Raw genomic sequence first — 115,343 nt, 5'->3', positions numbered from 1 at the left:
GCTGGAAGTCGACCAGAATGGCCTCATCACCTTTCTTAACCCGGCCTGGGAAGAACTTACCGGCTACGCGGCTGAAACCACACTGAACCAGCCCTTTGCCGCTTACCTCACCCAGCCCAGGCATCAGGGTTATTTTGAAGCCGAAAAGCTGGAGCATATTCCGCTCTCCGAATTGCAGCTCGAAGTGCGCGCCCAGGATGGCCGATCCGTATGGATGCAGATGAGCACCTCGCTGCAGTACGACGAATCGGGCACCGTCACCGGCCTGATCGGCACGCTGGAAGACATCACCGAAACCCTGCACCTGCAGGAACTGCAGCACCGGCACGAGCAGGATCTCTACCACCTCACCATCACCGATCCGCTTACTGGCGTCTACAACCGCCGCCACTTCGACAAACAGCTGGAAAACCTGCTGCTCGTCAACCTGCACAAGGGCCACCCGCTGGCGCTGATGATCGTGGATATCGACGGCTTCAAATTCATCAACGACACCTACGGCCATCCGGTCGGTGATGAAGTTTTGCGCACCGTGGCAAATTCGCTGCGTGCCAACAAACACCGGGAAGGCACGGTAGCCCGCATTGCCGGTGACGAATTTGCGCTGTTGCTGCAAAATGTGAACGAAGTGGATGCCGAAAAGATCGGCCACATGATCCATCAGGATATCAGCCACCTCGTCATTCCCCTGCCCATCGGCCAGCTCACTGTCCAGACCTCGATGGGTATTGCCGTCGCCCCCGTTCATGGCAAAGCGCCACAGGATCTGGTGCGTGCCGCCGACGTCGCGCTCTATCATGCCAAGAAAAGCGGCCGCAACCGCGTCGACACCCTGACCCGGGAGCGCGGCGAGGCCATCATGGACATCTTCTCGCAGGGCTTTGAAGTCAGAAATGCCATTTCCGCCGGCATGATCCTGCCCTTCATGCAACCCATCGTCGACCTCAAAACACGCAAGATCTTCGCCTATGAAGTGCTGACGCGCATGCGGCGCGGCGATTCCTTCGTGCCGGCTGACGACTTTATTCCCATTGCGGAAGATCTCGGCCTGATCCGCGAAATGGACCTGTTTGTGATCGGCCAGGCGCTGAATGCCGTTCCCAAGAACGTGCATCTCTTCGTCAATATCAGCCTGAGCTCCTTCTACGCACCGGAATTTGCCCAGCAACTGCGCAACCTGCTTAATTCGCCAGTAGCACAAAACCGTTCCATCACGCTCGAATTCACCGAGCGTGAAACAGTCGAGATGTCCCGGGAGTTCATCCTGTTTTTCGATGAAATCCGGGCCGGGAGCTGCAATGTCGCGCTGGACGACTTCGGCGTCGGCTATTCAACCTACAGCTATCTGCGGGCATTGCGCCCGGAGTTCGTCAAAATCGACGGCAGCTTCGTGCTGCAACTGAAGGAAAATCTGGAAGACGTAAAAATTGTTGAACAGATCCGCGAACTGGCTCACATCGTCGGCGCGCGTACCATCGCCGAACACATCGAGGACGAGGAAACCATCGCCATGCTGATCAAAATGGGCGTTGACTACGGCCAGGGCTACTATTTCAGCAAGCCGGTCAACGTGGCGGACAAGCACTGGCTCAATGCCGACCTGGTTTAACCCCCCTCAATCCCTCCTTATGCGAGCATCCGCTACGCGGATTGCCTGCTTGACCCATTTCAGGGGGGAGCCACCGCTTTACTCCTCCCCTGACAAGGGGAGGCCGGGAGGGGTTGGAATTCAAAGGGGGCGAGACATAGCCTCGCTTCGCGACTTTCACGCCAATCAACAAGCTGCCAGGGTGTATAATCCCTGCGCCCGCCTTACCGTAAGCCGATAAATTCCTTAAATCCATGATACGCAAACTCATTAGCAAAGTTTTCAGCAAAGCCCGCCCCACAGCCGCGCAGCACACCCAGCCAAAGATCATTCCAGAAAACAAGCACGGTGTTCGCCGCAACCAGATCAACTCGTGCGCCATCAAGGTCACGGCCGAGCTCCAGCACGCCGGTTACGCCGCTTTCGTGGTCGGCGGCGCGGTGCGCGACCTGCTGCTGGGCAAAACCCCCAAGGATTACGACGTCGCCACCGACGCCACGCCGGAGCAGGTACACCATCTGTTCCGCCGCTCGCGCATCATCGGGCGCCGCTTCCGTCTGGTGCACGTCATGTGCGGCTCCGAAACCATCGAGGTATCGACTTTCCGCGGCCCTGCCGCAGGTGCCGAGAGCGATGGCGAGACGGATGTCAGGAAAGCCCGCCACGCCACCAATGAAAGCGGCCGCATCCTGCGTGACAATGTTTTCGGCAGCCAGTTCGAGGACGCCCTGCGCCGCGACTTCACCGTCAACGCCCTGTTCTACGACCCCGCCAGCGGCGAAATCTGGGACTACATCAACGGCTACCAGGACATCAAGGACGGCGTGCTGCGCGTCATCGGCGACCCGCGCACCCGCTACCAGGAAGATCCGGTGCGCATGCTGCGCGCCGCGCGCTTCGCCGCCAAGCTGGAGTTCCACCTCGACCCCGCCTCGCGCGCGCCGATTGCACAGATGGGCCACTTGCTGGAAGACGTGCCGCCCTCGCGCCTGTTCGACGAAATCCTCAAACTGCTCTTCTCCGGCCACGCCCAGCGCAGCCTCAAGCAACTGCGCGCCGAAGGCCTGCACCACGGCGTTCTGCCGCTGCTGGACGTGATTCTGGAGCAACCCATGGGTGAGCGCTTCGTGACCATGGCCCTGCACCAGACCGACCTGCGCATCAAGGAAGACAAGCCGGTTTCGCCCGCCTTCCTGTTCGCCGCGCTGCTGTGGCACGAAGTGCTGGCGACCTCGCAGAAGCTCGAAGCCGCGGGCGAACGCCCCGCGCCGGCGCTCTATCAGGCCATGGAACAGGTGATCCAGACCCAGGTGGAAATGCTCGCCATCCCGCGCCGCTACACCACCAACATGAAGGAAATCTGGGGACTGCAGCCGCGCTTCGCGCTGCGCTCGGGCAAACGGCCGTTCGCCCTGCTCGCCCATCCGCGCTTCCGCGCCGGCTACGACTTCCTGCTACTGCGCTGCGAAAGCGGCGAGCTGGACATGGAACTGGGCCGCTGGTGGGAAACCTTCCAGCATGGCAGCGACGTGCAGCGCGCCGAATTGCTTCAACCCGACACCGGCCCCAAGAAGCGCCGCCGCCGGCGCAAGCCCAGGAATGCCACCGGCTCCGCTGACGAATCCGACCTCGCAGCAGAGGATTGAATCTTGAATAACGGCTTAACCACGGAGAACACGGGGCGCACGGGGAAGGCAAAGGCTTCAGGAGATGCCACCAACTGGCCGGCCAATCCCGGGCACCAGAAAATCCCCGTGATCCCCGTGCGCCCCGTGGTTTAAATAAGGTTTTAGATTGAACACCGTGTCCACTCTTCCCATCCGCGCCTTCGTCGCGCTCGGCAGCAATCTCGACGACCCCGCTGCCCAGGTCAGCCATGCCTTCGGCGAACTGGATGCGCTGCCCGGCACGCGCCTGATTGCCCATTCATCGCTGTATCGCAGCGCCCCCTGGGGCTATTCCGACCAGCCGGATTTCATCAATGCCGTGGCGGAAATCGAAACCCGCCTCGAAGCGCGCATCCTGCTCGAAATGCTGCTGGATATCGAACACCGGCGCGGACGCGTGCGCGAATTTCTGAATGCGCCGCGGGTGCTCGATCTCGATCTCCTGCTCTACGACGGACTGATCCACCACGAGCATGGCCTGACGCTGCCGCATCCGCGCATGCACGAGCGCGCCTTCGTCCTTCTGCCGCTGACCGAAATCGCACCCGGCTGCGTCATTCCGGGGCATGGCGCCGCGCTGGAATGCCTCGCCAATTGCGCTGGCCAGGAACTGGAGCGCCTGCCGCAGAGCCATGGCATCACGGCTTCTTCCGTCCTGCAGCTACAGGCCGCCGGATAGCCCATGCTGGCGGAGAAGTATCGCTTCATCGTGGTCGAAGGCCCCATCGGGACCGGGAAAACCACCCTGGCGCGCCTGCTCGCTGAACGCCTGCACGCCCGCCCGCTGCTCGACGATACCGACGCCAACCCCTTCCTCGCCAGGTTCTACCACGACCCGGAACGCCATGCCCTGCCCACCCAGCTGTTCTTCCTGTTCCAGCGCGCGGAACAGATGCGCGGGCTGGCGCAGAACGACCTCTTCCAGCAAGGCACGGTGACCGATTTCCTGCTCGACAAGGATCCGCTGTTCGCCAGGCTCAACCTTTCCGATGACGAATTCCGGCTCTACCGCGAAATCTACCGCCACCTCCAGCCGCAGGCCCTCAAGCCCGACCTGGTGATCTACCTCCAGGCCCCGGTGGAGGCCCTGATGGAGCGCATCGTGCAGCGCAAGGTAGGCCATGAGCAGACCATTACGCTAAACTACCTGACCCGGCTGGCGGAAGGCTACAGCCAGTTCTTTCACCATTACGAAGCCGCGCCGCTGCTGATCGTGAACAGCGAAAGTTTCAACTTTTCCGGGAAACCGCAGGATTTCGACCTGCTGCTGGAAAAAATGACCAGCATGCGCGGCGGGCGGGAATTTTTTAACCGGGCGGACTGAGAAGCGTGAGGAGTGAGGGGTTAGGGGTGAGGCGTAAAACCGGGTTCGGAGCGAGCCTTTTACTTTTCGCCTTTTATCCTCGGGTGTTTTAGCCGGGGGCACCCCTCACCTTCTCACCCCTCACGTTCTAAAAAAGGGTTTTACCAATTGAAAACAACGCTGCACACCCTGCAACAGATGGCCGACAAGGGCGACAAAATCGCCGTCCTGACCTGCTATGACGCCAGTTTCGCGGCCCTGCTCGAAACCGCGGGCGTGGATGTCCTGCTGGTGGGCGATTCTCTCGGGATGACGCTGCAGGGCGGCGAAACCACGCTTGCCGTGACGCTGGAGCAGATGGTTTACCACACCCGCTGCGTCGCCAGCGGCGCCCGGCAGGCCTTTATCGTCGCCGACCTGCCCTTCGGCAGCTACCAGGAAAGCCCGCAGCAGGCCCTGCGCAGCGCCACCCAACTGATGGCGGCCGGCGCTCACATGGTCAAGCTGGAGGGCGGGGAGTTCATGGCGGAAACCGTCGCCTTCCTCACCGCGCGCGGCATCCCGGTGTGCGGCCACGTCGGGCTCACCCCCCAGTCGGTGCACCAGCTTGGCGGCTACCGCGTGCAGGGCCGTGGCGGCGCAGCGGCAGAGCGCCTGCTGCAGGATGCAAGGGCGCTGCAGGATGCCGGTGCCGGCCTGCTGGTGCTGGAAGCCATGCCCTCGGCCGTCGGCAAGGAAATCAGCACCAGGCTGGCCATTCCCGCCATCGGCATCGGCGCCGGCCCGGATTGCGCCGGCCAGGTGCTGGTGCTGCACGACATCCTCGGCATCTACCCCGGCAAGACCCCCAAATTCGCCAAGAACTTCATGCCCGGCACAGACAGCATCCAGGCCGCGGTGCAGGCCTTCGTGCGCGAGGTCAAGAGCGGTACATTCCCTGCGCCTGAGCACTGTTTCTGATGGAAATCATTTCAACCATTGCCGTCCTGCGCGAAACCTTGCAGGACCGTCAGCCGGTGGCCTTCGTGCCGACTATGGGCAACCTGCACGAGGGCCATATCGCCCTGGTCGAACAGGCGCGCCGGCACGGCCGCTGCGTGGTGGCGAGCATCTTCGTCAACCCGCTGCAGTTCGGCCCCGGCGAGGATCTGGCCAAGTACCCGCGCACCCTGGAAGAAGACTGCCGCAAACTCCAGGCTGCCGGGGCCGACATCGTCTTCACCCCCAGCGCAGAGGAACTGTTCCCTGCCCCGCAGCAATTCCAGGTCGAGCCGCCGCCCATCGCCAGCGAACTGTGCGGCGCCTTCCGCCCCGGCCACTTCCGCGGCGTCGCCACCATCGTGCTCAAGCTGTTCAACATCGTGCAGCCCGCCTGCGCCATGTTCGGCAAGAAGGATTACCAGCAGATCCACATCATCCGCGGCTTGGTGCGCGAATTCGACCTGCCCATCCAGATCGTCGCCGGCGAAACCAGCCGCGCCGCAGACGGCCTCGCGCTGTCCTCGCGCAACGGCTACCTGACGCCAGAAGAGCGCGCCGAAGCCCCCCGCCTCTACCGCAATCTGCAAATGATCAAGGAAGCCGTGGCATCCGGCCAAAGCGATTTCGCCGCACTGGAAAATGCCGCTGCAAACGACCTCGCCAGCCACGGCTGGCAGGTGGACTACATCGCACTGCGCAACGCCGCCACCCTGCAACCCGCACAAACCGGAGACACCGCCCTGGTGGTTCTGGGCGCCGCCCGGCTGGGCACTACACGGCTGATCGACAACCTGGAATGCTGAGGAACAGGGGAAACCCCTATATACGCCAGGGCCCGGCTTTTCTTATCCTGCGTTAGGCATAAGCGGGGTTAAATCGAGCCTGCCCCCCCCCTTTTGCTAATGACTTTCCGTGGCGGCTTTTTTAATTACTGGTACGCCACGCTATCCGGCAAATACAATAATCGAACATACGACCACCCCATGAAACTGAAATTCCTCCTCCCGAACGCCCACCCTTCCGCCAAGCTCGGCGTTCTTTCCCTGCTGCTCGGCATTGTCGGCTCCGGGATCGGCTACCTCGGCCTGTACCTCAAGCAGGACATGATGGGACTAATCGCGGTCATCATCATCGGCTTCGCCGCCCTGGGCGCACTCGCCGCCCTCATCTGGAACTTCATCTGGACGATGCGGGGCGGAGAAAGAAGACCATGACCTTTTATGAGCGCGACACAATCAGCCACAACACGGCGAGATCTATGCGGGGAATGACCATAGACGTGATGATGGGTTGCGCAGTGCTCCACCCATCCTACGCTTGCCAAATCGAGCCTGACCCTGCTCTCCAGCGTTGGAGTCATTGACAACAACTAAAAATGTTGGCACGATCTCCAACATGAAAGCGGTTGAACTCATTTCCACACGTATCATCTACTCTGAATTGGCGTTTGCGGAATTGGTACTGTGGCGCCTTCCGAAGCCAGTCGAAGGGTCGTTACACAGGTTCAAATACAGACTGGCGTATGTCGTGCGTGGAGAATGCGTTTTGCGCTACGACAACGAAGTTGGGAAGGGTGACCACCGGCATTTCGGTGCAAAGGAAAATGCCTACGTGTTTACGACACCGGAGCAATTGGTCGCCGATTTCCAGAATGACATAGCGAGATGGAATCATGAAAACCGTAACCCTTGATGTGAGAACGCCTGCCGATTCGATGGCGGATTTTGCACGTGCCTGGAAGACAGACAAGCCACAGAAGTCCGCCCACATCAGCTTCGCCACCCCGGAATTGCTTTGGCGCGTGCTAACCCAAAAACGCTGGGAACTGCTTAAGGTGCTCTGCGGGGCGGGTCCGGTATCAATCCGCGAAGCTGCGCGCCGTGCAGGCCGCGACGTAAAGGCCGTTCACGGCGATGTCACTGCGCTCCTTAACGCCGGAGTCCTTGACCGTACAGAAGACGGCCGCATCGTTTTCCCATTTGAAGCGGTGAAAGTCGAGTTCCTGTTGCAGGCTGCATAGCGTGGCCATGCGTTCCAGTGGCCAAACCCGGCGACGGTCAAGCACGAATCAAAGGCAATTAAAGGGGCCGCCCCCTTTTTTCCAGCTTGACACCGCCCGGCTGGGCACGACACGGCTGATCGACAATCTGGAATGCTGAGAAACGGGGGAAACCCCTATATACGCATGGACCTGTTTTCCTTATCCTGCGTTAGGTTTTTTTCCGGGGATGCAGGGCTAAATTGAGCCTGAACTCATTTTGCTAATGACTTTCCTCTCGCGGTGATTTTGATGAAAACGACTCTTTCCATCTTGGCACCTTCGATACCGTTCGCGACAACTTCACCCCACCCTCGGGACGGGGTAGTCCCTTAACAGAAACAATGCTCCCGCTCTCCGGCTTTCAGAAGAAGTGTGTTGCGCTGATGAATGCAGCACCATGCACCCACGCAACGTATTGCTTTCGATCTGCGCTCTACCACCTAGAACGAGCAGAGTCACTACGCGAGGTAGACCCTGCGATGGCGATCTTTCGCGCCATCACTGCAGAAGAAGAAGCTGCTTCTGGCGTCATGCGATGTTTAGTCGAAATGAAGTACCCAGGCGCTGACGCGCTCAACCCACACGACCATGCGCACAAGCACGCAGTCTTCCCGTTCATGCAAGTCCTGCAGCTATTCTTTGGGCAAACCATCTCGAATCACTTCACGAAGTACAACCTCCACATCAAGGAAGAAGATGGGGCAACGCGGCTAACGATAGCGCTGAACGTGACGATCGATGGAGAGGCGCAGCTAGCGTACCCGACACCTCCGCTGAACTTTGGCGTCAAGAACCCGGATAGTGGCGAGGCGCCCGACTATTCCTTCCAGATCAACCAGCTGGTCGCTGCTAAGGGCAAATCTACGGTCAAGGCCTTTCTGAAGAATGAAGCGAACCTGCGAAATGAGATTCTCTACGCTGGCCCCGATGGATATCCAACAATTCCCAGTCTCGATATTGGTTTCTTGATCGAGCGGCGCAGTCGCGTTTTGGCGATGATCAATCTGTATCTTCTGGTGTTCCCGTACCAGGAGCATCAGCCATTTGTCGCGCAAGCTTTGGCCTCGTTCGTAAAGATGCTTCAACAACTCAAGCGGTCGCGCAGTGCGCGCCTAACCCAAATTACGGGGTCAAGCACAAATACGTGAACTACGGGGTCAAAGAACCACGAAGGACCACGGGGTCAAGTCCTGACATAACAGCCCGCGTTGATGGGTGAAGCATAGCGTAACCCATCAACGGATGACAGAACGGCACATCGAAACCGGCACAATCAGCCACACCACAGCGGGATCTATGCGGGGAATGACCATAGACGTGTGATGGGTGCGCTTTGCTCCACCCATCCACGCTTACTGCACCCTGTTAGAGGCTAAGCTCGGCGACAGCTTTCAGCCCCTGGCTAATGTTCTCCCGGGCAGCATTTTCAACAGCCATGCGCAACCGGGTAACGCCTGCAAAAGCATCGCTCATGGTTGCAGATCCACTGGATTTCACGGATTTTCGCATCACGACACTACGGTCTGCTGCTTTGGTTAGCGACCACGCTGTTTCCATTTCAACGGTAAATGTTGCTCCGAAGATGGGTTTTGAGAGGGTAGTGACCCTGACGCTCAGGATGTAATCACCGCCGGCACCCTGAATGACACTTTCAAACAATTTGCTCTGCATGACGGCATCTTCGATAGCCGCTTTCAGGTCGGCGTCGGAGATATTGCTGCTGTCCATCGCGCCGGTTTCCGAGCCGCCTCCTGTCTGAACGTTCAGGGTGTAGGGGTGATGCTTGCTGACGACGATCCCTTGTGGAGTCATCGCCCCCCGATTGGCAGGAGAGGCGCAACCGGTCAGCGCGAGAACCACCAAAGCCATGACGGCAAGCAGAGTGGAGCGGATTGGTAAAAAAATCATTTGTTGGCGCCCTTGTAAATGTTTTCGACGACTTCATTGACCATTTCTTTAGGGGGGAGGCGAGTCAAAGAAGTGTGGTACGAGTTGCCGGTAGCCAACGGGAAATCGGTTTTCGGATCGCGAATCGTAATGGTCAGTTCGAGCATGTACATGGTGATGTCCCACATCCACTTGTCGATATAGGTCACCACGGCATCCACATTACCCGATGGCGCTTCGGTTCCGGTCGAAACTGTGATGCCCTTGCTGCGCAGTTTGTCGGCAATCAGGGTATGGGTTTCGTCATCATCAGGGGTTTTTTTGACGTACATGGTTTTTATTGCCGATAGATTGGCAGACGGATCAACGCTGCTGGTTGCGCGGTTAATTGCACAACCGGTAGTCAGTGAGGCGACGAGGCCAACAACAGCGGCCAGTCTTAAAAATTTTGTCATTACACTCCCCTTTGGTTGAGTTTGATTAAAGGATGAAGAAACAGTCAAACCGGGCCTCTATTTATTCATCGTTAAAGCCAATGTCATTATACCGCCCATTTCTGCTGCGTAGCGCAGCCCGCGCAGAATGGGTGAGGCGCAACGCAACCCATCAACCGAAAATCGAGATTGCTTCACCAAGTTCGCAATAACAGGATTGCAGCGTGCCTCAGCCGTCAGATCCCATCATTTTCCTTCCCGGATCAGGCCGCCTTGTCCGCCCGGTACTCGGAAAAAATACCGAGTTCGAGGTGACGGTCGACGTTGGTGAAACCGACGTTCTCCAGGGTACGCATCACTTCCTGCGGCGCGGCGCAGGCTTCGATGGTATCCCAGTAGTAGCGCCACAACAGGGCCGTATCCTGGTCCCGTGCCGTCAGCCTGGCCAGGGCCGGCACCAGGTTGCGGAAGTAGGCTTTCATCAGCGCGGTGCGAATCCGGCCTTCCGGGCGGGTGATTTCAAGCACGCAGACTCTTCCGCCCGGCTTCAGGACGCGGTGAAATTCGGCAAACGCCACGGAAAGGTCGGAAATGTGGCGCAGGGCGTAGCCCATGCTGAGAAAATCGAAGCTGTTGTCCGGAAAGGGGATTTCCTCGGCCCGGCCCTCGACCAGTTCCACGCCGTCCAGCAGCCTGGCGCTTTGCAGCATGCCCGGGCTGGGATCAACGCCCGTCACCATGCGCGGGTCGCCCAGGATTTCCACTGCCTGGCGCGCCACCAGGCCGGTGCCGACGCCCACATCCAGCATCTTCATTCCGGGTTTCAGGCCTGCCCGCAGCAGCGCCTGGCGGCGATACCAGGAACCTGTGCCGAGCCCGAGGATGCTTTCCATGCGGTCGTAGTCAACCGCGGTCTTGTTGAATATGCGATGCACCCAGCCGCGCCGGTCTTCTTCGGCGTCGTAATACTCGGTGAGCGGAGGGTGAGGTGCGTGAACAATGCTTTCCTCGGCCAGCTTGGGATTGGTCATTGGTTTTTATTACTCGAATTATGGGTGAGGAAAATAGCTGCCCAATTGGGCCCGAACATCATTGAGCATCCTACTGGAGTAGCTGGCCGCTGACAAACCCGGAGACCATGATGGAGCACCCCGAGCCCCCGCCTTTATTCATCATGCAAGGCCTGTCTTGACCATCGACTCCTCTTAACCAATAATCCCGGCTGGGATGATTTTGTCATTTCCTGGGCCTTATGCATTTCAGCAAACGAAGACTTAATATTTTTAATGAAGAGGGGTTTATGAGTCATTTTTCCTTATTGCCGGCCTTGCTTTCAACACTCGTTTTCGCCGTATCGGTCGGCGGCTGCGTGACGACGGGCGGCGGCCAGTCCACCCAAGCCGACAATAACGCCACGACGGCCCCTGCTCCAGCTCAAGCAAGCAATGATGCCAAGGCGGCTCCAGCCCAATCGAAAATCCCGCCAGGCATGAACGAGCGCGGCGAGGTCGTGGATTCATCCAAGGTGGAGTCCGGACAGGGTAAAAAGGTCAAGGGCCTGGGGGGGACGGAAGGCGAGATCACCGGAAAGCCTGCGGCAAAAGGCAAGTTTGGCAAGCTGGAAATCGGCATGTCCATGAAGCAGGTGACTGATCTGATCGGGCAACCGACAGACAGCGGCGCTTACATGACCGGCAAGGCCTGGATACCGTTTTATTTCGGGGCGGATCGCCACCGTTATGAAATGACTTACAAAAAACAGGGGCGCCTGATTTTTGCCGGCGGCTCCATCGGCAACTTTACCGGCGGGAACCTGATCTGGATCATCCACAATGCAAACGAGAGCGGCTACCGCAACTGAGTAGAAAGCCGCAAGACAGCGCGGGGGCAGCAGGCTGCCCCCGCAGTAAACCGTCAATTCCCGAGTTTTGATGTCAGCAACAGCCTCCGCCGCCGTTTCCGTGCATGCAGCAGAAAACCTGCTGTTTTTCACCCTCATGCAACTGGTCCTGATCCTGCTGGCGGCACGCGCCGGCGGGTCGCTGGCCTTGCGGATGGGACAGGCCCGCGTGGTCGGCGAGATCGTCGTCGGCCTGCTGCTCGGGCCGAGCCTGTTCGGCGCCCTGGCGCCGGATGCTTTCCATTACGTGTTTCATTCCGTTTCCGCCGCGCCGGTGACGATCATGAGCCAGATCGGGCTGATCCTGCTGATGTTCCAGATCGGCCTGGATTTCGATTTTTCTCATTTGCAGGAAAAGGAAAACAGCCGGGCCGTTATGCTGGTGTCGGCATTCGGGCTGGTCGTGCCGTTTGCGCTGGGCCTGGCCGTCGGGCATCTTTCCCACAACATGCTGGCCCCAAGCGTGAATCCTCTCGGCTACAGCCTGTTCCTGGCCACCGCGCTATCCATTACCGCCGTTCCCATCCTGGGGCGCATCATGATGGAATTCGATCTGACGCGCACCCCCATGGGCGTCATCACCATCACCTCGGCGGCGATCAATGATGTCGTCGGCTGGATCACCCTGGCCGCCGTCACCGCCCTCACGCTTTCGGCGTTTTCGCTCTCCGGCATGCTGCTCGACCTGGGCCAGCTGGCGCTCTACGCCGCGTTCTGCTGGTGGGTGCTGCGCCCCGTGCTGCGCCGCTTGCTGGCGCGTTTCGCCTCGCATTCCGACAACCTGCCGCAAAGCCTGCTGGCGATCCTGCTGGCGCTGATTTTCCTGTCGGCGATGACCACCTACAAGATGGGTATTTTTGCCATCTTCGGCGGCTTCATGCTGGGCGTGCTGCTGCATGACGAGCATGCTTTCGTGGCGGCCTGGAAAGCCAGGATCTCCGATTTCGTGACGGTATTCTTCCTGCCGATCTTCTTCACCTACACCGGCCTGCGCACCAATATCGGCGCGCTTGACAGCCTGGCGCTGTGGCAATGGTGCCTGGCGATCCTGGCGGCCGCCACACTGGGCAAATTCGGCGGCTGCTATATTGGCGCGCGCCTGGCCGGGCGCGCGCCAATGGAGTCGCGCATCATCGCCATGATGATGAACACCCGCGCCCTGATGGAGCTGATCGTCATCAACGTCGGCTATGACCTGGGCGTCATCCCGGCCAGCGTGTTCACCATGCTGGTCATCATGGCGGTGGTCAGCACGCTGGTGACGGCACCGGCCTTGCGGCTATGGCTGCCAAGACTAAAACCTGTAGAGGAAACATCATGAGCGAACAATCATCCCCCAGGCAAACCTGCGACGTGCTGGTCATCGGCGGAGGACCTGCCGGTTCAACTGCCGCGACCCTGCTGGCGCAAAAAGGCCACCGGGTGGTGCTCATCGAAAAGGATAAATTCCCCCGCTTCCACATCGGTGAATCGCTGTTGCCGGTCAACAATGATTTGTTCGAGCAACTGGGCGTCCTTGAGCAGGTGGCGCGCATCGGCATGGTAAAAAACGCGGCGCAATTTGATTCCATGTTTCACGGCAAGAAACAGTCATTCTATTTTTCGCAAGCCATGAACCATCGCTACCCCTATTCCTACGAGGTTCACCGTGCCGAGCTCGACCAGATCCTGCTCGACAATTGCCGGGCCAAGGGCGCAGAGGTACATGAGGAAACCAAGGTGACCGGGGTGGACTTCAGCGATCCTGCCAGCGTGCGTGTCACCACTCAGAGCGAAGAAGGTGAAAGCTGCTGGCAGGCGCGCTTCCTGATCGACGCTTCGGGGCGCGATACCTTTCTCGCCAATCGTTTCGACAGCAAGCAGCCGCACCCCAAGCATGCCAGCGCGGCGATCTACGGACATTTCGAAGGTGTCGAGCGGCTCCCCGGAACGGATGAGGGCAACATCACCCTGTTCTGGTTCGATCACGGCTGGTTCTGGCTGATTCCCTTGCAAAACGGCATCACCAGCGTGGGCATGGTGTGCTGGCCTTATTTCCTCAAGACACGAAAAACCGGTCTGGATACCTTTTTTAACGATACCGTCGCCACCTGCCCGCCGCTTGCCATGCGCATGAAAGATGCCAAACTCACCCGCCCGGTCACCGCCACCGGCAACTACAGCTACCTCTCCAGCAAGATGAGCGGCGACCGCTGCCTGATGCTGGGCGATGCCTTTGCCTTTGTCGATCCCATATTCTCTTCCGGCGTGCTGCTCGCCATGAAGAGCGCGTTTTTTGGCGCAGATGCCGTGGATGCCTGCCTGCGCGATCCGGCGCATACACAACGCCATTTGCAGCAATTCGAAAAATCCGTGCTCATGGGACTGAAGGGGTTCACCTGGCTCATTTTCCGCATGACCACGCCGGTCATGCGTGAGATGCTGATGAATCCACGCAACATCCTTGGCATCGAATCCGCTGCCATCGCCATCCTGGCGGGCGATGTGCATGACAACCCCCAGGCACACCTGAGGATGAAGCTGTTCAAGCTGATTTACTACATGCGTACCCTGACCACACTACCGCAAAGCCTGCGCGCTCATTTCCGCCGCCGCAGATTGATCCGGCCCGAAATTTTTGAAAACTGAGGCAAATGCCCATTTGGCGGTTGATGGTATAATCCCGCACAATTCAAACCCTTTATAAGACACACGGCATGTCAGACAACAAAACCCCTTTCGAGCAGGAAGTCGCAGCACTTATCGTGGAATCACTCAATCTCGAATCGGCTGCGGACGAAATCGACGCGGAACAGCCTTTATTCCAGGAAGGACTGGGGCTGGATTCGATCGATATGCTCGAAATCTCTCTCGCTGTTTCCAAAAAATATGGCTTTCAGCTCAAATCCGACGATCCGGACAATGCAACCACTTTTTCGTCCCTGCGCAACTTGGCCCGGCACATCGAAAAAAGCCGCGTAAAGTAGGCTCTCCTTGTATACACGCCTTGTCTTGCGCATCCTGCTGCTCATTGTGCTGGGCTGGGGATGCGCCAAACTGATCGAACTTTCCCCGCCACAATGGAAAGCATTCGCAACCTGGTTTCCAGCCGTGCTGGCCACCCTGCTGGTGGCATCCGCCTTCGGCTTCAGCCTGTTCCGTGGCGAAGCCCTGATTACGCGCTTCGCTCGCGCCTACCACGAGGGCGGACTGCCCGGCGACATGCTTGGCTACACGCGGCGGCTGACAGCGGTGTGGGCTTTTTTTCTGCTGGGCTGCGCGATCATGACCGTGATACTGGTGCAGTATGCCAATTTCCCGCAAGCAGTCTCATTGACGCCGCTACTGATCCCCTGTTTCATGATAGGCGAATACTTTTTCCGCAAGCGCCATTTCAGCCAGCATACCCATCCCAACCCCTTGTCCGTCATGCTGCTCATGATGCTGCATGGCATGCCGCGCAAGTAGGGCTGGCCAGCCCCCCATGACCGGCCTTCCTCTTTTCCAGCACGGCGATGCCAGCCAACCGGTTGCCTGGCGCAATCATCAGGCGATCAGCGCGGCCCGGTTTCTGCACGACGTCAAACATCTTGCCGGGCAATTGCCAGAGCGCCCCTTCGTATTCAATCTGTGCACGGACCGTTATTTTTTCCTGCTCACTTTCTGCGCCGCCCTGTTGCGCGGCCAAACCAACCTGTTGCCGCCCAGCCACGCGGCAGGCACCCTGGCGCGGCTGCATGCCCGGTTCCCTCAGTCCTACGGCGTCAGCGACAAGGGCCTGGCGCTGGGGGAGATGAATATCATCCCTTTCCCCGAGCTGCCTGCCCTCGTGCCAGAAACATTCAACATCCCCTCGATTGCCGCCGGGCATGTGGCTACCATCGCGTTTACCTCGGGCAGCACGGGTGAGCCGCAACCCCATCCCAAAACCTGGGGCTCCCTGGTCGAACAGGCGCGGCTGGAAGCAAACAGTCTCGGCATCCGCACCGGCCAGCATTTTCTCGGCACGGTTCCACCGCAGCACATGTACGGTCTCGAATCCACCCTGATGCTACCCCTCCACAGCGGCGGAACACTGCATGCCGGACAGCCCCTTTTTCCCGCGGACATCCGCCAGGCGCTGGCGGAATTGCCCGCCCCGCGCACGCTCATTACCACGCCACTGCATTTGCGCATTTGCCTGGAAGAAAACATGGCGCTACCACCACTTGCACTGATCGTTTCTGCTGCCGCCCCCCTGACGGCCGAGCTGGCGCAACGCGCCGAAAACGCCTTCGGCACGACCGTCATGGAGTTCTACGGCTGCACGGAATCGGGCGCCATCGCCGCGCGCCGTACGGTGCAGGACGAGTACTGGCAAACCATGGCCGGGGTAAGCGTGTCCAGCGACAGCGATGGACAGGCCTGGGTGGAAGGCGGGCATGTCGCCGTGCGCACGCCGCTGCAGGACGTCATTGAATCCGCGCCCGATGGCACACGATTCCGCCTGCTGGGACGCAAGGCCGATCTCGTCAACATCGCCGGAAAACGCGCTTCCCTAGGCGACCTCAACCGCCAGCTCGGCCAGATCCCCGGCGTAAAGGACGGGATTTTTTTCGCTCCCGACGACACCCCCGGCACAGCAACGCGCCTGACAGCCCTGGTGGTCGCACCGGACTTGCAGGAGAGTGAAATCATTGCCGCCCTGCGGCAGAAAATCGACGCGGCATTTTTACCCCGTCCCCTGCACAAGGTCGAGAGCCTGCCGCGCACCGCCACCGGCAAGCTGCCGCGCACCACTCTTATCGCCCTGCTCGACGAGTTGCAGCGTGCCTGACCAGCCCATCTGGCAAACCATTGCGGCAGACCATCCGGCCTTGCCCGGGCATTTCCCCGGCAACCCCATCGTGCCGGGCGTGGTGCTGCTGAGCCGGGTGTGGGACGCGGTCTGCCAAGCGGCGGGCGCGCCGCTAAATTGCGCCGGCTGGCCCAGCGTCAAGTTTCTCGCGCCGCTGCAACCCGGCGTGCCATTCCGGGTAGAAGTGGAATTCGGCGCGGCGGGGTCCGCCAGATTCGCCTGCAAGACCGCGGCGGCCACCATCGCGCAAGGCAGCGTGCGTTTCGCCGCAGAGCAGCCAGCATGAGCCGTAACTGGCTGGGGCAGCAGGAGCGCGGGAGCCTGTTCCTGATGCGCCTGATCACCTGGATCGCGCTCAATATCGGCCGCCCTGCGGGACGCCTGCTGCTGGTGCCGATCAGCCTGTATTTCCTGCTTTTCTCCGGCAAGGCGCGGCAGGCTTCGCGCCTTTACCTGCGCCGTGCCCTGGGGCGCGAACCCGGCTGGCCGGATGTGTACCGCCACTATTTCTGCTTTTCCGCCACCATTCTCGACCGGCTGTATTTTCTCTCCGGCCGCCATGCTTCCTTCGACATCGCGGTGCACGGCGTCGAGCCGCTACTCGAGTACCTGCAGCGCGGGCAAGGCTGCGTCCTGCTGGGCGCGCACCTCGGCAGCTTCGAAGTGCTGCGCACGCTGGCGGTGCAATTCGGCAAGGTCCCTTTCGCCATGCTGATGCACACCGACAACGCGCACAAGATGAACGCCATCATCAACGGCCTCAACCCGGAAATGGCCGGCTCCATCATCGCCATGGGTTCGCCCGACGGACTGTTGCGCGCCAGGGAAGTGATCGACGCCGGCGGCATCATCGGCATGCTCAGCGACCGCGTCAGGCCAGGCGACAAGACCCTTCCCTGCCAGTTTTTCGGCGCCGAGGCCGCCCTGCCGGACGGCCCGCTGGCCTTTGCCAGCATCATGCATGCCCCGGTACTGCTGTGCCTCGGCCTGTATCGCGGCGGCCGCCGTTACGACGTGCATTTCGAGCTGCTGGCGGAAGCCATCGACGCCCCCCGCGCCCGCCGCCGCGAGGTTATTCACGGCTACCTGCAACAATACGTTTCGCGCCTGGAACACTATTGCCGCAGCGCGCCCTACAACTGGTTCAACTTCTATGATTACTGGCAAACGCATTAACCCCGGTCATTGCGAGCGCAGCGAAGCAATCTCGTTCTACGTCGATCGAACGGCAGCGAGATTGCCGCGCCGCCTGCGGCTCCTCGCAATGACAGCCGCCCTGCTCACCTGGACCGGCGCCGCCCATGCCGAGTGGACTGCCGACACCCTGCTCAAAGCCCTGGCGGAGCGCCCCGCCGGCCAATCGCGCTACAGCGAGACCAAGACCTCCGCCCTGCTCAAGGAGCCGCTCAAGTCGAGCGGCACGCTGCGCTACAAAAAACCCGCTTTCCTGGAAAAACGCGTGCAAACCCCGTTCGAGGAAATCCTCACCGTGGACGGCGGCCAGATGACCTGGGAAAAACCGGCAGCGAACAAGAAACACACCATGACGCTGCGCGACTACCCGGTGGTGTGGGGCTTTATCGAAAGCATGCGCGCCACGCTCAACGGCGACGCAAAAACCCTGCAACGCTTCTACAAGGTGCGCCTCGACGGCGACGAACGGCAATGGACCCTGGTGCTGCTGCCATCGGACATCGACATGGCGCAGTTCATCCGCGTGATCCGCATCAGCGGCAGCAAGACGCAGCTGGCGACGGTGGAAATCGAGGAAGCCGGCGGCGACCGCAGCCTCATGACCCTGAGCGAGGAAACGAAGTGAACTCTGAAAAAGCAGTTAACCACGGAGCTCACGGAAAACACGAAGTAAAAACAATAGATTTCATGGTGTCCGGCATTCACCCGGCGGGCGCGTGTATAAATGACTGCAAACTACAGTCCTCCGTGTTCTCCGTGCCCTCCGTGGTTATCGAACTGAGGTTGTTAAGTTGAAGCGCTGGCCGCTAGTCGTATGGCTTGCCGCGCTGGTCTTCTGCATCTGGATCGTGGCGGCACACACCCGCTTCCGCACCGACATGGCGGCCTTCCTGCCCGACAGCGCCTCGCCGGCGCAGCAGCTCATGGTCGAGCAGCTGCGCGACGGGGTGGCATCGCGCGTGGTATTGCTCGCGCTGGAAGGCCCGGAAGCCGGCGAGCTGGCCCGGACCAGCAAGAAGCTGGCGCGCGCGCTGGAAGCCAGCGGCCATTTCAGCTACGTGCGCAACGGCGAACAGGCCCTAACCCCGGCGGAACGCGAGCGCCTGATGCGATACCGCTACCTGCTCAGCCCGGCAACGGATGCCGCGCATTTCAGCCAGGCCGGGCTGCAGCAATCCCTGCAGGACAGCCTGCAACTGCTGGCCTCCCCGGCTGGCGCCATGATCAGGCAACTGCTGCCTTCCGATCCGACGGGCGAAATGCTCGCTCTGCTCGAAAGCTGGGGCGGCGGCAGCAGCGGACCTGGCTTGAACAATGGCGTGTGGTTCTCCGCCGACGGCAAGCGTGCGCTACTGCTGGCCGAAACCCTCCCCCCCGCTTTCGACATCGACGCGCAGATATTGCTTGGTGATGACGTGCGGCGGATTTTTGCTGCGACCAGCACCAGCCCGCAAATCAGACTGCTCATGAGCGGGCCGAGTATTTTCGCGGTGCAGTCGCGCAACCTCATCCACGACGACGCCTGGCGCCTGAGCATGATGGCGACCGCGGTGGTGGCGGCAATCCTGCTGCTGGCCTACGGATCGCCGCGCCTGCTGGTGCTCGGCATGCTACCAGTGGCGTGCGGCGCGCTGGCCGGCATTGCCGCGGTAAGCCTGGGTTACGGCACGGTGCACGGCATCACCCTGGGCTTCGGCGCCACACTGATCGGCGAGGCAGTGGATTATCCGACCTACCTGTTCACCCAGCGCGCCCCGCACGAATCGCTGCGCCAGACGCTGCAACGCATCTGGCCCACGCTGCGGCTGGCGGTGCTGACCACCGTGTTCGGCAGCCTCACCATGCTGCTCTCCGGCTTCTCCGGCCTGTCGCAACTGGGCATGTTTTCCCTCGCCGGGGTGCTCACGGCGGGGCTGATGACGCGCTTCGTCATCCCCGAAATCGCCCCCGCCCGTTTTGAAATCGCGGAAAGAATGGCGCTGCAGGCGGCTCTGGCGCGCAGCGCAACGGCGCTCACCCGCCTGCGCTGGGTTCCCCTGGCGGTGCTGTTGTGCGCCGCGGCCTACCTGGCAGCCCAGGGAAAAGACTTGTGGGAGAACGACCTCGCCAACCTGAGCCCGATATCGCAACCGGCCCAGCAACTCGACCAGAGCCTGCGCAAGGAGCTGGGCGCGCCGGACGTGCGCTACCTGATCGCGGTGCCGGGCAAGACCCGGCAGGATGCGCTGGAGCGCAGCGAACAGCTTGCGCCCGCGCTGCAGGCGCTGGTGCGGCAAGGCACCATCAGCGGATTCGATTTTGCCGCGCGCGTCACCCCGAGCCAGAAAACACAGGCCGCGCGCCAGGCCGCCCTGCCGGAAACGGATACGCTGCGGCGCAACCTGCAAGCCGCGCTCGCCGCCACGCCATTCAAGCCGGATATTTTCGAACCCTTCCTCCAGGACGTGGAGCGCTCGCGCCATCTGCCCACGCTGCAAGCCGAGGACTGGCACGGCACGCCCCTGGGTTCGCTGGCGCAGGGCATGCTGGTCAGGCACGGCACGGGCTGGGTGGCGCTGATTGGATTGCGCGATGTCAGGGATGATGGCGCGCTCACCGCTTTCATGGCCGGGCAGCCCGAGGGAAATGCTTTCCTGCTGGACATCAAGGGCGAATCCAACCGCATGATCACGCAATACCGCGACCAGTCGCTGCTGTACTCGATATTCGGCGTGGCGGCCATCGTCACTGTGCTGGGCTTCGGCCTGCGCAACTTCCGCGCGGTGTTCTCGGTGATGCTGCCGGTCGGCGCGGCGCTCGTGGCTACCGCCGCCCTGCTGGCCGGGCTGGGCATCAAGCTGTCGCTGTTCCACATCGTTTCGCTGCTGCTGGTGCTGGGCATCGGCCTCAATTACGGCCTGTTCATCAACCTGCCCGCCCCCCTCTCTCCTAACTCTCTCCCAGAGGGAGAGAGGGACATAGGCTCGCTACGCGAGCATCCCTTTGGGGAAGCCGAGCGGCGGCGCGCCCTGTTCGGGGTGCTAGTATGCGTGGCCAGCAGCGTCAGCGCCTTCGGCGCCCTGGCCTTCTCCTCCACCCCGGTATTGCAGGCAATCGGCGGCACGGTGGCACTGGGCTCGGTTTTGTCCTTGTTGTTTGCCGCCATGTGGGCGGAGCCTGCGCAGTGAAACGGGAAAATAGTTGCGGCCGAAAAATGATTCAAGCAGGCAATAACTACGAGGAGACTCAAATGACAACAACCGCCATCAACATTGTCACTGCCGAACAGGTTGGAGACTTCCGTATCCGTCTGGGATTCAATGACAGCACCGAGCAGACAGTGGACTTCAAACCTTTCCTCACGCACGCCCTTCATCCAGATATTCGTGCATGGCTCGATCCGGCCCGTTTTGCGACATATCGCCTCGAATACGGCGAATTGGTTTGGGGTGACTACGATCTGTGCTTTCCAGTGATCGACTTGTACCGCAACCAGATCGAGCACTCTGCATCGCTTGAGGCCGTGGCTTGAACACCAAATCTATTGATCCGGCACATTTTATTCCGGGCTGTACCCGTTAAGGGCATCCCCGCCGGGAATGGATGCTCGCATCTCGTTCCGGCGAGAAAGCCCGGCCTACATTCACGTATAATTCGTGCCATATCAATAATTAAAGTACTTGTTCGGCACGGATGCCAGGCGCGCTGATAATCAAGACAAGACGCGGGGGGTATTATGTCATTCGGCATTCGGCGCAATGCCCTTCGGGGATTGCGCCCTACACAAGCGTGGACGGAGAAGTTTTGATGCGGGGAAAACGGTTTTACGATGGCCTGGACGATGATGTGCGCGCCATCCTCCTGGCGCAGATCCGCAATTTGTGGACCCATGCGTCGACCGCCATCGAGGGCAACTCGCTGTCGCTCGGCGAAACCGCCTTCGTGCTCGACGAAGGCCTGACCATTGCCGGGAAGCCGCTCAAGGACCACCAGGAAGTCGTCGGCCACGCGCGCGCCATCGAGCTGGTGTATGCATTCCTCGACCTGCCCGCCTTGAGCGAACAGGAGCTTTTCCTCCTGCATCAGGCGGTCCTGACCGATCATGTCGCGGACATTTACCGCCCGGCCGGCGCATGGAAAAAGGAAGCGAACTTCACCAATGCCATGGGGCCGGACGGACGGCAATTCATGCGCGAATACCCCGCGCCGGCCCGCGTTCCGGCGCTCATGGCCGAGTGGCTGGTGCTTCTCAACCGCGCGTTCCGGATGGAAGACATGGACGAGAACCAGGCCGCCGCCTGTTACGCCGGCCTGCATCTGTCGTTCGTCTCGATCCACCCGTTCTTCGACGGCAACGGACGCATGGCCCGCCTGCTGTGCAATTTACCGCTGCTGCGGTCCGGCTATCCGCCCATCGTCGTGCCAACCGCCATGCGGCGCGAATACCTGGCGGCGATCTCCGTTTACCAGAACGGCATTACCGACCTTCCGGGGTTATCGTCGCTAGGAGGGCTACCGCAAAGCGACGCCGAAAAACAATTCGAGGCCTTGTGCCAAGAATTCGCGCGCGAGGGGCGGGAGCTGGTTAGCAATGCGTTCAGGTTGCAGGAAGATAGGAAGCGGGGACGCGAAGGCGGAATATGATCCGAGAAGATTCGAACCTGCTCGTATTCAAAGCAGCGATTGGCCGCGCCAAGACAGAATCCCCTTGGTCCACCGCCGAGCAGCGCGGGCAAGCAAATCATCAGTGCACGAAGCGCACTTCTAAAACGACAATCCATAGTCGCTTTAGGTTCGAAAATACTGGCATGTGAGAACTAATCCCTTTAGGCTTTGAACGATTTTGCCAAGCCGGACAAATAAAACAAACGGAATTCATGAATAAAGACCAACTCAAAAAACTGGAAGCCGATCTGTGGAGCGCTGCCGACAAGCTGCGCGCCAACTCCGATCTTAAATCCAGCGAATACGCTACCCCGGTGCTGGGGCTGATCTTCCTCAAGTTCGCCGACAACAACTACCGCCGCTTTGAGACCGAAATTCACGCCGAGTACACCAAGCTCAAAGGCACCCGGCGCGAGAAGAAAATCTCCGACATCGCCATCGAAAAGTGCGGTTTCTACCTGCCCGATCATGCGCGCTACGAACACCTGCTGAATCTGCCGGAAGAGAAGGACATCGCCAAGGCGCTCAAGGAGGCGATGAAGGCCATTGAGGAATACAAGCCCGAGCTCGAAGGCGTATTGCCCAAGGACGAATATGCCGCGCTGACGCGCACCGACAAGACACTGCCGCAATCGTTGCTGCGCACCTTTGCCGACATTCCCACTGATACCACCGGCGACTTGTTCGGGCAGATTTACGAATACTTCCTGTCCGAATTCGCGCGCAGCGAAGGCCAAAAGGGCGGCGAATTTTTCACGCCGCGTTCCGTGGTGCGCCTGATGGTCGAGATCATCGAGCCGCACGGCGGCAAAGTGTTCGACCCCGCTTGCGGCTCCGGCGGCATGTTCGTGCAGTCGGCACAGTTTATCGCGGAACACAGCAAGGAGCTGAAAGGCTCGGAAAGTGGCGTATATGTCTGCGGCCAGGAAAAAACCCGCGACACCGTCAACCTCGCCAAGATGAACCTCGCGGTCAATGGCCTGCGCGGCGAAATCAAGCAGGCCAACACCTACTACGAAGACCCGTACCAGAGTTTTGGCGCATTCGATTACGTGCTCGCCAATCCCCCGTTCAACGTGGACGACGTGAGCCTCTCCAGCGTGGAGAAGGACAAGCGCTTCAACACCTACGGCATCCCGCGCAACAAGTCGAAAGTGAAGAAAGCCGACGAAGGCAAGGAAACCGTGCCCAACGGCAACTACCTGTGGATCAGCCTGTTCGCCACCTCTTTGAAAGAGAAGGGCCGCGCCGCGCTGGTGATGGCGAATTCCGCCTCCGATGCGCGCCACTCCGAAGCCGACATCCGCAAGACGCTGATCGAGCAAAACCTTATTTACGCCATGCTGACGTTGCCCTCGAACATGTTCTACACCGTCACGCTCCCGGCCACGCTGTGGTTTTTCGACAAGGCCAAGACCGACGACAAAATCCTGTTCATCGACGCGCGCAACATTTTCACCCAGATAGACCGCGCCCACCGCGAATTCAGTGAAGAGCACATCCAGAACATCGCCATCATCAGCCAGTTGCACAAGGGGCGGCGCGACAAGTTCGTGCAGCTCATAGACCGCTATTTCGCGGCAGGCATGGAAAGGCTGGTCGAGAACAAAACCAAAGTCGAACCCGTCTCCGCACAACTGCTCGAAGTGTTGGATGACGCAGGCGGCAAACAGGCTGTGGGCGAACTGGTGCAGCAATGGGCAGGTCTGACGAAGCTCAGAACCCGCTACGCGCAATACCAGGAAAAGCACGCGGATGAAACGGCGGTGGACAAGAAGAATAAGGCGCAGCAGCAATTGCGGGAGGCGTTCGATCCTTTCTTCGTTGCGCTGCATGAAGGCTTGAAGCATCTGGACAAGGTCGTGCGCCAGCACGAGAAGCAGCAGGCTATACAGGCGCAGGCAGTCGGCAAGCGCGGCACGACCGACCGCAAGACCAATGCGCTCAAGGGCGCACTGGAAGAATTGCACCAGGAAGTGAAGAGCGCCGAAATGTTCTACCAACACATCCACTGGCTACAGGAGCGCTTCCCCAAGGCGGAATACGAAGATGTCACCGGCCTGTGCAAACTTGCCAGCCCAGCGGACTTGAAGGAGCAGGACTACTCGCTGAATGCGGGTCGCTACGTCGGCGTGTTGATCGAAGAGGATGGGAAGACGGAAGAAGAATTCATCGGAGATTTGCTGTCGATGAACGACGAACTGTTCAGTCTGAATAGTGCGGCGCGAGGGCTGGAGTCAGTAATTGGTCATAACATCGCGCAGATTGCAGGGGATGTATGACTTCCCAATTCTTTCGTACAGTCGCGGAGTTAGAGAACCTTGGGGAAGCCAGTTTGCAAACAGGCCCCTTCGGCACGCAACTCAAAGCCAGCGAATACGTTGATGAAGGCATCCCTGTCATTAATGTCCGCAACATTGGCTTTGGCGACGTAAGGAAAGAAGACCTCGAATATCTGAACGAGGCTAAGGCTGAGAAACTCCATCAACATCGCTTACGCAAGGGCGATATTGTGTTTGGGCGCAAAGGAGCCGTGGAACGGCATGCTCTCATCGACGAAAGCGTGGATGGTTGGATTCAGGGTTCGGACTGTCTGCGCCTGCGGATTAATAGCCAGGATGTTTGCGAGCGATATTTGTCTCATTACCTCAAGACACAGGCACATCAAGATTGGATGCAAGCGCTCTGTTCGTTCGGCGCAACCATGAGCTCATTGAATCAGGATATCGTGCGCCGGATCAGTTTTCCTGCACCGCCCATTGAAGTGCAGCGGAAAATTGCGGCGACACTCACCGCCTATGACGAACTGATCGAAAATAACCAGCGGCGTATCGCGCTGCTGGAAAAGATGGCCGAGGAAATCTACCGTGAGTGGTTCGTGCGCATGCGCTTCCCCGGCCACGAGAAGGTGAAGGTCATCAAGGGCGTGCCGGAAGGGTGGCAGCGAACAAAAGTGGCGACACTAACAAGCTATTTAAAGCGAGGTGTCGCGCCACAATACGATGATCTTGCAGAAGGTATCGCAATCAATCAAAAGTGCATCCGAGACGGCAAGCTAGACCTGAATTTTGCTCGTCGCCAATCGAGAGATGTGCCTGCCGATAGACAAGTCAGATTTGGCGACGTGCTGGTCAACTCCACTGGTGAAGGCACTCTTGGTCGTGTCGCTCAAGTGCTGGTTCCATTATCAAACTGCATTGTCGATTCGCACGTTACGATAGTTCGCCCAAAACCGGATGTTCCTATTCACTATTTTGGGATGACGCTAAAGGCATGGGAAGTGCATTTTATTACGATGGGGCGAGGAGCTACCAACCAAACCGAGCTTGCTCCTTCGGTTATAGGTGGCGTCGAAATTACTGTGCCATCGAAGCCGTTACAGGAAGCATTCGAGTCACACGCCGAACCATTGTTCGCGCAAATCACGCATCTGAGAGATCAAAATGTGCGCCTTGTGCGGACACGCGACCTACTTCTCCCGCGCCTCATCTCCGGCAAACTCTCCGTCGAAAACCTCGACATCCAGTTCCCGCCCGGCATGGAGGATCGCCCATGAAGTTTGAAACTTTCCAGGCAGGCGAGTGGCGGCAGCGCTACCAGTACAAGAGCTTCGAGCCGGTGCCGGTGAATCATGAGTGGATATGGGAGGATGCCACCATCAACACCTTGCTTGAGTCGGCCAACCGCGCGCTGGGTGAATTGAATGCCTTTTCCCTGATTGTGCCGGACATTGATTTGTTCATCGAGATGCACGTGGTGAAGGAGGCGCAGACTTCCAGCCGCATCGAGGGCACGCAGACCGGCATCGACGAGGCGTTGATGTCGGAGGAGCAGATTCAGCCGGAGAAGCGCGACGACTGGCGCGAGGTGCGCAATTACATCGAGGCGGTGAATACCTCTATTGCTGAACTGAAGAGTCTGCCGCTGTCGAACCGGCTGCTGAAACGGACACACGAAATTCTGCTGAGCGGGGTGCGCGGCGAACACAAACAGCCGGGTGACTTTCGCACCAGCCAGAACTGGATTGGTGGCTCCAGCCTGGCGGATGCGGTGTTTATTCCGCCTCACCCGGATGGTGTGCAAGATTTGATGAGCGACCTGGAGGCGTTTTGGCACAACGAAGAGATTGTGGTGCCGCACTTGATCCGGGTAGCGATCAGCCATTATCAGTTCGAGACCATCCACCCGTTTCTCGATGGCAATGGCCGTATCGGCCGCCTGATGATTCCGCTGTATCTGGTTAGCCACGGCCTGCTGGCGAAACCTTCCTTGTATTTATCGGATTTTTTCGAACGCAACCGGGCAAGCTATTACGATGCGCTAATGCGGGTGCGGATGTCGAACGACTTGATACACTGGGTGCGTTTCTTTCTGCAAGGCGTGGCGGAAACGGCCAGCAAGGGACGCGATGTGTTCCAGCAGATATTGCTGCTGCGTACCGAGGTGGAGCATAGCGTGCTGTCTTTGGGTAAGCGTACTGTCAATGCACGGGCTTTGCTGAACTTGCTGTATCGCAAGCCCGTTGTGTCAGCGGCCGATATCGAAACGGCGCTGTTGGTCAGCACGCCGACCGCTAATGCGCTGATCCGGGATTTTGAGGGGCTAGGCTTGCTTGAAGAAATTACCGGGCAGCAACGAGGGCGGGCTTATTCGTTTGAACGTTACCTAAGCCTGTTCTTTAGTTAACGAAAACAGCTTTCCCTTAACTTAGACGATGGATTAGTTAAACATGGCGTTTAATGATTTGTAACTAATTGAATTTATATGCCTAATTTCATTTCTGAAGATCAGATCGAGCAAGCGTTGGTGCAGAAGCTCCAGCATCTGCACGGATTCGACGCGCTCGACTGCTACACGGAAAATGCGGAAGACTTGAACGACGGCTCGGGCCGCGCCCACAAGCGCGATGTGATTCTGGCGGAGCGAGTGCGTGAAGCCGCCATCCGTCTGAATCCGGACATCCCGTCTACAGCCATCGAGGATGCGCTGGAAAAGTTGCTCGACCGGCGGCAGGCGATGACACTGATCGCCGCGAATCGGGAAATCTATGGCCTGTTGCGCGACGGCATCCCGGTGGAATTCGACAACACGCAAGGTGTGCGGCAGCAGGAACTGGTGCGGCTGCTGGATTTCAATGCGCCGGACAACAACCGCTACCTGGCCGTTACCCAACTTTGGATCAAGGGCGAGCGCGGCTTCCGCCGCCCGGATGTGTTGCTCTACGTCAACGGCATTCCGCTGGTGTTCGTCGAGCTGAAAAACTCGAACGTGAAATTGCGCAACGCCTACGACGACAACCTGACGACTTACAAGGCGGAGATTCCGCAGCTTTTTCTGACCAATGCTTTTTGCGTACTGTCCAACGCCATCGAGACCAAGGTGGGCAGCATTACGGCGGAGTGGGAGCATTTTTTCAACTGGCTGCGCGCGGATGACGAGAAGCAGAAGATCGACCGCGCCGCGATCCGCGAGCAAGGCATCAGCCTGGAAGGTGTGATCGTTGGTTTACTCCCCAAACAACGTCTGCTGGACTATGTGGAGAATTTCATTCTCTACTACAAGGATAGCTCGAAGATCATCGCGCAGAACCACCAGTTCATCGGCGTGAACCGGGCGTATGAGGCTTTTCTCAAGCGCGAAGAGCTGGCGGGCAAGCTGGGTGTGTTCTGGCACACGCAGGGCTCGGGCAAGAGCTTTTCGATGATTTTTTATGCGCGCAAAATTTTCCGCAAACAGACCGGCAATTTCACCTTTGTGGTGGTGACCGACCGCGACGATCTGGATGGGCAGATTTACCGTAACTTCCTGAACACGCGCACGGTGAGCGAGGCCGAAGCCGCACAGCCCAAGAACAGCGAGGAGATGCGCAAGTTCCTCGGACAGAACAAGCGGCTGGTGTTTACCCTGATCCAGAAATTCCGCTGGGACAAAGGCCGCGAGTATCCCGAGCTAACCGGCCGCAACGACATCATCGTGATCGTGGACGAGGCGCACCGCACGCAATACAAATCGCTGGCGGAGAACATGCGCAAGGGTTTGCCCAAGGCGAACTATCTGGCCTTCACCGGCACGCCTTTGCTGGGGCGCGAGCGCAAGACCAATGCATGGTTTGGCGGTTACGTTTCAGAATACAACTTCCAGCAATCCATGGATGACGGCGCGACGGTGCCGCTGTTTTACGAAAAGCGCGTGCCGGAAGTGCTGATCCAGAACGACGATTTGAGCGAGGAGTTTTACGAGATTCTGGAAGATGAGAATCTGGACGAGGCGCAACAGGCCAAGCTGGAAAGACGATTCTCAAAAGAGGTTGAGGTCATCAAGCGTGATGGCCGCCTGGAGACCATTGCGCAGGATATTGTGTATCACTTTCCACGGCGCGGTTATCTGGGCAAAGGGCTGGTGGTGTCGGTGGATAAGTACACCGCCGTGAAAATGTACGACAAGGTGCAGCGACTGTGGAAAGAAGAGATCAAGAACCTGCTTGGGCGCATCAGCAAATCGGCTAACGATGTTGAAAAGGCGCGGTTGAAGCAGATTATCGAGTACATGCGCTCGGTGGAAATGGCGGTGGTAATCAGCGAGGACGCAGACGAGGAGAAGAAGTTTGCCGAGCAGGGGCTGAATATCAAGCCGCATCGCGAGCGCATGAATAAGCTGGATAAGCACGGCCATGACATCGAATACAACTTCAAGGACCCGGAGGATTCGCTGCAATTGGTGTTCGTTTGCGCGATGTGGCTGACGGGCTTTGATGCACCCACGCTTTCAACGCTATACCTCGACAAGCCAATGCAGGGGCATACCCTGATGCAAACCATTGCCCGCGCCAACCGCGTTACCTCCTGGAAGATCAACGGGGTGGAGAAGCGCAACGGCGAGATCGTGGATTACTACAACGTGTTCCGCAATATGAAGCTGGCGCTGAAGGATTACGCGCAAGGGGGCGATGAGCTTGATTCACCCGTTCAGGAAAAGGCGGAACTGTTCCGTTTGCTGGATGATGCGATTGAGCAGGGCCTGGCGTTCTGCCATGAGAAGGGTGTTCCCTTGCGTGAAGTGTTGGGTAGTGCGGATGTATTCGAGAAACTGGGCCGCTTTAATGTATTTGCCGATTCCCTGCTGGCGAACGACGAATGGCGCAAGGGTTTTAACGTGTATGAGAACACCATCACCTCTTTGTATGAGGCGTGCAAGCCGGAAGTTCTCGGGCGCGGCAAGGGGCGCGAGGTGGCGGCGTTCCAATACCTGCGCGGGGTGATCGACAGCCTCATCGAACAAAAGGACATCGACGCGATCAGCCTGAAGATAGCAAATCTGCTGGATGAAAGCGTAGTGGTGAACGATGCAGAGACATTTAAAGCACGGCAATACAACGCGGAATACCAGATCATTCAGAAGGGCAGAACCTGGGATCTCAGCAAGATCAACTTCGACAAACTGCGCGAGGAATTCAAGCAGGCGACCTACAAGAACATCGAAATCGCCGACCTGCGCGCCTTCCTGCAACACAAGCTGGAGCTGATGCTGCAACAAAATGCGACGCGCACCGACTTTGCGCAGCGCTTGCAGGAAATCATAGATAAATACAACTCGGGCGGATCATCTACGGAAAATTCATACGAAGAGCTGATGAAGTACGCCGAAGATTTGCGTGCAGAAGAAGAGCGGCACATCCGCGAAGGTCTGACGGACGACGAACTGGAGCTTTTTGACCTGCTGAAGAAGGACAAGATGACGCAGGAGGAAACGCAAAAAGTGAAGCTCGCGGCCAAGTCACTGCTGCATCGCCTGCTGGAGGAGCAACCCAAGGTGCTGGTGCAGGATTGGTACAAGGATACGCAGACCCAGAAGCAAGTGCGCTCTACAGTGGAGAAAGTGCTGGATAGCGAACTGCCGGAAAGCTACGACCGTGTGCTGTTCAGGGAGAAGTGCGACAATGTGTTTCATCTGATGCTCGATTATGCGAGCCATCATAGAAAGTGGGCGGCTTGAGCTTGTTTACGTCACAAAGAAAAATCAATCAAGCACAGCCGCAACGGCAGCAAGGGAGCGGTTTCCACATGATCAATCAAACCTATTACCAAGTTGAACAGATTTAGCAAACCATGACCCCAATCTCCATCACCCATTACACCCTGACCAGCGCGCTCGGCCGCGGCAAGGCGGAGACGCGCACCGCCCTGGAAGCGGGCCGCAGCGGCCTGCGCGCCAACGACTTTGCCGATGCTCCGCTGGAAACCTTCATCGGCCGCGTCGAGGGCATTGAAAACATTGCCTTGCCCCAACCGCTTGAGCGCTTCGACTGCCGCAACAACCGCCTGGCGCAACTGGCGCTGGAGCAGGACGGCTTCGCAGCGGCAGTCGCTGCGGCACGCGAGAAATACGGCGCCCGGCGCATCGCGGTGATCCTCGGCACCAGCACCTCGGGCATCCAGGCAACGGAGCATGCTTACCGCCGCCGCGATCCGGCCAGCGGGGCGCTGCCATCGGATTTCGATTTTTCCGCCACGCAAAGCATGAATTCCGTGGCCGAATTCGTGCGTCACTATCTGGACTTAAGCGGCCCGGCTTTCGTCATTTCCACCGCCTGTTCTTCCAGCGCCAAGGTTTTCGCCAGCGCCGCCCGGCTCTTGCAGACCGGGCTGTGCGACGCGGCGGTGGTGGGCGGGGTGGATTCCCTGTGTGCCATGACGCTGTACGGCTTCAATGCGCTGCAACTGGTTTCGCCCGAACCCTGCCGCCCCTGCGACCAGGAGCGCAAGGGCATTTCCATCGGCGAAGGCGCGGGCTTCTTCCTGCTGGAAAAAACCCCTCTCCCCAACCCTCTCCCGCTGACGCTGCTGGGCTATGGCGAGAGCAGCGACGCCTACCACATGTCCACCCCCCACCCCGAGGGCCTGGGCGCCGCGCTGGCGATGCAACAGGCACTTGCCGCCGCGCGCCTGCAGCCGGACGAGATCGATTACATCAACATGCACGGCACCTCCAGCCGCAGCAACGACAGCGCCGAGGATCAGGGCATGCAGCGCGTGTTCGGCACAGCCACGCCGTGCAGCTCCACCAAGGGCGCGACCGGCCACACCCTGGGCGCGGCTGGCGCGGTAGAAGCGGCGATTGCCTGCATCTGCCTGGAAAGCGGGCTGATCCCCGGCTCCTGCAACACCCGCACCCTCGACCCGGAGCTGGGCTGCGCGATCCAGTTGCAGGCCGTCTCCCGCCCCCTGCGCCGGGTCATGAGCAATTCTTTCGGATTCGGCGGCAACAATTGCAGCCTGATTTTCGGAGTACCCGCATGATTACCGTTCATATTGCAGGCATCGGCCTGTGCGGCCCCGGCATGGCGGACTGGATAGCCGGACGCGCCGTCCTGCGCGGCGAAACGCCTTTCGATGACACGCCCCCCAAACCGGCGGCAACCATTCTGCCCCCGGCGGAACGGCGCCGCTGCGGACCGGCCACGCGCATCGCCCTGCAGGTGGCGCAGGAGGCCATGACGCAAGCCGCTTTCCCGCCCACGCAAGCGGCCGTGGTGTTCGCCTCCTCCGACGCCGACGGCGAGAATCTGCACCATATCCTGGAATCCCTCGCCCAGCCTGGGCACGAAGTCTCGCCGACGCGCTTCCACAACTCGGTACATAACGCTGCAGCGGGCTACTGGAACATCGCCACCGGCGCGCGCACTGGCGCCAACAGCCTCGCCGCGTTCGACGCCTCCTTTGCCGCCGGCCTGCTGGAAGCCGCCGTGCAGGTGGCAGCGGAAAACATCCCGGTGCTGCTGGTCGCCTTCGACCTGCCTTTTCCCGCGCCGCTCGACGCGGCGCGCATCATCACCGCGCCCTTCGCCGCCGCGCTGCTGCTGACGCCGCAAGCCACGCCGCAAAGCATGGCGCGCCTGCGCATCAGCCTGGGCACGGAACAGCCGGAGAGCGCCATGGAGCGGGCAGAGCTCGAAGCCCTGCGCAGCGGCAACCCCGCCGCCCGCGCCCTGCCTTTATTGCAGGCCATCGCCAGCGAACAGGGGCAGCGTCTCAGCGTGAATTACGGCGCCAACAGTCTGATCATCGAAGTTGGAAAAGCCTGAAAATGACAATCACCAAAGAACAATTGTGCCGGCTGCTTCCCCACGCCGACGCCATGTGCCTGCTGCACGAAGTGACGGCATGGGACGCGGAGCGCATCGCCTGCCTCGCCGTCAACCACAACGATCCGGCCAATCCGCTGCGCCACGACGGCCGCTTGCCCGCGCATTGCGCCATCGAATATGCCGCCCAGGCGATGGCGGTACACGGCGGCCTGGCCGCGCAGGATGGCAGCAAGCCCAGGATCGGCTTCATCGGCAGCGTGCGCGACGTCAGGCTGCACGTGCAGCGCCTGGATGACATCGCCGCCCCGCTGGAGATCGAGGCCGTCAAGCAACTGGCCGACGAAAACCACTCGCTCTATGAACTGCGTGTATCCGCCGCCGGGCACGAGCTGATGACGGGCCGCGCGGCGGTTTTTTTACAGAAAGGGAATTCAGCATGAAGCGCGCACTGGTCACCGGCGGCAGCGGCGCCATCGGCACAGCGATTTGCCGGGCGCTGGCGGCGGATGGTTTGCACGTCGTCATTCACGCCAACTCGCGTCTCGAAACTGCTCAGGCCCTGGCAGAGGAGATTTGCGCCAGCGGCGGCAGCGCCTCAGCGTTGTGCTTCGACGTGGCCGATGCTGCTGCCAGCGCCACCACGCTGGAAAAGCTGCTGCAGGATGGCCCTATCCAGGTGCTGGTCAACAACGCCGGCATCCATCGCGACGGCATCCTCGCCGGCATGAGCCAGGAACAATGGCACAGCGTGATCGATGTCTCGCTCAACGGCTTTTTCAACGTCACCCAGCCCCTGCTGCTGCCCATGCTGCGCACGCGCTGGGGCCGCATCATCAACATGGCCTCGATCGCGGGGGTGATGGGCAATCGCGGCCAGTCCAACTATGCCGCCGCCAAGGCCGGGCTGATCGGCGCCACCAAATCGCTGGCGCAGGAAGCCGCTTCGCGCGGCGTCACGGTCAACGCCGTGGCGCCCGGCATCATTGAAAGCCCGATGATCAGGGATGCCTTTCCGCCTGAAAGCATCGCCAGTCTGGTGCCAATGAAACGCGCCGGCAAAGCAGAGGAAGTCGCGGACCTGGTGAGTTTCCTGGCATCGGAGAAAGCCGCCTACATTTCCGGCCAGGTCATTTCCATCAACGGCGGCATGGCCTGAGCGGCCAGGCCAGAAACTTCAGCGCCGGGCCGAAAACTTGCGCCACAGCAGCAGCGGCAACCTGGCCATAAAACCGAAAAACAGGCGGGAGTGCATCCAGGTCAGCAGAATGTTATCGCGCACGTAGTTGAAGTGCGAGACGCCACCTTCGTCGGGACGTAGATATTTGACCGGGGCATCGATGTTGAGCGGACGGATGCCGCGCCAGCAAAGGCGCACAATCGCCTCGGTATCGAAATCGAAACGCCGCATCCAGTGATTGTTTTCCATCACCACGCGCAACGGATTCACCGGGTAAACGCGAAAACCGAACAGAGAATCACCCACGCCCTGCCACAGCGTTTCCAGATTGGTCCACCAGTTGGAAATTTTGCGCCCGCGCACCCGCAAGGACGGCGCGCTGGCATCGAAGACGGGGCGGCCCAGTATGGCCGCATCGGGATTTTGCTGCGAAAGCGCCATGAATTGCGGAATCATGCCGGCAGGGTGCTGCCCATCCGCATCCATGGCGAGGGCGTGGGAAAATCCCGCCTCGGCTGCTGCATGCAGGCCGTACAGGACGGCGCTGCCCTTGCCCTGATTGTGCGGCAAGACAAAGACCTTCAGGCCGGAGTCGAGCTCCGCCATGCGTTTGAGCCCTTCATCCGTGCCATCCGTGCTGCCGTCCACCACGACCCAGACCGGATCCCAGTACTGGCGCGCTTCGCGCACGGTCTTGAATACGGTTTCTCCCGTGTTGTAGCTGGGAATCAGGACGAGGTGGGTGGTCGAGCGGCTCATTACCTGCTATTGCTGACCATGGGTAGATGCTGGATCTCGGGTTGCTGGCGGAAATACTGCTCCAGCCCGTCCACAAAGGCATGGACATCGCCCGTCACCTCGAAACGCTCACCCAGCCGGATGTTGTAATAGATCGGAAAATCCGGTTTTTTGAAGAGCGGCCAGCCTTTGCCCAAAAAGGCGCTATTGGTTTCGATGATGACCGTCTGGACCGGCACCCCGGCCTTCTTGGCGATCAGGCCGAAACCCGCCTTGAATTCGTTGACCGGCGCGGCCACGGTTCGGGTGCCTTCAGGAAAAACCAGCAACTGGCCGCCTTCGCGCGTCGCCCTGGCGGAGAAACGCACCATGTTGAGCACCGAGTCGTTGCGGATATAACCGGCCAGGCGCGCGCCACCGCCCAGCAACAGGTTGTCCCAGAGGCTGGCTTTCATGATGCAGACGATGCGCGGCAGACGCGAGGCAATCAGCACAACGTCGATCATGGAGGGGTGGTTGGGCGCGATAATCAGTGAAGGCTCATCGCGCAGGGCATCCAGCGCTTTCAGATCCAGTTTGACGATACCGCTGAACCCGAGAATGGCAAGGAAAAAACGGAAGCCGGCCATGATTGCGAACTGACCGATTGGCGTGCCGGTTTTTTTAGGCAGGACAAGGCCAAGGACAGGGGCGATCAGGCTCCAGGTGAAGCAGAGCAGGGCAAACAGAAAAAGTCCGGCGTAGAGCACAAAAAGCTCGTAGGGCAACCTGATCCATGCACCAGCCCGAACAGTTGCGGCCCGGTTTTCCGGGTAGGCGGGGGAACCCTCGAGCGAGGGTAGTTGTTCATGAAGTGGCATGATGGTCCCGATTATAACCATGAACAGTGTGCTTTTCATGACAAAAACGTGCAAGAGGCAAACTGAAAATTGAAAATCCGCGCGCGACATGAAAATGATATGATTTTCGGCAAAACAAACCCATAACACTGACGTCACACATGCTCTCGCACTGGCTGCGCTCCCCATTGATGAAAACCTCCCTGCTCCTGCATGCGGGTGCGCTGGCGAGCGTCGCGGCACGTTTGGACAGCTGGCCATGGGCCCTGGGAGCAGTAGCCGCAAACCATGCGCTCCTGACCGCAGCCGGGCTGTGGCCGCGCAGCTCCCTGCTGGGGCCCAACTGGGTTCGCCTGCCGCCTGCCGCATCTCTGCGTGGCGAAATCGCCATCACCATCGATGACGGCCCTGACCCCGAAGTCACGCCATACGTGCTGGACATTCTGGATGAGCACGGTGCAGAGGCCAGCTTTTTCTGTATTGGCGAACTCGCCATCCGGCATCCCGGCCTTTGCCGCGAAATCGTGAAACGGGGGCATACGGTCGAAAACCATAGCCAGCACCATTTTCGCCGTTTTTCCCTGCTTGGCCCCCGGCGCATGAGAGAAGAGTTGCAAGCGGCGCAGGACACGCTTGCCGCCATTACCGGCGAGGCGCCGCGTTTTTTTCGCGCGCCTGCCGGCTTGCGCAGCCCCTTTCTCGATCCGATACTGGCCGGGCTCGATCTGCATCTGGCCAGCTGGACACGGCGCGCTTTCGACACCCGCGATGGCGATCCGGATTCGGTAACCGGCAAGCTGCTGCATGAACTGGGTGGCGGCGACATCCTGCTGCTGCATGATGGGCATGCAGCCCGGACAGCCACGGGTGAGCCAGTGATCCTTGCCGCCCTGCCGCGCGTGCTTGCCGCTGTCAAATCCGCCGGCCTGCGCCCCGTTACCCTGAGATCGGCCCTGACATGAGCAATCCTTTTGTACGCGCCCTGGTCAACGAGGCCGCACGCCCTTACAAGGCCGTGGGCCATTATTCCTGGCATTTTGCCCGGGGCAAGCTGGGCGCCGACCCCGCCTTTGCCACGCTGCTGGAAAAAGGCCTGATCCCGGATGGAAGCGTGCTCGACATCGGCTGCGGGCAGGGCTTGCTTGCCGCCTGGCTGCTTGCCGCAAAGCGCTTGTCCGATAATGGGAAATGGCACAGCGACTGGCCGGCGCCGCCGCGCCTTGAAAGTTTGCGCGGCATCGAACTGGTGCAGCGCGACCTGGAATGGGCGCGGGAGGCGCTTGGCGAACAGGCCGAGTTTGTGCAGGGCGACATGTGCAAGGCCAAATTCGGCCAGGCCGATACCGTGGTGATTCTCGATGTGCTGCATTATGTGAAGCCGGAGGCACAGGACGAAGTGCTGCGCCGGGTTCGCGCTGCCCTACCGCCCGGTGGCAGGCTGCTGCTGCGGATTGGCGATGCGGATGGGGGCTTCCCGTTCAGGATCAGCAACCTTGTCGATCAACTGGTGTTCTTTGCCCGTTCCGGCAGAACCTGCACCTTGTACTGCCGCCCGCTCAGTGCATGGATAGCGGCGCTGAACGCACTGGGCTTTTCCGTCGAAGTGCTGCCGATGCGGCAGGATTCCCCATTTGCCAGCGTTCTGCTGGCAGCCAGTCTGCCGTAGACGGCAGTTTACGCCAGCTTTTTTTCTTCCACCGGGGCATGGGTGGCGAGTTTGGCCTGCTTCGGCTGAATGCGCAGCTCAGGACCAAGCAGGGGTTCGAGATTCTGCGGCTGGCGGGGGTGGAGCGGGAAATTTTTGCGGATGGCTTCGAGTTCCTTCTGGTTGGCGCTGAAATAGCGCATCGCCTGAATCACGCGCGGCAGATTCTTGACCAGGTGCCACAAGCTCCAGCGATGTTCCCGGATACGTTTGGCGAAGCGGCGGCGGTAGCCCTTGCTGTCGTAGAAACGCCGCACATGCCAGTTGTAAAGCGCATCCATTTCCTCGCGTGAAGAAAATCCCTCCGGCAGATACACGAAATTAAGGCAGTTCATCAGCCGCCAGTCTTCGTTGAAATTGCCGGAGCCGCTCTTGCACTCGTCCCAGATGGGCGCACCGTAAAGCGGGCTGAATTTGGTCATGTTCATCTCGTCAAGATCGAGCGAGAGGATGAAATCGCTGGTGACCTTTACGGTTTCCGGTTTTTCGCCCGGCATGCCGAAGATGAACAGGCCCTTGGCACGCAGGCCAGCAGCATGAATCTGCTCGACCGTCTTCTTTACCGCCTCAAGCGTGACGCCGGCCTTGTGGCGTTCCATCATTTCCGGGTCAGCCGATTCAATGCCCATGGAGACCATCAGCGCCCCTGCTTTTTTCAGCTCCGCCAACATCTCGTCCGAGGTGTGGCCGGTGCGGATGGCACAGTTGAAGTTCATGCCGAGCGGTTTTTCGATCAGCAAATTGCATAATTCGGTAACGCGCTTTTTCTGGGCGGTGAAAAGATCGTCGTAGAAATTGATGTGGTAGACACCGAAGTTATCACGCAAATGCTTCATGTGGTCGTAGATGTATTGCGCGGAGTTGTACTTGTAGAGCCGCTCGAACACGGTACGATCGCAGAAGGAGCAGGTATAGGGGCAGCCGCGCGAGGTAACCATGGTGCCGCCCCAGCGTTTTGCGTAGGAAAACAGCGGCAGGTGATACCCCTCCGGGAAGCCCTTCAGCTTTTCATAGGCAGGGAAAGGCAGTTCGTCCAGGTTGAGAATACGGGCGCGACGCGGGTTCGAGATATTGCTCCCGCCATCACGATAGACCAGATTGGGAATTTCGCCGGGCGGCTTGCCTTCGGCGAGATCCAGCATGGAACCTTCGCCTTCGCCGATAACCAGATAATCGATTTCCGGAAAGTGATCGAGCAGTGGCGCGCCGATCGAGGAAACATGAACATTGCCATACACCACCGTGATGTCAGGGCGTTTGTTCTTGATGTAACGGGTGATCTCGACCGCATCCATGAACGCCGAAGTGGTGACGGAAAACCCCACAATCTCCGGGCTGGTAGCAAGGATGAGCTCGGCATTTTCCTCCGTACCCGGCGGGGAGTGCGGTCCGAGGCAATCATGCACCTCGGTGGGATGGCCGTGCTTCTCGAGCCAGGCCGCCAGGGTGAGAATTCCGATCGGCACCATGCGGTTGGCCAGCACGGAAAAATCAGGCTGACCCGGGACAAAATTAAAGCCGGCTGGATGAACAAGGGTGATGCGCATGATGTCGATTCAGGTGATTAGCCAAGGCGCGAGGCGCGCCTTGATGCAGGAGTTGAGCAGCGGCTCAGGGCAGGCCAATGCGGAATCAGGCAGCCTGCACCGGGATTTCCTGTCTACGATCGATGATGCGGTTATGCTCGTCGACATATACCAGGTCGGGGTGGAATTTCTGCAGTTCCAGCTCGTTGTAGCTCGCGTAGCTGGCAATGATAATGAGGTCGCCAGGATTGGCCTTGTGCGCAGCAGCTCCATTGATCGAAATAACACCGGAGCCGCGCTGGGCACGGATGGCATAGGTGGCAAAACGTTCGCCATTGGTGATGTTGTAGATCTCGATCTGCTGGTACTCGCGGATATCAGCCGCTTCCAGCAGATTTTCGTCAATCGCGCAGGAACCCTCGTAGTGAAGCTCGGAGTGAGTCACCCGGACGCGATGCAACTTCGATTTGAGCATGGTTCTTTGCATGGAGCTCCCCCTATAAAACAGGGCAAAGGGCGGTCATTATAAGCCGGAGTAAGCAGCAATTCAAACCCTTAGTAAAAACCAGGCTTTATGCGATAATCCGCGCTATGCAAGCTCATGCTGACACACTATCAAATCCGGGCTTCGCCTTGCGCCCAGAACCGGGGGAAGCATCAGCCCTTGCCGCCGGCATGATCGTTTCCAGAGACTTGCCCGGCCCGGGCTGCATCACGGCCTTGTACTTTCCTCTGGGCGCGGCCCGCAATTTTCTGAGCGAACACGCCAATCATGTCCTGGGTGTGATCTGCCACGGCATTGAAGCGCCCTTCATTCCCGGGCGAATCCCCGTCGCAAGCGTCGAAATGCCGCAACTGGGATTGGAGCCGCTACTGGAAATCTGGGCAGCGGGAGATCCTGTCAGCGCAGCCCGGACCGGCAACATTCACTGGGCGCGCACCACGGATTTTCTGTTTGGCTGCTACCGCCAGCCGCCCCATGAAAGCCTGGAAATCGGCACGTATCATGCCTATCGGGAAATATTCTCGCTGTTGCAGAGCGAAAACGTTCCAAACCTGCTACGCGTGTGGAATTATTTTGCCGCCATCAACGCCGATGAAGCGGATGGCGTGGAACGCTACAAGCATTTCTGCATCGGCCGCCACGATGCCTTTGCACAATTCGAGCGCCTTCAGGCTGAAGACATTCCCGCGGCCAGCGCCGTTGGCAGCCGGGGCGGGCAGTTTGTACTGTATTTTATCGCGGCAACCAGGCCAGGCACGGCAGTGGAAAACGATCGCCAGGTGAGCGCCTACGATTACCCGCCACAATATGGTCCACGCAGCCCGCTGTTTTCCCGCGCCACCCAGATTTCCTGGCTGAAAGAGCCGCAACTCTTCGTTTCCGGCACCGCCAGCATTGTCGGCCACGCCTCGACTTGCCTGGATGATGTGGCACAGCAAACGCACGAAACGTTGAAGAACGTCAGCCGTGTCCTCGGGCTCGCATTCACTGACCAGGACAACGAAAAATTTGCCCAGCTCCGCTCGCTCAAAGTGTACATCCGACATGCAAGGGATTTCCCGGTAATCCAGTCGATTGTCGAAAACTCGATTGGGAATCACGTTTCCTGCATGTATCTTCTGGCAGACATCTGCCGCAGCGAACTTCTGCTGGAAATCGAAGCCATCGCAGGAGAAACTTGAGCGGGTAGCGCTGGGGCCTTGTTTGCAAGCTTAATGGCAAGTGGCCATATCACGACAGTCCAAATCAGGACGCGTCTTCAGCGCACAACAAAAAGCCCCGGAGATTTCCCTCCGGGGCTTTTTCTGGCCATCGGCCGGTATTGCTTACTTACTCGCTTGCTTGCGGCTGCTCGGCGGGTGCTTTCGGAACTGCGGGTGCCGGGGCTTCCAGCAGGGCTTTCATGGACAGGCGCAGGCGCCCTTTTTCGTCCGCTTCCAGCACTTTCACCTTGACCGCCTGACCTTCCTTGAGGTGGTCCGCTACTGCGTTGACGCGCTCGTGGGCGATCTGGGAGATGTGCAACAGACCGTCCTTGCCCGGCAGCACGCTGACAATGGCGCCGAAATCCAGCAGCTTGAGCACGGTGCCGTCGTAGGCCCTGCCCACTTCCACTTCGGCGGTGATGTCGGCAATGCGCTTCTTGGCCAGTTCGCCGGCTTCGGAGCTCATGCAGGCAATGGTAACTGTGCCGTCCTCGCCGATGTCGATGCTGGTGCCGGTTTCTTCCGTCAGGGCACGGATCACCGCGCCACCCTTGCCGATCACGTCACGGATTTTTTCCGGGTTGATCTTCATGGTAATCATGCGCGGCGCGAAATCGGACAGCTCTTCACGCGGTTTGCCAACGGCTTCCTTCATGATGCCGAGAATGTGCATGCGGCCTTCCTTGGCCTGGCTCAGGGCGGCCTGCATGATGTCCTTGGTGATGCCGTTGATCTTGATGTCCATCTGTAGCGCGGTCACGCCAGTCTCGGTGCCGGCCACCTTGAAGTCCATGTCGCCGAGGTGATCTTCATCACCCAGGATGTCGGTCAGCACGGCAAAGCGATTTCCTTCCTTGATCAGGCCCATGGCGATACCGGCCACGTGATCCTTGAGCGGCACGCCTGCATCCATCAGGGACAGGCAACCACCGCAGACTGATGCCATGGAGCTGGAACCATTGGATTCGGTGATCTCGGACACCACGCGCATGGAGTAAGCAAAATCCGCAGCATCTGGCAATACAGCCACCAGGGCACGCTTGGCCAGACGGCCATGCCCGATTTCGCGGCGCTTGGGCGTGCCCACGCGGCCGGTTTCGCCGGTGGAGTACGGGGGAAAGTTGTAATGCAGCATGAAGCGGTCGGAATACTCACCCTGCAGCGCATCGATTTTCTGCTCGTCGCGTGCCGTGCCCAGCGTGGAAACTACCAGCGCCTGGGTTTCGCCACGCGTGAACAGGGCGGAACCGTGGGTGCGCGGCAATACGCCGGTGCGGATGGTGATGGGGCGCACGGTGCGCGTGTCGCGACCGTCAATGCGTGGTTCACCGTCGAGGATCTGGCCGCGCACGATCTTGGCTTCCAGGTCCTGGAAGAGGTTCTTGATATGGTTGATGCGATCGGAATTCGCACCTTCACCCGCCACTGCATCCACCACGCGGCTGCGGATTTCGTCCACCTGCGCGTAGCGCGCCTGCTTTTGCTTGATCTGGTAAGCCTTGCGCACATCGGCTTCAGCCAGCTCGGCGATTTTCGCCACCAGTTCGGCGTCCTTCTCGGGAGCGGTCCATTCCCAGGCTTCAGCGGCAACTTCTTCAGCCAGTTCATTGATGGCGTTGATGGCGGCAAGCATCTGGTCGTGGCCGTATACCACCGCGCCCAGCATGATATCTTCGGGCAACTGCTGTGCTTCGGATTCGACCATCAGGACTGCCGTGTCGGTACCGGCTACCACCAGATCCAGCAGGGTGGTTTTCAGTTCGGTCGCGGTCGGGTTGAGCACGTAACTACCGTCGATGTAGCCCACGCGCGCAGCGCCGATCGGGCCGTCGAAGGGGATGCCGGAGATGGCGAGCGCAGCGGATGCGCCCAGCATGGCCGGGATATCGGCATCGATTTCGGCATTCGAAGACATGACCGTGGCAACGATCTGCACTTCATTGTAAAAGCCTTCCGGGAACAGCGGACGCAGGGGGCGGTCAATCAGACGCGAAGTCAGGATTTCCTTCTCGGAGGGACGTCCCTCGCGCTTGAAGAAGCCGCCGGGGATCTTGCCTGCGGCGTAAGTGCGTTCCTGATAATCGACGGTCAGCGGGAAGAAGTCCTGCCCGGGTTTGACGTCCTTGTTGCCGACCACGGTGACCAGCACCACGGTGCCATCCATGTCCACCATCACGGCGCCATGTGCCTGACGAGCAATCTCGCCCGTTTCCAGGGTGACTTCATGACGCCCGTAGGAAAAACTTTTCTTGATATGCTTCAATGCCAGATCCTTTTTTCTTGTTGCTCGAGGCTTGTTGCCGATAAATTATCTACTAACAGACAATTTATTTACGCAGGCCCAGACGCTCGATCAGGGTACGGTAACGATCGCCGCTCTTGCCCTTCAGGTAGTCCAGCAGTTTGCGGCGCTTGCTGACCATCTTGAGCAGGCCACGACGGGAATGATGGTCCTTTGCGTTATCCTTGAAATGCCCGGTCAGGTCATTGATGCGAGCGGTCATCAGGGCAACCTGAACTTCCGGGGAGCCGGTATCGGCAGCGCCAGTTTGATAATCCCGCACGATCTGTGCTTTTTGCTCGGTGTTAACAGACATCTTCCCTCTCCAAAAACTTAAATCGTGCATTTTACCTGTTTTAAGGGGAAATTCACAAGTAAATTAAGACCCTTTTGCACTACCCGCCATGCGCGTCTGACGCACGCGTTCAAAAAAACACACTGCAGCAGCCGCTGCGGCATTGAGCGATTCCATTGCACCCGGCATCGGGATGCGAATTCGCTGCGTGGCGGCCTGCTGCAAGCCGGGCGACACGCCGGCCCCCTCGTTGCCAATCACGAAGGCTACCGGCCCGGCGAGATCCAGATCAAACAAATCCACTTCAGCCTGCAGGCTGGTGACAATGACATCTCCGGCAAAATTTCTCGTAGCCGCAAGCAAATCCACCCCTTCATGAATCGGCAGGCAAAAATGCGCGCCCATCCCTCCCCGCAGTACCTTGGGGGCCCAGGCATCCGCGCAGCCTGCTGAAAGGTAGGCTGCCTGCGCGCCTGCAGCCGCAGCGGAGCGCAGGATGGACCCGAGGTTTCCGGGGTCCTGAAGCGCTTCAAGAAACACCGCGAAACTTACCTTTTCCCCCATCGTCAACTGCGGCACCGCCACCCGCGCCAGAATGCCGGTAGGCGCATCGACTGGTGCAATTTCCCGAAACAGGACATCGCTCATAAGCGCCAAATGGACAGATGGCAAAGCTTCCAGCACGGAACAGATTTCTGCCCGCTGCTGACCGGAAGCCGAGACAATCAGCATTTGCGGCAAGCCGACCTGCTCCACATACGCGGTAATGAGATGCTCGCCATCCAGCAACGCCTGCCCGGTTTTTTTTCTTTCACGTCCGCTCTGGGCGAGCTTCCTGAGGGATTTGAACAAGTCATTGTCGCGCGAGGTAATCACCGGCACTGCCCTCGCGAGCCCATCGCGCATTCCCGTCCATCCTGCCAGATGGCACGGTCCAGCACGGCACCCTTGAGTGAAGCGGAAACCAGCGTGGCGCCGCGCAGGTCGCTGTAGCTCAGGTTTGCGCCATCCAGATCGGCGTCATTCAGATTGGCCTGATTGAAATTCGCCCCGGCCAGTTCAGCCTGACGGAGCCGGGAACCGGACAGGTCGGCACGGGAAAAATTGGCATAGGTCAGATTGCTGCCGCTCAGGTCGGCGCCCCGCAAGAGGATTTCCTGTTTATCGCAACCGCTCCAGTTAACCCTGGGCGCAGCGTCATGCTGGCACTGGGGCAGTTCGGGGACGACACCGACCTTGAACGGATTGACGGGCGGGTAAAAAACCAGCCCCAGCGTCACCAGCAACACCAGTATCGAGACAACAATTATTGCGCCGAGGTAGCGCCGGCGCGAAGGCCACCGCTCTAGTTCGGGATGAAAGTGCGGCAGGGCCAGCACGTCGGAGCTGACGCTGATTTTGCGGCGCTCTTCACCACGCGGCCCGGCAGCATTTTCCTGCAACCTCCGGTCCAGGTGGGTGCGCTCATCCGCCCAGCGATGGGCAGCCTTGAGGCGTTCTTCCAGCCAGCGTTTCCTTTCCGGATCGTTCGTGGTCTGCAGTTCAAGCAACTCCACGGGCAACAGGGTGCGCACTGTCATCAGGGACTGCCATTCCAGCTGGTCCATACTGACTTCGTCAGAAGGGTCGAGCCTGCCCAGCAGAACATGGTTAGCCACCACCCGGCCTGGAAAAGGCCCGCTCACCGCCCCCGCACGGCGCACATACCAAAGTTGACGTTCACTCAATACCGGAATCCCTTTATCCCCATGCCTGTTCAGGCAAAACTTTCCATGCAGCAAGAAAATCAACGATTTTTTCCGTGTCCAGCGGCTTGCTGACGTAATAGCCCTGCACCAGGTCACAGCCCATTTCTTTCAGCCGCAGCAAGGTGGCTAAATCCTCAACACCTTCCGCCACAACCTGGAGCTCGAGATCATGGGCCAGCCCGATCATGGAATGAACGATCCTTTCGTCCTGGGAAGAGGTAAGCATGCCCCTCACAAAACTCATATCGATCTTGAGTTCATCCACCGGCAAACTGCGCAGGCGGCTCATGGAAGAATAACCCGTCCCGAAATCATCGATCGAAAGCCGAACCCCCGTTTCCTTGAGCCGCTCCAGCGACTCGCCATACATGGCATCATCCTCCATCACGGCAGTTTCGGTTAATTCAAGGGTAAGGCTGCTGGCAGGCACATTCCAGATACCCAGCATCTGCTGGATCACTTCGGACAAATGTATTTCCTGCAAATCATTTGCCGAAAGATTGATGGCCAAATGTACATCTGCAGAGACTGCCCGCATGGCATCGTAATGACACAGAGCCGAGTTCAGCACGCGCATGGTCAAATCAGAAACAAAACCCGATGCCTCGGCAACAGCAATGAACTTGCCGGGAGATATGGCGCCTTCTGATGCGTGCTCCCATCTGGCCAGCGACTCAACCCCGGCAATCTTACCGGAACGCAAGTCCAGCTTGGGCTGAAAATGAACATCCAGTGCGTTTTCCGTAATGGCATTGCGCAAATCGTTCTGCAACCTGAATTGCAGCAGATACGGCGTATCCAGCCTGGCTTCGTAAACAGCGAATCTGTCCCTTCTTCGCTTGGCCTCGTGCATTGCAACATTTGCCTGACGCAGAATTGAGTCGCCATCGAAATTTTCTTTCGAACCCAGCGCGACACCCACAAAGGGGGTTGCATAAAAATAGGACTCATCAATACACACGGAGGTATTCAAGGTGCGCAATATCTTGTGAGCGGCGAGAACAGCGTGGGCTTCGCTGGGCAAGTTTCTCAACAGGCAAGCCAGTTCATTACGCCCGACCCTGAAAATGCCGTCTCCCGGCTTCAAGGCATGGCTCAACATTCCCGCCACCTGAATGCACAAGGAATCTCCGGCCCGATAACCCATCATGCCATCGATACGGCCCACACATTCGAGCGATATCAAGGCAACCCCCACCTTGGCGTCCGCAGGCGCACTGTTTAGCGCCGCAACCAGCTCGGTAATAAATCCCAAGTGATCGGGGAGTAGAGAGGACGACAATGCAGCCGGACCGGGCGTCAAAAACCTGGCACCGGTCTCGCCTCTCTCCATGCTCAAAGGTAAAATTCCTTCAAATCGATCACGTACCCCCCCTCCGGCAGGGAGCATTTGATTTCATAGGGCTGGTCATTGAATGCAGGAGGGGCATTGATCAAATCCAGCATAATGGGTGACGTATAAGGTTTTTTGTCCGTATCGAGGAAGACCATTACCCTGGGCTTGAGCCGCCTGATGCGATTATGCGCCAGTACAATGGCTACTTCCCCGGTATTCAGTTCCACATAACTTCCTACCGGATATGGGCCCAGACACTGGATAAACTGTTCCACCATGTCTTCGTGGTAATACTCCTTGCGCCAGTTGTACAGCTTTTGCAAGGCGTCGAGAGGGGCAACCGAGTCCGCATAAGGCCTTTCGCTAATCAGGGCCACAAAACAGTCAACGATCGCGGCCATCTTTCCTAACAGGGTAATTTCCCGCTCTTTCAGACCCTGCGGGTAGCCGCTGCCATTTTCCCGTTCATGGTGCTGGGTGATAATTTCAACAGTCTGAGGAGCAATTTCAGGGCTGCTGCGAATAATGTCGAGACCAAACTGGACATGTTCCTTCATGGCCTCATATTCTTCTGACGACAAATTTCCTTTTTTTTCAAGAATGGTTTCCGGCAGGCGGGCCATTCCAATATCCAACAGGAGACCGGCTGCTCCAAGCGTTTGCAACTGCTTCTTCGGCAGTCCTATGTGACGGCCAAAAGCCAGAAGATGAATGGACACACTGATTGCGTGATCATAGGCATACTTGCTTTTTTTCTTCAAATAAGAGAGCAGGAGCAAGGCGTCAGGATTACGGATGACGCTCTCTGTTACCTCATCGATGGATTCATGCAGGACCTTGCTGTCCAGAACACCCTTGCTTATGACGCCTTCAAGTATCGAGCGCACCGCCTCGCTTGTCCGCTCCAGGGTCTGTTTCGCAAGGGGCAGCTCATCCTCGACTTTTGTCAGGGGAGGATAATGGGTACGCAATTTCGCCAGCAACCGGCCAGTGGGTGTCGAAGACGGGGCCGGCGCTTCCTCCAGTACCAGTATGGAGCGTTCACTCGCAACGCGCTCCATGGCTTCCAGCCGTTTCGCCGTGGCAACTGAAGCCCTGGAAGCGGCAGATGCCCCGCCAGACACCCCTCCTACCGGCACCGTACTCCTTGCCGGATCCACCAGGACAAAGCGGCAATAAAGGCGCAAATCTTCAATTTGCTCTTGCTGTTCGATCAAAAAACCCTGAAAAACAAAGGGCGTATCGAGCCAGGGGCGATCAAGCTCGTACACAAACATTCCCAGGGAAAGATCTTCTGTCAGGACTTTTAATTTCATTTGCATATCATAGCTGATTAGCCGAAAGTGCTGCCGGATATGGCAGCAAACGGCCCTGTTTTTCTTTTATTTTCTTGCCAGATGAGCCAGACCGTCCGCTGCGCGCACGCACAATTTCTTGAATTCAATATAGGTATGCTCATCCAGACTGCACTCGCCATGTTCGCGGTCGGCATAAAACAACCCTACCGGCTTGCCATGCACGAAGATGGACATGGCGAAAAACTCTCCCTCCCCGATTATTTTCCGTACTTCCGGCGGAATCATTGGTGCAAGGATTTTGGCATTGGCGGGGCTGAACCAGACTCCCTGCATTTTCTCCAGCAGGCGCACGAACAAATTGGGGCTGCGCAGATCAACTTCGAACTGCCGCAACGGTGAAGCCAGAGGAACGCCATGAACATATTTTGTTTTGAGAAAAGCGCGGTCACGAGAGATGAGGCTGAAGATGATGCGATTGAGGCCAAGCCCCTCATGCATCCCCCGCAACACCAGCGTCATCATATCGTGCAGATCGAGTGAGCCATCCAGATGGGCGCTGATTTCGTCCATCACCTGCTGCAAGCTGAAAGAGTCCGGCATCAGGCAAACTGTTTCACCCCCTTCTTCCTCCTGGTTCAGTGCCGCGGCCGGCAAACGTTCTTCCTCCCAGGTGCCTGGAAGCATGGGCAGCCACGCAGCGGCAGGCGGCACACCATACCAATCCCAGTACCGCGCGGCAGCAACCGCGGTCTGATGCACCAGCCAGGTTGTCGTTTCCTGCGGCAGGTTCAGGTTGTCCGCCATCGCCTCCAGCGTTGCTTCCATTTGCACCCCGTACCAGCCTCTTTCAGCCATGTGAGCGATGGATACACCCAACAGCACGCCTTGTGCACGCGGAACTCCAGCATTGCGGCAATCCACCAGTTCCGCCAGCATTTCCGGAAAACGCCAGGCAGCCGCCAATGCCAGGCGGAAGTCCGCCACTGAAAAACCCATGATCTTTTCGTGGGCCACACCGTAGTGCAGATGCTCGCGCCACACCGCATCGCGGATCTCCTGAGCGCGCTGCGGCGCATAAATCCACAGCATGATATTGCTCATATCATGCAGAAGAGCCGCGATATAGACCTCTTCAACCCGGATATCCTGGTGCTGGATGGCCCACTGCCGGGCCTGATAGGCCGCATGCAGGGAGCGGCTGTAGACTTGAAGCACGCTGGCGAGTGCCAGCGCTTGTTGCGCCAGCATGTCCTCAAGCGCCACCAGCGAAGCGAATTTTTTGAACAAGGGCACCGCGCCCAGCATCATGATGGCGTGTTCGACACTGGTAATTTCAGTGCCCAGCCGACCGCGCCGCGCTGAATTGGCAAGCCGCAGGAGTTTCAGCGTCATGAGTGGATCGCGCAGGACAACAACCGCGAGTTGCGACGCTGTCAGCCGTTCCGCGCTGGGGCGCAACCTGTCGAGTTCCCGTATGGTACGGCGCAACACCGGCACATCCTGACTTTCCAGAAACGTGACCCACTCATCCATGGACCCGGGCAGCTTGCTCATGGCTCACTTCCGCCAGCACCGAGGCGGTACAGATAAAGCCGGGACTGGTGCAAGTCATCCAGCTCCACCACTTCGCTCGGCTCCACGCCGGGGACCTGGAACGTATTACTGATAAATAGCGTTCCGGGCCGCATCTCACGCTGGATCTTGCGCCACAAATCCGCCATGGGCACCGGGGAGAGGTAAGCATAGACCACGTCGAAAGGCCGCAGATCGACGCGCCACAGACTGCCCCAGCGAATTTCGCAACACCCCTTGCAAAGCCGCATGCGTAGCCAGCTCACCAGGAAGGGCAGCGGCGCAATTTCCATGCCCACGTAGCGCCCATCCGGCCGCAGCTGCACAAGGAAACGCAGCAGCCCACCGAGGCCAGAGCCCAGATCCGCCACCACGGCAGAGGGCGGAAGCTGCTCTGCCACGGCTTGCCACGCCTTGCGGCTGGAAAGATACAAGGGGACCTGGGTTCTGGCGACGCTCCAGTAAACCAGAAGCAACAGCGCAAAAGCAGCCATATACCAGTACGAAGCGAGCGCCAGGCCATGCATCGCCAGCAGCGCGGGCACGAACAGAAAATTGATCGGCAGCCACCAGCGTGGCAGCCGCCACGCCCAGCCCAGTGCGGCTGCCAGGCCACCCACACACAGGGCATGGTGCAGCGGCAACAGAAATACCCCCACTCGCTCCAGCAAGGGCGTGCCCAGCATCAGCCACAGCATCACTGCCACGATTTGCACCAGCAATGACTTCATGCCCGGCGCCACGCCTCTGGTGGAAGGCGAGTCCTCAGGCATAGGGGCCACGATTTCAGTGCTTGGCTGGATCTGCACCTGCCGCCTCTTTACCTTTTTCCTGCAGCGTACCGGCCACATCCTCCTTGCTGGCGATTTCAAGTTCGGCCTTGTCCGCTTTGGTAATGGCTTCTTCAGCTTCCCGGTTCATGACAATGATGCTGATGCGGCGATTGACAGGACTGGCCGGGTTTTCCTGATCAAAGGGAACGGCTGAAGACAAGCCGACCACACGCAGCATTTTTCCATCCTCCATGCCGCCAGCGACCAACTCGCGGCGCGAAGCGTTGGCGCGGTCAGCCGACAGTTCCCAGTTGCTGTAACCCTTGTCGCCCCCGGAATAAGGTGTGGCGTCAGTATGCCCGGAAAGCGAAATACGGTTATCCACCTCGTTCAGCACCTTGCCGATTTCACGCAGAATAACCAGGGTATAGGGTTTAAGATGCGCGCCACCGCTGTCGAACATGGGGCGGTTCTGATCGTCCACGATCTGGATGCGCAACCCCTCCTTGGTGATATCCAGCATCAGCTGTTTCTTGAACTGCTTGAGCAATGGGTTGCTATCAATGGTTTTTTCCAGCTTGCCCTTGAGATCCTCGAGCTTCAGTTTCTCCTTGCGCACCAGTTCGGCCTTGGCGGCTTCCAGATTGATGGCCCGCTTTTTGCTGACAGGATCTTCCGCCTTCTTGACCTGGCCCGCCTTGCGGCTGATATCCGTACCGCCACCCTTGATCACGCTGGAAGCATCGCCACTGCCCGTGCCGCCCTGCAGGGCGACCTTGAGCGGAGTTTTGAAATATTCCGCAATCCCTTCCATATCACCCTTGGCGGTTGAACCCAGCAACCACATCAATAGGAAGAAGGCCATCATCGCGGTCACGAAATCCGCATAGGCGATTTTCCACGCCCCGCCATGGTGGCCGTGAGCGCTTTTCTTGATTTTCTTGATGACTATGGGGCGTTGGGAGTCGTCGCTCATATTTTAGCTTTCAGCAATCAGCATTCAGCATTCAGCTATCAGCGGCAAACTACGGGCTGACGGCTGATAGCTGATGACTGACAACTTGTTATTTCCCCTTGGACTGCTTGACGTGTTCTTCCAGCTCAAGGAAGCTCGGACGTTCGGTGGAATAAAGCACTTTACGGCCGAATTCCACTGCCACCTGGGGCGCATAGCCATTCAGGCTGGCAAGCAGGGTCACCTTGATGCACTCGAATACCTTGCTGGATTCCTGCAGCTTGTTTTCCAGCAGGGTCGAAACCGGCCCCACGAAACCATAAGCCAGCAAAATACCGAGGAACGTACCCACCAGCGCAGCGGCAATCAGCATGCCCAGCTCCGAGGGCGGAATACCCACCGATTCCATGGTATGCACCACACCCATCACCGCCGCCACGATGCCGAATGCCGGCAGGCCATCGCCCAGCTTGGCCACGGCAGAAACCGGAATGTGGCCTTCCTGATGGTGGGTTTCGATTTCGTTATCCATCAGGTTCTCGATTTCCATGGCATTGAGGTTGCCCCCCACCATCAGGCGCAGATAATCGGTAATGAATTCGACCACGTGATGATCGTGTGCAATTGTCGGATATTTGCTGAAAATCGGGCTGGCATGTGGATCCTCCACGTCTGATTCAATCGACATCAGACCTTCCTTGCGCACCTTGGCCAGCAACTCGAACAACAGGGTAAGCAACTCCATGTACAAGGCCTTGGTATATTTCGAGCCCTTGAAAATGGACGGCAGCGCTTTGAAAGTCGCCTTCATCACCTTGGGTCCACTGCCAACCAGCATTGCACCCAGGGCTCCGCCGCCAATCATGATCACCTCAACGGGCTGCCAGAGCGATGCAAGATGGCCGCCCGCCATGGCAAAGCCACCGAAAATTGATGCCAGAATGACGACATAACCAACAATCACCAGCATTTTAATTCCCCTCTCGTCGCAGGCTTGCCCAATTCATGCCAGCGAAATGTTTGCGACAACTTTATCAACTTATACCGCCTCGCGCTATGCCAACATGGCCCCTGCCGTGGCCAAGGCAATCGTGACCAGCCCCAGGCTCAGGTTGATGCCGACCAGCTGCCGGATGAATGCCAAGGCAGCGCCTCCGCTTTTCCAGTCCTGATTCGCCACGCTTTCCTTGAGGCGGGCATAGGGCGCGAAGAACACATAAGCAAAAATTGCCATCATGGCTGACCCAAGCCCCAGCATGGCGTGCACGTAAAGAGGAATGACCGTCATCCCGCCCATCAGCATGATCATGAACAGGCCCGATCCCAGTACCACGAAAACGCAGATCCACACCCAGGGGAAAAAACGCCGGAACACACCCGCCCACAATTGCAGACGCAGAGGCGGTTCAAGCAATTCGGCCGCCACCGGGCGCAGTAACTGGTGGGCAAAGAACATGCCCCCGACCCAGATCACGATTCCCAACACGTGCAGCATGATCATGAACTTCATACCTAAACCCCTCCGATTTAATTTATTAACAATTCCAGCGCACGCCTGACCGGGCCAAAACTGCGCCGGTGCTGCGGTATCACGCCATGACACTGAATGGCCTGCAAATGCGCAGGCGTAGGATAACCTTTATGTCGTGCAAAGTCATAGTGCGGATAGACCAGATGCAATTCACGCATTTCGGCATCTCTTGCGGTTTTGGCCAGGATGGAGGCTGCCGAAATTTCCGCAACCAGGCTGTCACCCTTGACCACCGCGCGTACAGGCAAGGACAGAGCTGGACAGTGCAAACCATCCACCACAACCTCATGGGGAACCACAGCCAGCCCCTCCACTGCCCGCTTCATCGCCAACAGGCTGGCCTGCAGAATATTGATGCGGTCGATTTCTTCCGCCGAAGCACTGGCAATCGACCAGGCCAACGCATATTTTCTGATTTCCAGCGCCAGGAATTCGCGCTTTTTTTCACTCAGCTTCTTGGAATCCGCCAGGCCGCTAATGGGGTGCGCGGGGTCAAGAATCACTGCCGCGGCAAATACCGCGCCCACCAGCGGCCCGCGCCCGGCTTCGTCCACGCCGGCCAGATAAATCATCTTAAAAACCTTAATTCGAAACCACGGAGGGCACGGAGAAGGGCAATTTACAGCCTTTTATTACCTCACCCAAGGGGTGAATGCCAAAAAATGCACAATTCATTGTTTTTACTCCGTGTTCTCCGTGAACTCCGTGGTTAATTGAGTTTTCCAGGATCATGCCTTGCTCCGCTGCGGCAAGTAATTCAGAATCGCCTCGCACGCGCGTTCCGCCGTATTTTGCCGCAGGCTTTCCTGCATGTGCTGGAACTCGGCATCCAACCCATTTTGCACCTGAGTGTCATTCAGCAGGTTTAGCAAGGCCTGCGCCAGATTATCGGGCGTGGCATCCTCCTGCAGCAGTTCGGGCACGATAAAACGACCGGCCAGAACATTAGGCAGCCCGACATAAGGCAGGTAACCCTTGCGCCGCATCAAAAAGGCTGAAAACCGGGACAGTTTGTAGGTAATGACCATGGGGCGCCTGAGCAGGGCGGTTTCGAGCGTGGCGGTGCCAGAGGCCACCAACGCCACATTGGCAGCCATCAATGCGGCATGCGCATGGCCGAACAGGATTTTCAGCGGCAAATCCGCGCCGTTCAACCGGTACAGCGCGGCCTCGAAAAAATCCCGGGTCTCGCGGCTGACCAGCGGCACCAGAAAGAGGACATCCGGTTCAATGCTGGCAATTTTCTGCGCCGTCCGGATAAACAATTCCGCCATGTAGTGCAATTCACTTTGGCGGCTACCCGGAAGCAAGGCAATGACGTTTCCCTGGGCTGGAATTTTGAGCTGTGCACGCATGGCAGCACGGTCAGGCTGTTGTGGCAGTACATCCGCCATGGGATGGCCGACATAAGTAACGGATACGCCCGCCTCTTCATATATTTTCGGCTCAAAGGGGAACAGGGCAAGGATGTGGGTAACCGAACGCGCAATCGTCTTGACCCGCTCGCGGCGCCATGCCCAGACCGACGGGCTGACATAGTGAATGGTAGGAATACCGTGTGCCTTGAGTGTTTTTTCCAGGCCAAGATTGAAATCTGGCGCATCCACACCGATGAACAAATCCGGCGGATTAGCGAGAAAATAACGCTTGAGTTTGCGCCGGATACCGAGTATTTCAGCAAAGTGCCGCAACACCTCAAGGTAGCCGCGCACCGCCAGCTTTTCCATGGGGAACAGGGACTTTGCCCCGGCAGCCTGCATTTTTGGCCCGGCAATGCCGACGAACTCGACATCCGGCAGCTTGTCTCTGAGAGCGGCGATCAGATGGCTGCCAAGCAAGTCACCCGAAGCCTCGCCCGCGACGATGCCAATCCTGAGTCTGTGTCCTTCCGCCACCGCCATGCTCCTGTCTAGCGGATAATGCCGCGCGTGGATTTGGCCAGGAACTCCAGCAGCAAAGCGATTTCCGGGAATGAACGGCTCTGTTCCTCCAAGGCCTGCTTGGCGTCATTCAGGCTCAGCCCCGACTTGTACAGAGTCTTGTAGGCGCGCCGCAATGCCATGATGGCATCACCCGAAAATCCGCGCCGTTTAAGCCCCTCGGAATTGATTCCGTGCGGCGCAGTGGGATTGCCACCGACGGTCACATAGGGCGGCACATCCATGGTAATGACCGAGCTGATGCCGGTGATGCAGTGGGCACCAACATGACAGAACTGATGAACGCCGGTAAAACCGCCAAGAATGGCGTAATCATCGATCGTGACATGCCCAGCCAGGGTGGCGTTATTGGCAAAAATGGTGTTGTTGCCGATCAGACAGTCGTGCGCCACATGCACGTAAGCCATCACCCAGTTATCATTTCCAAGCCGGGTAACGCCAAGATCCTGCGCGGTGCCCAGATTGAAGGTGCAAAATTCCCGGATGGTGTTGCGGTCGCCGATTTCCAGCCGGGTCGGTTCACCCGCGTATTTCTTGTCTTGCGGAACCTCTCCCAGGCTGGAGAACTGGAATATCTTGTTGTCGCAGCCTATGCGGGTGTGACCTGAAATGACCACATGCGGACCTACCCAGGTGCGGTCGCCAATTTCCACGTGCTCGCCGATCAGCGAATAGGCGCCGACGGCAACCCCATCGCCGAGCCGGGCCGAGGGGTGAATGATCGCGGTGGGGTGAATCATGACGGCACCTTAGACAATATCTCGTTTGGCACACATCAACTCGGCCTCGGCTACAATCTCCCCGTCCACCCTGGCCTCCGCCTTGAATTTCCAGATGCCGCGCATATTGCGCAGGATCTCGATGTGCAGATGCAACTGGTCTCCGGCGGTGACGGGCTTCTTGAAGCGCGCATTGTCGATGCCAACGAAGTAGAACACGGAATTCTCGTCCGGCAGCGAGCCCATGGTCTTGAACGACAGGATGCCGGCCGCCTGCGCCAGCGCCTCCATGATCAGTACGCCGGGCATCACCGGATGATGCGGAAAATGGCCCTGAAAGAAAGGCTCGTTGATGGTGACGTTCTTGACCGCCACAATGTTCTTGCCCGGTTCGCATTCCAGCACCCGGTCCACCAGCAGGAAAGGATAACGATGCGGCAAATGCGCCATGACTTCATGAATATCCATGCTGCTCACGATTTCTTCCTTTCGAGTTCTGCAATCTTTTGTTCCAGCTGGTGGATCTTGTCCGCCATGCTGTCGAGGTGACGCAAATGCGCCGCATTCTTGAGCCACTGCTCGTGCGTCGAGAATGGCATCGCCGAGGTATAAGCACCCGGCTTGGTGATGGATTTGGTAATCAGCGTGCCGGATGAGACCGCCACATTGTCGGCGATGTTCAAATGGCCAAGAATCATGCCCGCACCGCCAACCGTACAATTGCGCCCAATCCTGGCACTGCCGGCAATACCGACGCAACCCGCCATGGCACTGTGCGCGCCAATATGAACGTTATGCGCCACCTGAATCTGGTTATCCAGCTTCACCCCCTCCTCGATCACCGTATCTTCCAGCGCTCCGCGGTCAATGGTGGTATTGGCGCCGATTTCGACATCGTCACCGATCACCACCCGGCCGATCTGAGGGATTTTCAACCAGCGGCCTTCCTCGTGCGCCAGGCCAAATCCGTCTGCACCGATCACGGCACCAGAATGAACAATCGCACGCGCGCCCAACAGACACTGATGGTATATCACCACCCGGGGATACAGGCGGGCGTCATCACCGATCTCGACTTTGTCTCCAATAGCGCAACCGGCGCCGACAATAACCCGCTCGCCAATCCGCGCTCCACGCCCGATATGGACGAAAGGGCCAACAGAAGCACTGGCTGCAATGACGGCATCCCGCTCCACCACTGCCGTGGGATGAATCCCTGCGGCTACGGGTTCAGGCGGGTTAAGCAGGGCCGTCACTCTGGCGAAATAGGCGGATGGATTGCTGCTGACAATACGTGGCTTCTGCGTTGCATCGCGGTTTTCCTGGTTGAGGATAACCGCGCCCGCATGGGTTGCCTCAAGCTGTTTCCTGAAGCGCGCCGCAGTATAAAAACTGATATTTCCGGGCAGCGCCGTTTCCAGCGCGGCCACCTGATTGATCCGTGTTTCTGCATCGCCCAGCAGTTCGCCACCCAGGCGGGACACGATCTCACTCAGCGTATATGTATGCTCCATGCCGGCGCCCACGGACTGTTTCTAATGAAAAACCGGCCGGCTGTCCGGCCCTGAACTTACTTCTCGGATAGCGCTTTGAGTACTTTCTCGGTCACATCGATACGATGACTGGCGTACACGGCTTCCTGCAGAATGAGGTCGAATTTCTCGCTCTCGGCAATCGCAATAATGGCCTTGTTGGCACGCTCCTGAACTGCGGAAAGTTCTTCATTGCGGCGCAGGTTGAGGTCTTCGCGGAACTCGCGCTGGGAACGCTGAAAATCGCGGTTCAGGTTAGCCAGATCACGTTCCTTGTTGCGGCGTTCGGTATCGCTGATGGTCACGCCTTCTCGTTCCAGATAGGTCTGAAGGTCCTTGGCCTGCTTCGCCATCTTCTGCAATTCCTGATCACGGACAGCAAATTCCTTCTCCAGTTTTTTCTGCGCCTTCTGCGCCGGTGCAGCTTCGCGGAACACACGCTCGGTGTTGACGAAACCGATCTTGAATTCGGTCGCGGCTACCACACTTCCCACCTGCATCAGCGAGAGGGCAAGCATCGTCATGACAATCTTTTTCACTTCAATTCTCCTAAATCTTAAAATACGGTGCCCATCTGGAACTGGAACATTTCAGTCTTGTCGCCTTCCTTCTCGTTGAGCGGTTGCGCCAGGCTGAATTTAAGCGGCCCGATTGGCGAGGACCAGCTTAGTGAAACGCCTGCCGCGTAACGAATTTCACCGAGATCTATCCTGGAGTATCGGCCGTTGGCGTCACCCGGGCCAAACGCCATACCCCCATCCACGAAGGTGCCCAGGCGCACCGATTTATCGCTGGACAAGCCGGGGAAAGGGAACAGTATCTCGGCATTCACCACCACGCGGGAATTGCCCCCCAAGGCAAGATCATTCGTATCGCGCGGCCCCAGGGAACTGGTACGGTAACCGCGCACGGAACCAATGCCACCCGCGTAGAAGTTCTTGAAATAAGGCAGGGTTTTGTCATTATAGGTATCTGCATAACCCAGCTCGCCATTCAGCATCAGGGTGAAATGCTTGGCAAAGGTCTGAAACCACTGATGCTGGTAGGACGCCTTGTAGTATTCAAGGTCCAGCCCCGGCAATCCGACTTCGCCATACACCCGCTGCAGGCTGCCGCTGGTCGGATACAGCAGGTTGTCGCGGGTATCGCGCGCCCAGCCAAGATCGGTGCGCACCGTGTTGACCACATTGCCATATTCTTCAATGAAGTTCAGTACCTTCGTCGAGGTGCTGTCAATTATGGTGTTCTCGATCCGCTCGGCGGCCAGGCCCAGGCTGACGGTATCCTTCTCGTTCAGGGGAATACCGAAGCGTACTCCGCCACCCAGTGTCGAGGTTTTGTACTGGGTCACCGCAGACAGGCGCGAGGTATCAACATCGCGCCTGTAAACATCAAAACCGCGGCTGATGCCATTATCGGTGAAATAGGGGTTGGTGTAGGACAGAGAGTAAACCTTGTTGACATCGCCGCTGTTAATCTGCGCGGCAAGAAAATTTCCGCTGCCGAACACGTTCTGCTGCGATATGGAGCCACTCAGCACCAATCCCTGCGAACTGGAAAAACCAGCTCCGGCCATGATGCTTCCGGTCGGCTTTTCGGTCACGCTGTAATTCAGGTCCACCTGATCCGTGGTGCCGGGGACGGCGGGCGTTTCCACGTTGACATCGGAAAAATACCCCAGCCGCTGCAAGCGCTCGCGCGAGCGGTTGATCTTGTCGGCCGCATACCAGCCGCCCTCGATCTGGCGCATTTCGCGCCGCAACACCTCATCCCGCGTCTTGGTATTGCCTGCCATATTGATGCGCCGCACATAGACGCGACGGCCTGGATCGAGGAAGAAGGTGAAGGCCGCCGTGCCTTTTTCCTTGTTGATCTCCGGCACCGCATTGACATTGGCAAAGGCGTAGCCGTCATTGCCCAGGCGGTCGCTGATGGCCTTGCTGGATTCGGTCAGCTTCTCGCGTGAAAAGACATCACCTGTTTTCACCTTGATCAGCTTGTTGAGTTCCTCTTCCGGCACCAGCAGCTCTCCCGCCAGCTTGACATCGGAAATGATGTACTTCGTACCTTCAAACACATTGATGGTGATGTAGATATCGTTCTTGTCGGGTGAAATCGAAACCTGCGTGGAGGCCACATTGAATTCAAGGTAACCGCGGTTCAGATAAAAGGAGCGCAGCGATTCCAGATCAGCGGACAACTTCTGCTTGGAATACTGGTCGTTTTTGCTGTACCAGGTCATCCAGCCCGAGGTGGACAGCACGAACTGCTCAAGCAATTCCTTTTCCTTGAAGGTTTCATTGCCCACGATGTTGATCTGCTTGATCTTGGCGATTTCGCCTTCGGAAATATCGAAGCTGATCGCTACGCGGTTGCGTTCCAGCGGCGTTACCGTGGTAGTGATCGTCACGCCATACTTGCCGCGGCTGAAATATTGCCGCTTCAATTCCTGCTCGGCACGATCGAGCAAAGCCTTGTCAAAAATCTTGGATTCGGCCAGGCCGGCCATTTTAAGACCGTCCTTGAGCTGCTCCTTGCTGAATTCCTTGCTGCCGATAATATCCACCTGGGCAATGGCCGGCCTTTCCTGCACCATCACCACCAGCACGCCATTATCCGATTCCAGGCGCACATCCTTGAAGAAGCCGGTGGCATACAGCGCCTTGACCGCGGCGGCGGCCTTTTCATCATCGAGGGTGTCGCCCACCTTGACAGGCAGGTAGCTGAATACCGTACCGGCTTCGGTACGCTGAATGCCTTCCACCCGGATGTCTTTGACCACGACAGGTTCAATGGCTACGGCAGATGCCGCGTACAGGGAGGCAATCAGAAGCGGGATGAGTTTTTTCATTATTGGCCGGAAAGCAAGCGGTTAATATCGTTGTAAAAGGCAAAAGCCATGAGAGCCATCAACAACGCCATCCCGACCTGCTGGCCGATTTCCATGGCGCGCTCCGAAACGGGGCTTCCCTTCAGGATTTCGGCCATATAATACATCAAATGCCCGCCATCCAATAAGGGAATGGGCAACAAATTGAGCACGCCCAGACTGATGCTGATCAATGCCAGAAAGCTCAGATAGGGCAGCCAGCCCATGCTTGCCGACTGGCCGGCGTAATCCGCAATCGTAATGGGACCGCTGATATTCTTGAGGGACACCTCTCCCACCACCATGCGCCCCAGCATGTGCAGGCTGAACAGCGAAGTATCCCAGGTTTTATCCAGCGCAGCGCCCAGCGCCTGAAATGGCGGGTAACGCACTTCGGTCAGAAGTTTCTTGCCCAGTTCCGCGTCCATCTTTGGTGCCGCGCCGATTTTCCCCACCGTTTTGCCCTGCTCAGTCGCGGCGGAAGGCGTCACCTGCACAATCAACAGGCGCTCGCCACGATTGATTTCAAATTCCAGTGCACGCTCAGGATGATCTTTCACCCACTGCACCAGGTCCTCCCAGCGTGACACCGGCCGGCCATTTACGGCCTCAATTTCATCATCTGTCCGCAAACCGGCCTTCTCGCCGGCCCCGCCCGCTATCAGCTTGCCAATAACCGGCCGCAACAGGGGGCGAAAATGGGTCAGGCCCAGCTTCTCAAGAAAGTCACCGTCCAGATCCTCTGCCGTCAGGCTGGCGGTTTCCAGAATACGGAACTGGATTTCTCCGCGCTCATTGCGGGTCTCGATTTTCAAGCCCTGTTTACTCATTACCCGCTTGAGCAGCAGCCAGCGCGCATCCTGCCACGTTGCCACGGCCTGGCCGTCAATCGACGTCATCACTTCCCCGGGCTGAAAACCTGCCACCGCTGCAGGGCTGCCAGAAGCCGGCTGCCCCAGCATGGGCTTCACACCCGGCACCCCGCTGATGAACAGGAGCCAGTACAAGGCAATGGCCAGCAGGAAATTGGCAACCGGTCCGGCCGCAACAATGAGAATCCGGCGCCACACCGATTGCCGGTTGAAGGCGCGCGGCAGCTCATGGGGCGCCACCTCGCCTTCACGCTCGTCCAGCATCTTGACGTAGCCTCCCAGAGGAAACGCTGCCAATGCCCATTCCGTGCCGTCATGACCTGACTTCCTGACCACCAGGGGCTTGCCGAAGCCAATCGAGAAGCGCAGCACTTTTACTCCGCACCAGCGCGCCACCCAGTAATGTCCCAGTTCGTGCACCACAATCAGGACGCCCAGGGCAAGGGAGAAAGCAGCCAGGGTGAAAAGCAGGCTCATGGAGATCAGTGAGGAGTGAGGGGTGAGGGGTGAGGAGTAGAAGCACCCGCTCCTTGCCTCAGGATATGTTCGCTGGCGACCTTGCGCGCCAGGCGGTCGGCTTGCTGGACGTCTTCCAGGCAGGTTACGGGCACTGCGCTGATCTGTTCGAGCGCGTGCTCGATCACGGACGGGATGCCGAGGAAGGGCAGTTTTTCGTCGAGAAAGGCGGCTACCGCCACTTCATTGGCGGCATTGAGAATCGCCGGGGCGGTCCCGCCGCAGCGCAGGGCCTGGTAGGCCAGGTCGAGGCAGCGGAAGCGCGCCAGGTCCGGCGCCTCGAAATCGAGACGGGCGATCTTGAACAGGTCGAGTGGTGAAACGCCGGAATGGATGCGCTCCGGGAAGCCCAGCGCATAGGCGATCGGGGTGCGCATGTCCGGGTTGCCCAGTTGGGCCAGCACCGAGCCATCCGCATACTCGACCATGGAATGGATCACGCTCTGCGGATGAACCACCACCTGGATCTGGTCCGCGGGCGCGTCGAACAGCCAGTGCGCCTCGATGACTTCCAGCCCCTTGTTCATCATGCTGGCGGAGTCCACCGAAATCTTGCGCCCCATCGACCAGTTGGGATGGGCGCAAGCCTGGTCGGGCGTGACGTGCTCCAACTCGGACAATGCCTTGTTGCGAAACGGCCCGCCGGAAGCCGTGAGCAGGATGCGCGTCACGCCGGCCGCATTCAGCCCGCGCCCGAAATCGCGCGGCAGGGACTGAAAAATGGCATTGTGCTCGCTGTCGATCGGCAGCAGTTCGGAGCCGCTTTCCCGCACCGCGTCCATGAACACGCGGCCGGACATCACCAGCGTCTCTTTATTCGCAAGCAGGATCTTCTTGCCGGCCCGCGCCGCCGCCAGCGATGGACGCAGCCCCGCCGCGCCGACAATCGCCGCCATGACGCTGTCCACCTGGGGCAGGGACGAAACCCGTTCCAGTGCCTCGACCCCGTGCAGCACCTCGGTGGCCAGGCCAGCCGCCGTGATTTTCAGCTGCAGTTGCTGTGCCGCGTCCGCATCCAGCAACACCGCGAATTCCGGCTCGAACTGCTGGCATTGCAGGAACAGCTTGTCGACCTGGGAATTGGCCGTCAGCGCGACCACCCGGAACAGGCCGGGGTGGCGCGCAATGACGTCGAGGGTGCTGACGCCGATCGATCCGGTGGAACCCAGTACGGTAATTTTTTGTTTATCAGGCATGATCAGAATGGAGAAAATCCAGAAACGAAATAACCGGCTGCCGCCAGGGGAAGCGCTGCCGTCATGGCATCAATGCGGTCCAGCACGCCCCCGTGTCCGGGCAGGATATGGCCGCTATCCTTGATCCCCGCCTGGCGCTTGAGCCAGGACTCGAACAGATCGCCCTCCACGCTCAGCACCGCCATGGCCAGGAGCAGGACAAAACCGGGGAAAGGCACGCCCAGGGAGCCCTCCAGCGCCATCCATAGCGCGCCGTACAGGGTTACGCCGAGCAGGCCGCCCGCCACCCCTTCCCAGGTCTTGCCCGGGCTGATGGCAGGCGCCAGCTTGTGTCTGCCGAACGCGCGCCCGGCAAAATAGGCGCCGATATCCGCCACCGCCACCACCGCCAGCAAGCCAAACAGCAGCGCGGGGCGCATGGCATGAAAATCCATCAGGGCAAACCAGGTGGGGAACAGCACCAGCCAGCCCGTCGCAGCCAGCAGCAGCGGGTTGCGCACCTTCCAGCCGAACAGCAGCCAGGGCAGCGCCAGCAACAGCCAGAAGGCGATGGCGGCGAGATACGACTCTTCCACGCGCATTTGCAAAAAGAAAAAGGCCAGGCCGAAGGCGATGGTCAGCAGCAGATAAGCCCAGCGTCCGGTTCTGCCATAAGCGGCGATGCCGCCCCATTCCCAGGCACCAATGGTAATCACGCCCAGGGTCAGCAGGCTCCAGGCCAGACTGGGCAGATAAAACAGTCCGAACAGCAAGCCGAGCAGCAGGGCAAAAGCCGTGATCACGCGGGTTTTAAGCATGGGTCTTCAATTGATCGCTGGTTCGTCCGAAGCGGCGTTCGCGTTGCTGGTAAGAATGAATCGCCCCATCCAGTTCGGCCGCATTGAAATCCGGCCACAGCACATTTGTGAAATACAGCTCCGTATAGGCCAGCTGCCACAGCAGGAAATTGCTGATACGTTGCTCGCCCCCGGTGCGGATGAAGAGATCGGGCTCAGGGGCGTACGGCATGGAAAGGTGAGGCTGCAAATCGCCCTCTTCAAAGCCGTTCACCAGTTCGGGGCGGGCTTTCAGCATGGCTTGCATGGCCTGCATGATATCCCAGCGGCCACCGTAGTTGGCGGCAATGGTCAAGGTCAGTTTTGAATTATTCTCAGTGAGTGTTTCGGAATTACGAACCAGATTGACCAGATGCGGCTCAAAACGGGAAAGGTCACCGATGACCTTGAGGCGGACACCGTTCTGGTGAAGCTTTCTGGCTTCCTTTTCCAGCGCCAGCACAAAAAGCTGCATCAGGAAGGAAACCTCTTCCTCCGGGCGGCGCCAGTTTTCGCTGCTGAACGCAAACAGGGTGAGATATTCAACGCCACGTTCAATGCACGATTTGACCATCTCGCGCACCGTTTCCACGCCACGTTTATGCCCCATCACGCGCGGGAAATGCCGTTTCTTGGCCCAACGCCCATTGCCATCCATGATGATGGCGATATGGCGGGGGATATGCGACACCGCGGGAATTTCGCGGGTCGAGCTTTTTGACAGGGCCACTAGATCAGGCTCAAATGGCCATCAATTCGGTTTCTTTGACCTGCAGCATCTTGTCCACTTCCGCCACGTAACGGTCAGTGATTTTCTGAATTTCGTCCTGGGCACGGCGATCATCGTCCTCGCTGATCTCCTTGTCCTTGAGCAAATCCTTGAGGTGGGCATTGGCATCACGACGAATGTTGCGAACCGCCACCTTGGCGCCCTCGCCTTCGTGCTTGACCACCTTGATCAGTTCACGGCGCCGTTCTTCAGTCAGGGCAGGCATCGGCACCCGGATCAGGTCGCCCTGCGAGGCCGGGTTCAACCCCAGGTCGGAGTCACGGATGGCTCTTTCCACCGCACCCACCATTTTCTTTTCCCATGGCGCCACGCCGATGGTGCGCGAATCGATCAGGGTCACGTTGGCAATCTGGTTGATCGCCGTCGGATTGCCATAATAATCGACCATCACGTGATCCAGAATGCCGGTATGGGCTCGCCCGGTACGCACCTTGGCCAGATCGGCCTTGAGTGCTTCCAGGGATTTCTGCATTTTCTGTTCAGCGGTTTTTTTAAGGTCTGAAATCATGTTTTTGTATCCTTCCGTCCTGCAGCCGCCTGAAGGAGGCTACTTAACAATATACCCGCGTGCCTTCGTCCTCGCCCATCACCACGCGCTTCAATGCACCCGGCTTGAAGATGCTGAACACGGCCAGCGGCATGCTCTGGTCGCGGCACAGGGCCAGGGCGGTCGCGTCCATCACCTTGAGATTACGGGCAATCGCCTCATCAAAACTGAGCTGCTGATAACGCATGGCTTCAGGATTGGTTTTCGGATCGTCGGTATAGACGCCATCGACCTTGGTTGCCTTGAGCACGATTTCCGCCCCGACTTCCATGCCGCGCAAGGCGGCTGCGGTATCGGTGGTAAAGAAAGGATTGCCGGTACCGGCACCGAAAATCACGACTTTGCCTTCTTCCAGGTAACGAATGGCCTTGCCGCGAATGTAGGGCTCGGCTACCGCTTCGATGGCCAGCGCGGTTTGCACCCGGCTCACCAAACCAATTTGGCGCATGGCGTCCTGCAGCGCCAGGGCATTCATGACTGTGGCCAGCATGCCCATGTAATCCGCGGTGGCGCGATCCATGCCGGCAGCGCCGGGGGCCACGCCACGAAAAATATTGCCGCCACCGATGACCACGCCCACCTGCACACCCATGCGCACCACTTCGGCCACTTCCCCGACAATGCGATCAATGGTGGGACGATTGATACCATAGCTGTCGTCGCCCATCAGGGCTTCGCCGGACAGTTTGAGCAGGATGCGTTTGTAGGCGGGGGCGGTCATGGCTTATACCTTCGCAGCGGCAGCGACTTCAGCTGCGTAATCCACCACTTTCTTCTCGATGCCTTCGCCCACGATGAACATCTGGAATGCCGTCACGCTCGCACCCTTGTTCTTCAGCAGCTGCTCGACCGTCTGTTTGCCGTCTTCGGCCTTGACGAAGACCTGCCCCAGGAGCGTTACTTCCTTCAGGAACTTCTGCACGGTGCCCTCGGCAATTTTTTCCAGCATGGCTTCCGGCTTGCCGGCCTCGCGCGCCTTCTCGATCGCGATGCGATGTTCGGTGGCGATTTCTTCCGGATTCACACCGGAAGCGTCGATGGATTTCGGCTTGCTTGCTGCGATATGCATGGCGATATCCTTGCCCAGTTGCTCGTCGCCACCGCTGCTGTCAACCATCACGCCGATGCGCGTGCCGTGCAGATAGGTAGTCAGCTTGCCGGAAGTTTCCGCGCGTACCAGACGGCGCAGGGAGATGTTTTCACCCAGCTTCATGATCAGGGCCTGACGGGTTTCTTCAACGGTCTGGCCGGATGGCAGACTGGCAGAGGACAGCGCATCGATGTCTTCAATGCCCTGCTCGGCAACCAGCTGAGCCAGCGCTTTGGCAAACGCGGCAAAATCTTCATTCTTGGAAACGAAATCGGTTTCGCAATTCACTTCCACCAGCGCACCCTTGCGGCCATCGGCACTGATGAAGCTGCCAACCACGCCTTCAGCGGCGATACGGCTGGCAGCCTTGTTGGCCTTGGCGCCACTCTTGATGCGCAGCAACTCTTCCGCCGCCTTCAGGTCGCCTGCCGTCTCGGTCAGCGCCTTCTTGCATTCCATCATGCCCAAGCCAGTCAGCTCGCGCAGCTCTTTAACCATACCTGCGGTAATGTCCGCCATATTCAAACTCCTAAATTTCCTAAATATCCAAAGCCAAAAAAAGGGGCTTCAGCCCCTTTTCTGCGGAGAATCAACCCGCTGTCTGTTCCGCGTCACTCACCTCGACAAACTCGTCGCCCTTGATGATGTCCGCGACAACCTGGCTGCGGCCTTCCAGAATTGCATCCGCCATGCCCTGAGCGTAGAGGCGAATCGCCTTGCTCGAATCGTCGTTGCCCGGAATCACGTAATCAATGCCGGCTGGTGAATTGTTGGTGTCCACGATGCCGATCACCGGAATGCCCAGCTTGTTGGCTTCGGTAATGGCGCCGCTTTCATAGCCCACGTCGATCACGAACATGGCATCCGGCAGACCGCCCATATCCTTGATGCCGCCCAGGCTACGCTCCAGCTTGATCATTTCGCGCTTGAAGCCCAGTGCTTCTTTTTTCGACAGGCGCTCTATGCTGCCATCTTCAATCATGGCTTCCATGTCCTTGAGGCGCTTGATGGACAGCTTGACCGTCTTGAAGTTGGTGAGCATGCCGCCCAGCCAACGGTAATCCACATAAGGCGCACCGGCGCGTGCTGCTTCTTCCTTGACGATCTCGCGAGCCTGGCGCTTGGTGCCGACGAACAGGACGTTGCCCTTGTTGGTGGACATCTTGCGCACGAACTTGATCGCCTCTTCGTACATCGGCAGAGACTTTTCCAGGTTCACGATATGAATCTTGTTGCGGTCACCGAAGATGAACGGAGCCATCTTGGGGTTCCAGTAGCGGGTCTGGTGACCGAAATGAACGCCTGCTTCGAGCATCTGGCGCATAGTTACTGACATGGTAAAACTCCTTTTTAAGGGTTAAGCCTCCATCCGTCCGCCTGCGACTCGCCAGAAAAACCCTGGTCGAGCACCCTTAACGGGACAGATGTGCGTAGTTTCCGCCTTGCGGCGGCATCGTAATCCGGCTGCATTCAAAGCCAGCCAAATTGGGCCGCGATAATAGCATATTCAGGCCCTGCTATTCAATCGGTCTATGTTCTTTTCTGATTTTCGCGGCCTGTTCCAGCAGCGCGCCAATATCGGTATTGCCTGCACTCAGCGCCATTTCCAGCGCCGACTGGCCCTGTTTGCTGCGCAACCCGGGGTCTGCGCCCAGACGCAACAGCAAGGAAACGCATTCGATACAGCCATGCTTCGAGGCCAGCATCAACGCGGAAAGGCCGGAATCGGTCTGGCCGTCTACCGGCACGCCATAGGCCAGCAGCAGCCGGACCGTGTCCGCATGACCGGCATAGGCCGCGTAGATCAGCGGATTCCAGCCCTTGCCGTTGGCGCCCAGCGCCGCTCCCTGCGCCACCAGCAGCTCGATCACCGGATTGTGGCCATGGTATGCGGCAAGCATCACCGCCGTTTCCCCGTAGAGATTTCTCTGGTACACCCTGGCGCCATGCGCCAGCAGTTGCCGCGCCACTTCGGGCGCCCCCGCGCGGGCAGCCATCATCAGGGCGGTGTAGCCCTGCTCGTCCTGCACATCGGGATCCACGCCTTGCCGCAACAATTGTTCCACCGCATCGGCATCGCCATTCCTGACCGCGACAAACATGTCGTTCATGTTGCCAGCAGTATCGGCACAGACCGGCAGAGCCAGGGCCAGCCAGGGCAGCATCAGCCACACGGCAAGGCGGCGCACAATCAGCGGGAACCGTAGGTCGGGCTTCAGCCCGATATGTCGGGCTGAAGCCCGACCTACCATCAATGGCATTTCATATTGACTGGCTACTGGCATTGCAGGCGCAGTCCGTCGTAGGCCGGACGGATACCGGCCGGTAGCTTTGCACTCAATTCTGCATACTCCAGCTCATGTGTCATGTGGATCAGCCAGGTTTCCCGTGCGCCGATCTTTTGCGCCCAGGCAACCGCCTCTTCCATGCTGAAGTGGGTGGGATGGGGGCGATAGCGCAGGCAGTCGAGCAGCAGGATATCCAGCCCCTGTAGTTTTTCCATGCTGGCGGCGGAAATATCCGACACGTCGGTGAGATAGGCCATGTTGCCGATGCGGTAAGCCAGAATCTCGTAATGTTTGCCATGCATCACCGGCACCGGCATCACTTCCACCCCGCCCGCGGCAAAGGGGCCATCGACTGCATGCGCCCTGAGTACCGGCTTGTCCCAGTGATGCTGCTCGTGCTGCGGGAAAGCATAGCCGAAGCGCTGCACGATGCCCTGCATGGTCGCCTCGTTGCCATACACCGGAATCGGCTGGCGCTGCAGATGGCAAAAACTGCGCAGATCGTCGAGGCCGTTGAGGTGATCGGCATGATAGTGAGTGTAGAGCACCGCATCCACGCGCGTGAGCTTCTCGCGCAGGGCCTGCAGCCGCAGATCCGGCCCGGTATCCACCAGCAGCACCGCGCCGTTTTCCATGTGAACCGCGATCGAGCAGCGCGTGCGCCGGTTGCGTGGGTCGGCGGAAAGACAGGTCTTGCAGCCGCAGCCGATCACCGGCGTGCCGGCGCTGGAACCCACGCCGAGAAAGACTATCTCCATGCCTGCGCGGCCCGGAACAGCTCGAAAAAGTTGCGTGACGTGGCCGCCCCCACTTCCTCGACGCCGATGCCGCGCAAATGGGCGATCTCCTCGGCCACATGGCGCACATAGGCGGGTTCGTTGGTCTTGCCGCGATAGGGCACGGGCGCCAGATAGGGCGCGTCGGTTTCGATCAGCATGCGTTCCAGGGGCACGTGTTTCGCCACCTCCTTCAGCTCCAGCGCCTTCTTGAAGGTCACGATGCCGGAGAAGGAAATATAAAAATTCAGCGCCATCGCCTGCTCCGCCACAGCCAGGCTTTCGGTGAAGCAGTGCATCACCCCGCCCACCCGCTCCGCGCCTTCCTCGCGCATGACGCGCAAGGTGTCTTCCGCCGCTGCGCGGGTATGAATGATGAGCGGCTTGCCAATGGCAATGGCGGCGCGGATATGGGTGCGAAAACGCTCGCGCTGCCATTCCAGGTCGCCCGTGAGGCGGAAATAGTCGAGCCCGGTTTCGCCTATGGCAACCACCTTGGGATGGCTCGCCAGGGCGGCAAGCCGCTCCACATCCGGCTCGGCGCAATCCTCGTGATCGGGATGCACCCCGGCGGAAGCAAAAATATTGGGATACTGCTCCGCCAGCGCAATAATCTGCGGGAAAGCCGCCAGTTCGACGCTGACGCACAAGGCGTGCGTCACCTGATTGTGCGCCATGGCTTGCAGCAAATCCGGCACGCGCTCGGCCAGGCCGGGGAAATTGATATGGCAGTGGGAATCGATGAACATGGTGAAAATCGTGAGGGGTGAGGGGTGAGGGGTGAGGGGTGAGGGGTGAGAAAAAACGGGCCGCCTCACCCCTCACCCCTTACGCCTCACCTGTTACATAGTATGAGTCGGCCGGGTGGACTTGAGGTTGCCGCCCAGCAGGCCCTCGATCTTGTTGCGCGCGGCGATGCCGCTTTCGTTGTCGGAAAACTGCACGCCGATGCCCTGGGACTTGTTGCCCTGCGCTTCGGCCGGGGTAATCCACGCCACCTTGCCGGCCACCGGCAGCTTGTTGGGATCGTCCATCAGGGTCAGCAGCATAAAGACTTCGTCGCCCAGACGATAAGCCTTGGTGGTGGGAATGAAAATACCGCCGCCCTTGAGAAAAGGCATGTAGGCCGCGTACAGCGCGGGCTTTTCCTTGATGCTCAGTGACAGCACCCCGGGACGGGAAATGGGGGCTTTGCTATCGGCTTCAGCCATGTTCGGACTCAATCGGGTTCGTTAACTGCATATAGGATAACAATAATTGCTCGAGAAACAACTGCGTATTCAGGGGATGAAGCACAAATTTTTGTGCCGCCAGCAATTCCTTCTGGAATGCGAGGGCGGCATGTAGCTCGATGCGCGGCGCCAGCGCCCGGACTTCCGCGGCAAAATCCGGCTGGTAACGGATCAATCCGCAGAGGCGACAGCCAATCAGGTCATAGAGCCATTGCTGCAGCCACTTCAGGATATTGGCCAGCTCCGCTTTCTCGTTTTTCTCCGCCAGCGCGATGGGGTCAAGCGACTGGGGCCGGGCCAGCTGGGAGAGGAAATCCTGGCGCAGCTCCTTCACTTCGTCCCCGGACAGTTCCTGCGCCGCCAGCGGCGCATAGCCCGCCTGCGCCAGCAATGGCGCCGGGTCCGCCACGCCCTGCCGGCGCAGCCAGTCCATCGACTGCTCCAGCGAAGGCACGGGAAAGGCCAGCTTGAGGCAGCGGCTGCGCACCGTGGGCAGGAGGAATTGCGCCTGGTGCGTCACGAGCATGATCAGGGTCTGCGGCGGCGGCTCTTCCAGGGTTTTCAGCAAGGCATTGGCTGCATTGCTGTTCATGGCTTCCGCCGGATGAATCAGGATCACGCGCATGCCGTTGCGATGCGTGCTGAGACTGACCAGGCCGGCCAGTTCCCGGATCTGCTCGATCTTGATTTCATGGCTGGGTTTCTTGCCCTTGACTGGCTTGTCATCTTCGCTTTCGGTCAGCGCCTCGGGTTCCACGCTGCGGAAATCCGGGTGATTCCCTTGGGAAAACCAGCCGCAGGCGAGGCATTTTCCGCACCCCTCGCCGGAAGGTTGCGGCGTTTCGCACAGCAAACCCTGTGCCAGCGCGCGCGCAAATTCGAGCTTGCCCACCCCCTTGCGCCCCTGGAACAGCAGGGCATGGGGCAGATTCTGGCGCATTGAATTGAGCTGGCGCCAGATCTCCATTTGCCAGGGAAAAATCGCCACGGTTCTAAAGTCCCGCCAGCAGGGTTTCCAGTTCCGCGCGGATTTGCGGCACCGTCCGGGTCGAATCGATGACGCGGATGCGCGCCGGGAACTCTGCTGCGCGGGCAAGGTAGGCCTGCCGCACGCGCTGGAAGAAATCCTGTTTTTCCTGCTCGAAACGGTCCAGCGTGGCGCTGGCGGAGAGGCGCTGGCGCGCCACTTCGAGCGGCACGTCGAAAAGCAGGGTCAGATCTGGTTGCAGGTCCTGCTGCACCCAGTCTTCCAGGATGCGCAGGCGCGCTTCGTCAATGCCGCGCCCGCCGCCCTGGTAGGCGAAACTGGCATCGGTGAAACGGTCCGAAATCACCCACTTCCCTGCCTCCAGCGCCGGCACGATGACCTGCGCCAGATGCTCGCGCCGCGCGGCGAACATCAGCAGCGCCTCGGTTTCCAGATGCATGGCATGGTTGAGCAGCAGGCCGCGCAGGGTCTCGCCCAGCGGGGTGCCGCCCGGCTCGCGCGTCACCACCACTTCCTGCCCGCGCTGCGTCAGGGTGTCTGCCAGCCAGGCGAGATGGGTGCTCTTGCCGGCCCCGTCTATCCCTTCCAGGGTAATGAATTTGCCTTTGATTTTGCGCCCCTTATTTACGATTCAGCTGATAGCGTGCCACCGCCAGATTGTGCTCAGCCAGATTGCTGGAAAACTTGTGCGTGCCGTCGCCCTTGCCGACAAAATACAACGCCCTGGTGGCCGCCGGTTGCACCGCGGCCTGTAGCGCCCCCCAGCCCGGCATGGCAATCGGACCCGGCGGCAGGCCGTAGCGGGTATAGGTATTATACGGCGTGTCCGCCAGCAGGTCCGCGCGGCGCAGGTTGCCGTCGAAACTCTCGCCCAGGCCGTAGATCACGGTGGGATCGGTCTGCAGGCGCATATTGATGCGCAGGCGGTTGACGAACACCCCGGCGATCATCGGCCGCTCGCTCGCCTGCCCCGTTTCCTTCTCGACGATGGAAGCCATTATCAGGACTTCATAAGGCGTATGGTAGGGCAGCAGCGGGTCGCGTTCCGCCCACGCGGCTTCCAGGCGCTTCTGCATCGCCTGGTAGGCGCGCCGGAGAATATCCAGATCGCTCATGCCGCTGCTGAAATAGTAGGTATCGGGGAAAAACAGCCCTTCCGCCAGGGTTTCCCGGGCGCCGATCTGCTTCAGAATTTCCCGCTCGCTCAATGGTGCCGAGTCGTGACGGATCGCCTGGTGCTCGTCCAGCGCCTGCCGCATGCGTTTGAAACTCCAGCCTTCGATCAGGGCGATCTCGCTCTGGCTCACGTCACCCCGGGTAATCATGCGGGACAGCTGCAAGGGGGTGGGATTCTTTTCCAGATAATAATTGCCCGCCTTGAGCTCCCTCGCCTTGCCCAGCACGCGCACCAGCACGGTGAAGCTCCACGGCTCCTTCAGCACATTGGCGTCCACCAGCTGGCGTGCCACGCCGCGCAGGGTGCTGCCATGCTTGAGGGTGAAGCCGTAGGGCGTTTCCGGCAACTGCAGCGGCGTGGCGACAAAATAGATCGTCCACCCTGCGGTCAGCAGTAGCGCCAGCACCAGGAGCCGAAGCAATTTTTTAATCATCCCGCCCTTCCAGCAAGGCTCTCAGGCGGGCGCCGACAGCGCCGCCATTCCACACCCGTCCGTTGAATTCCCGCACCGGCCACAGGCCGATCACGCTGTTGCACAGCATCACCTCGTCCGCCGCCAGCAATTCATCCAGCGCAAGCGGAGCGACCCGGGTCTTCAGACCCAGCTCTGCCGCAAAGGCCAGAATACGCTCGCGCTGCACGCCCGCCACGCCGCAGCGGGAGAGATCCGGAGTATGCAGCACGCCATCGCGCAAGGCGAACAGATTGCTCATGGTGCCTTCGATCACGTTGCCCGCTTCGTCCAGCAGCAGCCCTTCCGCAATCGCCGCATCCGTCCATTCCATGCGCGCCAGCACGTTTTCCAGCCGGTTGAGGTGTTTGATTCCCGCCAGACGGGGCTGGGAAGCCAGGCGCAGGCTGCACAAGCAAACCTTCACCCCGCTGGTGTAATGACTCTCGGGATAATCCGGCAGGGCGCTGGCCGTCACGATACGGGTCGGCATGGCATCCGCCGCCACGGCATAGCCCCGGGTGCCCGGTCCGCGCGTGACGATGATCTTGGCCACGCAGTCCGCAGGCAGTTGCGCCAACTCGGCTGCCAGCAGCGCCGCATCGGGGCAACGCAAATTAAGCGCCGCGCAATCCGCCGCCAGTTTGGCATATTGCCGGGTCCAGCAATGGGTAACGCCCGCTGCCCTTTTCAGGGTGCGGAACACGCCGTCGCCGTAAAGCAGGCCACGGTCGTTGGTGGAAACGGCATGCGAGGGGATGCCATCGATCAGCGTCATGAAATCCATGCGGTCATGAAAAAGTGACATTCTACCCGCATGTGAATCAAACGCGTTTCAACTAAAAAATCTGTTAGGGATTGTTCTGTAGGAGCGGCGCCCTCGCCGCGATTTGCGGCCGGATTCGCGGCGAGGGCGCCGCTCCTGCACGAACACGCATCTGGGTTTATCTCTGTGTTCTCTGTGGCCTGAATTGAGGCTCCATAGGTGAAGGCATCAATCCGCTGACTGGCGCACCGGGATCCAGATCCTGAACGTCGTACCCTTGCCGGCTTCGCTTTCCACCTCGATCTTGCCGTGGTGTTTTTGGATGATGCCGTAGGAAAGCGACAGCCCCAGCCCGGTGCCCTTGCCCACCGGCTTGGTGGTGAAAAAGGGATCGAAGATGCGCGTCAGGTTCTCGGGTGAGATGCCCTTGCCGGTATCGGCAAACTCGACCCACACCATTTCGTCCTTCACCCCGGTGCGGATCGTGATGCGCCCGAACTCGCCCCCGCTGATGGCATGGGAAGCGTTGACCAGCATGTTCATGAACACCTGGTTGAGCTGCGAGGCGAGGCATTCCACCTGGGGAAGGTCGCCATACGCCCTGACCACCTCGGCGTTGTACTTGATTTCGTTGTTGACCACGTTGAGCGTGCTGTCGATGCCCTTGTGCAGGTCGACCCATTGCCACTCAGCCTGATCGACGTGGGAGAAGTCCTTGAGGTCCTGCACAATGCCTTTCACCCGCACGATGCCCTCGCCGGATTCCCGCAACAGGTCGCGGACGTCATCGCGGAGATATTCCCAATCCGTTTCCTGTTTCAGCGCGCGGATTTCCTCCAGCACGGGCTGGCCCGTCAGCAGGGATTCGGCGCGCTCGTAGGCATCCGCCACCCTGAACATTTTCTCCACATATTCCCCCAGGCTGCTCAGGTTGGAATTGACGTAGCCGATGGGGTTGTTGATCTCGTGCGCCACACCGGCGGCGAGCTGGCCGATGGACGCCATTTTTTCCGATTGCAGCAACTGGTTGTGGGCCTGCTCCAGCTTCCTGATCAGCGCGTTCTGCTCTTCCTTTTCGCGCTGTAGCGCATCTTCAGCCAATCTGATCGCGGTGATATCGCGGAAACTCAGCACCCGGCCCACATTATCCGTCCCCAGCGGCTGCGGCAGGGAATAGCGCTCGATGACTCTGCCATCGATGCATTCGAAAGTGTCATGGCACTCCGCCTCGGGGTGCAGGCAGAGGTAACCGAGTTTCTCCACGAACACCTCCGGCTCGCGAATCTGCCCCAGCATGTGCTGCATCAGGGAAGCATGGCTCCAGAAGGCGAGAACCTCGTCCGGTATCGCCCACATATCGGTGAAACGCTGGTTGAAACGCATGACCCTGGCTTCGCGGTCGAGCGCCAGAATGCCGTCCGCCGTCGATTCCAGGGTGGTGCCCAGCAGCGACAGGAGTTGTTCGAGCTGCGCCTCGGCACGCTGCCGCTCGGCCAGTTGCTCGCGCAATTCGGCATTGCGCCCGGTCAGCTCCTGCGACATCAGCTCCAGCGAGTGCTCGATCATGGCGCGGTCCGCATCCGCGCAGGCATAGGCATCGTCCACCGCGGCCAGGAACGAATCCCAGCCGGGCGGCAGCGCGGGGTTGTCGCCCAGCAGGCGCTTGATCTGGCGTTCGAGCAGACGGTGCATGGATCAGGGTCCGTTAATTTTCAGAAAAAGTGGTAATCGTCATGGTCTGGTTGTGCAGTTCGCAATGGGTGATCGCATCGTGCGGGCAGATCTCGCCATAGGAATAGAAGCCGGTCAGCGCCGTGCGCGCGCCCAGTACCTCGCGCACGCCTTCGACTTCTTCCTCGATGCGCTGCCTGAGCACCAGCTTGCGCCCCACGCAGCTGATCAGCACGGCCAGCTCGGGCGAAGTGCTGCCCAGCGTTGCATAACCCGCCTGCGCGGCCTCGCTCGCGCCATCGATCAGGCGGTCGAAATTGGCTTTCATCAGCCGGGCATGGGCGCCTTCCGGCAAGTCACCGGCAAAGGTCATGCTATTGTCCGCCTCGTTTACCGCCAGTACCGTGCGCACCACGCTGTACCCCCCGCCGTCCAGGCGCAGCGCGAGGGGGAAAAGCAACGCCGTCGAGGGCAGCCCGGCGGCATGTTCGCCCAGATAGGACTTGTACAGTGCCAGCGCCGACTGGCCGTCGAGTTCGTACAACACATTGCCGCTGGAACGGGTGATCAGGCGCTCCGGGCCAAAGGAGTCCCAGCCGCCGAGCGAACCATAGCCCACCCGGATGCGTTCGCCATAAAAACCCAGCGCGGCGATCCGGCCCGGCGCGGGCTCGCCGTCCGCCCACACCAGGGTATTCTGGAAACGGCTGCCATCCCCGGCCAGCCCGCCGGTTGCCGCAACACCCGCGGGCAAATGGTCGCGCAAGCCCTTCACCAGCTCACTGCCGTTGACCTGCAAGCCATCGGACAGAACCAGCACATGGCGCAGTCCCGCGCCATCGAGCGAATTGGCCAGCGTTTTCCCGGCGCCGTAGCTGCCGCTTTCATCCAGCACCGTCACCACCAGCTCCAGCCGCGTATCCTCGAACTGCACAGCCGTCACCGCCAGCGAATCATCCCTGACCCGCGTGCCGCAAATCTCGCCCGCCGTGGAGCAGCCGGTAATCAGCGCATGCGGGAAAGCGGCCCGGATTGCATCCAGCTGTTCCCTGCGCGCCAGGCAATCAGGCGCGCCGAACACCAGCACCCACTGTGCTGCCTCACCCACACGGCCCGCTCCCTCCTGCCGCCAGCCCTCGTTTTCCGTCCAGTAACGCTGCTCAATTTTCATCCTGATTACCCCGTCAGAATCGCCTTTGGAATATCCTGCAAGCCCATCACCCGGTCCACCCCGCCCAGCTTGATGGCTTCCTTGGGCATGCCGAATACCACGCAGGTCTCCTCGTCCTGGGCGATGGTCGGCGCGCCGGCATCGTGCATTTCCTTCAGGCCCCGGGCGCCGTCGTCGCCCATGCCGGTCATGATGATGCCGGTGGCGTTCTTGCCGGCGAATTTCGCCACCGAGCGGAACAATACATCGACCGAGGGGCGGTGGCGGTTGACTACCGGCCCGTCCACCACCTCGACGTGATAATAGGCGCCGTTGCGCTTCAGCAGCATGTGCTTGCCGCCGGGCGCGATCAGGGCGCGGCCGGGGATCACGCGGTCGTTATGCTGCGCCTCGCGTACTTCCAGCTGGGAGAGCTCGTTGAGGCGCGCGGCAAAGGAGGCGGTGAATTTCTCCGGCATATGCTGCACGATGACGATGCCGGGGCAGACGCGCGGCAGCGCGGTGAGTATCGCCTCCAGCGCCTGGGTGCCGCCGGTGGAAGTGCCGATGGCAACGATGCGTTCGGTGGTCTGCGCCATGGCATGGCTGCCGGGCGCGGCCAGGATGGCGTCGGCATTGAGCTTGGGCGCCGCCTTGAGCGCCACGATTGGCGCCGTTGTCCGGATATGCCGGACGTTGGCCTGCGCCGCCGCGCGCACCGCCGTCACCAGTTCGTGGGACGAGTCTTCGAGGAAACGCTTGAGGCCGATCTGCGGCTTGGTGATGATCTCCACCGCCCCGGCTTCGAGCGCCTGCATGGTGGTCGCCGCGCCTTTCTCTGCCAGGGTGGAGCAGATCACCACCGGCGTGGGATGCTCGGCCATGATTTTTTTCAGGAAGGTAATGCCGTCCATGCGCGGCATTTCGATGTCGAGCACGATCACGTCGGGCCACTGTTTGTTCATGCGCTCGATGGCGAAGATCGGGTCGGAAGCCGCGCCGATCACTTCGACATCCGGCTCGCGTTCGAGAATGGCCTGCACCACCTGGCGCACCACGGCGGAATCGTCCACGATCAACACCTTGATTTTTTTCATGCCGCGTTCACCACCTGTTTTTTCTCGTGGCGCACCCATACGCTGCCATCGTTCAGATTGAAAATAATGCGGCGATGCCCGTTGCCGCCCACGTCCTCGGCGCATAGCTCAAAGCCGTCGGCATGCAGCGCCGCACGCGCCAGCGTGATGTTGCGCCCGGCAACTTCGGGGGTTTTGCCTCCCTTCATGGCATGGAACATGTTGCCGCCGCCAAAAATCTTGGCCTGGTATTCGCCCGGCCGCGTATTGAAGCGTGCAATCTCCTTCAGAAACAGTTGCATCGCCTCGTCGCCGTAACGCCCGTTCAGCGGCTCGCCTTCCCGCCGGCTACGCTTTGGCAGCATGAAATGACACATGCCGCCAAAACGAAATACCGGGTGCCACAGCGTGATCGCCACGCATGAACCCAACAGGGTATGGAGGCGCACATTCCCGTCGCCAAAATAAAAATCTCCCGGATTGAGGTGAATTTCGGCGGGGGCAAGCTCTTTTAGCCTGGCGTTCGTCATGGCTTGCGGTAAATCGCCGGGGCGATGGCCTGGAGCGTATCCACCACGCCGTTCAGGCTTTCCGAATGGCCGACCAGGAAATGGCCTCCCGCCCTGAGCAGCGGCAGCATGCGCTGCACCACCTGGCGCTTGGTTTCCATGTCGAAATAGATCATCACGTTGCGCAGAAAAATCAGGTCGAATTCGCCCAGTGACGGCAGTGGCTTGCTCAGATTGAGCTGCGTGAAAGTCACCCGGCTGCGCAAGGTTTTCTCCACCAGCAGGGTGCCTGCCTGCGAACCGACACCCTTCAGGCAGTAACGCGACAGATGCTCGTGTGAAATACCGCTGGTCCGCTCCAGCGGATAATGCCCCTTGCGCGCCTTTTCCAGCACCCGCGTGCTGATGTCGGAAGCCACCACTTCCCACTGGCCGTCGCCCAGCAGATCGGCCAGAACCATGGCGATGCTGTAAGGCTCCTCGCCGCTGGAGCAGGCCGCGCTCCACACCCGGAAAAGCTTGCCCGGCTTATGGGCGGCAGCAACCTGCTGGCGCAAAAAATCGAAATGCTTGGTTTCGCGGAAAAAATAGGTTTCATTGGTGGTAAGCAGATCCACCGCCATCTGCAGTTCATCCTGGTGATGCCGGTCGGTCAGCAGCTTGAAATATTCGCCATAACTGTGCAGATGGTGCTGGGCCAGGCGTTTTCCCAGGCGCCCGCACACCAGCGCCTTCTTGGCCGGGGACAAACTGATTCCGGCAAGCTGGTGAATCAGCCGCTGAAACTGGCTGAACTCCTGGTCGGAAATCGGAACTGCTTCCATTATTCTTCTCCAAAATTCGCCTTGCTGTCATTGCGAGCGTAGCGAAGCAATCTAATTTTTGTCGTTGCATTCAGCAAATCAAGATTGCTTCGCTACGCTCGCAATGACAAGGTTGGGCACGCTGTGTTTTGCCCTACATGCCTATTTCAAACCCACGTCCAGGTCGCTCAGCCAGTTGATGAAACGCTTCACGTCCTGCCCCTGATAGATGGCGCCATGTTGCGGGCACAGCATGTCGATCTCCATGCTGTCCACGCGGCGGCACCATTTCTGCTTGGCCTCGTTCGAGCCCATCCAGCGGCGGTGGAACCCTTCCGCATGGCGGATATGCTTGCTGAAATTCTCGACCAACAGGCCATCCTCGCCGGGCGGCAGCAGGGCCGCGCCCACGTCGCCGCTGAAGAGGATTCTGGCCTTCGGATCGTAGAGATGAAAATTGCCCGAGGAATGCAGGTAATGGGCCGGAAGCGCTTCCAGGCTCAGTCCGTTCAGCGTCAGGGCCATCCCCTCGTCGGGAAGCTGGACGAAGGTGCTGGCGTTGCCGCCGAAATGCGGGATGAAACCTGCCCACAGCCAGCTCAGGTAACACTTCAGCTCCGGATTGAAATCCAGCCACAGGCCGAGCGAGGAAATCACATCCGGGTCCTGGTGCGAGGCGAAGATGTGGCGGATATTCTGCGGGTCGAATTCGGTGCTAATAGCCGAAAACACCGCTGAAAAGACTTCCATCCCGCCCGGGTCGGTCAGAATCGCCTGATTGCCGTTGATCACCAGGTATTCGTTGGTGTCGACCAGGAAATCCGGCTTTTGCGGGTCGCGCGAAATCGCCGCCCACTTGTGGCCACCATCTTCGTAGATATAAGTGAATTTTTTCATTTTTTCCTCAACACATCTCGCTTCTGAGCGCCTTGATGATGGTCAGAATGCTTTCCACCGTCTGCTCGATCTGGTTCGACACCTGCTTGAGCGATGCCGTCATGTCCCCGCCATAAACCGCCTCGATCTTGGCGCTGCGCGACAGCGCGCCGCCCATTTCGCACAATTGCAGCGCCCGGTTGAGCAGCATGGAGAGCCGCTTCCAGTCCCGCTTCACCATTTCTCCGCCAGCTGCCAGCTCCGCCCCCTTGCGCGCCACGACCGGCGTCAGCAGGCGCTTTGCGCTGTCACCGCCGAGCATGGCCAGGGCGAAATGGCGTTGCACCCGCGCCTGTTTCAGCCGCTGGGCAACGCCCTTGAGCAATTCGAAAATCGGCGCTTCGAGATCGGTCATGAAATGCTCCAGCTTGCCGCTGAAAACGCGCAATTCAGACGACACCACGCCGAAGCCGCGCGATTTTTCCCCCGAGCGCTTGGCGGTCAGCATGGCGTTCAGGGCCACCAGGTTCACTTCGGAGGAAATCCGCACCACTTTCTTGATTTCCTCGTTGATCCTGACCACGCGGTGCAGATCAGCCGCCGCCTCGCTCACGATATCCTTCATGTCCTGCTCCTGTTAAACCCAGATAACCCATTTGGGCGTAGGTCGGGCTTCAGCCCGAAATGTCGGGTTAAAACCCGACCTACAACTCATTGATTTTCCGATTTCCCCCGCCTTCGCGCCGGGGGCGGCGCTCCTACGCTTCTCCTGCGCCACCGATCTGGCTCAGCATGGTCATTTCGTCAATCGACAGGACGTGGTTCACGTTCAGGATAATCACGAACTTGCCATTGATTTTCCCCATGCCCTGGATGAAATCGGTACGGATCACCGCGCCGAAGGAAGGCGCCGGCTCGACCTCCTGGGCGGGGATCTCGAGCACCTCGTTGACCGTATCCACCACCACCCCGATATCCTGAAGCTCGCCCTCGGACTCGATTTCGATGATCACGATGCAGGTGCGGCGGGTGATTTCCGTGCTTTCCCTGCCGAAGCGGGCCGACAGGCCGATCACCGGCACCACGCTGCCGCGCAGGTTGATCACCCCGCGGATGAATTCCGGCATCATCGGCACCGTGGTGAGATGGCCGTACTCGATGATTTCCTTGATATTGAGAATCGGGATGGCGAACATTTCCCCGCCCAGCATGAAGGTCAGGTACTGGTTCTGGTCCTGCTCCACGGCGGAAACCGCGACCTGCTGATCCGCTTGCATCAGTGCGCCCATAATCCCGCCCCTAGCGAATTTTAAGGAACTGTAGGTCGGGCTTTCTCGCCGGAACGAGATGCGAAGCATCCATTCCCGGCGGGGATACCCTTAACGGGCACAGCCCGAAATGTCGGGCTGAAGCCCGACCTACGACAATGACGATTGCACTCATGACGCTCTCCTAGAATTTGACGAACTCGAGTTCATCGAGAGACACGGCAGCAGGCGTTGCTGCCTGACCTTCCCAATGCGCCGGAGCCCGGGCCTCGCCTGTTTTTGCGGTTTTCCTTATGGGTGCTTTTCTTTCCGGCACCGCAGCGCCGCCCGCCAGCTTGAAAAACGCCATCAGCTCCTGCAACTGTTCCGCCTGGCCGCTCATTTCCTCCGCCGTCGCCGCCAGTTCCTCGGAAGCCGAGGCGTTCTGCTGGGTAATCTGGTTCATCTGGTTCATGGCCGTGTTGATCTGCCCGACCCCGGCGGACTGCTCCTCCGAAGCCGCGGTGATTTCCTGCACCAGGTCGGAAGTTTTGTTGATCGAGGGCACCATTTCGTCCAGCAATTTTCCGGCCGTTTCCGCCTGCATCACGCTGTCGCCCGCCAGCTCGCCGATTTCCTGCGCCGCCACCTGGCTGCGCTCGGCCAGCTTGCGCACTTCCGCCGCCACCACCGCGAAACCCTTGCCATGCTCACCGGCCCGTGCGGCCTCGATGGCCGCGTTCAGGGCCAGCAGGTTGGTCTGGTAGGCGATGTCGTCGATGATGCCGATCTTCCCGGCGATCTGCTTCATCGCGCCCACCGTTTCCTTCACCGCCACGCCGCCCTCGCTGGCTTCCTTGGCCGCCTTGGCGGCCATGCCGTCGGTCACCTTGGCATTCTCGGTGTTCTGGCTGATGGAGGCGCTCATCTGCTCGATCGAGGCGCTGGTCTGTTCCACGCTGGCCGCCTGTTCGCTGGTCGCCTGGGAAAGCGACTGCGCCGTGGCGCTGATCTGCTCGGAGGCGCCGGTGAGCGAATCCGCCGCGCTGCGCACCTCGTCGATGGTGCTGGAGAGTTTTTTCACCGTATCGTTGGTGGCGTCCTTGAGCTGCTTGAAGCTGCCGTAATACTCGCGGTCTATGGTCTGGGTCAGGTCGCCCTGGGACACCAGCTCGATCACCCGGATGCTTTCATTGATGACATCCTCGGACACCTCGGTCAGGTTGTTGATGCCCTCGCCCAGCGACTTCATGAAGCCTTCCTTGCCTTCCATGACGATGCGCTGCGAAAGATCGCCGGACACCGCCGCATCCACGATGCGCTTCACTTCTTCCTCCACCTTCACTTCCTCGGTCGCATCGATCCACTCCACCGAAGCGCCCAGGCGTTGCCCCGCCGCATTGAAAACGGGGTTGGCGGCAAGGCGGAAAGTGCGCCCGCCGATATTGATGGTCGCCTTGTAGGTGGTGGTGAAGGTTTTCAGCAACTGGCGCTGGTGCGCCGGATTCTTGTGGAACACGTCGATATTGGCGCCCTGCAGCTTGTCGGCGCTGAAATCCGGCAGGTCTTTCCTGATGTCGGACTCGGCGTTTTTCAGCATGTCCTGCACCGCCTTGTTGATGTAAATGATGTTGAGGTCGTTGTCTGCGATCATGATGCCGGTGGAAGCATTGTCGAGCGCGTTGGTGATGCGCAGGGATTCGTCGGCACGCCGCTTCGCATCGTTTACCTCGAAGCCCATCTTGATCTGCATGGATCGCAGGGCGTTCAGGACCTTGCCGATTTCATCCTCATTCTTTACTTCGATGCGGTTGCTGTAATTGCCCTGGGAGATCTGCTCGAAAAAGCCGATCGTCGCGGCCAGCGGCCGGGTAACGGCGCGGATCACCAGGAACGCGATGAAAGCGGCCAGCAGCGCGGCGATGGCGATAGCCGCGATGATCTGGTTGCGCTGCGCAGTGTAGTTGGCTTGCGCCCGTTCATAGTCATGCTTGCCGGACTCAAGATACAGTTTCTTCATGGCCTCGATGTCTTCACCGACCGGCTGGTACAGCGGGCGGACGTTTTCCACCGCCAGCCTGTTGGCTTCCTTGATATTGTTGGCGCGCAGGGCGGCAATGGCGGGTTTCAGGCCTTCCTTGACGAATTTGGCCCTGTCCTCGGCAAATTTATCGGCCAGTTTTTTCTCATCAGGGGCAAGCTGGGTATCGGAGTACGCTTTCCATATGGCACTGATTTCCCCGATATTTTTTTCGATCACCTCGGTATTCTTCCTGATCTCATCCGGCGTGGGCGTCACCAGGGAAACCGCGATACGCAGGCGGTTCTGCAGCAGCATGCGCTGGATTTCGGTGATCTGCCCCAGTGGAACGGTGCGGCCCTGATAGATGCTCAGCATGCTGTCGTTGGCCCGGCTGATGCCGAACATGCCATAGCTGCCGACCGCAATCATGCCCAGGCTGAGGAAAGCGGCCAGGAAGATCAGCCGCGCCTTGACGGAAATATTTTTAAAAACATTCAACTTATCGAGGAAGCCGGAGCGTACCGCTTTCCCCTCCCTGATCTGCAGCTTGCCGGCACGGCCTTCGCGGAACAGCCGGTAGGCGGCATCCGCCGCCTCGACCTGCGCGCGGCTGGGTTTGCTGCGCACCGACATGTAACCCGCCACCTGGCCATTTTCGAGAATCGGCGTGGCGTTGGCCTCGACCCAGTAATAGTCGCCGTTCTTGCAGCGGTTCTTGACCATGCCGGTCCAGGGCTTGCCGGCCTTGAGCGTCGTCCACAGGTCGGCAAAGGCTTCCGGCGGCATGTCGGGGTGGCGGATATAGTTGTGCGGCTGGCCGATCGACTCCTGCTCGCTGTAACCGCTCATCTCGCAAAAATAAGGGTTCACATAGGTAATGATGCCCTTGAGATCGGTTTTGGAGACGATGGTCTCGCCGTCCCTGAATTCGCGTTCCACGCTGGTTACCGGCATGTTGGTTCTCATTGGTCTTTCCCCTTGTTATTAACCTGGACCGTAGGTCGGGTTTTAACCCGACATTTCGGGCTGAAGCCCGACCTACTATTTCCCCGATATCACGCCGAAGCCGGGATGCGTTTTTGCCCGCCTTGCGCGCTGCCCGCCACTTCCTGCACCAGCGCCGGCACATCCAGGATCAGCGCCACTTCGCCGCTGCCCAGGATGGTCGATCCGCTGATGCCGCGCAGATGGCTGAAAATTTTCCCCAGCGGCTTGATCACGGTCTGGAACTCGCCCAGCAACTCGTCCACCACCAGTCCTGCCTTTTGCCCGCCGTACTGCACCACCACGATATTTTCGTAGCGCCCCGCCTTGCCCTGTATCTCGAACAGTTGCCGCAGCCGCAGGAAGGGCAGCACCGTGCCGCGCAGGTTGATGTAATTGCTCTCGCGCGTTTCGCGCCGCTCCGCCTCGGACAGTTCGATGCATTCCGTCACCAGATCGAGCGGCACCACGAACGAAGAGCCGCCCACACCCATGAGGAAGCCGTCAATGATCGCCAGGGTCAGCGGCAGACGGATGCGGATGGTGGTGCCAACGCCCTGCGCGCTGTCGATCTCGATCAGGCCGCGCAGCGCCTCGATGTTGCGCCGCACCACGTCCATGCCAACGCCGCGCCCGGAAATGCTGGTCACCGCCTCGGCAGTGGAAAATCCGGCCTCGAAGATCAGGCCGTACACTTCCTGGTCGGTGAGGTTCTGGTTCGCGCTCACCAGGCCGCGCTCGATGCCCTTGGCCAGCAGCTTGTCGCGGTTCAGCCCGCCGCCGTCGTCGCCGACCTCGATCACGATGCTGCCCGATTCATGATAGGCATTGAGCCGCACTGTGCCCTTGGCCGGCTTGCCGCGCTGCTGGCGCAGCTGGGCGGACTCGATGCCATGATCCATGCTGTTGCGCACCAGGTGCATGAGCGGATCGCCGATTTTTTCCACCACCGACTTGTCCAGCTCGGTTTCGCCGCCGCTGATCACCAAGCCGATGTCCTTGCCCAGGTCCTTGCTCACGTCGCGCACCACGCGATGGAAGCGGTTGAAGGTCTCGCCGATCTGCACCATGCGCAGTTGCAGCGCGCCATCGCGGATTTCCTCCACCAGCCGCGACATGGTGGAAGTTGCCTCGTGCAGCTGCATGTCGCGCGAGCGCTGCGCCAGCAGGCCCGCCGATGCGCTGGCGATGACCAGTTCGCCCACCAGGTTGATGAGTTCGTCGAGCTTGTCGGCGTGGACGCGGATGTAACGGCTTTCCTGCGCCTTGTTGTCGCGCGCCTGCTTCTGCTTGTTCAGCGCGGCATCCACCAGTTCCGGCTGCACCCGGCCTTGCTCGATCAGTATTTCTCCAAGCGCAGGAACGGTTTCCGGCTGGCCTTCGCTTTCCGCTGAGGTAGCCAGCAGGCTTTGCAGGAACAGGCATTCATCCATCTCCTTCTGGGTGAGCGCCCCGCTTTTCACCAGCAGGTCACCGAGCCGGATCTTGTCCTCGGGCAGTTCGTTGATAAGCTGAATATATTCCTCGACGCGGCTGTGCGGCGGCAGAATACGCAGACTGCAGTCGTCGCGCACGAATTCGAATACGCCCTCGATGGCGGCCTTGTCGGCATCGCTCCTGAAATCCAGCTCGAAGCCGAGGTAGCTGCATTCCGGGTCCATTTCGTCCGCCGCGGGCATGGCATCGGGCAGCGTGACCACGCTGACGATTTCACCCAGGGTGGCGAGATAGCGGATAAAGGACAGCGGGTCCATGCCGTTCTTCAGCACGTCCTGGCCAAAGCGCAGCGAAATGTGCCAGGTATCGCTCCCCACCAGGCCGCCACCGCTGGAATGCACTTCTGCATGGGGCTGCGGCGCCACGCTCTTCCGCGCCACGGGCGCGCTTTCCGGCGCGACACTGAGGTAGGCGCGCAGTTTTCCAAGAAGATTTTCGCCATTGGCAAGTGCCGCCGCATCGGGCTCTCCCCCCTGCGCCGCCACCTGTTCCACCAGGTCGCCGATATGATCTCCGGAAGAAAGCAGCAGCGCGATCAGGTCGCTGTCGACCGCGATCTCGCCATTGCGCACCTTGTCGAGCACGTTCTCGGCCACATGGGTAAAGGCGACAATCGGATCCAGCCCGAACAGCCCGGCCGAACCCTTGATGGTATGCGCAGCGCGGAAAACGGCGCCAATCGCCTCCTTGTCATCCGGTTCGGATTCCAGGTTGAGCAGCGCCTCCTCCATTGCCTGCAACAGCTCGCGGGCTTCAACGAGGAAGGTTTGCAGCGCTTGGTCCATGTTCATGCAATTTTCCTTTCCCACGCAAATGTAGGAGGCCCGCCCCGGGCCGATATCGCGGCGAGGGCGCCGCTCCTACAAGTGAAATAGCTCATTGCGGCATCACCACCGGGTCGCCGAAATAGCCCGCCATGTTGAACAAATCCATCACTTCCAGCGTGGCCGGGCTGTGTTCAACCAGGCGCAACGGGTGGCCCAGCCGCGCCGCCTCGCGCTTGGCCAGCACCAGCAGCTGGAAACCGGCCGTGTCCATTTCGCTCACGCCGGCCAGGCTGACTTCCATCTCGGCGCAGTCATGCAAACACTGCATCAGCCCCTGCTTGAGTTCCAGCGCCTGATAGATGGTCATCTCGCCTTCCACCTTGACGCGGTAAACGCCGTTTTCGACTTGATGTGAAATCACGATACCTCCTTGTTGGTGAACGGTGAGCAGTGAGCGGAAAACTCCTCACCCCTCACCCCTCACTCCTCACCCCTCACCGCTTTCACGGCATGATCAGCTTCGATACCGCCGCCAGCATCTGCGCCGGCTGGAACGGCTTTACCATCCACGCCTTGGCGCCCGCCGCCTGGCCATTGGCCTTCTTGTCCTCGCCCGCCTCGGTGGTGAGCATGATGATCGGGGTGAACTTGTAACTGGGTTGCAGCTTGACGTTCTTGACGAAGGTGAAGCCGTCCATGTTGGGCATGTTGACGTCGCTGATGATGAGGTGAATCTTCTGGCCGTTGAGCTTGGTCAGGCCATCCTTGCCATCGCACGCCTCGATCACCTCGTATCCCGCGCCGCGCAGCGCGATGCTGACCACCTGCCGCAGCGAGGCGGAGTCATCGACGATTAAGATTGTCTTGGCCATGTTGTTCTCCTGCTAGAAAAAGGTGATTTCCGCTGCTTCCGCCGCTGCATTGCTCTTGCCGCCCTGATGGATGGAGCGCTGCTCGCTGGTGGTATAGGTTTTTTCCATCTCCGTCAGCCAGCTCGCAATGTTCATCGGCTGCGCCCGGCCATGCCCGTCACGGTCCTGCTGGTAACGGCCCAGTTCCTGATGGAGTTCATCGAGATTGGAACGCACGTGCACCAGAATCTGGCTCACGCGGTCCTGAAACTGGAGCGCCACCAGCGTATTGGCGATTTCCGTGTGAATACCGGCGCTTTCCGCGCGCAGCACCTCGGCGGACTGGGCGAGTTGCGAGACCAGGCTGTTGAAGCGCGACAACACTTCCTCGATGGACCGCTCCGACGAGCTCACCGCTTCCTGGTCGTGCGCGGCGGAGCTTTCCGCCGCGCTGGAAACGGACTGGATCGCGGCATTGATGATTTCGACCTTGTCCGCCATGCGCTGGCCGGTTTCGGACGACAGGCTGGAGAGCTTGCGCACCTCGTCAGCCACCACCGCGAAGCCGCGCCCGGCCTCGCCCGCACGGGCTGCCTCGATAGCCGCGTTGAGCGCCAGCAGATTGGTCTGGGCGGCGATCGCCGCGACCCCGGCGGCCATGCTTTTCAGTTCCTCGTTGTAGCCGGTCAGGCCGCGCACCGCGGTGAGCATCTCGCTGCGGCTGACCAGGGCGGATTTGAGATACTTGACCACCGTCGCCAGTTCGCGCTCACTGTGGTGCAGCACCTCGACCGCCCCGCCGCCTTCCTCGTCGGCCGCCGAACGCGAAGCCGACACCGCCGCTTCCAGATTACTCACGATGCCGGAAAAACGCCCGACAAGATTCGTGATCGCTTCCTCGGACTGGCTGCGCGCGGTTTCCACCTGTTTTGCCAGGATCGGCAGCACCCCGGCACACACTTGTTCAAGTCCTTCCACCTGCTGGCGGGCAGCGTCTTCCTGCTGCGCCTGCTCCACCGCAAGGCAGGAGGTGTCCACATGGGCCGCAACGGCCGCGCGGGCCCGGCTGCTGCTCCACCAGCCCAGCCCGCCGCCCAGCCCCAGCAAGACCGCCACGCCTGCCATAGCGGTTGCGCTCATGGCGCCACCACCCAGCAGCGCCGCAGCGCCCGCCGCGCCGGTCAGCAGCGGCGCTGCCCAGATCATTCCCAACCCTTCAATTTCTCTGTTATCCATGAGCTTCTTTCAGGCTGCAATGCCAAAGTTGGGGGAATCATCAAGACATGCCAGGTCGCGCAAGACTTCACGCACCCTGGGAAACTCGGTGGCCTTGTCGAAGAAATAATCCGTACCGGCGACGATGCAGCGCTCCCGGTACATGGTCGAAGCGCAATCGCACAGCATGATGACCTTGGTGGCGGGAAAGTGATGTTTGATGAATTGCAGCACCCCGAGCCCTGAGCCGTTGGCCAGCTGAACGTCGAGGATCACCACCTGCGGCGTCAGTCTCACCGCAGCCTGCTCAAGATAACCCTCAAGGGCACAGGTGGCATCGCCAGCCAGGCCGGCCAGCCGGACGCCATCAAGTTCGGCGATCGCCTCGCACAAGGCTTCGCGCACACTGTCCGATCCATCTGCAATAAACACGCTGATCATTCTGCCCTCCACCATTCATGAAGAATTTTTCAGGACTTTTGTGACGGGTTAATGATGCGGCGAAACAAAGAGGGAGAATATCGGGCGAACGCGGATAATCGGGTAGGAGACAGAAGCGGGGCTTGTAGGACAAACACCTACAAGCGGGAGGCGGAGCGATGCTATCGGCCCGGGGGCGGGCCTCCTACACCAGCTGATGATTAATGACGTAGTGGGTCAGTTCGGCGTTGTTTTTCAGGCGCATCTTGCCCAGGATGCGGCTGCGGTAGGTGCTGATGGTCTTGACCGAGAGATTCATTTCCTCGGCGATGCCGGACACGGTTTTGCCCGAGGCGAGCTGGATCAGGATCTGGTATTCCCGGTCGGAGAGGCTGGCATGCAGGGAGGCATTGTTGCCGCCGCCGACCTCCTCGGCAAGCATCTCGGCCACGCTGGGGCTGATGTATTTCTTGCCCGAGGCGACCCTGAGAATGGCCTCCACCAGCACCTGCGGCGCGCTTTCCTTGGTCATGTAGCCCGCCGCGCCGGCGCGGATCAGGCGCACCGCGTACTGCTCCTCGGGATACATGCTGAGGATCAGTACCGGCAGCCCGGGTATTTCGTCCCGGATCATTTTCAGGGCATCGATGCCGCTCTTGCCGGGCATGGAGATATCCAGCAGGGCCACGTCGACGGCGCCGTTCAGCGCGCGCGCCTTCTGCACCGCATCCATGCCGTTTTCCGCCTCTGCCACCACCGTCATGCAGCCCGAATCGGCCAGAATCTGCTTCAGCCCATGGCGCACAATGGCGTGGTCGTCGGCGATCAGCACCCGGATCATGCTGAAAACCTTGTTTTGAAACCACGGAGTAAAGCTATGGATTGCCTTTCTCCGTGCCCTCCGTGTGCTCCGTGGTTAACTGCTTTTTCCAGGATCATGCTTTTTCCTCCGCCGCTATGGGGAGCGGAATGCGCACGCTGATCGCGACCCCTTCGCCCAGCGCGCTGCCGATTTCCACCGCCCCGCCCAGGGAGCGCGCCCGTTCCACCATGCCGCGAAGACCGTGAGACGTGGGTTGCATGATTGCGCCTTCCGGGATGCCGATACCGTTGTCGAAAACTTCGAGGGCGATCTTGTCCTGCTCGCGCCACATGTCGACCAGCACCTGGCTGGCCTTGGAGTAGCGCGCCACATTGGTGAGCGCTTCCTGGAAAATGCGGAACAGGGCGATGCGCAGCTCTTCCGGCAACGCGATTTCCTCCCCATGCATCGACACCTTGCACTGGATGTTGTAGCGCTTGGAAAATTCGGAGGCCTGCCACTGCATCGCCGCCAGCAGGCCGAGATCGTCCAGCACCGTCGGGCGCAGCTCGGTCACGATGCGGCGCATGGCATGGACCGATGCATCCACCACGTCGGACATGGCAAGCACCCTCTCCCGCACGGCTTCCAGCTCCAGCGGCAGCTTGCGCTCAAGCCAGTAAATATCCATTTTCAGCGCCGTGAGGTTGCCGCCCAGTTCGTCATGGATTTCCCGCGCAATGCCGGCTTTCTCCTCTTCGCGCACGGTCTGGAGATGGCTGGAGAGTTCGCGCAGGTATTCGCGCGAATCGCGGATTTCCTGCTCGATCTGCTTGCGCTCGGTGATGTCCTGCAGCATGCCGAACATGCGCACGCCCCTGCCCCCGGCATCGAATTCGACCTCGCCCTCGCTGTGGACGATCATCTCCTGCCCCGTGCCGGTGACAATGCGGAAATCCACGCTGTAGAGCATTTCTCCGGCCAGCGCCGCCACCACGGACTTATCCACCAGTTCGCGATCATCGGGATGCACGTACTCCATGAACAGGTCGAATGTCACCTCGACAGCGGGATCTATCTCAAAAATGCGGTAGATTTCATCCGAGCAGAGAATGCGGCCGCTCGCAACATCCCATTCCCAGCTGCCGAGCCGCGCCAGTTGCTGCGCCTTGGCCAGGCGCACCTGGCTGTCCTGCACTGCGGCCTCGAAGTGCTTGCGTTCGGTGATATCCCGGTCTATCCCCTGATAGCCCCGGAACTTGCCATGCTCATCGATAATGGGCGTGGCGCTGGTTTCCAGCACGACGGGCGTTCCGTCGCGGCGCAGATTGATGTTTTCCAGCAGATGAATGGGTTTGCGCGCGGCGATGATGGCGGAAACATGCGCGCCCAGCCTCTCCGCCTCCTCCGGCTGCATCAGGTCGAACGGCGTTTTGCCCAGCACTTCGCCGGGTTCATAGCCCAGTATCTCGCGCACCCTGGGGCTGGCATAGGTATAGACCCCATCCTCGTTTATTTCCCAGACCCAGTCGTGCATGGATTCCACCAGCGAGCGGTATTTTTTCTCGCTGGCGCGCATGGCGCATTCGGCCGCCTTGCGCTCCGTGATGTCGAGCGCATAGCCGGCCACGCCGATTTCCTGGCCGGCCCCATCGCGGAGCAGGGTCAGGGAAAAATGCGCGGCAAAGATTTCCCCCGATTTTTTTTGCAGCGGAATTTCCACTGTCCCGCTGCCTGAGCGCAACAGCGCAAGGAAAACCTTGACCTGGAAATCCCCCTCGGCGCCCCGCTGCGCGATGAAGCGCACCGGCTGCCCGAGGGCCTCGTGCGCGGAATAGCCGAACAATTTCGCGGCCCCCCGGTTCCAGCTCACCAGCGTGCCGTCGAGATCGGTCGAAAATATCGCGTCGTGGGTCTGGTCGATGATTTGCGCCTGCTGCACCAGCACGTTCTCGGCCAGTTTGCGCGCCGTGATATCGACCCGCACCGAAATGAACTTGAGCGGCTTGCCATCGCTGCCGAGCACGGGCGTGATGGTGGTCAGCAACCAGAACATGCTCCCGCTTTTGCTGCGGTTGCAAATCTCGCCCTGCCAGGGCTCGCCGCGCCGCAGGGTGGCCCACAGGTCATCGAAGAAGGTGCGCGGATGGTAGCCGGAATTGAGGAAACGATGATCGCGCCCGATCACATCCTCGCGGCGGTAACCGCTGATTTCACAGAATTTGTCGTTGACGTAGCTGATGACGCCGCTGATATCCGACTCGACCACGATCACCGCGTTGTCGACCGCGCGCCGCTGTTCCGAGAGCGACAGCAGCAGATCGCCAGCGGCAACGTGATCTCCCCGGCTACCCGCAGGAGCGGCGCCCCCGCCGCGAATCGCGGCGGGGGCGCCGCTCCTGCAATGATGTTCTGGTTCTAGTGGATGATCCGGGTTCATCTGGATGGGTCCGAAGACGCTTGGCTAATGCCATTAACCTTAACCGAAGCCCACAATCCCGGGCAAGCGCTTTTCATCCCGGTACCTTGGGAAGGTCGAATCAAGTGTGCGGGGTCATTGCGAGCGAAGCGAAGCAATCTTGTTTTTCAAAGAGTTGCGAGATTGCTTCGTCACTTCGTTCCTCGCAATGACCACTTGTTCAGAGATTCCCTTACATGATTAAATGCTCCATTCTTTTTGTTGCAGGTCAAACATGCCGACCGAAACGCTCCTGATTGCCGACGACGACCGCGTGATCCTGTTCTCCCTCGCGGAAGGGTTGCGCACGGCGGGTTACACCGTCATCGAGGCCGGCAGCGGCGAGCGCGCCATCGAGCTGTGCGGCGACATCACGCCCGACCTGGCCATTCTCGACATGCGCATGCGCGGCCTGTCCGGCCTCGACGTGGCGAAGTGGCTCAAGGAAAACACGGGCACGCCATTCATCTTCCTTTCCGCCTACGACGACCGGGAGACGGTGGACAACGCAGCGGCAGCCGGGGCGCTGGGCTATCTGGTCAAACCCGTTGATGTTCCCCAGATCCTGCCCGCCATTCGCGCCGCCCTTACGCGCGGTGCGGAGATCCGCCATCTCAGGGAAATGGAAAAAAGTCTGACTTATGCCCTCAACAGCAATCGCGACATCAGCGTGGCCATGGGCATCCTGATGGAACGCCACGGCATTGGCCAGCAGGATGCCTTCGAAAAACTGCGCTCCGCCGCGCGCGGCCAGCGGCGCAAGACCGCCGAGATCGCCGGGGACATCATCAGCGGAAAGATGCTTGACTAAACCCCCCGGCACGAACGGCAATCGCGAGGCGCAGCTCGAACTGGAACGGCAAGTCGCCGCGCGCACCGCCGAGCTCACCGCCAGCAACGAGGCCCTGCGGCAACTGCGCGAGGAAGACCGGAAAAACCAGGCCGCCCTGCAACGCTTCCGTACCGCGCTGGACCATTCCGCCGATGCCATCTTCCTGATCGATCGCGCCAGCCTGAGCTTCATCGACGCCAATCAGACCGCCTGCGACCGCCTCGGCTACAGCCGCGAGGAGCTGCTGCAAATGGGGCCGCACGACATCGCGCCCTATTTCAACAAGGAGATGGTCGCCGCGCGCCTCGACGAAATCATCGCCAGCCCCGACCGTTCCGGCATCATCGACTCCTTTCACAAGCGCCGCGATGGCTCGCTGTACCCTGTGGAAGTACGCCTGCGCGCCATCGAATCGGAAGGCCGCACCCTCATCGTGGCAAACGGTCGCGACATGACCGTGCAGCGCCAGAACGAGGAAGCGCTGCGCCAGAGCGAGGAGCAATTCCGCCAGATCACGGAAAACCTGCAACCCATGCTGTGGATCGGCGAAGTGGCGAGCGAGCGTTTTCTCTACGTCAGCCCGGCGTTCGAAAGCATCTGGGGGCGCGCCCGCGCCCTGGTGTACAAAAGGCCGCGCATGCTGCTGGCCGGCATTCACCCCGGCGACCGCGAGCGGATGACGGCGGCGATGCAGCGCATGTGGCGCGACGAACACGCCATGGACGAGGAATATCGCCTGTTGCGCCAGGATGGCGGGATGCGCTGGCTGTGGACGCGAACTTTCCCGATCCGCGACGAAAAAGGCGGCGTCTACCGCATCGGCGCGGTGACGGAGGACATCACCACGCGCCGGGAGCAGGAAGAAAAACTGCGCTTCAGCGAGGAAAAGTACCGCCAGCTGTTTGAACGCGCCCCGATTGGCCTGGGGCTGGTTGGTCAGGACCGCCTCATCTCCGAGGCCAATCCGGCACTGTGCAAAATGCTGGGCTACAGCAGGGACGAACTCCTGACCAGAACCAATGCCGATATCACCTACCCGGAAGACCTGGACAGCAGCGTTGAAAACGTGAAGCAACTATTGAGCGGCGCCATTTCCCATTATGTTGCGGAAAAACGCTATGTCAGGAAGGACGGCAGCCTGGTATGGGGAAAGCTTCACGCCGCGGTCATCCTTGGCCGCAACAGGCAACCCCTGTTCGGCCTGGGGATGGTCGAAAATATCGACCAGGCCAAGCGCGCCGAGGAATTCCGCCAGGCGCAAGATGCCGCCCAGAAAAAAGCCCTGGTGCGCGAAGTGCATCACCGCATCAAGAACCATCTTCAGGGCGTGGTGGGCCTGTTGCGCCGGCAACGCCACGAAGGCAGCCCATGCAATGCCATCCTTGAGGAAACCATTGCCCAGATCAACACCGTCGCGATGGTCCACGGCCTGCAAGGCAAGGCGGCGGGCGAGGAAATCGGCCTGGTGGAAATGGTCGCCGCCATCAGCCACGCAGTCGACGAACTGATTTCTTCCGGCCATGCCACCCATATTGGCAATGCACTGGATTTCCCGCCCGTCATCAGCCGCGACGAATCCGTGCCGCTCGCCCTGGCACTCAACGAACTCCTGGTGAACGCCAGAAAATTCAGCACCGGCCCGGTGGACATCGCACTCTCGGGAGAGCGAAACAAGGTCGTCATCCGCATCACCAATCCGGCCCGCGAACTGCCGCAACCCATCCGCGCCTCCGGCCTGGAACTGGTCAAGGCGCTGTTGCAAGCCGATGGCGCGGCATTTGCCCTTGAACACGACGCCGAGCGCTTCAGTGCCGAAGTGTGCCTGACACCGCCCGTCCTGAAGCGCAGTTGAGCACGAGGAATAAGGCGCATGGATTTTCAATAGCCCCTCTCCCCCAGCCCCTCCCCCGCGAGGGGGGAGGGGAGTGAAAACCTGACCGGCACATAAAGCCCCTCTCCCCTTGCGGGATAACCAGCGACTTGCTGCCGTTTTTTGGCAGCTTAGTCGATTGGTTAGTAGTTACATCAGAGGGGTTGGGGAGAGGGGTTAAGGAGAGGAAACAATGGAACAGCGGCAATTCGCAAAAACCCTGCGGCACCAAATGACCGAGGCAGAAACCCTGCTGTGGCGGCATTTGCGCGCACACCGGCTGGCGGGCGAAAAATTCAGACGGCAGCAACCGATTGGCCCCTATGTGGTGGATTTTGTCCATTTTGGCGCCCGCCTGGTAATCGAGGCCGATGGCGGGCAACACAATGGGGCCCCGGCGGATGCGACACGCGATGCGTGGCTGAAGTCACAGGGCTTCAGCTTGCTGCGCTTCTGGAATAACGAGATTTTGCACAATGCCGAGGGTGTTCTTGAGGTAGTTATGGCCGAGTTGAAGAAAGTTCCCCCCTCTCCCCCAGCCCCTCCCCCTCGAGGGGGGAGGGGAGTGAAAACCTGACCGGCACATAAAGCCCCTCTCCCCTTGCGGGAGAGGGGTTGGGGAGAGGGGTTGGGGAGAGGGGTTGGGGAGAGGGGTTGGGGAGAGGGGCCAAAAACCCCGCCCATTTTCTCATGCGGCTATTTGCCGCAGCGAAAAATGGTATATATTGACACAAAACCCAGCCACCCCATCCCCGTGGCTATTCACTGTGACCACCCAGCCCCCGTGGTTCCAGCGCATAATTTCAGGACAGCCGTAATGATTCTTGCCACGAGCCATTTCACCCTGGCCAGCGACATGGCCGATGAAGTACGGACAGCTTTCATGCAGCGCCCGCACCAGGTGGACCAGGTGCCGGGCTTCATCCGCATGGAGGTGGTCAGCCCGCTCGACCAGCCGCGCGAATTCTGGCTGCTGACCTGGTGGCGGACCGCCGCCGACTTTGAAACCTGGCACCGCAGCCATGCTTTCCACGACTCCCATGCCGGCATCCCCAAGGGGCTGAAACTGGTGCCGAAAAGCACGGCCATCCGCCTGTTCGAACTCGTGGCCGAATGAGCGGGCGGATGGAAAAATCAGCCTCGATCACCCCCGCGCTCACAGCCGGAGCCCTGGCCGGGGTCGAGAACCTGGCTGCGGAGGCGGTTGCCGCCGTGACCCGGCAGATTTACGCGCGCCACCCCGAGCTGTTGCAACGCTTCGGGGAACAGGGGCGCAACGCCTGCCGCGATGATCTCCAGCGCCATCTCGAATACCTGCTCGCCGCCCTGAACTGCGCCAGCCCCGCGCCCTTCAGCGACTACGCGCGCTGGCTGCATGCCGTTCTGGAAAGCCGCGGCGTGCCGGGCGGGCACGTGGCCGAATCGCTGCATCTGCTGCAGGAGTTTTTTCGCGAACGTCTGCTCCCGGCCGACCTCCCGGCCGTGGACAGCGTGTTGCAGGCGGGCATCGCGGCATTGTCCGGCGCGCCCGGCGTGGCCGAAGCCCCCGCCTACCAGCGTCTCCTGCCGCCCAGCCTGCCGCAAAGCGCCGACTATCTTCAGGCCCTGCTCGCGGGCAACCGGGCCGGTGCGACGAATACCGTGCTCGAGGTGATGGCGCGGCAAACCAGCCTGGTCGAGATAGGCATGGGCGTGATCCAGCCGGCGATGTATGAAATCGGCGCGCTGTGGCAAAACAACCGCATCAGCGTGGCGCAGGAGCACCTGGCGACGGCGATTTCCCAGACCGTGATGGCGCGCGCTTTCGCCCAGGCCGATTTTGCCGCCCCCCTGAATCGCAGGGCGCTGTTCGCCTGCGCGCCCGGCAACCAGCACAGCCTGGGGCTGCGCATGGTGTCCGACGCCTTCGAGGTGGCGGGATGGGAAGTGCAGTTTCTCGGCGCCGATGTGCCGGGCAAGGACCTGCTCGCCCAGGTGGCGCAGTGGCGTCCGGAGCTGCTCGGCCTGTCGCTCTCCCTGCCGGGCCAGATCAAGCCCGCCCGCGCGCTGGTCGAACAGTTGCGCGCCGAACTCGGAACGCAGTGCCCCGCCATCCTGGCCGGCGGACTGGCCACCAACCAGGCGGAAGGATTGTGGAAAGCGCTGGGCGCGGACCTGTGGGCCGCCCATGCCGGCGACAGCCTGAAGGAGGCAATGTGAACGCCGCGCCCGTCATCATCCAGGACGCGCTGCGCGAGCTGAGCGCGCTGGTGTATGCCGTATGCGACGGCAACGGCGTGCTGCTCGACGCCAACCGCGGCTTTCTCATGCTGGGCGAACGCGATGCCATGCCGGCCGGGGAATGGGACGTCTCCGGCCTGTTCGTCAATCCGCCCTTTTCCCGCCTCGCCGCCACCCTGAGCGAGGATGGCGTGGCTTATCGCGGGATTCTCAATATCGGGCCGCTTTCCGCTGTGTATTCCGTGCATGGCATGGTCTACCGCGAGGGAGAGCGGCTCTTTCTCGTGGCCGAGCACGATGTGCGCGAGTTGTCCCGGCTGAACCGCTCGGTGATCGAACTGAACGAGGAAATGGCGCAGATCGAGCGCGATCTGGTGCGCAAGAACCAGCTCCTGGCGCTGGCGCAAAGCCAGCTGGTGCAAACTGAAAAAATGGCCAGCATCGGCCAGCTCGCGGCGGGCGTGGCGCACGAGATCAACAATCCCATCGGCTTCGTGTATTCCAACCTGACTTCGCTGGAGGGCTACCTGCGCGACCTGTTCAGCGCCCTGGATGCGTGCGCGCGGGGCGAAGAGGCAACTCGCCTGGAGGCGCTGTGGCAGGAACTCGACCTGGATTTTCTCCGCCAGGACATTCCCCTGCTGCTGGGGGAAAGCCGCACGGGCATCGCGCGGGTGAAAGATATCGTGCAGAACCTGCGCGATTTCGCGCACATCGATGGCGACAGCAACTGGCAGTGGGAAACCCTGCCGCGCTGCCTCGACAGCACCCTGGAGGTATTGCGCGGCGCCATCTCGGGCAAGATCGAAATCGTGCGGGAATATGGCGAAACGCCGGAAATCGAATGCCAGCCCTCGCAACTGAACCAGGCCTTCATGAACATCCTGCTCAATGCCGCCCAGTCCATCGAGGGCAAGGGCGTCATCCGGGTGCGCACCGGACAGGAAGGCGAACAGGTGAGGGTGGAAATCAGCGACAGCGGCAGCGGCATCGCGCCGGACATCCTGCCGCGCATTTTCGAGCCCTTCTTCACCACCCGGCCGGTGGGTACGGGCACCGGGCTGGGGCTGTCCGCCGCCTTCAACATCATCGCCCAGCATCAGGGCCGGATCGAGGCGGAAAGCACGCCCGGCAAGGGAACCCTGGTGCGCATCCGGCTCCCCATCAGGCGGCAGGCCCATGACTGAAGCCACGCACAAGCAGCAGCAGGAAAGACTGCGCCTGCTGGAGCGCGCCATCGACTCCACCTTCAACGCCATCCTGATCACCGACGCGACCCAGCCGCACAACCCGCTGATCTACGTCAACTCCGCCTTCGAGCGCATTACCGGCTACAGCCGGGAAGAAGTGCTGGGGCGCAATTGCAGCTTCCTCCAGAACGGCGACCGCGACCAGCCGGACGTTCTCGAATTGCGCAGCGCCATCCGCGAACAGCGCGAGGGCCGCGCGGTGCTGCGCAATTACCGCAAGGACGGCAGCATGTTCTGGAACGAGCTGCTGATCGCGCCGGTACGCGATGAGCAGAACCGGGTCACGCATTTCATCGGCGTGCAGAACGATGCCAGCGAGCGCCTGAACTATCAGGCGCAGCTCGAACACCAGGCTACCCACGATGCGCTCACCGGGCTGGCCAACCGCAGCCTGCTGGGCGACCGGCTGGAACAGGCGATCGTGTTCGCCCGCCGCGCCGGGCGGCTGGTGGCGGTCATGATGATCGACATCGACCGCTTCAAGCTGGTCAACGACACCCTCGGCCACGCCTGTGGCGACGCCCTGATCCGCGAGGTCGGCGGGCGCCTGTCGCGCTGCGTGCGCCCCGGCGACACCGTGGCACGGCTGGGCGGGGACGAATTCATGGTGGTGATGTCGGACATGGCGAGCGAGGACGATGCCGCCACCCTGGCGCGTCACCTGATCGAGACCGTGGCAACGCCCATGAAACTGGATTGTCACGACATGATCGTCACCGCCAGCCTGGGTGTGGCGCTCTACCCCAAGGATGGCGAGCAGGCTGCCGATCTGATGAAAAACGCGGACGTGGCGATGTACCGCGCCAAGGATCTGGGGCGCAACAGCTTTCAGTTCTACTCGCCGGAATTCAACGCCCGCACGCTCGAACGGCTTGAACTCGAAACCCGCCTGCGCGGCGCCCTGAAGCAGGGCGAACTGGTGCTGCATTACCAGCCCCAGGCCGATCTGCAAAGCGGGCGCGTGATCGGCGCCGAGGCGCTGATCCGCTGGAACCACCCGGTGCTGGGCATGGTCTCCCCCGCCGATTTCATACCGCTGGCCGAGGAAACCGGCCTGATCGTGCCGATCGGGGAATGGGTGATCGAAACCGCGTGCCGCCAGCTCAAGGCCTGGCAGGACGAGGGGCTGCCGGACATGGTCCTGTCCGTGAACGTCTCGGCGCGCCAGTTCCAGCAGGAAAACCTGTCCCGCGTAGTCGAACAGGCGCTGCGCCAGAATGAAGTCGAGGCTCGCTGCCTGGATCTGGAAGTGACCGAAAGCGCGGCGATGCGCAACCCGGACCAGACCATCGCCATCCTGCGGCAATTAAAGGAAATCGGCGTCAAGGTCTCGCTCGACGATTTCGGCACCGGCTATTCCAGCCTGAATTATCTCAAGCGCTTCCCGATCGACACCCTGAAAATCGACCGCTCTTTCGTGCATGACATCACCACCGACCCGGATGTTGCCGCCATCGCGCTGTCCGTCATTTCCCTGGCACACAGCCTGAAACTCGGCGTGATCGCCGAAGGCGTCGAAACCGAGGCACAGCTCAGCCTGCTGCGGCGGCACCGCTGCGACAGAATGCAGGGCTTCTTTTTCAGCCGCCCGGTGCCCGCCGGGGAATTCGCCGCCATGCAGCGCGCGGGGCGCATGCTGGATGCGCACGGCGCGGAACCCTCCGCCAGCGTGCGCACCCTGCTGCTGGTCGATGACGAGGCATTCATCCTCAATGCCCTGCAACGTGTGCTGCGCGGCCAGGGTTATCGCATCCTGAAAGCCAGCAGCGCGGAAGAAGGACTGGAACTGCTGGCGCTCAACGAGGTGCAGGTGATTGTTTCCGACCAGCGCATGCCGGGCATGAAGGGCACCGAATTTCTCTGCCGGGTCAAGGAAATGTATCCGGACACCATTCGCATCGTGCTGTCCGGCTATACCGATCTGGCGCTGGTGACCGAGGCCATCAACCGCGGCGCCATTTTCAGGTTTCTCAGCAAGCCCTGGGAAGATGATCAGATACGCGCGCAGATTCATGAAGCTTTCGTGGTCCACGAGGCCAAGCAGGATAAAATGCAGACAGCAGGAATGCAGAACGCTGAGCACAACGGAGAAAAGATAAAATGATCAATGTCACGCCCGGAAAACCGGAACGCACCATTCTGCTGGTGGACGACGAGGCCAACATCCTCTCCGCCCTGACCCGGCTGCTGCGCCCGCTTGGCTACCACATCCTGCGCGCCGGCAGCGGCAAGGAAGGACTGGAGCTGCTGGCGCAGAATGAAGTCGGGGTGATCGTCTCCGACCAGCGCATGCCGGAAATGACCGGCTCGGAATTTCTCATGCAGGTGCGTGACCGCTACCCGGACACGATACGCATCGTGCTCTCCGGCTATACCGAGCTGAATTCGATCACGGACGCCATCAACCGGGGCGCCATCTACAAGTTCCTCACCAAGCCCTGGGAGGACGAGCTGCTGCGCGCCAACATCGAGGAAGCCTTCCAGCGCTACGAGATGAAGCGCGAGAACCACCGCCTCAACAACGAGATGGAACAGCGCGTGGTGGAAAAAACGCGCGAGCTGACGCGCAACCTGAAAATGCTGCAGGTTTCGCAGGAGATTCTGGAAGCCCTGCCGGTCGCCGTGATCGGCATCGACAACGAAGGCGTGATCGTAGTGGCCAATTCCATGGCCCATCACCTGCTCGGCCGCGGCGGGGAGCAAGCGCTGCTGGGAGAGGCCGCCCAGGCGCTGATTCCACCCGAGCTGCAGGCCTGCACGGGGGACGCCATCGTTACCCTGCCCGACGGCACCTCCATGCACTGCTGGCAAACCACGATGGGCCGCCTGTCCCATTCCCAGGGCATGGTGCTGGCATTCTCGCCACAGCAGCAACCAGAGCAGTCAACTTGAGACTGTAGGTCGGGCTTCAGCCCGACATTTCGGGCTGAAGCCCGACCTACATCCCGGAAATTTAACAGGTAGAACACGATGAATGAAATTCTCAACAATCTGCATCAGTTGCCGTCCATTCCCGCCGTGGTGCAGGAGCTGATCAGCAACTTCGACAATCCCGAGCTCGACAGCCAGCATCTGGCGCAGAAAATCGGCCAGGATCAGGCGCTCACCGCCAAGGTGTTGCGCGTCGCCAATTCGGCCTTCTACGGCCTGCCGCGCCAGGTGGGCTCGATCCAGGAAGCCGTGGTGGTACTGGGTTTCAGCACGGTGCGCAGCCTGGTGCTGTCCGCTGGCATCATCGATGCCTTCGCAACCGCCAGCCCGGCCTGCGTGGACCACAGGCGGCACTGGCAGCGCAGTCTGGACACCGCCACCTACGCCCGGGCCGTGGCCAAATGCCTGCGCCAGGATAGCGAAACGGCCTTCTCCGCCGGATTGCTGCACGACATCGGCATCATGGTGCTGGACGTATGCGACCACGAGCGCTTCGCCGCCTTGTGGCAGGCCACGGAGGCGGGCGAAAACGGCCTGATCGAGGCCGAGCGCGCCGCCCTGGGCTTCGATCATGCCGAACTCGGCGCCGAGGTGGCGCGCCGCTGGAAATTTCCGCCCGTCATCGAGGAGGCGATTCGCCGCCACTACCAGCCCGAATACCAGCCGTTCCAGCTGCTGACGGGCATCGTGCAGGCCGCCGCGATACTGGCGCGGCTGGGCGAAGAACAAGTGCCGGCGGACCAATGGTTCGCGCATATTCCACCCGCCCTGAGCAATGCCTTGAAGCTGGACCGGGAGCGGCTGGAAAAATGCCTGCCGCAGCCGGAGCAGGTGGAAGCCGCCAAAAATCAGATGCTGGCCTGAGGAGATTCCATGGCGCTCGACCGCATGACCAAACTGTCGTGGATCTACGACCTGTATCGCCTCGGGCAATCCCCGCTGCTGCTGGAAAAACCGGACGAAATCTATCAGCAACTGCTGGCCCACATCGTTGCCGGTTTCGATGCCCGCAGCGGCTCGCTGGCCTTGTTGAACGAGGACCAGTCGATGCTCACCATTGTCGCCGGGATGGAATTGCCGCCGGGCGTGATCGGCGGCACGGTTCCCCTGGGCAGCGGCGTGCTGGGCTGGGTTGCCCAGCAGGGCCAGCCGCTCCTGATCAATGGCGATCTCGACCCGCAGAAATATCCGGGCATCCAGCGCCGGCGCGAGCAGGCAGCGCCAAGCTCGGCCTTGTGCTGGCCGCTCAAGCTGCGCGAACGGGTGATTGGCGCCCTGAGCGTGAACCGCCCGGCGGACAAAACGGCCTTTGGCGACAGCGACCGCGAACAGGGCACCGCCGTGCTCAATCTTGCCAGCCTGGCACTGGAAAATATCCAGCTGCAGCTCGATCAGCAGCGGCGCATTGCGGAGTTGCAGGCAAGCAACCAGAAACTGGAGGAGGCGCAGGGCCAGTTGCTGCAGGCGGAAAAAATGGCTTCCATCGGCCAGCTTGCCGCCGGTGTGGCGCATGAAATCAACAATCCGGTCGGTTATGTGGCTTCCAACATCAGCGCCCTGGGGCGCTATGTGAACGATCTGCTGTCCCTGCTCGATGCCTACGAGCAGCTCGATGGCACCCTCTCCGGTGATGCGCCGGAACTGCTGGCATTGCGGGCGCTCAAGGAGAAGGTCAACCTCACCTATCTGCGCGAGGATTTGCACGACCTCCTGGCGGAATCGAAGGAAGGGCTGGAGCGGGTCAAGAAAATCGTCCTCGACCTGAAAACCTTTTCCCACGTGGACCAGTCCGAATGGCAAATCACCGATCTGCATCAGGGGCTGGAGAGCACGCTAAACATCGTGTGGAACGAGCTCAAGTACAAGGCCGAAGTGGTCAAGGAATATGGCAATCTGCCGGAAATCGAGTGCTTGCCCTCGCAGCTCAACCAGGTATTCATGAACCTCATGGTCAATGCCGCGCACGCCATCGAGAACCACGGCACCATCACCCTGCGCACCGGCCAGGCGGGCGAACAGGTGTGGGTGGAAGTGGCCGACAGCGGCAAGGGCATTGCGCCTGAACATCTCAACCGCATCTTCGATCCCTTTTTCACCACTAAACCGGTGGGCAAGGGCACCGGGCTGGGCTTGTCCCTGTCCTATGGCATCGTGAAAAAACACCACGGCCAGATCGAGGTGGACAGCACGCCGGGCCAGGGGACGACCTTCCGCGTATGGCTGCCGCTGCGGCAGGCCGTAAAACAGGAAAGCGATTGATCCGGCCCTTGAATATCCGGGGATGTTGGAGGCCCGCCCCCGGGCCGATATTGCCTCGGCTCCGCTCACGGAGCCGAGGGATCGCGGCGAGCCCCCGGCCAAAGCACCCGAGGACAAGGGCGCCGCTCCTACCCGTGAATTTGAGGGCCGGGTGAATAAACAAGAGGATCTTGCGTGCCGTGACTGAAACCAAGAAAAAGATATTTGATACCGTTTTCGGTGAAAAAGGCGAGGAAAGGCGCATCAGCGCGCTGGCCGCCGCAATCCTGGTGCTCACCGTGCTGGTCACCGGGGCCATCCTGTTCGCCGTACTGGCGCAGCAGTTAAGGGCCAAGCTGGAAAACGGCCTGGAGCGCACGCTCAACGACCGGGCAGTATTGTTCCACCACGAAATCGATAGCGGCATTGCCATCGCCGATGGCATCGCCAACCGGCGGCCGCATCTCGGCAGGATGATGGCGGCAATAAACACCGGCTCGGCGGATGAGGAAACCCGGCGCGAAATCGGCGTGGTGCTGGATGCCGTTCGTCGCGACCAGAAGCTTTCGGCGCTGGCGTTGTACGACGCGCGCGGCGAGCTGGTGGCCATGAACGGGGAATTTCTGCGCCAGCCGTTCAGCGTAAGCCTGCGCCACCCGGAAAACGCGACCCTGATCTGGCATGACGGTTTTTACCTCGGCCTGGCCGCGACGATGCAGCAGAATGGGGCAAAAATCGGGACAGTCAGGACGGAGCACCCGCTGACCACCCTCACCGCCAGCTTTCTTGATTACCGCGGCAGCGGCAAAACCGGGGAGATTGCGCTCTGCGCGGCCCTGTCGGCCGGGCAGATGCGCTGCTTTCCCACCCGTCACCGCCCGCAGCCTTTCGATAGTCCGCGCAGCATAGCTGGCGAGTGGTTGCCCCTGAGCCTGGCCATAGAGGGGAAAAGCGGGGTGAACACCACGCTCGACTATCGTGGCCATGAAGTATTCGACGCCTACAGCCCGGTGGGCGACAGCGGGCTGGGGATGGTGGTGAAAATCGACCGGAACGAGTTGCTGCAGCCGATCCGCGGGAATTTGCTGTGGATCGTTCCTTTCCTCGCCGCGCTGCTGGCGCTCGGTTTTGCCCTGCTGCGCTGGCGGATGGGGCCGCTGCTGCGCGAGGTGGTGAATGCCAGAACGCGGGTGCATGGCATTCTGGACAACACGGCGGACGGGATTGTCACCACCGATGAGGAGGGTGTGATCGAATCATGCAATTATGCCGCCGCCCGGATTTTTGGTTATTCCGCAGCCGAGGTCATCGGCAGAAATGTCAACATGCTGATGCCGGAATCTGACCGCAGCAAGCATGATGAAGGCATGCGCAGGTATCTGGACAGCGGCCTGGCCCGGGTGATCGGCCACGGCCCGCGCGAGCTGCGGGGTTTGCGCAAGGATGGTTCGGTGTTCCCCATGGAAATGACGCTGGGTGAAATGCAGCTGGACGGCAGGCGCCTGTTCATCGCCTCGATACGTGACACCAGTGAGCTCATGCAGGCGCACGACGAGCTCAAATCCAGCTTTGTGGCATTGCAGGCAGCCAGCCGCGACCTGGAAAAGACGCATGCCCAGCTCAGGCAGGCGGAACTGGACAACGAACAGAAGATGGACTCGCTGGCGGAGGCGAATGTGCGCATGGTGCTCTACCACGACACCATGGAACAGGTGCGGCATGCCGATGCGAGCTTTTCCGGCAGCGGCGATGCGGATGCCTTTTACCACAGCGTTCTGAGCGACGCGATGTCCCTGACCGGCGCGAAATACGGCGCGATCGGCCGCTTCGACGCAGGCGGCAAGCTACAGCAATTCCTGACCGAAGGCATCTCCGAGGAAGAGCGGCAGAAAATCGGCCCCTATCCGGTGGGCAAGGGCCTGCTCCAGGCGTTTTACCGAGAAAACACCATCACGCGCATCAACCGCATTGCCGATGACCCGCGCTCCTGCGGCTTCCCGCCCGGCCACCCGCCGATGAACAGCCTGCTGGGGGTGCCGCTCAATGTCAGCGGCGTGACCCGGGGCGTGATTTACCTGACGGACAAGGACGGCGGGGTACCTTTCACGGATCAGGACGAAATGCTGGTGGAGATGGTCGCGCGCGAAGTGGAGCATATCCTGGAGCGGGGCGAACTGATGGCCAGCCTGCGCGACACCAATCAGGCCCTGTCCCGGGAACGGGCGGAGCAGCAGAATCTGATCACGAAACTGCAGGAGGCCCAGGGCCAGTTGCTGCAATCCGAGAAGATGGCTTCCATCGGCCAGCTGGCGGCGGGCGTGGCGCACGAGATCAACAATCCGATCGGTTATGTGTATTCCAACTTCGGTACGCTGGAAAAATACATTCACGACCTGTTTTCCATGCTCGACCTGTTCGAAAGCGCCGAGGGCGAATTCCCGCCCAACAGCGCCAGCCTCTCCAGGATCAGGGCCTACAAGGACTCCCTCGATCTTCCCTTCCTCAAGGAGGACATTCCCTCCCTCATGCACGAGTCCAAGGAAGGCATTGTCCGGGTGAAAAAGATCGTGCAGGACCTCAAGGATTTCTCCCATGTGGATGAGGCGGAATGGCAGTGGAGCGATTTGCATAAGGGCCTGGACAGCACGCTCAACATCGTGTGGAACGAACTCAAGTACAAGGCGGAAGTGGTCAAGGAATACGGCGTATTGCCCGAAGTCGAATGCATCCCCTCGCAGTTGAACCAGGTGTTCATGAATCTGCTGGTCAACGCGGGCCATGCCATCGAAAACCGCGGCACCATCACCATCCGTACCGGCCAGGAAGGTGATCAGGTGTGGGTGGAAGTCACCGACACCGGCAAGGGGATTGATGCGGCGAATCTCAAGCGCATTTTTGAACCTTTCTTCACCACCAAGCCGGTCGGAAAAGGCACCGGACTTGGATTGTCGCTATCCTATGGTATCGTGACGAACCACCATGGGCTCATCCAGGTGGAGAGCACGCCCGGCGTGGGCACGACATTCCGTGTCCGGCTGCCGGTGAAACAAGCAGAGAAAGCCTCATGAGTGATATACAGCCCAGCCCGGACCAGCCATCCTCTTCCGCCACCTTGCTGTTCGTGGATGACGAACCCAATATTCTCAGCGCCTTGCGCCGCCTGTTCCGCCCCCATGGCTACAAGATACATACCGCTGAAGGCGGTGCACCCGGCCTGGAGGTGCTCGAACGCGAGCCGGTGGACCTGGTGATCTCGGACATGCGCATGCCCAATATGGACGGCGCCCAGTTCCTCGAACAGGTGCGCCAGAAGTGGCCCGACACCATGCGCATCCTGCTGACCGGCTATGCCGACGTGAGCTCCACCATTGCCGCCATCAACAAGGGTGAGATATACCGCTATGTCGCCAAGCCGTGGAACGACGACGACATCGTTCTGCTGGTGAAGCAGGCCCTGGAACTGAAGAACCTCGAGCGTGAAAAACTGCGGCTGGAAGAACTGGCGCTGCGCCAGAACGAGGAACTCAAGGAGCTGAATGCCAATCTGGAAGCCAAGGTGCAGGAACGTACCCAGGAAGTCCGCCAGACCATGGGGTTTCTCGAGCTGGCCAACAAGAAGCTGAAGGAAAACTTCATCACCTCGCTCAAGGTCTTTTCCAACCTGATCGAGCTCAGGGAGCGCAGCCTGGCCGGACATTCCAGGCGCGTGGCCGACCTGGCGCGCACCCTGGCCAAGCGCATGAATCTCTCCGACAGCGAAGTCAATGACATTTTCGCCGCCGCCCTGCTGCATGATATCGGCAAGATCGGCCTGCCCGACAAGGTGCTGACCAAACCCTTCGTCACCCTGGCCGGGGAAGAGCGCGATGAAGTGCTGCGCCACCCCGCGACGGGCCAGGCGGCGCTCATGGGCCTTGAGCAGTTGCACGGCGCGGCCAGGCTGATCAGGTCTCACCACGAGCGCTGGGACGGCATGGGTTTTCCGGACGGCCTGTCCGGCCTGGCGATTCCCGCCGGCGCGCGTATTCTGGCGCTGGCGAATGATTACGATGCCGTGCAGATCGGCACCCTGCTCAGCAAACGGCTGACACAGAGCGAAGCCGTGACCTATATTGTCGAGGGCCGCGGCAAGCGCTATGACCCCGAAGTGGTGGACGTGTTCGCCCCCATGATGGGCGGGCAGGTCAAATCCGCCACGGCCGAAATCGAGATCAAGCCCTCCCTGCTCAAGCCGGGCATGAGTCTGTCGCGCGACCTGGTCACCTCCGAGGGCATCATGCTGCTCTCGCGTGATTTCGTGCTGACCGAGGTCATCATCGAGCAGATCCGCAATTTCGAGCGATCGTCAGGCCGCGCCCTGACGCTCCACATCAGCACCAAAAAAGGAGATTGAATATGTATCGCATCATGCTGGTGGATGACGAGGAAAACATTCTCAAGGCATTGCGCCGCTTACTGATCAACACGCCGTGCATATACGAAGGCGTGGAATACCCGGTCAAAGTGGAGATCTTCACCTCCGCCGCCGAGGCCCTGAATTACGCGCAGCACAACGCGGTGGACCTGGTGCTATCGGATTACCGCATGCCCGGCAAGGATGGCGTTGCCTTCCTCAGGGAATTCAAGGAGATCCAGCCCCATGCCGCGCGCCTGATCCTGTCCGGCTACGCCGACCTCAACGCCGTGATCGGCGCCATCAACGAGGCGCAGATTTACCGCTTCCTCAACAAGCCGTGGAACGATTACGAGCTGGTGTCGAGCATTGCCCAGGCACTGGCTTACCGCAACCTGATGCTGGAAAACCTGCATCTCGCCGACAAGGCGCGCGTCGAGAAAGGCGCGATGACAGCCCAGGAACTCGAACGCAAGCGCCTGGAGGAACAGGAACCGGGCATCACCCAGGTCAACTGGGGGCCGGACGGGTCAGTGATTCTGGATTTCAGCGAGGACTAGTGCCATGTAGCACATGAATCTTCGCAAACAAACCCCTCCAAACCTCCCCTTGTCAGGGGAGGCTTAAAGTCCCATGTAGGTTGGGTTAGCGGCCTTATCGCGTAACCCAACAAACCCAAACTTCAAAACCTGTTCTTGATGTTCGGGTTTGTTGGGTTACGGCGCAAAAACCGCGCCTAACCCAACCTACATGAGACTTTGCGCCCTTTGCGGTGGAATATGGTTTTCAGGCTTATTCAGAGTTTCCCTGGCGTACCGCTTCAACGACCGGCGCTGTCAGGACCAGACGGGTCACCATGAAATTTTCCCCGTCTTTTTCATAGCGTAATTCAGCCCCCTGCTTCGGCAGCAGCGAACGCACCAGGCGCAGGCCGGTATTGACGCCCCTGCTGCTGGCGAAATCGAAGTCTTCTTCCCCGGCCAGGCTATTGTGGATGGAAACCCGGGCACGACAGCCATCGGTCCACAATTCCACCACCGGATCGACGCCGCCCTGGGGCGTATGCTTGACCGCGTTGAGAATCAGCTCATTCAGCACCAGGGCAACGGCAACCGCCTCATCCTTGTCGAGCTGAACTGGCGCGAAGCCGGGCCGGTCATCTTCAACCCGGAAAACGACCGGGCGCTGGAATTGTTCCTGAACTCCATGGCAGATTTCTCTCACCGTATCGGAGAGGAGGATAGCCTCTTCGGGCCCGGCGCTTTGCAGGCCATGGACCGCAGCGATGGCATAGACCTGGCAGATCGCCGTTTCAAGCCGCGGATTCATTTCCAGATACTTGCCCAGTTCCAGCCTCAGCAGGCCGGCCACGCTTTGCAGATTGTTCTTGATGCGGTGATGCACCTCGCGCACCAGGGTATCGCGGTGTGCCACCGCGTCGGCCAGGCGCTGCCGCTCCCTTTCCCTGCGCTCGCTGGTGTCCTGGGCAAAACCGGCCGTCCCCAGCAGCTGGCCATCCTGATTCAGAATGGGCGTCTTGAAGGTTTCCATCCAGCAAGGCTGCCCAAGATGGATTTCCTGTTCCTCGACCAGTTTCTGCTGCAAGGTGGTCATCACCTCGACGTCTTCCGCCCGATAGCGCTCAGCCAGTTCCTCCGGCCAAAGGTCGAAATCTGTTTTACCGATGATTTCCGCCGCGCTGGCTTTTCCGCTGGAGAGAACAAAGGCCTTGTTGACCGCGACAAAACGGCTGCCGGTATCCTTCAGCCACATCAGATAAGGCGTGTTGTCCAGCAAGGCCTTCAGCGAGGCCTGGCTGGCCCGCAAGGCGTCCTCGGCCTGCTTGCGATCGGTGATGTCCTCGTTGGTGCCGACCATGCGCACAGCCCGGCCGGACTCATCGTGATGAACCCTCGCTATGGAGCGAATACTGCGTATCTGTCCATCTCCGCGGCGAATGCGGAAGCAACTGTCGAAGGGCTGGCCCTGTTCAACCGCTTCCCTGGTTACGGCTTCGGCCAGCTCGATATCCTCCGGCAACACGCTGTTACGCCATGCCTCGTAGACATGGGTAAACAACGCAGGATCCATGCCATAGATGGCAAACATGGAATCATCCCAGACGAGTTCTCCGCTCGCCAGGTCATATTCCCACACCCCCACCCCGGCGGCCTCGGTCGCCAGCTTGAGGCGCTCGGCCGCTTTCCGTTGCGCTTCCTCCTGGCTGGCGGCCAGCAGATCGTAATCGCGCTGGCGGCGCTGGTAAAAAAACAGGCCGATCACACAGACCAGCACCAGGGAAACATACAAGCCGCCCTGCAAATACGCATCGCGGCGCCAGGAGGCAAAGATGGCGTCCATGTCGCGCGCCACGGCCACCACCATGGGCTTGTTCATGCGCAATGCCGGCGGCTGGATGGTGCGCAGCGAGATCATGCGCTCATCGCCAGTGGCATAAACGATGCCACTCATCGTATTGGCCTGCCTGCCGCTATCCCGGTGGCGGGTAAAAAAAGTGCCGGGTTTGGCCAGGTCCAGGCCCGGCACTCCCTTCCGCTCCGGCGTCATCATGAACAACCTGCCGTCGCCATGTGCCAGGGCTGACCACACTTCCGGCGCATAACGCACCGAATTTATCAGCACCTCGAATTCCTCGGGGTCCAGGGTGGCGCAAACAATGCCCGCGAACCGCCCATCCAGGCCAATGATGGCGCGCGACACGGTGATGGCGAAAACCCCGAGCACGGTCCTGAACGGAGGGCTGACATAGAGGGTTTCCGGATCGGGGTCGCGCAGCGGCATCTGAAAGTATTCGCGCTGGTTGAAATCACGCCCAATCAGCTGTTCCCGGTTGGAAATGGTCACGATGCCCCGGGCATCCAGAACCAGCATGGTGCGCACGCCGGTCATTGCTTCGCTGAGCGCTTTCAGGCGATGCGTGGCCTGTTCCCTGCCGTCCTTCAGCCGCTCCCAGCGCGGCAGCTCATTGCGAATGCCCGCCAGCGCCCGATTGATCGAATCCAGCTGGCTCGCCATGTTTTCATCCACCACCCTGGCCTGCGCGGACAGCACCTCCCGCTCAACCGTATCGACATGAACATGGTCAAGGTAAAGGTTGTAGGCAAGAAGCGCACCGAGAGCCAATAGCCCGGCGGCAAGAATCCGCCAGCGAAACAGAAAGGAACGCCGTTTGGTCAGAGGCGGCTGCATGCTCATTTTCAAATTGTTCATTTAGGGCCTGTTAACTCATTTCGCATCAAAACCGGACAGGAACAGCAATGTAGGGTGGGTTAGCGTTTTTTGCGTAACCCGCCAGGCGTTGCGTAGCAACACAACATTGACATTTCTGCTTCGGCTGCCGCAGTTCGGATAAAATACGTCTTTCCAGCCGGCCAATCCTGATCTCACCGTGGGTATCGTAACAAATTGTTAGATAAGACAAAACAAGACCCTTCCCAGGGCATTGAAAAACACACGCCGATGATGGTGCAATACCTGCGCATCAAGGCGGAACACCCCGGCATGCTGCTGTTTTACCGCATGGGGGATTTTTACGAGCTGTTTTTCAGTGATGCGGAGCGGGCAGCCCGGTTGCTGGGCATCACCCTCACCACGCGCGGCGTTTCCGCGGGTGAGCCGATCAAGATGGCGGGCGTTCCCTATCACGCGGCCGAGCAATACCTCGCCAAGCTGGTCAAGCTGGGTGAAACGGTGGCCATCTGCGAACAGGTGGGCGACCCGGCCACCTCGAAAGGCCCGGTTGAGCGCAAGGTGGCGCGCATCATCACACCCGGCACGCTGACCGATGCCGCCCTGCTCGACGACAAGCGCGACAGCCTGCTGCTGGCCCTCTCAACTTCCCCCCCTGACAAGGGGGGGGCGGGGGGGGTTAAGGGGCGGAACCAGCTCGGCGCGGCCTGGCTGAACCTGGCCAGCGGCCGCTTCACGCTGATGGAAATGGCGCCGGAGCAGCTTGGCGCGGTGCTGGAACGGCTCGGGCCGTCGGAAATACTGTATCCCGATGGCTTCACCCATGCCGCCCTGGCCAGTACAAAATGTGCCACCAAGACACTGGCGCCCTGGCAGTTCGATGCGGATTCCGCCCAGCACAAGCTGATCACCCAGTTCGGCACCCGCGACCTGGATGGTTTCGGCTGCACCGGCCTGAATCCGGCGATTGCCGCCGCTGGCGCCTTGCTGGAGTATGCCCAGACCACGCAATGCGGCAAGCTGCCCCACATCCAGAGTTTGCGCGTGGAGCGCGAGAGCGACTATGTGCTGCTCGACGCCGCCGCGCGGCGCAACCTGGAAATCAGCGAAACCTTGCGCGGCGAGACATCGCCCACCCTGCTGTCCCTGCTCGACACCTGCGCCAGCGGCATGGGCAGCCGCGCCCTGCGCCACTGGCTGCACCACCCGCTGCGCGATTACGGCATCTTGCGCGGCCGCCAGGACGCCATCGCCACGCTGCTGGGCGATGGCGGCGCCGCACCCCACCAGGCCATCCACAAAATCCTGCGGCAGTGCGCGGACATCGAGCGCATCACCGGGCGCATCGCCCTGCGCAGCGCCCGCCCGCGCGACCTGTCCGGCCTGCGCGACAGCCTGGCGCTGCTGCCCCGCTTGCAGGGCATCCTGGGGAGCCTCGACAGCCCGCGCCTCAGGGAGCTCGATCTCGCCACCACGGCGCCGCAGCACATCACTGACACATTACGCCTGGCGATCATGGACGAGCCCAGCAGCGTGCTGCGCGAAGGCGGCGTCATCGCCAGCGGCTTTGACGCCGAACTGGACGAGCTGCGCGCCATCCAGACCAATTGCGGCGATTTCCTGCTGGACCTGGAAGCCCGCGAGCGCGAACGCAGCGGCATTGCCAACCTCAAGGTCGAATACAACCGGGTGCACGGCTTCTACATCGAGGTCAGCCGCGCCCAGGCGGACAATGTGCCGGAGGACTACCGCCGCCGCCAGACCCTGAAAAATGCCGAGCGCTACATCACGCCCGAACTGAAAGCCTTCGAGGACAAGGCACTGTCCGCCTCGGAACGCGCGCTGGCGCGCGAGAAGCTGCTGTATGAAGGCCTGCTGGATACGCTCCAGCCCCACCTTGCCGCCTTGCAGGCCATCGCTGCCACGGTGTCCGAGCTGGATGTGCTGGCGGCCCTCGCCGAGCGCGCCGGGGCGCTGAACCTGACTGCGCCGGAATTCTGCGAGGAGGCGGTGATCGACATTCAGGCGGGGCGGCACCTGGTGGTGGAAAACCAGGCCGAAAATTTTATCGCCAACGACACCCGGCTTTCCCGCACGCGCCAGATGCTGCTCATCACCGGCCCCAACATGGGCGGCAAATCGACCTACATGCGGCAGACCGCGCTGATCGTGCTGCTGGCCTACTGCGGCAGCTTTGTCCCGGCGCAGGACGCGCGCATCGGCCCGGTGGACCAGATTTTCACCCGCATCGGCGCCTCCGACGACCTGGCCGGCGGGCGCTCCACCTTCATGGTGGAAATGACGGAAACCGCCAATATCCTGCACAACGCCACGGAAAACAGCCTGGTGCTGCTGGACGAAATTGGGCGCGGCACTTCGACCTTCGACGGCCTGGCGCTGGCCTGGGCCATCGCGCGCCAGCTGATAGCCAAGACCCGCTGCCACACCCTGTTCGCCACTCATTATTTCGAACTGACCCAGCTCGCGCAGGAATTCAGGCAAGTCGCCAACGTGCATCTCGATGCCGTGGAGCATCGCGACCGCATCGTGTTTCTGCACAGCGTGGAAGAAGGCCCGGCCAGCCAGAGCTACGGCCTGCAGGTGGCGCAACTGGCGGGCGTGCCCGCAGGCGTGATCCAGCAGGCGAAGAAAAGACTGCTGCAACTGGAACAGCAAGGCCTGGAAGCCAGCCCGCAGCAAGATCTGTTTGCAGTGGCTCCCGCCGAGGAAGCGGAGCACCCCGCAGTCGCTGCGCTGAAACAGCTGAACCCGGACGAGCTAAGCCCCAGGGAGGCTCTGGAGCTTGTTTACCGGTTGAAGAAGATGGGGTAGTAAATGGTGAGGGGTGAGGCGTGAGGGGTGAGGCGAAAAGTCAAAAGCCCGCTCCGAACATGGTTCTACTCCTCACTCCTCACCCCTCACCCCTCACCCCTCACCCCTCACGCTTATCAATGATGATGCCCATGCTCGCCGTGCGCGTGCTCGTGGGCGATTTCGTCTGCCGTGGCGGGGCGTACTTCGGTGACCTCGCACTTGAACAGCAGCCGCTGGCCGGCCAGGGGGTGGTTGCCGTCCACGACCACCTTGTCATCGGTCACATCGGTCACGGTGTAGAGAATCCATTCATCTTCTCCATCCGCCGTTCCATCCGCGGCACCTTCAAACTGCATGCCCACTTCCAGCTGGTCATCGGGAAACTGGCTGCGCGGCTCGATCCGCACCAGGTCTGCGTCGTATTCGCCGAAAGCATGGTCCGGTTCCAGGGTGATCTCGCAGTTATCACCCACGGCCTTGTCATGCAGCGCTTCTTCCACCGTCGGAAAAATTCCGTCATAGCCGCCATGCAGGTAGCTGACGGCCTCTTCGCTTTGTTCCAGCACTTCGCCCTCGCTGTTGCGCAGCTCGTAGCGAATGGATACAACCGTATTTTTTGCAATTTTCATGCTTGCTCCAGAGTTTGTACAAGGCGCATCGCTTCAGCGGCATGGCCGCGGGGATTCACGCTGTAGAGCGCGTGACGCAATACACCCTGTTTATCGATAATAAAAGTGGAACGAACGATCCCCATTTTCTTTACACCGTCCTTTTCTTTTTCCTGCCATACCCCGTATTTCTCGCACATTTCGCCCTCGGTATCGGCCAGCAGCCTGACAGAAAGGCCATGCTTGTCGCGAAATGCGGCATGGGAAATGCAGTCATCCCGGCTGACGCCGAGCACCACGGTGTTCAACTGGGCAAGGTCTTCTTCCAGTTCACTGAACTCGATAGCCTGAATCGTACAACCCGGCGTATCGTCCTTGGGATAGAAATACAGGATCAGGTTCTTGCCCTTGAAGTCTTTCAGGCCCAGCATTTCCATATCGGAATCAGGCAAGCGAAAAGCGGGGGCGGGGTGACCAATTTCTAGCATCGGGGTCTCATCCATCGTTAAGGATATGGCGCGCACATTCTAACTGATTTTCCCAAACGGCTAAACTTTCGAGCGCCTCCCACGGCAAAGTGGAAAACCTGCCATAGCAGTGGTACTGTGCTGCTTACATCGTGCTGGAGCAAGGCTCATGACTGAACCGACCATCCCCGCCACACCCGAGTATCGCCGCCTTGAAGGGCCGCTGGAATATGAACAGGCCATCAACACCATCATCCAGCAAGCCAGTCGCGAGTTGCGCATTTTTGATTACGATCTGCGCAGCGAGGGTTACAACAGCCTGCAACGCTTCGAGCTATTGCAAAGCTTCCTGCTTGCCAGCCGCTTGAACCGGCTGGCTATCGTCCTCCATGACACGCGCTACCTGACCAGTGAATGCCCACGCATGATGAATCTGCTCAGACAGTTCAGTCACGCGATCAATGTTTATCAAACAACCGCTGAAGCGCGCATCGCAACCGACCCCTTCATCATCGCGGATGACGCCCACTTTTTGCATCGTTTTCATTATGACCACCCTCGTGCGGCTTTGAGCCTGAACGACAAGGATGCCGCGCTTGATCTGATCCGGCGCTTCAACGAAATTCTGGAACTATCCGAACCCGCAGCACCACCGACCACGCTGGGTTTATGAACGGGTCCACACGGGTTGATTGCATAAGATTTATTAATGCATATCAGTAAATTACTTATTCATAATATTTTACCGGTCGAGCTCTAGCATTTCCCGGAGAAGGCATATAGAATACTTCGCGTCGGTTGGCGCCCCGAATTCATTTGGAATAACCGACAACTTTATCGTAATTACATGTAATTTTTCAAAGGAAAGAAACAATGAAACATTCCGTTCTGCTCGCCGCTCTGCTGGCCCTGTCTTTGTCTGCTTGCGGTAAAAAAGAAGAAGCCGCTCCTGCTCCTGCTCCTGTTGTTGAAGCACCGGCTCCTGTTGCAGCCCCTGCTGCTGAACCTGTTGCACCTGCTGCACCTGCTGCTGACGCTGCTGCTCCTGCACCTGCTGACGCTGCTGCTCCTGCCGCTCCTGCTGCTGAACCTGCCAAGTAATTCAGGTCTTAGCGCAATGAAAAAGCCAGCCCTCGGGCTGGCTTTTTTTACGTCAAAAAATTTCAAATGATCTGCCGCCATTCGAACCCGGCTTCCTGTTCCGCAATTCCAATCCAATTCGCATCACAACCCAGTACCCGGCTCAACGCCCCTTTAGCTAGATGAGGCAGGTTGTTCTTTTCACTCAGGTGCGCCGCAATCACATGCTGTAGCAGACTCACGTCCAGCCTGCCCAGTAACGCCGCGGACGCTTCGTTATCCAGATGTCCAAAACGCCCCGCAACTCGCTGCTTCAGGCCCGGCGGATAGGGGCCATTGCGCAGCATATCCGCATCGTGATTACATTCCAGGACCAGCGCATGACAAGCGTTCAGAGTGGTCTCGATATGAGGGGTTGAGCAACCGGCGTCAGTCAGCACGCCCAGACGCCGCGCTCCGTCACCAAAGACGAACTGGGACGGTTCGCGGGCATC

The 115,343-nt window shown here is 59.9% G+C and carries 110 protein-coding genes (1 of these 110 running past the window's edge); 48 read left to right on the top strand and 62 right to left on the bottom strand.

The window, feature by feature from the left end; all coding sequences use genetic code 11:
- The 10 genes from WC392_10720 to WC392_10675 all read left to right on the top strand — a co-directional run.
- On the top strand, positions 1–1,609 hold the 3' portion of the coding sequence (locus WC392_10720; protein ID MFA5242832.1) for an EAL domain-containing protein. It extends 773 nt beyond the left edge of the window; the window shows 1,609 of its 2,382 coding nt (coding positions 774–2,382); the start codon falls outside the window, past its left edge; it ends in the stop codon at positions 1,607–1,609.
- Between the two features lie 233 nt (positions 1,610–1,842).
- Positions 1,843–3,234 (top strand): polynucleotide adenylyltransferase PcnB, encoded by a 1,392-nt coding sequence (gene pcnB, locus WC392_10715; GenBank protein MFA5242831.1) that lies wholly within the window; start codon positions 1,843–1,845, stop codon positions 3,232–3,234.
- Between the two features lie 157 nt (positions 3,235–3,391).
- Positions 3,392–3,934: a 2-amino-4-hydroxy-6-hydroxymethyldihydropteridine diphosphokinase gene (folK, locus tag WC392_10710; protein ID MFA5242830.1), complete on the top strand. Its 543-nt coding sequence runs from the start codon at positions 3,392–3,394 to the stop codon at positions 3,932–3,934.
- 3 nt (positions 3,935–3,937) lie between these two features.
- Positions 3,938–4,579 carry a deoxynucleoside kinase gene (locus WC392_10705; protein ID MFA5242829.1) on the top strand — a complete coding sequence of 214 codons (642 nt, stop codon included), beginning with the start codon at positions 3,938–3,940 and terminating at the stop codon, positions 4,577–4,579.
- 147 nt (positions 4,580–4,726) lie between these two features.
- Positions 4,727–5,518 carry a 3-methyl-2-oxobutanoate hydroxymethyltransferase gene (panB, locus tag WC392_10700; GenBank protein MFA5242828.1) on the top strand — a complete coding sequence of 264 codons (792 nt, stop codon included), beginning with the start codon at positions 4,727–4,729 and terminating at the stop codon, positions 5,516–5,518.
- Complete coding sequence (panC, locus tag WC392_10695; GenBank protein ID MFA5242827.1) at positions 5,518–6,342, top strand: pantoate--beta-alanine ligase; 825 nt, start codon at positions 5,518–5,520, stop codon at positions 6,340–6,342. Before panB ends, panC begins: the two co-directional genes overlap by 1 nt.
- Positions 6,343–6,522: 180 nt before the next feature.
- Complete coding sequence (locus WC392_10690) at positions 6,523–6,753, top strand: hypothetical protein (GenBank protein MFA5242826.1); 231 nt, start codon at positions 6,523–6,525, stop codon at positions 6,751–6,753.
- A gap of 145 nt (positions 6,754–6,898) precedes the next feature.
- Positions 6,899–7,231 (top strand): DUF6516 family protein, encoded by a 333-nt coding sequence (locus tag WC392_10685; GenBank protein MFA5242825.1) that lies wholly within the window; start codon positions 6,899–6,901, stop codon positions 7,229–7,231.
- Positions 7,212–7,559 (top strand): DNA-binding protein, encoded by a 348-nt coding sequence (locus WC392_10680; GenBank protein MFA5242824.1) that lies wholly within the window; start codon positions 7,212–7,214, stop codon positions 7,557–7,559. Before WC392_10685 ends, WC392_10680 begins: the two co-directional genes overlap by 20 nt.
- Positions 7,560–8,059: 500 nt before the next feature.
- Complete coding sequence (locus tag WC392_10675; GenBank protein ID MFA5242823.1) at positions 8,060–8,728, top strand: hypothetical protein; 669 nt, start codon at positions 8,060–8,062, stop codon at positions 8,726–8,728.
- A 217-nt stretch (positions 8,729–8,945) separates the two neighbouring features.
- On the opposite strand, the gene WC392_10670 is transcribed toward WC392_10675, so the two are convergent.
- The 3 genes from WC392_10670 to WC392_10660 all read right to left on the bottom strand — a co-directional run bounded on the left by WC392_10670 (position 8,946) and on the right by WC392_10660 (position 10,932).
- On the bottom strand, positions 8,946–9,488 hold the full coding sequence (locus WC392_10670) for a hypothetical protein (GenBank protein MFA5242822.1): 543 nt from the start codon (positions 9,486–9,488) through the stop codon (positions 8,946–8,948).
- Positions 9,485–9,922, bottom strand: a complete 438-nt coding sequence (locus WC392_10665; protein MFA5242821.1) for a hypothetical protein — start codon at positions 9,920–9,922, stop codon at positions 9,485–9,487. The genes WC392_10670 and WC392_10665 overlap by 4 nt, the downstream gene beginning before the upstream one ends.
- 242 nt (positions 9,923–10,164) lie before the next feature.
- Positions 10,165–10,932, bottom strand: a complete 768-nt coding sequence (locus WC392_10660; protein MFA5242820.1) for a class I SAM-dependent methyltransferase — start codon at positions 10,930–10,932, stop codon at positions 10,165–10,167.
- A 269-nt stretch (positions 10,933–11,201) separates the two neighbouring features.
- Between WC392_10660 and WC392_10655 the strand changes: the two genes are divergently transcribed.
- From WC392_10655 to fabG, 20 genes are all read left to right on the top strand, one after another.
- The gene (locus tag WC392_10655; GenBank protein MFA5242819.1) at positions 11,202–11,762 is read left to right on the top strand and encodes a hypothetical protein; all 561 of its coding nucleotides are present in this window, start codon (positions 11,202–11,204) and stop codon (positions 11,760–11,762) included.
- Positions 11,763–11,832: 70 nt separating this feature from the next.
- Positions 11,833–13,122, top strand: a complete 1,290-nt coding sequence (locus WC392_10650; protein ID MFA5242818.1) for a cation:proton antiporter — start codon at positions 11,833–11,835, stop codon at positions 13,120–13,122.
- Positions 13,119–14,429: an NAD(P)/FAD-dependent oxidoreductase gene (locus WC392_10645; GenBank protein ID MFA5242817.1), complete on the top strand. Its 1,311-nt coding sequence runs from the start codon at positions 13,119–13,121 to the stop codon at positions 14,427–14,429. The genes WC392_10650 and WC392_10645 overlap by 4 nt, the downstream gene beginning before the upstream one ends.
- A gap of 68 nt (positions 14,430–14,497) precedes the next feature.
- A complete protein-coding gene (locus WC392_10640) occupies positions 14,498–14,767 on the top strand; it encodes a phosphopantetheine-binding protein (protein ID MFA5242816.1) in 270 nt (89 codons plus the stop codon).
- A gap of 7 nt (positions 14,768–14,774) precedes the next feature.
- Positions 14,775–15,248 (top strand): hypothetical protein, encoded by a 474-nt coding sequence (locus WC392_10635; protein ID MFA5242815.1) that lies wholly within the window; start codon positions 14,775–14,777, stop codon positions 15,246–15,248.
- A 16-nt stretch (positions 15,249–15,264) separates the two neighbouring features.
- Positions 15,265–16,596: an AMP-binding protein gene (locus WC392_10630; protein ID MFA5242814.1), complete on the top strand. Its 1,332-nt coding sequence runs from the start codon at positions 15,265–15,267 to the stop codon at positions 16,594–16,596.
- Positions 16,589–16,903, top strand: coding sequence for a hypothetical protein (locus WC392_10625; protein MFA5242813.1), 315 nt, complete (start codon positions 16,589–16,591; stop codon positions 16,901–16,903). Before WC392_10630 ends, WC392_10625 begins: the two co-directional genes overlap by 8 nt.
- On the top strand, positions 16,900–17,793 hold the full coding sequence (locus tag WC392_10620) for an acyl-CoA synthetase (GenBank protein ID MFA5242812.1): 894 nt from the start codon (positions 16,900–16,902) through the stop codon (positions 17,791–17,793). Before WC392_10625 ends, WC392_10620 begins: the two co-directional genes overlap by 4 nt.
- Complete coding sequence (locus WC392_10615) at positions 17,771–18,436, top strand: LolA-related protein (GenBank protein MFA5242811.1); 666 nt, start codon at positions 17,771–17,773, stop codon at positions 18,434–18,436. Before WC392_10620 ends, WC392_10615 begins: the two co-directional genes overlap by 23 nt.
- 166 nt (positions 18,437–18,602) lie before the next feature.
- Entirely contained in the window at positions 18,603–20,978 is a 2,376-nt protein-coding gene (locus WC392_10610) for an MMPL family transporter (GenBank protein MFA5242810.1), read from the top strand.
- A gap of 62 nt (positions 20,979–21,040) precedes the next feature.
- Positions 21,041–21,322, top strand: coding sequence for a hypothetical protein (locus WC392_10605; protein ID MFA5242809.1), 282 nt, complete (start codon positions 21,041–21,043; stop codon positions 21,320–21,322).
- A gap of 275 nt (positions 21,323–21,597) precedes the next feature.
- Positions 21,598–22,434 (top strand): Fic family protein, encoded by an 837-nt coding sequence (locus tag WC392_10600; GenBank protein ID MFA5242808.1) that lies wholly within the window; start codon positions 21,598–21,600, stop codon positions 22,432–22,434.
- Between the two features lie 233 nt (positions 22,435–22,667).
- A complete protein-coding gene (locus WC392_10595; protein MFA5242807.1) occupies positions 22,668–24,737 on the top strand; it encodes an N-6 DNA methylase in 2,070 nt (689 codons plus the stop codon).
- Complete coding sequence (locus WC392_10590) at positions 24,734–26,011, top strand: restriction endonuclease subunit S (GenBank protein MFA5242806.1); 1,278 nt, start codon at positions 24,734–24,736, stop codon at positions 26,009–26,011. Before WC392_10595 ends, WC392_10590 begins: the two co-directional genes overlap by 4 nt.
- Entirely contained in the window at positions 26,008–27,141 is a 1,134-nt protein-coding gene (locus WC392_10585; protein ID MFA5242805.1) for a Fic family protein, read from the top strand. Before WC392_10590 ends, WC392_10585 begins: the two co-directional genes overlap by 4 nt.
- 78 nt (positions 27,142–27,219) lie before the next feature.
- On the top strand, positions 27,220–30,447 hold the full coding sequence (locus tag WC392_10580; GenBank protein MFA5242804.1) for a type I restriction endonuclease subunit R: 3,228 nt from the start codon (positions 27,220–27,222) through the stop codon (positions 30,445–30,447).
- Positions 30,448–30,560: 113 nt separating this feature from the next.
- Positions 30,561–31,751 (top strand): beta-ketoacyl-[acyl-carrier-protein] synthase family protein, encoded by a 1,191-nt coding sequence (locus WC392_10575; protein ID MFA5242803.1) that lies wholly within the window; start codon positions 30,561–30,563, stop codon positions 31,749–31,751.
- Positions 31,748–32,536 carry a beta-ketoacyl synthase chain length factor gene (locus WC392_10570; protein ID MFA5242802.1) on the top strand — a complete coding sequence of 263 codons (789 nt, stop codon included), beginning with the start codon at positions 31,748–31,750 and terminating at the stop codon, positions 32,534–32,536. The genes WC392_10575 and WC392_10570 overlap by 4 nt, the downstream gene beginning before the upstream one ends.
- A 2-nt stretch (positions 32,537–32,538) precedes the next feature.
- Complete coding sequence (locus WC392_10565) at positions 32,539–32,979, top strand: 3-hydroxylacyl-ACP dehydratase (protein ID MFA5242801.1); 441 nt, start codon at positions 32,539–32,541, stop codon at positions 32,977–32,979.
- Complete coding sequence (fabG, locus tag WC392_10560) at positions 32,976–33,695, top strand: 3-oxoacyl-ACP reductase FabG (protein ID MFA5242800.1); 720 nt, start codon at positions 32,976–32,978, stop codon at positions 33,693–33,695. Before WC392_10565 ends, fabG begins: the two co-directional genes overlap by 4 nt.
- A gap of 18 nt (positions 33,696–33,713) precedes the next feature.
- Here fabG and WC392_10555 read toward each other — a convergent pair whose 3' ends face one another.
- Both WC392_10555 and WC392_10550 read right to left on the bottom strand, forming a co-directional pair.
- A complete protein-coding gene (locus WC392_10555; protein MFA5242799.1) occupies positions 33,714–34,475 on the bottom strand; it encodes a glycosyltransferase family 2 protein in 762 nt (253 codons plus the stop codon).
- Positions 34,475–35,335, bottom strand: coding sequence for a lysophospholipid acyltransferase family protein (locus tag WC392_10550; GenBank protein ID MFA5242798.1), 861 nt, complete (start codon positions 35,333–35,335; stop codon positions 34,475–34,477). Before WC392_10550 ends, WC392_10555 begins: the two co-directional genes overlap by 1 nt.
- A 149-nt stretch (positions 35,336–35,484) precedes the next feature.
- Between WC392_10550 and WC392_10545 the strand changes: the two genes are divergently transcribed.
- Together WC392_10545 and WC392_10540 are read left to right on the top strand one after the other, a co-directional pair.
- Positions 35,485–36,255 carry a polysaccharide deacetylase family protein gene (locus WC392_10545; protein ID MFA5242797.1) on the top strand — a complete coding sequence of 257 codons (771 nt, stop codon included), beginning with the start codon at positions 35,485–35,487 and terminating at the stop codon, positions 36,253–36,255.
- A complete protein-coding gene (locus tag WC392_10540) occupies positions 36,252–36,959 on the top strand; it encodes a class I SAM-dependent methyltransferase (protein MFA5242796.1) in 708 nt (235 codons plus the stop codon). The genes WC392_10545 and WC392_10540 overlap by 4 nt, the downstream gene beginning before the upstream one ends.
- An 8-nt stretch (positions 36,960–36,967) precedes the next feature.
- On the opposite strand, the gene WC392_10535 is transcribed toward WC392_10540, so the two are convergent.
- A complete protein-coding gene (locus WC392_10535) occupies positions 36,968–38,545 on the bottom strand; it encodes a radical SAM protein (protein ID MFA5242795.1) in 1,578 nt (525 codons plus the stop codon).
- Positions 38,546–38,630: 85 nt separating this feature from the next.
- Entirely contained in the window at positions 38,631–39,011 is a 381-nt protein-coding gene (gene panD / locus WC392_10530; protein ID MFA5242794.1) for an aspartate 1-decarboxylase, read from the bottom strand.
- Positions 39,012–39,199: 188 nt separating this feature from the next.
- Between panD and WC392_10525 the strand changes: the two genes are divergently transcribed.
- A complete protein-coding gene (locus tag WC392_10525; GenBank protein ID MFA5242793.1) occupies positions 39,200–40,210 on the top strand; it encodes a hypothetical protein in 1,011 nt (336 codons plus the stop codon).
- A 148-nt stretch (positions 40,211–40,358) separates the two neighbouring features.
- On the opposite strand, the gene pnp is transcribed toward WC392_10525, so the two are convergent.
- The 50 genes from pnp to WC392_10275 form a co-directional block, all read right to left on the bottom strand.
- Complete coding sequence (pnp, locus tag WC392_10520; protein MFA5242792.1) at positions 40,359–42,497, bottom strand: polyribonucleotide nucleotidyltransferase; 2,139 nt, start codon at positions 42,495–42,497, stop codon at positions 40,359–40,361.
- 64 nt (positions 42,498–42,561) lie between these two features.
- Positions 42,562–42,831: a 30S ribosomal protein S15 gene (gene rpsO / locus WC392_10515; protein ID MFA5242791.1), complete on the bottom strand. Its 270-nt coding sequence runs from the start codon at positions 42,829–42,831 to the stop codon at positions 42,562–42,564.
- Positions 42,832–42,894: 63 nt separating this feature from the next.
- Positions 42,895–43,716, bottom strand: coding sequence for an RNA methyltransferase (locus WC392_10510; protein ID MFA5242790.1), 822 nt, complete (start codon positions 43,714–43,716; stop codon positions 42,895–42,897).
- Positions 43,683–44,537, bottom strand: coding sequence for a pentapeptide repeat-containing protein (locus WC392_10505; protein MFA5242789.1), 855 nt, complete (start codon positions 44,535–44,537; stop codon positions 43,683–43,685). The genes WC392_10510 and WC392_10505 overlap by 34 nt, the downstream gene beginning before the upstream one ends.
- 13 nt (positions 44,538–44,550) lie before the next feature.
- Positions 44,551–45,891 carry a GGDEF domain-containing phosphodiesterase gene (locus WC392_10500; GenBank protein MFA5242788.1) on the bottom strand — a complete coding sequence of 447 codons (1,341 nt, stop codon included), beginning with the start codon at positions 45,889–45,891 and terminating at the stop codon, positions 44,551–44,553.
- 2 nt (positions 45,892–45,893) lie between these two features.
- Positions 45,894–47,210, bottom strand: a complete 1,317-nt coding sequence (locus tag WC392_10495) for an HD domain-containing phosphohydrolase (protein MFA5242787.1) — start codon at positions 47,208–47,210, stop codon at positions 45,894–45,896.
- 66 nt (positions 47,211–47,276) lie between these two features.
- Entirely contained in the window at positions 47,277–48,746 is a 1,470-nt protein-coding gene (locus WC392_10490; GenBank protein ID MFA5242786.1) for an HDOD domain-containing protein, read from the bottom strand.
- The gene (locus WC392_10485; protein ID MFA5242785.1) at positions 48,743–49,537 is read right to left on the bottom strand and encodes a class I SAM-dependent methyltransferase; all 795 of its coding nucleotides are present in this window, start codon (positions 49,535–49,537) and stop codon (positions 48,743–48,745) included. The genes WC392_10490 and WC392_10485 overlap by 4 nt, the downstream gene beginning before the upstream one ends.
- A gap of 13 nt (positions 49,538–49,550) precedes the next feature.
- On the bottom strand, positions 49,551–50,513 hold the full coding sequence (gene motB, locus WC392_10480) for a flagellar motor protein MotB (GenBank protein ID MFA5242784.1): 963 nt from the start codon (positions 50,511–50,513) through the stop codon (positions 49,551–49,553).
- Between the two features lie 88 nt (positions 50,514–50,601).
- Complete coding sequence (gene motA, locus WC392_10475; GenBank protein ID MFA5242783.1) at positions 50,602–51,462, bottom strand: flagellar motor stator protein MotA; 861 nt, start codon at positions 51,460–51,462, stop codon at positions 50,602–50,604.
- A gap of 84 nt (positions 51,463–51,546) precedes the next feature.
- Entirely contained in the window at positions 51,547–52,002 is a 456-nt protein-coding gene (locus WC392_10470; protein ID MFA5242782.1) for a CopD family protein, read from the bottom strand.
- Positions 52,003–52,019: 17 nt separating this feature from the next.
- Positions 52,020–52,595 (bottom strand): ribonuclease HII, encoded by a 576-nt coding sequence (rnhB, locus tag WC392_10465; protein MFA5242781.1) that lies wholly within the window; start codon positions 52,593–52,595, stop codon positions 52,020–52,022.
- A gap of 156 nt (positions 52,596–52,751) precedes the next feature.
- The gene (lpxB, locus tag WC392_10460; GenBank protein MFA5242780.1) at positions 52,752–53,918 is read right to left on the bottom strand and encodes a lipid-A-disaccharide synthase; all 1,167 of its coding nucleotides are present in this window, start codon (positions 53,916–53,918) and stop codon (positions 52,752–52,754) included.
- Positions 53,919–53,932: 14 nt separating this feature from the next.
- Positions 53,933–54,703 carry an acyl-ACP--UDP-N-acetylglucosamine O-acyltransferase gene (gene lpxA / locus WC392_10455; GenBank protein MFA5242779.1) on the bottom strand — a complete coding sequence of 257 codons (771 nt, stop codon included), beginning with the start codon at positions 54,701–54,703 and terminating at the stop codon, positions 53,933–53,935.
- 9 nt (positions 54,704–54,712) lie between these two features.
- Complete coding sequence (gene fabZ, locus WC392_10450) at positions 54,713–55,150, bottom strand: 3-hydroxyacyl-ACP dehydratase FabZ (GenBank protein ID MFA5242778.1); 438 nt, start codon at positions 55,148–55,150, stop codon at positions 54,713–54,715.
- 5 nt (positions 55,151–55,155) lie between these two features.
- On the bottom strand, positions 55,156–56,196 hold the full coding sequence (lpxD, locus tag WC392_10445; GenBank protein ID MFA5242777.1) for a UDP-3-O-(3-hydroxymyristoyl)glucosamine N-acyltransferase: 1,041 nt from the start codon (positions 56,194–56,196) through the stop codon (positions 55,156–55,158).
- 56 nt (positions 56,197–56,252) lie between these two features.
- Positions 56,253–56,738: an OmpH family outer membrane protein gene (locus WC392_10440; GenBank protein ID MFA5242776.1), complete on the bottom strand. Its 486-nt coding sequence runs from the start codon at positions 56,736–56,738 to the stop codon at positions 56,253–56,255.
- Positions 56,739–56,770: 32 nt separating this feature from the next.
- Positions 56,771–59,065 carry an outer membrane protein assembly factor BamA gene (gene bamA, locus WC392_10435; GenBank protein MFA5242775.1) on the bottom strand — a complete coding sequence of 765 codons (2,295 nt, stop codon included), beginning with the start codon at positions 59,063–59,065 and terminating at the stop codon, positions 56,771–56,773.
- Complete coding sequence (gene rseP, locus WC392_10430) at positions 59,065–60,432, bottom strand: RIP metalloprotease RseP (protein MFA5242774.1); 1,368 nt, start codon at positions 60,430–60,432, stop codon at positions 59,065–59,067. The genes bamA and rseP overlap by 1 nt, the downstream gene beginning before the upstream one ends.
- A 5-nt stretch (positions 60,433–60,437) precedes the next feature.
- Positions 60,438–61,667, bottom strand: a complete 1,230-nt coding sequence (gene ispC / locus WC392_10425; GenBank protein MFA5242773.1) for a 1-deoxy-D-xylulose-5-phosphate reductoisomerase — start codon at positions 61,665–61,667, stop codon at positions 60,438–60,440.
- 2 nt (positions 61,668–61,669) lie between these two features.
- Entirely contained in the window at positions 61,670–62,464 is a 795-nt protein-coding gene (locus tag WC392_10420) for a phosphatidate cytidylyltransferase (GenBank protein MFA5242772.1), read from the bottom strand.
- On the bottom strand, positions 62,457–63,212 hold the full coding sequence (gene uppS / locus WC392_10415) for a polyprenyl diphosphate synthase (GenBank protein ID MFA5242771.1): 756 nt from the start codon (positions 63,210–63,212) through the stop codon (positions 62,457–62,459). The genes WC392_10420 and uppS overlap by 8 nt, the downstream gene beginning before the upstream one ends.
- A gap of 10 nt (positions 63,213–63,222) precedes the next feature.
- The gene (frr, locus tag WC392_10410) at positions 63,223–63,780 is read right to left on the bottom strand and encodes a ribosome recycling factor (GenBank protein MFA5242770.1); all 558 of its coding nucleotides are present in this window, start codon (positions 63,778–63,780) and stop codon (positions 63,223–63,225) included.
- 43 nt (positions 63,781–63,823) lie between these two features.
- Positions 63,824–64,540 (bottom strand): UMP kinase, encoded by a 717-nt coding sequence (gene pyrH / locus WC392_10405; protein MFA5242769.1) that lies wholly within the window; start codon positions 64,538–64,540, stop codon positions 63,824–63,826.
- 3 nt (positions 64,541–64,543) lie between these two features.
- Positions 64,544–65,428: a translation elongation factor Ts gene (gene tsf / locus WC392_10400; protein MFA5242768.1), complete on the bottom strand. Its 885-nt coding sequence runs from the start codon at positions 65,426–65,428 to the stop codon at positions 64,544–64,546.
- A gap of 70 nt (positions 65,429–65,498) precedes the next feature.
- Positions 65,499–66,245, bottom strand: a complete 747-nt coding sequence (rpsB, locus tag WC392_10395) for a 30S ribosomal protein S2 (protein ID MFA5242767.1) — start codon at positions 66,243–66,245, stop codon at positions 65,499–65,501.
- A gap of 181 nt (positions 66,246–66,426) precedes the next feature.
- Positions 66,427–67,098, bottom strand: coding sequence for an ankyrin repeat domain-containing protein (locus tag WC392_10390; protein MFA5242766.1), 672 nt, complete (start codon positions 67,096–67,098; stop codon positions 66,427–66,429).
- An 86-nt stretch (positions 67,099–67,184) separates the two neighbouring features.
- Positions 67,185–67,955, bottom strand: coding sequence for an MBL fold metallo-hydrolase (locus WC392_10385; GenBank protein ID MFA5242765.1), 771 nt, complete (start codon positions 67,953–67,955; stop codon positions 67,185–67,187).
- Complete coding sequence (locus tag WC392_10380; protein ID MFA5242764.1) at positions 67,946–68,722, bottom strand: TatD family hydrolase; 777 nt, start codon at positions 68,720–68,722, stop codon at positions 67,946–67,948. Before WC392_10380 ends, WC392_10385 begins: the two co-directional genes overlap by 10 nt.
- A gap of 93 nt (positions 68,723–68,815) precedes the next feature.
- Positions 68,816–69,184 carry a PilZ domain-containing protein gene (locus WC392_10375; protein ID MFA5242763.1) on the bottom strand — a complete coding sequence of 123 codons (369 nt, stop codon included), beginning with the start codon at positions 69,182–69,184 and terminating at the stop codon, positions 68,816–68,818.
- On the bottom strand, positions 69,177–70,172 hold the full coding sequence (holB, locus tag WC392_10370; protein MFA5242762.1) for a DNA polymerase III subunit delta': 996 nt from the start codon (positions 70,170–70,172) through the stop codon (positions 69,177–69,179). Before holB ends, WC392_10375 begins: the two co-directional genes overlap by 8 nt.
- Before the next feature lie 25 nt (positions 70,173–70,197).
- Entirely contained in the window at positions 70,198–70,803 is a 606-nt protein-coding gene (tmk, locus tag WC392_10365) for a dTMP kinase (GenBank protein ID MFA5242761.1), read from the bottom strand.
- Between the two features lie 10 nt (positions 70,804–70,813).
- Positions 70,814–71,803, bottom strand: coding sequence for an endolytic transglycosylase MltG (gene mltG / locus WC392_10360; protein ID MFA5242760.1), 990 nt, complete (start codon positions 71,801–71,803; stop codon positions 70,814–70,816).
- The gene (gene pabC, locus WC392_10355; protein MFA5242759.1) at positions 71,796–72,629 is read right to left on the bottom strand and encodes an aminodeoxychorismate lyase; all 834 of its coding nucleotides are present in this window, start codon (positions 72,627–72,629) and stop codon (positions 71,796–71,798) included. The genes mltG and pabC overlap by 8 nt, the downstream gene beginning before the upstream one ends.
- Before the next feature lie 186 nt (positions 72,630–72,815).
- Positions 72,816–74,279, bottom strand: coding sequence for an ATP-binding protein (locus WC392_10350; protein ID MFA5242758.1), 1,464 nt, complete (start codon positions 74,277–74,279; stop codon positions 72,816–72,818).
- Positions 74,280–74,292: 13 nt separating this feature from the next.
- Positions 74,293–75,429, bottom strand: coding sequence for an FIST N-terminal domain-containing protein (locus WC392_10345; protein MFA5242757.1), 1,137 nt, complete (start codon positions 75,427–75,429; stop codon positions 74,293–74,295).
- Between the two features lie 5 nt (positions 75,430–75,434).
- Entirely contained in the window at positions 75,435–76,505 is a 1,071-nt protein-coding gene (locus tag WC392_10340; protein MFA5242756.1) for a chemotaxis response regulator protein-glutamate methylesterase, read from the bottom strand.
- Positions 76,502–77,014: a chemotaxis protein CheD gene (locus WC392_10335; protein MFA5242755.1), complete on the bottom strand. Its 513-nt coding sequence runs from the start codon at positions 77,012–77,014 to the stop codon at positions 76,502–76,504. Before WC392_10335 ends, WC392_10340 begins: the two co-directional genes overlap by 4 nt.
- A complete protein-coding gene (locus WC392_10330) occupies positions 77,011–77,817 on the bottom strand; it encodes a protein-glutamate O-methyltransferase CheR (GenBank protein MFA5242754.1) in 807 nt (268 codons plus the stop codon). Before WC392_10330 ends, WC392_10335 begins: the two co-directional genes overlap by 4 nt.
- A gap of 141 nt (positions 77,818–77,958) precedes the next feature.
- Positions 77,959–78,693, bottom strand: coding sequence for an MBL fold metallo-hydrolase (locus WC392_10325; protein ID MFA5242753.1), 735 nt, complete (start codon positions 78,691–78,693; stop codon positions 77,959–77,961).
- Positions 78,694–78,700: 7 nt separating this feature from the next.
- Positions 78,701–79,297: a methyl-accepting chemotaxis protein gene (locus WC392_10320; GenBank protein MFA5242752.1), complete on the bottom strand. Its 597-nt coding sequence runs from the start codon at positions 79,295–79,297 to the stop codon at positions 78,701–78,703.
- A 133-nt stretch (positions 79,298–79,430) separates the two neighbouring features.
- On the bottom strand, positions 79,431–79,949 hold the full coding sequence (locus WC392_10315; GenBank protein ID MFA5242751.1) for a chemotaxis protein CheW: 519 nt from the start codon (positions 79,947–79,949) through the stop codon (positions 79,431–79,433).
- Between the two features lie 175 nt (positions 79,950–80,124).
- On the bottom strand, positions 80,125–82,908 hold the full coding sequence (locus tag WC392_10310; protein ID MFA5242750.1) for a methyl-accepting chemotaxis protein: 2,784 nt from the start codon (positions 82,906–82,908) through the stop codon (positions 80,125–80,127).
- Positions 82,909–82,997: 89 nt separating this feature from the next.
- Positions 82,998–85,214 (bottom strand): chemotaxis protein CheA, encoded by a 2,217-nt coding sequence (locus WC392_10305; GenBank protein ID MFA5242749.1) that lies wholly within the window; start codon positions 85,212–85,214, stop codon positions 82,998–83,000.
- A gap of 85 nt (positions 85,215–85,299) precedes the next feature.
- Positions 85,300–85,611: an STAS domain-containing protein gene (locus WC392_10300; protein ID MFA5242748.1), complete on the bottom strand. Its 312-nt coding sequence runs from the start codon at positions 85,609–85,611 to the stop codon at positions 85,300–85,302.
- A gap of 82 nt (positions 85,612–85,693) precedes the next feature.
- Entirely contained in the window at positions 85,694–86,062 is a 369-nt protein-coding gene (locus WC392_10295; GenBank protein MFA5242747.1) for a response regulator, read from the bottom strand.
- A gap of 12 nt (positions 86,063–86,074) precedes the next feature.
- Positions 86,075–87,277: a methyl-accepting chemotaxis protein gene (locus tag WC392_10290; protein MFA5242746.1), complete on the bottom strand. Its 1,203-nt coding sequence runs from the start codon at positions 87,275–87,277 to the stop codon at positions 86,075–86,077.
- 9 nt (positions 87,278–87,286) lie between these two features.
- The gene (locus WC392_10285) at positions 87,287–87,697 is read right to left on the bottom strand and encodes a response regulator (GenBank protein MFA5242745.1); all 411 of its coding nucleotides are present in this window, start codon (positions 87,695–87,697) and stop codon (positions 87,287–87,289) included.
- Between the two features lie 184 nt (positions 87,698–87,881).
- On the bottom strand, positions 87,882–88,517 hold the full coding sequence (locus tag WC392_10280) for a response regulator transcription factor (GenBank protein ID MFA5242744.1): 636 nt from the start codon (positions 88,515–88,517) through the stop codon (positions 87,882–87,884).
- 94 nt (positions 88,518–88,611) lie between these two features.
- Positions 88,612–90,918, bottom strand: coding sequence for a PAS domain S-box protein (locus tag WC392_10275; GenBank protein MFA5242743.1), 2,307 nt, complete (start codon positions 90,916–90,918; stop codon positions 88,612–88,614).
- Positions 90,919–91,171: 253 nt separating this feature from the next.
- Between WC392_10275 and WC392_10270 the strand changes: the two genes are divergently transcribed.
- The 13 genes from WC392_10270 (at position 91,172) to WC392_10210 (ending at position 107,230) form a co-directional block, all read left to right on the top strand.
- Positions 91,172–91,747 carry a response regulator gene (locus WC392_10270; protein MFA5242742.1) on the top strand — a complete coding sequence of 192 codons (576 nt, stop codon included), beginning with the start codon at positions 91,172–91,174 and terminating at the stop codon, positions 91,745–91,747.
- Positions 91,740–93,620: a PAS domain S-box protein gene (locus WC392_10265; GenBank protein MFA5242741.1), complete on the top strand. Its 1,881-nt coding sequence runs from the start codon at positions 91,740–91,742 to the stop codon at positions 93,618–93,620. Before WC392_10270 ends, WC392_10265 begins: the two co-directional genes overlap by 8 nt.
- 211 nt (positions 93,621–93,831) lie before the next feature.
- Entirely contained in the window at positions 93,832–94,215 is a 384-nt protein-coding gene (locus WC392_10260) for an endonuclease domain-containing protein (protein MFA5242740.1), read from the top strand.
- Positions 94,216–94,455: 240 nt separating this feature from the next.
- Positions 94,456–94,755 (top strand): antibiotic biosynthesis monooxygenase family protein, encoded by a 300-nt coding sequence (locus tag WC392_10255; protein MFA5242739.1) that lies wholly within the window; start codon positions 94,456–94,458, stop codon positions 94,753–94,755.
- An 8-nt stretch (positions 94,756–94,763) separates the two neighbouring features.
- On the top strand, positions 94,764–95,837 hold the full coding sequence (locus WC392_10250; protein ID MFA5242738.1) for a cobalamin-dependent protein: 1,074 nt from the start codon (positions 94,764–94,766) through the stop codon (positions 95,835–95,837).
- Positions 95,834–97,045: an ATP-binding protein gene (locus WC392_10245; GenBank protein ID MFA5242737.1), complete on the top strand. Its 1,212-nt coding sequence runs from the start codon at positions 95,834–95,836 to the stop codon at positions 97,043–97,045. The genes WC392_10250 and WC392_10245 overlap by 4 nt, the downstream gene beginning before the upstream one ends.
- On the top strand, positions 97,038–99,212 hold the full coding sequence (locus WC392_10240) for an EAL domain-containing protein (protein MFA5242736.1): 2,175 nt from the start codon (positions 97,038–97,040) through the stop codon (positions 99,210–99,212). Before WC392_10245 ends, WC392_10240 begins: the two co-directional genes overlap by 8 nt.
- The gene (locus WC392_10235; GenBank protein ID MFA5242735.1) at positions 99,209–100,000 is read left to right on the top strand and encodes a response regulator; all 792 of its coding nucleotides are present in this window, start codon (positions 99,209–99,211) and stop codon (positions 99,998–100,000) included. The genes WC392_10240 and WC392_10235 overlap by 4 nt, the downstream gene beginning before the upstream one ends.
- Positions 100,001–100,078: 78 nt before the next feature.
- The gene (locus tag WC392_10230) at positions 100,079–100,903 is read left to right on the top strand and encodes an HDOD domain-containing protein (GenBank protein MFA5242734.1); all 825 of its coding nucleotides are present in this window, start codon (positions 100,079–100,081) and stop codon (positions 100,901–100,903) included.
- A gap of 9 nt (positions 100,904–100,912) precedes the next feature.
- Complete coding sequence (locus WC392_10225) at positions 100,913–102,298, top strand: ATP-binding protein (protein MFA5242733.1); 1,386 nt, start codon at positions 100,913–100,915, stop codon at positions 102,296–102,298.
- A 179-nt stretch (positions 102,299–102,477) separates the two neighbouring features.
- Positions 102,478–105,345, top strand: coding sequence for a PAS domain S-box protein (locus tag WC392_10220; protein MFA5242732.1), 2,868 nt, complete (start codon positions 102,478–102,480; stop codon positions 105,343–105,345).
- Positions 105,342–106,670 (top strand): HD domain-containing phosphohydrolase, encoded by a 1,329-nt coding sequence (locus WC392_10215; protein ID MFA5242731.1) that lies wholly within the window; start codon positions 105,342–105,344, stop codon positions 106,668–106,670. Before WC392_10220 ends, WC392_10215 begins: the two co-directional genes overlap by 4 nt.
- A gap of 2 nt (positions 106,671–106,672) precedes the next feature.
- Positions 106,673–107,230 (top strand): response regulator, encoded by a 558-nt coding sequence (locus WC392_10210; protein MFA5242730.1) that lies wholly within the window; start codon positions 106,673–106,675, stop codon positions 107,228–107,230.
- Between the two features lie 232 nt (positions 107,231–107,462).
- Here the strand turns inward: WC392_10210 and WC392_10205 are convergent, their stop codons facing one another.
- Complete coding sequence (locus tag WC392_10205; GenBank protein MFA5242729.1) at positions 107,463–109,901, bottom strand: PAS domain-containing protein; 2,439 nt, start codon at positions 109,899–109,901, stop codon at positions 107,463–107,465.
- A gap of 249 nt (positions 109,902–110,150) precedes the next feature.
- Here WC392_10205 and mutS point away from each other — a divergent pair, with 249 nt between their 5' ends.
- Entirely contained in the window at positions 110,151–112,712 is a 2,562-nt protein-coding gene (mutS, locus tag WC392_10200) for a DNA mismatch repair protein MutS (GenBank protein MFA5242728.1), read from the top strand.
- Between the two features lie 116 nt (positions 112,713–112,828).
- Here mutS and WC392_10195 read toward each other — a convergent pair whose 3' ends face one another.
- Both WC392_10195 and WC392_10190 read right to left on the bottom strand, forming a co-directional pair.
- The gene (locus WC392_10195) at positions 112,829–113,323 is read right to left on the bottom strand and encodes a peptidylprolyl isomerase (GenBank protein ID MFA5242727.1); all 495 of its coding nucleotides are present in this window, start codon (positions 113,321–113,323) and stop codon (positions 112,829–112,831) included.
- Complete coding sequence (locus WC392_10190) at positions 113,320–113,790, bottom strand: peroxiredoxin (GenBank protein ID MFA5242726.1); 471 nt, start codon at positions 113,788–113,790, stop codon at positions 113,320–113,322. The genes WC392_10195 and WC392_10190 overlap by 4 nt, the downstream gene beginning before the upstream one ends.
- 148 nt (positions 113,791–113,938) lie before the next feature.
- On the opposite strand from WC392_10190, the gene WC392_10185 reads away from it, so the two are divergent.
- Positions 113,939–114,442: a hypothetical protein gene (locus tag WC392_10185; GenBank protein ID MFA5242725.1), complete on the top strand. Its 504-nt coding sequence runs from the start codon at positions 113,939–113,941 to the stop codon at positions 114,440–114,442.
- A gap of 69 nt (positions 114,443–114,511) precedes the next feature.
- Here the strand turns inward: WC392_10185 and WC392_10180 are convergent, their stop codons facing one another.
- The gene (locus tag WC392_10180) at positions 114,512–114,820 is read right to left on the bottom strand and encodes a hypothetical protein (protein MFA5242724.1); all 309 of its coding nucleotides are present in this window, start codon (positions 114,818–114,820) and stop codon (positions 114,512–114,514) included.
- A 112-nt stretch (positions 114,821–114,932) separates the two neighbouring features.
- On the bottom strand, positions 114,933–115,343 hold a 411-nt coding region (locus WC392_10175; GenBank protein ID MFA5242723.1), incomplete at its 5' end, for an MBL fold metallo-hydrolase.

It is taken from the genome of Sulfuricella sp., assembly GCA_041651995.1.
Taxonomy (GTDB): domain Bacteria; phylum Pseudomonadota; class Gammaproteobacteria; order Burkholderiales; family Sulfuricellaceae; genus Sulfurimicrobium.
This window is presented reverse-complemented; position numbering and strand designations above follow the sequence as displayed.

Excerpts from the sequence above, each read along its gene's own strand:
- pcnB (MFA5242831.1), top strand. The coding sequence starts at position 1,843 with ATGATACGCAAACTCATTAGCAAAGTTTTCAGCAAAGCCCGCCCCACA.
- WC392_10705 (MFA5242829.1), top strand. The coding sequence starts at position 3,938 with ATGCTGGCGGAGAAGTATCGCTTCATCGTGGTCGAAGGCCCCATCGGG.
- panC (MFA5242827.1), top strand. The coding sequence starts at position 5,518 with ATGGAAATCATTTCAACCATTGCCGTCCTGCGCGAAACCTTGCAGGAC.
- WC392_10690 (MFA5242826.1), top strand. The coding sequence starts at position 6,523 with ATGAAACTGAAATTCCTCCTCCCGAACGCCCACCCTTCCGCCAAGCTC.
- WC392_10680 (MFA5242824.1), top strand. The coding sequence starts at position 7,212 with ATGAAAACCGTAACCCTTGATGTGAGAACGCCTGCCGATTCGATGGCG.
- WC392_10675 (MFA5242823.1), top strand. The coding sequence starts at position 8,060 with ATGGCGATCTTTCGCGCCATCACTGCAGAAGAAGAAGCTGCTTCTGGC.
- WC392_10670 (MFA5242822.1), bottom strand. The coding sequence starts at position 9,488 with ATGATTTTTTTACCAATCCGCTCCACTCTGCTTGCCGTCATGGCTTTG.
- WC392_10665 (MFA5242821.1), bottom strand. The coding sequence starts at position 9,922 with ATGACAAAATTTTTAAGACTGGCCGCTGTTGTTGGCCTCGTCGCCTCA.
- WC392_10660 (MFA5242820.1), bottom strand. The coding sequence starts at position 10,932 with ATGACCAATCCCAAGCTGGCCGAGGAAAGCATTGTTCACGCACCTCAC.
- WC392_10655 (MFA5242819.1), top strand. The coding sequence starts at position 11,202 with ATGAGTCATTTTTCCTTATTGCCGGCCTTGCTTTCAACACTCGTTTTC.
- WC392_10650 (MFA5242818.1), top strand. The coding sequence starts at position 11,833 with ATGTCAGCAACAGCCTCCGCCGCCGTTTCCGTGCATGCAGCAGAAAAC.
- WC392_10645 (MFA5242817.1), top strand. The coding sequence starts at position 13,119 with ATGAGCGAACAATCATCCCCCAGGCAAACCTGCGACGTGCTGGTCATC.
- WC392_10640 (MFA5242816.1), top strand. The coding sequence starts at position 14,498 with ATGTCAGACAACAAAACCCCTTTCGAGCAGGAAGTCGCAGCACTTATC.
- WC392_10630 (MFA5242814.1), top strand. The coding sequence starts at position 15,265 with ATGACCGGCCTTCCTCTTTTCCAGCACGGCGATGCCAGCCAACCGGTT.
- WC392_10620 (MFA5242812.1), top strand. The coding sequence starts at position 16,900 with ATGAGCCGTAACTGGCTGGGGCAGCAGGAGCGCGGGAGCCTGTTCCTG.
- WC392_10615 (MFA5242811.1), top strand. The coding sequence starts at position 17,771 with ATGATTACTGGCAAACGCATTAACCCCGGTCATTGCGAGCGCAGCGAA.
- WC392_10605 (MFA5242809.1), top strand. The coding sequence starts at position 21,041 with ATGACAACAACCGCCATCAACATTGTCACTGCCGAACAGGTTGGAGAC.
- WC392_10600 (MFA5242808.1), top strand. The coding sequence starts at position 21,598 with ATGCGGGGAAAACGGTTTTACGATGGCCTGGACGATGATGTGCGCGCC.
- WC392_10595 (MFA5242807.1), top strand. The coding sequence starts at position 22,668 with ATGAATAAAGACCAACTCAAAAAACTGGAAGCCGATCTGTGGAGCGCT.
- WC392_10590 (MFA5242806.1), top strand. The coding sequence starts at position 24,734 with ATGACTTCCCAATTCTTTCGTACAGTCGCGGAGTTAGAGAACCTTGGG.
- WC392_10585 (MFA5242805.1), top strand. The coding sequence starts at position 26,008 with ATGAAGTTTGAAACTTTCCAGGCAGGCGAGTGGCGGCAGCGCTACCAG.
- WC392_10580 (MFA5242804.1), top strand. The coding sequence starts at position 27,220 with ATGCCTAATTTCATTTCTGAAGATCAGATCGAGCAAGCGTTGGTGCAG.
- WC392_10575 (MFA5242803.1), top strand. The coding sequence starts at position 30,561 with ATGACCCCAATCTCCATCACCCATTACACCCTGACCAGCGCGCTCGGC.
- WC392_10570 (MFA5242802.1), top strand. The coding sequence starts at position 31,748 with ATGATTACCGTTCATATTGCAGGCATCGGCCTGTGCGGCCCCGGCATG.
- WC392_10565 (MFA5242801.1), top strand. The coding sequence starts at position 32,539 with ATGACAATCACCAAAGAACAATTGTGCCGGCTGCTTCCCCACGCCGAC.
- fabG (MFA5242800.1), top strand. The coding sequence starts at position 32,976 with ATGAAGCGCGCACTGGTCACCGGCGGCAGCGGCGCCATCGGCACAGCG.
- WC392_10555 (MFA5242799.1), bottom strand. The coding sequence starts at position 34,475 with ATGAGCCGCTCGACCACCCACCTCGTCCTGATTCCCAGCTACAACACG.
- WC392_10550 (MFA5242798.1), bottom strand. The coding sequence starts at position 35,335 with ATGGTTATAATCGGGACCATCATGCCACTTCATGAACAACTACCCTCG.
- WC392_10545 (MFA5242797.1), top strand. The coding sequence starts at position 35,485 with ATGAAAACCTCCCTGCTCCTGCATGCGGGTGCGCTGGCGAGCGTCGCG.
- WC392_10540 (MFA5242796.1), top strand. The coding sequence starts at position 36,252 with ATGAGCAATCCTTTTGTACGCGCCCTGGTCAACGAGGCCGCACGCCCT.
- WC392_10535 (MFA5242795.1), bottom strand. The coding sequence starts at position 38,545 with ATGCGCATCACCCTTGTTCATCCAGCCGGCTTTAATTTTGTCCCGGGT.
- panD (MFA5242794.1), bottom strand. The coding sequence starts at position 39,011 with ATGCAAAGAACCATGCTCAAATCGAAGTTGCATCGCGTCCGGGTGACT.
- WC392_10525 (MFA5242793.1), top strand. The coding sequence starts at position 39,200 with ATGATCGTTTCCAGAGACTTGCCCGGCCCGGGCTGCATCACGGCCTTG.
- rpsO (MFA5242791.1), bottom strand. The coding sequence starts at position 42,831 with ATGTCTGTTAACACCGAGCAAAAAGCACAGATCGTGCGGGATTATCAA.
- WC392_10510 (MFA5242790.1), bottom strand. The coding sequence starts at position 43,716 with ATGCGCGATGGGCTCGCGAGGGCAGTGCCGGTGATTACCTCGCGCGAC.
- WC392_10500 (MFA5242788.1), bottom strand. The coding sequence starts at position 45,891 with ATGGAGAGAGGCGAGACCGGTGCCAGGTTTTTGACGCCCGGTCCGGCT.
- WC392_10495 (MFA5242787.1), bottom strand. The coding sequence starts at position 47,210 with ATGAAATTAAAAGTCCTGACAGAAGATCTTTCCCTGGGAATGTTTGTG.
- WC392_10490 (MFA5242786.1), bottom strand. The coding sequence starts at position 48,746 with ATGAGCAAGCTGCCCGGGTCCATGGATGAGTGGGTCACGTTTCTGGAA.
- WC392_10485 (MFA5242785.1), bottom strand. The coding sequence starts at position 49,537 with ATGCCTGAGGACTCGCCTTCCACCAGAGGCGTGGCGCCGGGCATGAAG.
- motB (MFA5242784.1), bottom strand. The coding sequence starts at position 50,513 with ATGAGCGACGACTCCCAACGCCCCATAGTCATCAAGAAAATCAAGAAA.
- motA (MFA5242783.1), bottom strand. The coding sequence starts at position 51,462 with ATGCTGGTGATTGTTGGTTATGTCGTCATTCTGGCATCAATTTTCGGT.
- WC392_10470 (MFA5242782.1), bottom strand. The coding sequence starts at position 52,002 with ATGAAGTTCATGATCATGCTGCACGTGTTGGGAATCGTGATCTGGGTC.
- rnhB (MFA5242781.1), bottom strand. The coding sequence starts at position 52,595 with ATGATTTATCTGGCCGGCGTGGACGAAGCCGGGCGCGGGCCGCTGGTG.
- lpxA (MFA5242779.1), bottom strand. The coding sequence starts at position 54,703 with ATGATTCACCCCACCGCGATCATTCACCCCTCGGCCCGGCTCGGCGAT.
- fabZ (MFA5242778.1), bottom strand. The coding sequence starts at position 55,150 with ATGGATATTCATGAAGTCATGGCGCATTTGCCGCATCGTTATCCTTTC.
- lpxD (MFA5242777.1), bottom strand. The coding sequence starts at position 56,196 with ATGGAGCATACATATACGCTGAGTGAGATCGTGTCCCGCCTGGGTGGC.
- WC392_10440 (MFA5242776.1), bottom strand. The coding sequence starts at position 56,738 with ATGACGATGCTTGCCCTCTCGCTGATGCAGGTGGGAAGTGTGGTAGCC.
- bamA (MFA5242775.1), bottom strand. The coding sequence starts at position 59,065 with ATGAAAAAACTCATCCCGCTTCTGATTGCCTCCCTGTACGCGGCATCT.
- rseP (MFA5242774.1), bottom strand. The coding sequence starts at position 60,432 with ATGAGCCTGCTTTTCACCCTGGCTGCTTTCTCCCTTGCCCTGGGCGTC.
- ispC (MFA5242773.1), bottom strand. The coding sequence starts at position 61,667 with ATGCCTGATAAACAAAAAATTACCGTACTGGGTTCCACCGGATCGATC.
- WC392_10420 (MFA5242772.1), bottom strand. The coding sequence starts at position 62,464 with ATGCTTAAAACCCGCGTGATCACGGCTTTTGCCCTGCTGCTCGGCTTG.
- frr (MFA5242770.1), bottom strand. The coding sequence starts at position 63,780 with ATGATTTCAGACCTTAAAAAAACCGCTGAACAGAAAATGCAGAAATCC.
- pyrH (MFA5242769.1), bottom strand. The coding sequence starts at position 64,540 with ATGACCGCCCCCGCCTACAAACGCATCCTGCTCAAACTGTCCGGCGAA.
- tsf (MFA5242768.1), bottom strand. The coding sequence starts at position 65,428 with ATGGCGGACATTACCGCAGGTATGGTTAAAGAGCTGCGCGAGCTGACT.
- rpsB (MFA5242767.1), bottom strand. The coding sequence starts at position 66,245 with ATGTCAGTAACTATGCGCCAGATGCTCGAAGCAGGCGTTCATTTCGGT.
- WC392_10385 (MFA5242765.1), bottom strand. The coding sequence starts at position 67,955 with ATGGAGATAGTCTTTCTCGGCGTGGGTTCCAGCGCCGGCACGCCGGTG.
- WC392_10380 (MFA5242764.1), bottom strand. The coding sequence starts at position 68,722 with ATGTTCATCGATTCCCACTGCCATATCAATTTCCCCGGCCTGGCCGAG.
- WC392_10375 (MFA5242763.1), bottom strand. The coding sequence starts at position 69,184 with ATGGCTGAAGCCGATAGCAAAGCCCCCATTTCCCGTCCCGGGGTGCTG.
- holB (MFA5242762.1), bottom strand. The coding sequence starts at position 70,172 with ATGGAGATCTGGCGCCAGCTCAATTCAATGCGCCAGAATCTGCCCCAT.
- mltG (MFA5242760.1), bottom strand. The coding sequence starts at position 71,803 with ATGATTAAAAAATTGCTTCGGCTCCTGGTGCTGGCGCTACTGCTGACC.
- pabC (MFA5242759.1), bottom strand. The coding sequence starts at position 72,629 with ATGTCACTTTTTCATGACCGCATGGATTTCATGACGCTGATCGATGGC.
- WC392_10350 (MFA5242758.1), bottom strand. The coding sequence starts at position 74,279 with ATGCACCGTCTGCTCGAACGCCAGATCAAGCGCCTGCTGGGCGACAAC.
- WC392_10345 (MFA5242757.1), bottom strand. The coding sequence starts at position 75,429 with ATGAAAATTGAGCAGCGTTACTGGACGGAAAACGAGGGCTGGCGGCAG.
- WC392_10340 (MFA5242756.1), bottom strand. The coding sequence starts at position 76,505 with ATGAAAAAAATCAAGGTGTTGATCGTGGACGATTCCGCCGTGGTGCGC.
- WC392_10335 (MFA5242755.1), bottom strand. The coding sequence starts at position 77,014 with ATGACGAACGCCAGGCTAAAAGAGCTTGCCCCCGCCGAAATTCACCTC.
- WC392_10330 (MFA5242754.1), bottom strand. The coding sequence starts at position 77,817 with ATGGAAGCAGTTCCGATTTCCGACCAGGAGTTCAGCCAGTTTCAGCGG.
- WC392_10325 (MFA5242753.1), bottom strand. The coding sequence starts at position 78,693 with ATGAAAAAATTCACTTATATCTACGAAGATGGTGGCCACAAGTGGGCG.
- WC392_10320 (MFA5242752.1), bottom strand. The coding sequence starts at position 79,297 with ATGAAGGATATCGTGAGCGAGGCGGCGGCTGATCTGCACCGCGTGGTC.
- WC392_10315 (MFA5242751.1), bottom strand. The coding sequence starts at position 79,949 with ATGCAAGCGGATCAGCAGGTCGCGGTTTCCGCCGTGGAGCAGGACCAG.
- WC392_10310 (MFA5242750.1), bottom strand. The coding sequence starts at position 82,908 with ATGAGAACCAACATGCCGGTAACCAGCGTGGAACGCGAATTCAGGGAC.
- WC392_10305 (MFA5242749.1), bottom strand. The coding sequence starts at position 85,214 with ATGAACATGGACCAAGCGCTGCAAACCTTCCTCGTTGAAGCCCGCGAG.
- WC392_10295 (MFA5242747.1), bottom strand. The coding sequence starts at position 86,062 with ATGGCCAAGACAATCTTAATCGTCGATGACTCCGCCTCGCTGCGGCAG.
- WC392_10290 (MFA5242746.1), bottom strand. The coding sequence starts at position 87,277 with ATGGATAACAGAGAAATTGAAGGGTTGGGAATGATCTGGGCAGCGCCG.
- WC392_10285 (MFA5242745.1), bottom strand. The coding sequence starts at position 87,697 with ATGATCAGCGTGTTTATTGCAGATGGATCGGACAGTGTGCGCGAAGCC.
- WC392_10280 (MFA5242744.1), bottom strand. The coding sequence starts at position 88,517 with ATGATCCGGGTGCTGATCGCCGACGACCACGCCATTGTGCGCCATGGG.
- WC392_10275 (MFA5242743.1), bottom strand. The coding sequence starts at position 90,918 with ATGAACCCGGATCATCCACTAGAACCAGAACATCATTGCAGGAGCGGC.
- WC392_10270 (MFA5242742.1), top strand. The coding sequence starts at position 91,172 with ATGCCGACCGAAACGCTCCTGATTGCCGACGACGACCGCGTGATCCTG.
- WC392_10260 (MFA5242740.1), top strand. The coding sequence starts at position 93,832 with ATGGAACAGCGGCAATTCGCAAAAACCCTGCGGCACCAAATGACCGAG.
- WC392_10255 (MFA5242739.1), top strand. The coding sequence starts at position 94,456 with ATGATTCTTGCCACGAGCCATTTCACCCTGGCCAGCGACATGGCCGAT.
- WC392_10250 (MFA5242738.1), top strand. The coding sequence starts at position 94,764 with ATGGAAAAATCAGCCTCGATCACCCCCGCGCTCACAGCCGGAGCCCTG.
- WC392_10240 (MFA5242736.1), top strand. The coding sequence starts at position 97,038 with ATGACTGAAGCCACGCACAAGCAGCAGCAGGAAAGACTGCGCCTGCTG.
- WC392_10235 (MFA5242735.1), top strand. The coding sequence starts at position 99,209 with ATGATCAATGTCACGCCCGGAAAACCGGAACGCACCATTCTGCTGGTG.
- WC392_10230 (MFA5242734.1), top strand. The coding sequence starts at position 100,079 with ATGAATGAAATTCTCAACAATCTGCATCAGTTGCCGTCCATTCCCGCC.
- WC392_10225 (MFA5242733.1), top strand. The coding sequence starts at position 100,913 with ATGGCGCTCGACCGCATGACCAAACTGTCGTGGATCTACGACCTGTAT.
- WC392_10215 (MFA5242731.1), top strand. The coding sequence starts at position 105,342 with ATGAGTGATATACAGCCCAGCCCGGACCAGCCATCCTCTTCCGCCACC.
- WC392_10210 (MFA5242730.1), top strand. The coding sequence starts at position 106,673 with ATGTATCGCATCATGCTGGTGGATGACGAGGAAAACATTCTCAAGGCA.
- WC392_10205 (MFA5242729.1), bottom strand. The coding sequence starts at position 109,901 with ATGAACAATTTGAAAATGAGCATGCAGCCGCCTCTGACCAAACGGCGT.
- mutS (MFA5242728.1), top strand. The coding sequence starts at position 110,151 with ATGATGGTGCAATACCTGCGCATCAAGGCGGAACACCCCGGCATGCTG.
- WC392_10195 (MFA5242727.1), bottom strand. The coding sequence starts at position 113,323 with ATGAAAATTGCAAAAAATACGGTTGTATCCATTCGCTACGAGCTGCGC.
- WC392_10190 (MFA5242726.1), bottom strand. The coding sequence starts at position 113,790 with ATGCTAGAAATTGGTCACCCCGCCCCCGCTTTTCGCTTGCCTGATTCC.
- WC392_10185 (MFA5242725.1), top strand. The coding sequence starts at position 113,939 with ATGACTGAACCGACCATCCCCGCCACACCCGAGTATCGCCGCCTTGAA.